The organism is Pseudomonas sp. NPDC089428 (assembly GCF_044749325.1).
In the GTDB taxonomy this organism is placed as follows: Bacteria; Pseudomonadota; Gammaproteobacteria; order Pseudomonadales; family Pseudomonadaceae; genus Aquipseudomonas.
In genome coordinates this window covers 110,150-223,042 of record NZ_JBIVHT010000008.1, presented here as the reverse complement: position 1 = coordinate 223,042, position 112,893 = coordinate 110,150, and the positions used below count along the sequence as shown (strand labels likewise).

104 protein-coding genes and 1 other RNA gene (2 of these 105 only partly in view) are annotated in these 112,893 nt (G+C 62.8%); 43 read left to right on the top strand and 62 right to left on the bottom strand.

Features of this window, described 5'->3' with window-relative positions; translation table 11 throughout:
• Positions 1-851: the 3' portion of an alkene reductase gene (locus tag ACIPZ5_RS17350; protein WP_400809801.1), read on the top strand. Its footprint begins 199 nt before the window's first position; the window shows 851 of its 1,050 coding nt (coding positions 200-1,050); the start codon falls outside the window, past its left edge; it ends in the stop codon at positions 849-851.
• Positions 852-970: 119 nt separating this feature from the next.
• Here the strand turns inward: ACIPZ5_RS17350 and ACIPZ5_RS17345 are convergent, their stop codons facing one another.
• From ACIPZ5_RS17345 to ACIPZ5_RS17335, 3 genes are all read right to left on the bottom strand, one after another.
• On the bottom strand, positions 971-1,792 hold the full coding sequence (locus tag ACIPZ5_RS17345; RefSeq protein ID WP_261941435.1) for an ATPase: 822 nt from the start codon (positions 1,790-1,792) through the stop codon (positions 971-973).
• A gap of 87 nt (positions 1,793-1,879) precedes the next feature.
• Positions 1,880-2,875, bottom strand: coding sequence for an NAD-dependent epimerase/dehydratase family protein (locus tag ACIPZ5_RS17340; protein ID WP_400809799.1), 996 nt, complete (start codon positions 2,873-2,875; stop codon positions 1,880-1,882).
• Between the two features lie 45 nt (positions 2,876-2,920).
• Positions 2,921-3,811 (bottom strand): LysR family transcriptional regulator ArgP, encoded by an 891-nt coding sequence (locus ACIPZ5_RS17335; RefSeq protein WP_343598733.1) that lies wholly within the window; start codon positions 3,809-3,811, stop codon positions 2,921-2,923.
• Positions 3,812-3,915: 104 nt separating this feature from the next.
• Here ACIPZ5_RS17335 and ACIPZ5_RS17330 point away from each other — a divergent pair, with 104 nt between their 5' ends.
• The 9 genes from ACIPZ5_RS17330 (at position 3,916) to ACIPZ5_RS17290 (ending at position 17,694) form a co-directional block, all read left to right on the top strand.
• Positions 3,916-4,515, top strand: a complete 600-nt coding sequence (locus ACIPZ5_RS17330; protein WP_313713708.1) for a LysE/ArgO family amino acid transporter — start codon at positions 3,916-3,918, stop codon at positions 4,513-4,515.
• Between the two features lie 476 nt (positions 4,516-4,991).
• Positions 4,992-5,588 carry a superoxide dismutase gene (locus tag ACIPZ5_RS17325; RefSeq protein WP_060508514.1) on the top strand — a complete coding sequence of 199 codons (597 nt, stop codon included), beginning with the start codon at positions 4,992-4,994 and terminating at the stop codon, positions 5,586-5,588.
• A 237-nt stretch (positions 5,589-5,825) separates the two neighbouring features.
• Complete coding sequence (locus tag ACIPZ5_RS17320; RefSeq protein WP_343598734.1) at positions 5,826-7,877, top strand: EAL domain-containing protein; 2,052 nt, start codon at positions 5,826-5,828, stop codon at positions 7,875-7,877.
• A gap of 159 nt (positions 7,878-8,036) precedes the next feature.
• The gene (locus ACIPZ5_RS17315) at positions 8,037-9,374 is read left to right on the top strand and encodes an imelysin family protein (RefSeq protein ID WP_400809797.1); all 1,338 of its coding nucleotides are present in this window, start codon (positions 8,037-8,039) and stop codon (positions 9,372-9,374) included.
• A gap of 277 nt (positions 9,375-9,651) precedes the next feature.
• Positions 9,652-11,079, top strand: coding sequence for a di-heme oxidoredictase family protein (locus ACIPZ5_RS17310; RefSeq protein WP_400809795.1), 1,428 nt, complete (start codon positions 9,652-9,654; stop codon positions 11,077-11,079).
• 19 nt (positions 11,080-11,098) lie between these two features.
• Entirely contained in the window at positions 11,099-12,163 is a 1,065-nt protein-coding gene (locus ACIPZ5_RS17305; RefSeq protein WP_261941442.1) for an imelysin family protein, read from the top strand.
• A gap of 2 nt (positions 12,164-12,165) precedes the next feature.
• Positions 12,166-13,263 carry a DUF1513 domain-containing protein gene (locus ACIPZ5_RS17300; RefSeq protein WP_400809793.1) on the top strand — a complete coding sequence of 366 codons (1,098 nt, stop codon included), beginning with the start codon at positions 12,166-12,168 and terminating at the stop codon, positions 13,261-13,263.
• 224 nt (positions 13,264-13,487) lie between these two features.
• Positions 13,488-14,636, top strand: a complete 1,149-nt coding sequence (locus tag ACIPZ5_RS17295; protein WP_400809791.1) for an efflux RND transporter periplasmic adaptor subunit — start codon at positions 13,488-13,490, stop codon at positions 14,634-14,636.
• A gap of 13 nt (positions 14,637-14,649) precedes the next feature.
• A complete protein-coding gene (locus ACIPZ5_RS17290) occupies positions 14,650-17,694 on the top strand; it encodes a multidrug efflux RND transporter permease subunit (protein WP_261941445.1) in 3,045 nt (1,014 codons plus the stop codon).
• A gap of 169 nt (positions 17,695-17,863) precedes the next feature.
• Here ACIPZ5_RS17290 and ACIPZ5_RS17285 read toward each other — a convergent pair whose 3' ends face one another.
• The 5 genes from ACIPZ5_RS17285 to colR form a co-directional block, all read right to left on the bottom strand.
• Complete coding sequence (locus ACIPZ5_RS17285; RefSeq protein WP_261941446.1) at positions 17,864-18,085, bottom strand: hypothetical protein; 222 nt, start codon at positions 18,083-18,085, stop codon at positions 17,864-17,866.
• Positions 18,082-18,783: a lipopolysaccharide kinase InaA family protein gene (locus ACIPZ5_RS17280; protein WP_261941447.1), complete on the bottom strand. Its 702-nt coding sequence runs from the start codon at positions 18,781-18,783 to the stop codon at positions 18,082-18,084. Before ACIPZ5_RS17280 ends, ACIPZ5_RS17285 begins: the two co-directional genes overlap by 4 nt.
• Positions 18,784-18,789: 6 nt before the next feature.
• Positions 18,790-19,470, bottom strand: a complete 681-nt coding sequence (locus ACIPZ5_RS17275) for a class I SAM-dependent methyltransferase (RefSeq protein WP_261941448.1) — start codon at positions 19,468-19,470, stop codon at positions 18,790-18,792.
• Positions 19,471-19,577: 107 nt separating this feature from the next.
• Positions 19,578-20,879, bottom strand: a complete 1,302-nt coding sequence (locus ACIPZ5_RS17270; RefSeq protein ID WP_261941449.1) for a HAMP domain-containing sensor histidine kinase — start codon at positions 20,877-20,879, stop codon at positions 19,578-19,580.
• Positions 20,869-21,552, bottom strand: coding sequence for a two-component system response regulator ColR (colR, locus tag ACIPZ5_RS17265; RefSeq protein WP_003255215.1), 684 nt, complete (start codon positions 21,550-21,552; stop codon positions 20,869-20,871). The genes ACIPZ5_RS17270 and colR overlap by 11 nt, the downstream gene beginning before the upstream one ends.
• A gap of 180 nt (positions 21,553-21,732) precedes the next feature.
• On the opposite strand from colR, the gene ACIPZ5_RS17260 reads away from it, so the two are divergent.
• A complete protein-coding gene (locus tag ACIPZ5_RS17260; protein ID WP_400809788.1) occupies positions 21,733-22,461 on the top strand; it encodes a phosphatase PAP2 family protein in 729 nt (242 codons plus the stop codon).
• Positions 22,462-22,558: 97 nt separating this feature from the next.
• Here the strand turns inward: ACIPZ5_RS17260 and groL are convergent, their stop codons facing one another.
• From groL to ACIPZ5_RS17235, 5 genes are all read right to left on the bottom strand, one after another.
• Positions 22,559-24,199, bottom strand: a complete 1,641-nt coding sequence (gene groL / locus ACIPZ5_RS17255; protein ID WP_261941451.1) for a chaperonin GroEL — start codon at positions 24,197-24,199, stop codon at positions 22,559-22,561.
• 49 nt (positions 24,200-24,248) lie between these two features.
• Positions 24,249-24,542, bottom strand: coding sequence for a co-chaperone GroES (locus ACIPZ5_RS17250; RefSeq protein ID WP_009684394.1), 294 nt, complete (start codon positions 24,540-24,542; stop codon positions 24,249-24,251).
• A 253-nt stretch (positions 24,543-24,795) separates the two neighbouring features.
• Positions 24,796-25,257, bottom strand: coding sequence for an FxsA family protein (locus tag ACIPZ5_RS17245; protein ID WP_085675097.1), 462 nt, complete (start codon positions 25,255-25,257; stop codon positions 24,796-24,798).
• 67 nt (positions 25,258-25,324) lie between these two features.
• On the bottom strand, positions 25,325-26,056 hold the full coding sequence (locus ACIPZ5_RS17240) for a HugZ family protein (protein WP_400809786.1): 732 nt from the start codon (positions 26,054-26,056) through the stop codon (positions 25,325-25,327).
• Positions 26,057-26,255: 199 nt separating this feature from the next.
• On the bottom strand, positions 26,256-27,266 hold the full coding sequence (locus tag ACIPZ5_RS17235) for a DUF481 domain-containing protein (RefSeq protein WP_261941454.1): 1,011 nt from the start codon (positions 27,264-27,266) through the stop codon (positions 26,256-26,258).
• Positions 27,267-27,419: 153 nt separating this feature from the next.
• On the opposite strand from ACIPZ5_RS17235, the gene ACIPZ5_RS17230 reads away from it, so the two are divergent.
• Together ACIPZ5_RS17230 and ACIPZ5_RS17225 are read left to right on the top strand one after the other, a co-directional pair.
• On the top strand, positions 27,420-27,773 hold the full coding sequence (locus ACIPZ5_RS17230) for an MGMT family protein (protein WP_261941455.1): 354 nt from the start codon (positions 27,420-27,422) through the stop codon (positions 27,771-27,773).
• Between the two features lie 43 nt (positions 27,774-27,816).
• The gene (locus ACIPZ5_RS17225) at positions 27,817-29,364 is read left to right on the top strand and encodes an AmpG family muropeptide MFS transporter (protein ID WP_261941456.1); all 1,548 of its coding nucleotides are present in this window, start codon (positions 27,817-27,819) and stop codon (positions 29,362-29,364) included.
• A 132-nt stretch (positions 29,365-29,496) separates the two neighbouring features.
• Here the strand turns inward: ACIPZ5_RS17225 and ACIPZ5_RS17220 are convergent, their stop codons facing one another.
• The 3 genes from ACIPZ5_RS17220 to ACIPZ5_RS17210 form a co-directional block, all read right to left on the bottom strand.
• Entirely contained in the window at positions 29,497-30,741 is a 1,245-nt protein-coding gene (locus tag ACIPZ5_RS17220; protein ID WP_400809783.1) for an MFS transporter, read from the bottom strand.
• A gap of 216 nt (positions 30,742-30,957) precedes the next feature.
• Positions 30,958-31,800, bottom strand: coding sequence for a mechanosensitive ion channel family protein (locus ACIPZ5_RS17215; protein WP_261941458.1), 843 nt, complete (start codon positions 31,798-31,800; stop codon positions 30,958-30,960).
• A 113-nt stretch (positions 31,801-31,913) separates the two neighbouring features.
• Entirely contained in the window at positions 31,914-32,399 is a 486-nt protein-coding gene (locus tag ACIPZ5_RS17210; RefSeq protein WP_054884610.1) for a YajQ family cyclic di-GMP-binding protein, read from the bottom strand.
• A gap of 102 nt (positions 32,400-32,501) precedes the next feature.
• Here ACIPZ5_RS17210 and ACIPZ5_RS17205 point away from each other — a divergent pair, with 102 nt between their 5' ends.
• The 3 genes from ACIPZ5_RS17205 to ACIPZ5_RS17195 are packed head-to-tail and all read left to right on the top strand — an operon-like array spanning position 32,502 to position 36,048.
• Positions 32,502-33,419, top strand: a complete 918-nt coding sequence (locus ACIPZ5_RS17205) for a putative 2-dehydropantoate 2-reductase (protein WP_343597815.1) — start codon at positions 32,502-32,504, stop codon at positions 33,417-33,419.
• 30 nt (positions 33,420-33,449) lie between these two features.
• The gene (locus ACIPZ5_RS17200) at positions 33,450-35,480 is read left to right on the top strand and encodes an ATP-binding protein (protein WP_400809780.1); all 2,031 of its coding nucleotides are present in this window, start codon (positions 33,450-33,452) and stop codon (positions 35,478-35,480) included.
• A gap of 1 nt (position 35,481) precedes the next feature.
• Positions 35,482-36,048 (top strand): cob(I)yrinic acid a,c-diamide adenosyltransferase, encoded by a 567-nt coding sequence (locus ACIPZ5_RS17195; protein ID WP_400809778.1) that lies wholly within the window; start codon positions 35,482-35,484, stop codon positions 36,046-36,048.
• 130 nt (positions 36,049-36,178) lie between these two features.
• Here the strand turns inward: ACIPZ5_RS17195 and ACIPZ5_RS17190 are convergent, their stop codons facing one another.
• From ACIPZ5_RS17190 to secA, 4 genes are all read right to left on the bottom strand, one after another.
• Entirely contained in the window at positions 36,179-37,120 is a 942-nt protein-coding gene (locus tag ACIPZ5_RS17190; protein ID WP_343597821.1) for a Nudix family hydrolase, read from the bottom strand.
• Positions 37,117-37,749 (bottom strand): glutathione S-transferase family protein, encoded by a 633-nt coding sequence (locus ACIPZ5_RS17185; protein WP_261941463.1) that lies wholly within the window; start codon positions 37,747-37,749, stop codon positions 37,117-37,119. The genes ACIPZ5_RS17190 and ACIPZ5_RS17185 overlap by 4 nt, the downstream gene beginning before the upstream one ends.
• A 136-nt stretch (positions 37,750-37,885) precedes the next feature.
• Positions 37,886-39,103 carry a bifunctional glutamate N-acetyltransferase/amino-acid acetyltransferase ArgJ gene (gene argJ, locus ACIPZ5_RS17180; protein WP_085675085.1) on the bottom strand — a complete coding sequence of 406 codons (1,218 nt, stop codon included), beginning with the start codon at positions 39,101-39,103 and terminating at the stop codon, positions 37,886-37,888.
• 192 nt (positions 39,104-39,295) lie between these two features.
• Positions 39,296-42,031, bottom strand: a complete 2,736-nt coding sequence (gene secA / locus ACIPZ5_RS17175) for a preprotein translocase subunit SecA (RefSeq protein WP_261941464.1) — start codon at positions 42,029-42,031, stop codon at positions 39,296-39,298.
• Positions 42,032-42,338: 307 nt separating this feature from the next.
• On the opposite strand from secA, the gene ACIPZ5_RS17170 reads away from it, so the two are divergent.
• Positions 42,339-42,800 carry a DUF721 domain-containing protein gene (locus ACIPZ5_RS17170; protein WP_400809775.1) on the top strand — a complete coding sequence of 154 codons (462 nt, stop codon included), beginning with the start codon at positions 42,339-42,341 and terminating at the stop codon, positions 42,798-42,800.
• Positions 42,801-42,852: 52 nt separating this feature from the next.
• On the opposite strand, the gene lpxC is transcribed toward ACIPZ5_RS17170, so the two are convergent.
• The 18 genes from lpxC to rsmI all read right to left on the bottom strand — a co-directional run bounded on the left by lpxC (position 42,853) and on the right by rsmI (position 62,240).
• Positions 42,853-43,764 (bottom strand): UDP-3-O-acyl-N-acetylglucosamine deacetylase, encoded by a 912-nt coding sequence (gene lpxC / locus ACIPZ5_RS17165; RefSeq protein ID WP_060508542.1) that lies wholly within the window; start codon positions 43,762-43,764, stop codon positions 42,853-42,855.
• 114 nt (positions 43,765-43,878) lie between these two features.
• Positions 43,879-45,075 (bottom strand): cell division protein FtsZ, encoded by a 1,197-nt coding sequence (gene ftsZ / locus ACIPZ5_RS17160; protein ID WP_003260772.1) that lies wholly within the window; start codon positions 45,073-45,075, stop codon positions 43,879-43,881.
• A gap of 55 nt (positions 45,076-45,130) precedes the next feature.
• Positions 45,131-46,393 (bottom strand): cell division protein FtsA, encoded by a 1,263-nt coding sequence (gene ftsA, locus ACIPZ5_RS17155; protein WP_027594020.1) that lies wholly within the window; start codon positions 46,391-46,393, stop codon positions 45,131-45,133.
• A 14-nt stretch (positions 46,394-46,407) separates the two neighbouring features.
• Complete coding sequence (locus ACIPZ5_RS17150) at positions 46,408-47,277, bottom strand: cell division protein FtsQ/DivIB (RefSeq protein WP_085675083.1); 870 nt, start codon at positions 47,275-47,277, stop codon at positions 46,408-46,410.
• Between the two features lie 5 nt (positions 47,278-47,282).
• The gene (locus tag ACIPZ5_RS17145; protein WP_313713283.1) at positions 47,283-48,239 is read right to left on the bottom strand and encodes a D-alanine--D-alanine ligase; all 957 of its coding nucleotides are present in this window, start codon (positions 48,237-48,239) and stop codon (positions 47,283-47,285) included.
• Entirely contained in the window at positions 48,236-49,684 is a 1,449-nt protein-coding gene (gene murC, locus ACIPZ5_RS17140) for a UDP-N-acetylmuramate--L-alanine ligase (RefSeq protein WP_343597836.1), read from the bottom strand. The genes ACIPZ5_RS17145 and murC overlap by 4 nt, the downstream gene beginning before the upstream one ends.
• Complete coding sequence (gene murG / locus ACIPZ5_RS17135) at positions 49,677-50,756, bottom strand: undecaprenyldiphospho-muramoylpentapeptide beta-N-acetylglucosaminyltransferase (RefSeq protein WP_261941467.1); 1,080 nt, start codon at positions 50,754-50,756, stop codon at positions 49,677-49,679. The genes murC and murG overlap by 8 nt, the downstream gene beginning before the upstream one ends.
• The gene (gene ftsW, locus ACIPZ5_RS17130) at positions 50,746-51,960 is read right to left on the bottom strand and encodes a putative lipid II flippase FtsW (RefSeq protein ID WP_400809772.1); all 1,215 of its coding nucleotides are present in this window, start codon (positions 51,958-51,960) and stop codon (positions 50,746-50,748) included. Before ftsW ends, murG begins: the two co-directional genes overlap by 11 nt.
• Positions 51,957-53,303 carry a UDP-N-acetylmuramoyl-L-alanine--D-glutamate ligase gene (gene murD / locus ACIPZ5_RS17125; protein WP_261941468.1) on the bottom strand — a complete coding sequence of 449 codons (1,347 nt, stop codon included), beginning with the start codon at positions 53,301-53,303 and terminating at the stop codon, positions 51,957-51,959. Before murD ends, ftsW begins: the two co-directional genes overlap by 4 nt.
• A 6-nt stretch (positions 53,304-53,309) precedes the next feature.
• The gene (mraY, locus tag ACIPZ5_RS17120; protein WP_079226637.1) at positions 53,310-54,392 is read right to left on the bottom strand and encodes a phospho-N-acetylmuramoyl-pentapeptide-transferase; all 1,083 of its coding nucleotides are present in this window, start codon (positions 54,390-54,392) and stop codon (positions 53,310-53,312) included.
• On the bottom strand, positions 54,392-55,759 hold the full coding sequence (gene murF, locus ACIPZ5_RS17115) for a UDP-N-acetylmuramoyl-tripeptide--D-alanyl-D-alanine ligase (RefSeq protein ID WP_400809771.1): 1,368 nt from the start codon (positions 55,757-55,759) through the stop codon (positions 54,392-54,394). Before murF ends, mraY begins: the two co-directional genes overlap by 1 nt.
• A complete protein-coding gene (locus tag ACIPZ5_RS17110; protein WP_400809769.1) occupies positions 55,752-57,242 on the bottom strand; it encodes a UDP-N-acetylmuramoyl-L-alanyl-D-glutamate--2,6-diaminopimelate ligase in 1,491 nt (496 codons plus the stop codon). Before ACIPZ5_RS17110 ends, murF begins: the two co-directional genes overlap by 8 nt.
• Positions 57,239-58,972, bottom strand: a complete 1,734-nt coding sequence (locus ACIPZ5_RS17105) for a penicillin-binding protein 2 (protein WP_177408517.1) — start codon at positions 58,970-58,972, stop codon at positions 57,239-57,241. The genes ACIPZ5_RS17110 and ACIPZ5_RS17105 overlap by 4 nt, the downstream gene beginning before the upstream one ends.
• Positions 58,972-59,265 carry a cell division protein FtsL gene (ftsL, locus tag ACIPZ5_RS17100; RefSeq protein ID WP_261941472.1) on the bottom strand — a complete coding sequence of 98 codons (294 nt, stop codon included), beginning with the start codon at positions 59,263-59,265 and terminating at the stop codon, positions 58,972-58,974. The genes ACIPZ5_RS17105 and ftsL overlap by 1 nt, the downstream gene beginning before the upstream one ends.
• Entirely contained in the window at positions 59,262-60,209 is a 948-nt protein-coding gene (rsmH, locus tag ACIPZ5_RS17095) for a 16S rRNA (cytosine(1402)-N(4))-methyltransferase RsmH (protein ID WP_400809768.1), read from the bottom strand. Before rsmH ends, ftsL begins: the two co-directional genes overlap by 4 nt.
• Entirely contained in the window at positions 60,206-60,661 is a 456-nt protein-coding gene (gene mraZ, locus ACIPZ5_RS17090) for a division/cell wall cluster transcriptional repressor MraZ (RefSeq protein WP_011535546.1), read from the bottom strand. Before mraZ ends, rsmH begins: the two co-directional genes overlap by 4 nt.
• A 309-nt stretch (positions 60,662-60,970) precedes the next feature.
• Positions 60,971-61,330: RNase P RNA component class A (rnpB, locus tag ACIPZ5_RS17085), an RNA gene on the bottom strand.
• 67 nt (positions 61,331-61,397) lie between these two features.
• Positions 61,398-62,240 (bottom strand): 16S rRNA (cytidine(1402)-2'-O)-methyltransferase, encoded by an 843-nt coding sequence (gene rsmI, locus ACIPZ5_RS17080; RefSeq protein ID WP_313713292.1) that lies wholly within the window; start codon positions 62,238-62,240, stop codon positions 61,398-61,400.
• Positions 62,241-62,461: 221 nt separating this feature from the next.
• On the opposite strand from rsmI, the gene ACIPZ5_RS17075 reads away from it, so the two are divergent.
• The 5 genes from ACIPZ5_RS17075 to ACIPZ5_RS17055 all read left to right on the top strand — a co-directional run bounded on the left by ACIPZ5_RS17075 (position 62,462) and on the right by ACIPZ5_RS17055 (position 66,225).
• Positions 62,462-64,279 (top strand): penicillin-binding protein activator, encoded by a 1,818-nt coding sequence (locus ACIPZ5_RS17075; protein WP_343597845.1) that lies wholly within the window; start codon positions 62,462-62,464, stop codon positions 64,277-64,279.
• Positions 64,279-64,650, top strand: coding sequence for a YraN family protein (locus tag ACIPZ5_RS17070; RefSeq protein ID WP_343597847.1), 372 nt, complete (start codon positions 64,279-64,281; stop codon positions 64,648-64,650). Before ACIPZ5_RS17075 ends, ACIPZ5_RS17070 begins: the two co-directional genes overlap by 1 nt.
• An 86-nt stretch (positions 64,651-64,736) precedes the next feature.
• Positions 64,737-65,330 (top strand): phosphoheptose isomerase, encoded by a 594-nt coding sequence (locus tag ACIPZ5_RS17065; RefSeq protein ID WP_008097558.1) that lies wholly within the window; start codon positions 64,737-64,739, stop codon positions 65,328-65,330.
• Positions 65,327-65,905, top strand: coding sequence for a BON domain-containing protein (locus ACIPZ5_RS17060; RefSeq protein ID WP_085675072.1), 579 nt, complete (start codon positions 65,327-65,329; stop codon positions 65,903-65,905). Before ACIPZ5_RS17065 ends, ACIPZ5_RS17060 begins: the two co-directional genes overlap by 4 nt.
• A gap of 101 nt (positions 65,906-66,006) precedes the next feature.
• Complete coding sequence (locus ACIPZ5_RS17055) at positions 66,007-66,225, top strand: YgdI/YgdR family lipoprotein (protein ID WP_400809766.1); 219 nt, start codon at positions 66,007-66,009, stop codon at positions 66,223-66,225.
• A gap of 52 nt (positions 66,226-66,277) precedes the next feature.
• Here the strand turns inward: ACIPZ5_RS17055 and ACIPZ5_RS17050 are convergent, their stop codons facing one another.
• The 7 genes from ACIPZ5_RS17050 to rplM all read right to left on the bottom strand — a co-directional run bounded on the left by ACIPZ5_RS17050 (position 66,278) and on the right by rplM (position 71,144).
• Positions 66,278-66,709 carry a ClpXP protease specificity-enhancing factor gene (locus ACIPZ5_RS17050; RefSeq protein ID WP_343597854.1) on the bottom strand — a complete coding sequence of 144 codons (432 nt, stop codon included), beginning with the start codon at positions 66,707-66,709 and terminating at the stop codon, positions 66,278-66,280.
• 10 nt (positions 66,710-66,719) lie between these two features.
• A complete protein-coding gene (locus tag ACIPZ5_RS17045; RefSeq protein ID WP_343597856.1) occupies positions 66,720-67,343 on the bottom strand; it encodes a glutathione S-transferase N-terminal domain-containing protein in 624 nt (207 codons plus the stop codon).
• Positions 67,344-67,460: 117 nt separating this feature from the next.
• Positions 67,461-68,240 (bottom strand): cytochrome c1, encoded by a 780-nt coding sequence (locus tag ACIPZ5_RS17040; protein ID WP_027918011.1) that lies wholly within the window; start codon positions 68,238-68,240, stop codon positions 67,461-67,463.
• A complete protein-coding gene (locus tag ACIPZ5_RS17035) occupies positions 68,240-69,451 on the bottom strand; it encodes a cytochrome bc complex cytochrome b subunit (protein WP_016395499.1) in 1,212 nt (403 codons plus the stop codon). The genes ACIPZ5_RS17040 and ACIPZ5_RS17035 overlap by 1 nt, the downstream gene beginning before the upstream one ends.
• Positions 69,451-70,044 (bottom strand): ubiquinol-cytochrome c reductase iron-sulfur subunit, encoded by a 594-nt coding sequence (petA, locus tag ACIPZ5_RS17030; RefSeq protein WP_027918012.1) that lies wholly within the window; start codon positions 70,042-70,044, stop codon positions 69,451-69,453. The genes ACIPZ5_RS17035 and petA overlap by 1 nt, the downstream gene beginning before the upstream one ends.
• Before the next feature lie 264 nt (positions 70,045-70,308).
• Positions 70,309-70,701 carry a 30S ribosomal protein S9 gene (gene rpsI / locus ACIPZ5_RS17025; protein WP_003260797.1) on the bottom strand — a complete coding sequence of 131 codons (393 nt, stop codon included), beginning with the start codon at positions 70,699-70,701 and terminating at the stop codon, positions 70,309-70,311.
• A 14-nt stretch (positions 70,702-70,715) separates the two neighbouring features.
• Positions 70,716-71,144, bottom strand: a complete 429-nt coding sequence (gene rplM / locus ACIPZ5_RS17020) for a 50S ribosomal protein L13 (protein ID WP_003251819.1) — start codon at positions 71,142-71,144, stop codon at positions 70,716-70,718.
• Positions 71,145-71,401: 257 nt separating this feature from the next.
• Between rplM and ACIPZ5_RS17015 the strand changes: the two genes are divergently transcribed.
• A complete protein-coding gene (locus ACIPZ5_RS17015) occupies positions 71,402-72,442 on the top strand; it encodes an NADP(H)-dependent aldo-keto reductase (protein WP_400809765.1) in 1,041 nt (346 codons plus the stop codon).
• 386 nt (positions 72,443-72,828) lie between these two features.
• The gene (locus tag ACIPZ5_RS17010; protein ID WP_313713291.1) at positions 72,829-73,749 is read left to right on the top strand and encodes a GlxA family transcriptional regulator; all 921 of its coding nucleotides are present in this window, start codon (positions 72,829-72,831) and stop codon (positions 73,747-73,749) included.
• Between the two features lie 172 nt (positions 73,750-73,921).
• Here ACIPZ5_RS17010 and zapE read toward each other — a convergent pair whose 3' ends face one another.
• The 3 genes from zapE to ACIPZ5_RS16995 form a co-directional block, all read right to left on the bottom strand.
• Complete coding sequence (zapE, locus tag ACIPZ5_RS17005) at positions 73,922-75,016, bottom strand: cell division protein ZapE (protein WP_261941479.1); 1,095 nt, start codon at positions 75,014-75,016, stop codon at positions 73,922-73,924.
• A 183-nt stretch (positions 75,017-75,199) separates the two neighbouring features.
• Complete coding sequence (locus ACIPZ5_RS17000) at positions 75,200-76,543, bottom strand: tryptophan--tRNA ligase (protein ID WP_400809763.1); 1,344 nt, start codon at positions 76,541-76,543, stop codon at positions 75,200-75,202.
• Between the two features lie 25 nt (positions 76,544-76,568).
• Positions 76,569-77,204 carry an alpha/beta hydrolase gene (locus tag ACIPZ5_RS16995; protein ID WP_400809762.1) on the bottom strand — a complete coding sequence of 212 codons (636 nt, stop codon included), beginning with the start codon at positions 77,202-77,204 and terminating at the stop codon, positions 76,569-76,571.
• 135 nt (positions 77,205-77,339) lie between these two features.
• Between ACIPZ5_RS16995 and ACIPZ5_RS16990 the strand changes: the two genes are divergently transcribed.
• A complete protein-coding gene (locus ACIPZ5_RS16990; RefSeq protein ID WP_027918018.1) occupies positions 77,340-77,777 on the top strand; it encodes a YhcB family protein in 438 nt (145 codons plus the stop codon).
• Positions 77,778-77,926: 149 nt separating this feature from the next.
• On the opposite strand, the gene ACIPZ5_RS16985 is transcribed toward ACIPZ5_RS16990, so the two are convergent.
• Positions 77,927-79,123, bottom strand: a complete 1,197-nt coding sequence (locus ACIPZ5_RS16985) for a methionine gamma-lyase (RefSeq protein ID WP_343597871.1) — start codon at positions 79,121-79,123, stop codon at positions 77,927-77,929.
• A 127-nt stretch (positions 79,124-79,250) separates the two neighbouring features.
• On the opposite strand from ACIPZ5_RS16985, the gene ACIPZ5_RS16980 reads away from it, so the two are divergent.
• From ACIPZ5_RS16980 to ACIPZ5_RS16960, 5 genes are all read left to right on the top strand, one after another.
• The gene (locus ACIPZ5_RS16980; RefSeq protein ID WP_261941483.1) at positions 79,251-79,730 is read left to right on the top strand and encodes an Lrp/AsnC family transcriptional regulator; all 480 of its coding nucleotides are present in this window, start codon (positions 79,251-79,253) and stop codon (positions 79,728-79,730) included.
• A 404-nt stretch (positions 79,731-80,134) separates the two neighbouring features.
• Positions 80,135-80,455 carry an S-type pyocin gene (locus ACIPZ5_RS16975; RefSeq protein ID WP_400809761.1) on the top strand — a complete coding sequence of 107 codons (321 nt, stop codon included), beginning with the start codon at positions 80,135-80,137 and terminating at the stop codon, positions 80,453-80,455.
• Positions 80,452-80,712 carry a bacteriocin immunity protein gene (locus ACIPZ5_RS16970; RefSeq protein ID WP_400809759.1) on the top strand — a complete coding sequence of 87 codons (261 nt, stop codon included), beginning with the start codon at positions 80,452-80,454 and terminating at the stop codon, positions 80,710-80,712. The genes ACIPZ5_RS16975 and ACIPZ5_RS16970 overlap by 4 nt, the downstream gene beginning before the upstream one ends.
• Positions 80,712-80,894, top strand: a complete 183-nt coding sequence (locus ACIPZ5_RS16965) for a hypothetical protein (protein ID WP_261941486.1) — start codon at positions 80,712-80,714, stop codon at positions 80,892-80,894. The genes ACIPZ5_RS16970 and ACIPZ5_RS16965 overlap by 1 nt, the downstream gene beginning before the upstream one ends.
• Positions 80,895-81,548: an RES family NAD+ phosphorylase gene (locus tag ACIPZ5_RS16960; protein WP_400809757.1), complete on the top strand. Its 654-nt coding sequence runs from the start codon at positions 80,895-80,897 to the stop codon at positions 81,546-81,548.
• 32 nt (positions 81,549-81,580) lie between these two features.
• Here ACIPZ5_RS16960 and ACIPZ5_RS16955 read toward each other — a convergent pair whose 3' ends face one another.
• From ACIPZ5_RS16955 to ACIPZ5_RS16940, 4 genes are all read right to left on the bottom strand, one after another.
• On the bottom strand, positions 81,581-82,213 hold the full coding sequence (locus ACIPZ5_RS16955; RefSeq protein ID WP_400809756.1) for a hypothetical protein: 633 nt from the start codon (positions 82,211-82,213) through the stop codon (positions 81,581-81,583).
• Positions 82,214-82,367: 154 nt separating this feature from the next.
• Positions 82,368-84,269 (bottom strand): sulfate adenylyltransferase subunit CysN, encoded by a 1,902-nt coding sequence (gene cysN, locus ACIPZ5_RS16950; protein ID WP_261941489.1) that lies wholly within the window; start codon positions 84,267-84,269, stop codon positions 82,368-82,370.
• A 15-nt stretch (positions 84,270-84,284) separates the two neighbouring features.
• Complete coding sequence (gene cysD, locus ACIPZ5_RS16945) at positions 84,285-85,202, bottom strand: sulfate adenylyltransferase subunit CysD (RefSeq protein WP_009684445.1); 918 nt, start codon at positions 85,200-85,202, stop codon at positions 84,285-84,287.
• A gap of 229 nt (positions 85,203-85,431) precedes the next feature.
• On the bottom strand, positions 85,432-86,190 hold the full coding sequence (locus tag ACIPZ5_RS16940; RefSeq protein WP_261941490.1) for a Nif3-like dinuclear metal center hexameric protein: 759 nt from the start codon (positions 86,188-86,190) through the stop codon (positions 85,432-85,434).
• Positions 86,191-86,359: 169 nt separating this feature from the next.
• Here ACIPZ5_RS16940 and algW point away from each other — a divergent pair, with 169 nt between their 5' ends.
• Entirely contained in the window at positions 86,360-87,520 is a 1,161-nt protein-coding gene (gene algW / locus ACIPZ5_RS16935; protein ID WP_261941491.1) for a Do family serine endopeptidase AlgW, read from the top strand.
• A 120-nt stretch (positions 87,521-87,640) separates the two neighbouring features.
• On the opposite strand, the gene ACIPZ5_RS16930 is transcribed toward algW, so the two are convergent.
• The 4 genes from ACIPZ5_RS16930 to ACIPZ5_RS16915 all read right to left on the bottom strand — a co-directional run bounded on the left by ACIPZ5_RS16930 (position 87,641) and on the right by ACIPZ5_RS16915 (position 91,797).
• Entirely contained in the window at positions 87,641-88,405 is a 765-nt protein-coding gene (locus ACIPZ5_RS16930; RefSeq protein ID WP_003251792.1) for an amino acid ABC transporter ATP-binding protein, read from the bottom strand.
• A gap of 10 nt (positions 88,406-88,415) precedes the next feature.
• Positions 88,416-89,513 carry an amino acid ABC transporter permease gene (locus ACIPZ5_RS16925; protein WP_261941493.1) on the bottom strand — a complete coding sequence of 366 codons (1,098 nt, stop codon included), beginning with the start codon at positions 89,511-89,513 and terminating at the stop codon, positions 88,416-88,418.
• A gap of 10 nt (positions 89,514-89,523) precedes the next feature.
• Positions 89,524-90,702, bottom strand: coding sequence for an amino acid ABC transporter permease (locus tag ACIPZ5_RS16920; protein ID WP_343597881.1), 1,179 nt, complete (start codon positions 90,700-90,702; stop codon positions 89,524-89,526).
• 66 nt (positions 90,703-90,768) lie between these two features.
• Positions 90,769-91,797, bottom strand: coding sequence for an amino acid ABC transporter substrate-binding protein (locus ACIPZ5_RS16915; RefSeq protein ID WP_261941495.1), 1,029 nt, complete (start codon positions 91,795-91,797; stop codon positions 90,769-90,771).
• Between the two features lie 331 nt (positions 91,798-92,128).
• Here ACIPZ5_RS16915 and ACIPZ5_RS16910 point away from each other — a divergent pair, with 331 nt between their 5' ends.
• Both ACIPZ5_RS16910 and rhlB read left to right on the top strand, forming a co-directional pair.
• Positions 92,129-92,785: an alpha/beta fold hydrolase gene (locus ACIPZ5_RS16910; protein ID WP_343597884.1), complete on the top strand. Its 657-nt coding sequence runs from the start codon at positions 92,129-92,131 to the stop codon at positions 92,783-92,785.
• 101 nt (positions 92,786-92,886) lie between these two features.
• Positions 92,887-94,374 (top strand): ATP-dependent RNA helicase RhlB, encoded by a 1,488-nt coding sequence (gene rhlB, locus ACIPZ5_RS16905; RefSeq protein ID WP_400809754.1) that lies wholly within the window; start codon positions 92,887-92,889, stop codon positions 94,372-94,374.
• Between the two features lie 165 nt (positions 94,375-94,539).
• On the opposite strand, the gene moaE is transcribed toward rhlB, so the two are convergent.
• From moaE to ACIPZ5_RS16880, 5 genes are all read right to left on the bottom strand, one after another.
• Positions 94,540-94,986, bottom strand: coding sequence for a molybdopterin synthase catalytic subunit MoaE (gene moaE, locus ACIPZ5_RS16900; RefSeq protein WP_261941498.1), 447 nt, complete (start codon positions 94,984-94,986; stop codon positions 94,540-94,542).
• A gap of 2 nt (positions 94,987-94,988) precedes the next feature.
• On the bottom strand, positions 94,989-95,234 hold the full coding sequence (moaD, locus tag ACIPZ5_RS16895) for a molybdopterin converting factor subunit 1 (protein ID WP_261944356.1): 246 nt from the start codon (positions 95,232-95,234) through the stop codon (positions 94,989-94,991).
• Complete coding sequence (gene moaC / locus ACIPZ5_RS16890) at positions 95,234-95,704, bottom strand: cyclic pyranopterin monophosphate synthase MoaC (RefSeq protein WP_085675049.1); 471 nt, start codon at positions 95,702-95,704, stop codon at positions 95,234-95,236. Before moaC ends, moaD begins: the two co-directional genes overlap by 1 nt.
• A gap of 96 nt (positions 95,705-95,800) precedes the next feature.
• Entirely contained in the window at positions 95,801-97,195 is a 1,395-nt protein-coding gene (locus tag ACIPZ5_RS16885; RefSeq protein ID WP_261941499.1) for a PhoH family protein, read from the bottom strand.
• Between the two features lie 283 nt (positions 97,196-97,478).
• Positions 97,479-98,606: a polysaccharide deacetylase family protein gene (locus ACIPZ5_RS16880; RefSeq protein WP_400809752.1), complete on the bottom strand. Its 1,128-nt coding sequence runs from the start codon at positions 98,604-98,606 to the stop codon at positions 97,479-97,481.
• A 137-nt stretch (positions 98,607-98,743) separates the two neighbouring features.
• Here ACIPZ5_RS16880 and yaaA point away from each other — a divergent pair, with 137 nt between their 5' ends.
• The 10 genes from yaaA to ACIPZ5_RS16830 form a co-directional block, all read left to right on the top strand.
• Positions 98,744-99,523: a peroxide stress protein YaaA gene (gene yaaA / locus ACIPZ5_RS16875; RefSeq protein ID WP_343597893.1), complete on the top strand. Its 780-nt coding sequence runs from the start codon at positions 98,744-98,746 to the stop codon at positions 99,521-99,523.
• An 867-nt stretch (positions 99,524-100,390) separates the two neighbouring features.
• The gene (locus tag ACIPZ5_RS16870) at positions 100,391-101,707 is read left to right on the top strand and encodes a nucleotide sugar dehydrogenase (protein WP_027918486.1); all 1,317 of its coding nucleotides are present in this window, start codon (positions 100,391-100,393) and stop codon (positions 101,705-101,707) included.
• 74 nt (positions 101,708-101,781) lie between these two features.
• Positions 101,782-103,263 (top strand): glycosyltransferase family 2 protein, encoded by a 1,482-nt coding sequence (locus ACIPZ5_RS16865; RefSeq protein ID WP_343597897.1) that lies wholly within the window; start codon positions 101,782-101,784, stop codon positions 103,261-103,263.
• A gap of 37 nt (positions 103,264-103,300) precedes the next feature.
• The gene (locus ACIPZ5_RS16860) at positions 103,301-104,467 is read left to right on the top strand and encodes an alginate biosynthesis protein Alg44 (protein WP_313713557.1); all 1,167 of its coding nucleotides are present in this window, start codon (positions 103,301-103,303) and stop codon (positions 104,465-104,467) included.
• A 141-nt stretch (positions 104,468-104,608) separates the two neighbouring features.
• Positions 104,609-106,003, top strand: coding sequence for an alginate biosynthesis TPR repeat lipoprotein AlgK (gene algK / locus ACIPZ5_RS16855; protein ID WP_400809751.1), 1,395 nt, complete (start codon positions 104,609-104,611; stop codon positions 106,001-106,003).
• Positions 106,000-107,478: an alginate export family protein gene (locus ACIPZ5_RS16850; protein ID WP_261941506.1), complete on the top strand. Its 1,479-nt coding sequence runs from the start codon at positions 106,000-106,002 to the stop codon at positions 107,476-107,478. Before algK ends, ACIPZ5_RS16850 begins: the two co-directional genes overlap by 4 nt.
• Positions 107,479-107,494: 16 nt before the next feature.
• On the top strand, positions 107,495-109,054 hold the full coding sequence (gene algG, locus ACIPZ5_RS16845) for a mannuronan 5-epimerase AlgG (RefSeq protein ID WP_343597902.1): 1,560 nt from the start codon (positions 107,495-107,497) through the stop codon (positions 109,052-109,054).
• A 13-nt stretch (positions 109,055-109,067) separates the two neighbouring features.
• On the top strand, positions 109,068-110,510 hold the full coding sequence (locus ACIPZ5_RS16840; RefSeq protein WP_343597904.1) for an alginate O-acetyltransferase: 1,443 nt from the start codon (positions 109,068-109,070) through the stop codon (positions 110,508-110,510).
• A gap of 7 nt (positions 110,511-110,517) precedes the next feature.
• Complete coding sequence (locus ACIPZ5_RS16835; protein ID WP_400809748.1) at positions 110,518-111,621, top strand: mannuronate-specific alginate lyase; 1,104 nt, start codon at positions 110,518-110,520, stop codon at positions 111,619-111,621.
• 195 nt (positions 111,622-111,816) lie between these two features.
• A protein-coding gene (locus ACIPZ5_RS16830) for an MBOAT family protein (protein ID WP_343597908.1) crosses the window boundary here: on the top strand, positions 111,817-112,893 show its 5' portion. Its footprint extends 381 nt past the window's final position; 1,077 of the gene's 1,458 nt are visible here — the first part of the coding sequence; it begins with the start codon at positions 111,817-111,819; its stop codon lies off the right edge, out of view.

Sequence of the window (112,893 nt, the reverse complement as noted above, 5' to 3'; positions counted from 1 at the left end):
CCGACACCCCCGGCATCTGGAACGATGAGCAGGTCCGTGGCTGGAACAATGTCACCAAGGCCGTGCATGGCGCTGGCGGGCGCATCTTCCTGCAGCTGTGGCACGTCGGCCGTATCTCTCACCCCAGCTACCTCAACGGTGAGCTGCCGGTAGCACCCAGCGCGATCCAGCCCAAGGGCCACGTCAGCCTGGTGCGCCCGCTGAGCGACTATCCAACCCCGCGCGCACTGGAAACCGAAGAGATCGCCGACATCGTCGAGGCTTACCGCAGCGCTGCCGAGAACGCCAAGGCTGCCGGTTTCGACGGTGTGGAAATCCACGGCGCCAACGGCTACCTGCTCGACCAGTTCCTGCAGAGCAGCACCAACCAGCGCAACGACCGTTACGGCGGCTCGCTGGAAAACCGTGCCCGGCTGCTGCTGGAAGTGACCGATGCGGCCATCGACGTATGGGGCGCAGGTCGCGTCGGCGTGCACCTGGCGCCACGCGCCGATGCCCATGACATGGGTGATGCCGACCGCGCCGAAACCTTCACCTATGTGGCGCGTGAGCTGGGCAAGCGCGGCATTGCCTTCATCTGCTCGCGGGAGAAGGAAGCCGACGACAGCATTGGCCCGCTGATCAAGGAAGCCTTCGGCGGTCCGTACATCGTCAACGAGCGCTTTGACAAAGCCAGTGCCAATGCTGCATTGGCGGCGGGCAAGGCGGATGCGGTGGCGTTTGGCGTGCCGTTCATCGCCAACCCTGACCTGCCGGCGCGGCTGGCGGCGGATGCACCGCTGAACGCGGCACATCCGGAGACCTTCTATGGCAAAGGGCCGGTGGGTTACATCGACTACCCGCGCCTGTAATCAAGATCGCCGGGGCCGCTTTGCGGCCCATCGCGACACAAGGCCGCTCCTGCAAGGGATCGCATATTTCTGTAGGAGCTGCATTGTGTCGCGATAGGAGGGCAAAGCCCCCTGCATGCTCAAGGCCGGGAATTGATCTGCTGCTGCAGGTTCTGGATCTGGCTCTGCAGGGTATTGAGGTTACGCGTGGTCTGCCCACGGAACGCATCAAACTCCTGCACCGTCGCCCCGCCCGACGACGGCGAGCGGTTATCCATCTGGGTCTTGAGCACCAGCACATCCTGTTCCAGGCTTTCTAGCGCAGCTTTCTGGTTGCCCTGCTTCTTCAGCGCAGCCACTTCATCGCTCAGGTTCTTCAGCTGGCCATCGAGCTTGCCACCATCCACCTGCCCCGATTTCAGCGCCGCCAATTCGGCGTTCACCGCCTTCAACTGTGCCTGCAGCTGGGTCTGCAACTCGGTCACCGCCTTCTGCTGCTCACGGGTATCGGCCAGCACCTGCTCCAGGCGCTTGCCCAGGTCACCGGCCTGCCCCGCCACACCTTGCTGCTGCTTGCCCTGCTCGGCCAGGCTGGCCTGCAACTGACGGATCTGCAGCTTCAGCGCTTCGCTGCCCGTGGTACTCGACGACTCGCTGGCAGCGACCTTGCCGCTGATGGCCTGCAAACGCCCGGCGGCTTCTTCGCTGATCCGCGCAAAACTTTCCTGGGTGGCCACCAGTTGTTGCTCCATCAGCGAAATCTGCTGGAAGCTCCACCAGCCCAGCCCCGCCAAGGCGATGAACGACGCCCCCAGCAACGCCCACAGTGCCCCGGTGCTGGCGGGCCTGGCGGCCTTCTGGCGGTTGCGCGAGACGTGCGCGGGCAGCAATTCGTCGTCATCGGGGGTACCTGCCCGCAAGGTAGGTACATCATCGAAATCGTCGTGGGCATCGTTTCGCATAGGTGGTTTCAACCGCGGTGGTAGCAAAGAGACATGAGTATAAACCGCTCACGCGGCGCACTGATGACCATCAACTGCAGTACTGGTTCACTGCCCCAGCGGTTGATGCTTCCACCAGGCGCAGAATTCATCCAGCGCGGTCCACAGGCTGACCTTGGGCTGGTAATCCAGGTATTGGCGGGCGCGGCTGATATCCAGGGTGAAATCACGGCTCATCACCTGCATGCCCAGGCGCGTCAAGGTCGGCTGCGGGCGCCCTGGCCAGAGCAGGCAAGCGGCCTCGTTCAAGGCGGCCAGGCTGTAGGCCAGGCCATAGGAGCGATAACGGGTAACCTGGGGCAACTGCGTCTGGCGCATCACGTAGTTGACCACGTCCCACAACGGCAGCGGCTGGCCGTTGCTGATGTTGTAGGCCTGGCCCAGGGCGCGGTCTTCGGCGAACAACGCACTCAGCAATGCCTCGTTGAGGTTGTGCACGCTGGTGAAGTCGACCTTGTTCAGGCCATTGCCGATGATCGCCACACGGCCCTTGCGCTGCATCTGCATCAAACGCGGGAAGATGCTCGCATCCCCGGCCCCGGTAACGAAGCGTGGGCGCAGCGCCAGCACTTCCAGGCCGAACTCCTGGGCACCAAACACTTTCTGTTCGGCGATATGCTTGGTCTGCGCATAGTGATCGTGGAAGCGTCGCGGCACCTGGTCCTCACGGATACCCAGGCGCGAACGGCCGTTGAAATAGATCGACGGCGACGACAGGTGCACCAGGCGCCGCACATGCTCCTTGAGGCAGCCTTCGACGACATTTTCCGTGACCACCACGTTGCCCTGATAGAAGTCCTGGTAGCGCCCCCAGTTGCCCACGGCGCCCGCGCAATGCACCACCGCCTCGACACCCTGGCAAAGGCGGCGGGCCAGCTCAGGGTCACCCAGGTCGCCGGGGATGAACTGTGCCCCGCGTTTGACCAGGTGCTCCACGCCTTCGGCACGCCGGCCGCTGACCCGTACAGCCAGGCCCTGCTCCAGGGCAAAGCGCGCGAAGCGCCCGCCAATGAAGCCGCTCGCGCCGGTGACCAGAATTTGCATGTATGACTCCGCCTTGATTTCAGATGCAACAGACGCCAGCCGCCGCTACAAGGGCACCAGCCAGTGCTGTGCCGTATGCCGCAGGTGTTCGGTCAGTTGCCCGAGCAGGTGCCCGCCGTTGCGCCAATGATGCCAGTACAACGGCACATCGATGGGGGTATCGCTGCAGATTTCCACCAACTGGCCGTTCGCCAACTGCTCACGGGCCTGCAACTCGGGCACCAGGCCCCAGCCTAGGCCGGCCTCGGTCATGCGCAGAAAACCCTCGGACGACGGGCACAGGTGGTGCAGGAAACCGTCCTGGATCCCCAGCGATGCCAGGTAACGATGCTGCAGGAAATCGTCCGGCCCGTAGACGATGGCCGGCGTGCGGGCCAGGCGCTGAGCCGCGAAGCCTTGGGGGAAATAGCGCGCCATGAACCCTGGGCTGGCCAGCGCGCGATAGCGCATGGCCCCCAGCGGCAGGCTGCGTGCGCCGGCGACTGGCCGCTCGCTGCCACACAGGCAGGCGGCCACTTCACCCGCGCGCATGCGCTTGAGGCCGACTTCCTGGTCTTCCACCACCAAATCCGTGAGCAGCTGATGCTCGGCGCAGAATGCCCCCACCGCACCGGCCCACCAGGTCGCCAGGCTGTCGGCGTTGAGGGCGATGCGCAGGCGCTCGGGCATGCCTTCCGCGTCCAGCGCGGGTACCTGGCGCTGCAGGTCGCGCTCGAGCAGGCGCACCTGCTGCACATGGTTGAGCAACTGGCGGCCGACCTCGGTCGGGCTCGGTGGCGTGGCACGCACCAGCACCGGCTGGCCGACCCGCGCTTCAAGCAGCTTGATGCGCTGCGAAATGGCTGACTGCGACAGCCCCAGCACCTGCGCAGCACGTTCGAAACCGCCTTGCTCGATCACCGCCGCGAGGGCAGCCAGCAGCTTGTAGTCGAACATCGATTTTCCTAATGACGGATCAGCGCTATTTGTTTTTCTTATACAGCGTCGATTGCCACAATGGCCAGCATCTTTTACGGCAGTTCATTCCTGGAGCACGCGCCATGTGGCAAAGCTATCTCAACGGCATGCTGGTGGCCTTCGGCCTGATCATGGCCATCGGTGCACAAAACGCCTTCGTTCTCGCCCAGAGCCTGCGCCGCGAGCACCACTTGCCGGTGGCTGCGCTGTGCATCGTGTGTGACGCCATCCTGGTGGCGGCCGGGGTGTTCGGCCTGGCCACAGTGCTGGCGCACAACCCGACGCTGCTGGCGATCGCCCGCTGGGGCGGCGCGGTGTTCCTCCTCTGGTACGGTGCCAAGGCACTGCGCAGTGCCTTTTCCAAGCAGAGCCTGCAGCATCAGGAAGGCCAAGGCATGCGCTCGCGCCGGGCAGTGTTGCTGAGTGCCCTGGCGGTCACCCTGCTCAACCCGCACGTGTATCTGGACACGGTGTTGCTGATTGGTTCGCTCGGTGCCCAGCAGACTGCTCCTGGGGCCTACGTGGCCGGGGCGGCCAGCGCTTCGCTGCTGTGGTTCTCGACCCTGGCGATCGGAGCGGCCTGGCTGGCACCTTGGCTGGCACGGCCAGCGACCTGGCGGATGCTTGACCTGATGGTGGCGGTGATGATGTTCGCGGTGGCGGCGCAGTTGATCTTCAGCTGACCTGGCGCCTGCCACAAGATCTTCAGCGCCTGTGAGATCGAGCGCCGCCCGCGCGGCGCTTCGCGGGGCAAGCCCGCTCCCACATCTGTTTCGGGCCAGTACCTCCTGCCACCATTGGCGCGCGAGCCCTTGTTTGTACCCTTCGATATCGCGTCGTGCACCAAGGGGGCGCGCGCCAATGGAAACAGGAATAATTGGCCCGAAACAGATGTGGGAGCGGGCTTGCCCCGCGAAGCGCCGCGCGGGCGGCGCTCGATCTCACAGGCAACACAAGCCTCAAGTCAAACACCACCGGTCGGCAACCGCCAACCGCTCTGGAACCTCTATTCCCTATCTTTGTTGCGTGGTTATGCGCAAGGCCCGGTGCTATGATCCAGCCCTTGCGTCGCAAAGAGTACAAACTCGCCGACGTACATCGGGCCGCCCGTGATCGGCCTTGCGCAAACCGCAAACAGACCTGAATCAGGAGATCCACCATGGCTTTTGAATTGCCGCCGCTGCCGTACGCCCACGATGCCCTGCAGCCGCACATCTCCAAGGAAACCCTGGAGTATCACCACGACAAGCACCACAACACCTATGTCGTGAACCTGAACAACCTGGTCCCAGGCACCGAATTCGAAGGCAAGACCCTGGAAGAGATCGTCAAGGCCTCTTCGGGCGGCATCTTCAACAACGCCGCTCAAGTCTGGAACCACACCTTCTACTGGAACTGCCTGTCGCCAAACGGCGGCGGCCAGCCAACTGGCGCCCTGGCTGATGCCATCAACGCCGCTTTCGGTTCCTTCGACAAGTTCAAGGAAGAGTTCACCAAGACTTCGGTTGGCACCTTCGGTTCCGGCTGGGGCTGGCTGGTGAAGAAAGCTGACGGCTCCCTGGCCCTGGCCAGCACCATCGGCGCCGGCTGCCCGCTGACCAGCGGCGACACCCCGCTGCTGACCTGCGACGTCTGGGAACACGCCTACTACATCGACTACCGCAACCTGCGTCCGAAGTACGTCGAGGCATTCTGGAACCTGGTCAACTGGGCCTTCGTTGCCGAACAGTTCGAAGGCAAGACCTTCAAGGCCTGATTCATTCAGCCCTGAACGAAAAGCCCGGCCCAATGCCGGGCTTTTTTGTGCCTGAGCGTTTTTCCCCAAAGTCTTGCTCAGTGCGCATAGCGCGCTAACATCAAACGTCTGGAAGTTTGATGGCGCGCACTCAAGTTGCAGGGTCGGGCAACCGATACACTACCCAAGGTCGGCCGATAGTGTATTGCCAACGTTAATGGCAAAATGATGCCATGCGCATGGATTAAGGAAACCCCATTGAAGCTGGAATTGCGGAACAGCTTATCGGTCAAGTTGCTCAGGGTCGTGCTCCTTTCGGCGCTGGCGGTCGGCGTCGTCCTCAGTTGCGCGCAAATCGTCTACGACACCTACAAGACCCGCCAGGCCGTCAACAACGACGCCCAACGCATTCTCGACATGTTCCGTGACCCCTCGACCCAAGCGGTGTACAGCCTCGACCGGGAAATGGGCATGCAGGTGATGGAAGGCCTGTTCCAGGACGAATCGGTGCGCATGGCCTCGATCGGCCACCCCAACGAAACCATGCTGGCGGAAAAGTCCCGCCCGCTGCAGGACATGTCGATGCGCTGGCTGACCGACCTGATCCTCGGCCAGGAGCGCACCTATACCACCCAGCTGGTCGGCCGCGGCCCGTACAGCGAGTACTACGGCGACCTGAGCATCACCCTCGACACCTCGTCCTACGGCGAAGACTTCCTCATCAATGCGGTGATCATCTTCATTTCCGGGGTGTTGCGCGCCCTGGCCATGGGCCTGGTGCTGTACCTGGTCTACCACTGGCTGCTGACCAAGCCGCTGTCGAAGATTATCGAGCACCTTACCCAGATCAACCCCGACCGCCCCAGCCAGCACCAGATCCCGCTGCTCAAGGGGCATGAGAAGAACGAGCTGGGTATCTGGGTCAATACCGCAAACCAGCTGCTGGCCTCGATCGAGCGCAATACCCACCTGCGCCACGAAGCCGAGAACAGCCTGCAACGCATGGCCCAGTACGATTTCCTCACCGGCCTGCCCAACCGCCAGCAACTGCAGGAGCAGCTCGACAAGATTCTCGCCGACGCCGGCCGCCTGCAGCATCGCGTGGCCGTACTGTGCGTAGGCCTGGACGACTTCAAGGGCATCAACGAACAGTTCAGCTACCAGACCGGCGACCAGCTGCTGCTGGCCCTGGCCGATCGCCTGCGCGCCCACAGTGGGCGCCTGGGTGCCCTGGCACGCCTGGGTGGCGACCAGTTCGCCCTGGTCCAGGCCAATATCGAGCAGCCTTACGAGGCTGCCGAGCTGGCCCAGAGCATCCTCGACGACCTGGAACTGCCGTTCGGCCTCGACCACCAGCAGATCCGCCTGCGCGCCACCATCGGCATCACGCTGTTCCCCGAGGACGGCGACAGCACCGAAAAGCTGTTGCAGAAGGCCGAGCAGACCATGACCCTGGCCAAGGCCCGCTCGCGCAATCGCTACCAGTTCTACATTGCCAGCGTCGACAGCGAAATGCGCCGCCGTCGCGAGCTGGAAAAAGACCTGCGCGAAGCACTGCCGCGCAACCAGCTGTACCTGGTCTACCAACCGCAGATCAGCTACCGCGACCACCGCGTGGTCGGCGTCGAGGCCTTGCTGCGCTGGCAACACCCGGAGCTGGGCATGGTCCCGCCCGACCAGTTCATCCCGCTGGCCGAGCAGAACGGCAGCATCATCAGCATCGGCGAGTGGGTGCTCGACCAGGCCTGTCGGCAATTGCGCGAATGGCATGACATGGGCTTCAGCGAACTGCGCATGGCGGTCAACCTGTCCACCGTGCAGCTGCACCACAACGAGCTGCCGCGGGTGGTCAACAACCTGCTGCAGGCCTACCGCCTGCCGCCGCGCAGCCTGGAGCTGGAAGTGACCGAGACCGGCCTGATGGAAGACATCAGCACCGCCGCCCAGCACCTGCTGAGCCTGCGCCGTTCCGGGGCGATGATTGCCATCGACGACTTCGGCACCGGGTATTCGTCGCTCAGCTACCTGAAGTCGCTGCCGCTGGACAAGATCAAGATCGACAAGAGCTTCGTCCAGGACCTGCTCGACGACGATGACGACGCCACCATCGTTCGCGCCATCATCCAGCTGGGCAAGAGCTTGGGCATGCAGGTGATCGCCGAAGGCGTGGAAACCGCCGAGCAGGAAACCTACATCATCGCCCAGGGTTGCCATGAGGGTCAGGGCTACCACTACAGCAAGCCACTGTCGGCTCGCGAGCTGACCAGTTTCCTCAAGCAGGCACAGCGCAACCAGGTCTCCGCGCTGTAACACTTGCCCCTCCGATTACAGGCCGTGACGCGCATTTACATGAATTGCGCGCCCGCCCCTTTACAGCAAATGCAAATCTTTCGCATGATGTTGCCGTTTCGCGCGCCACGGCGCACGGCCCAACCCCATGGTCCAACCACACGACGCAGGAAACCAATAATGATTCGAATGCCTCTGGCCTCCGCCAGTCTGCTGGCCATCGCCATCGCTCTCGCCGGTTGCGGAGAAGGCAAGGATGACAAGGCCGCCGCCCCGCAAGCTCAGGCACCTGCTGCTGCCAGCACCACCGCTGCTGCGCCCGGGGCTGTCGACGAAGCGGCTGGCAAAGCCGTGGTCAAGCATTACACCGAAATGGTCTACGCCGTTTACAGCGACGCGCTGAGCACCGCAAAAACCCTGCAGACCGCCGTCGACGCGTTCCTCGCCAAGCCCAACGACGAAACCCTGAAGGCCGCCAAAGAGGCCTGGGCCGCCGCGCGCGTTCCGTACCTGCAGAGCGAGGTGTTCCGCTTCGGCAACACCATCATCGACGACTGGGAAGGCCAGGTGAACTCCTGGCCGCTGGATGAAGGCCTGATCGACTACGTCGACAAGAGCTACGAGCATGCCCTGGGCAACCCGGCGGCCAACGCCAACATCATCGCCAACACCGAGATCCAGGTCGGCGAAGAGAAGGTCGACGTCAAGGACATCACCCCTGAGAAGCTGGCCAGCCTGAACGAACTGGCAGGTTCCGAAGCCAACGTCGCCACCGGCTACCACGCCATCGAGTTCCTGCTCTGGGGCCAGGACCTCAACGGCACCGGCCCAGGTGCAGGCGCCCGCCCGGCGTCCGACTACCTGGAAGGCAAAGGCGCCACCGGCGGCCACAACGACCGTCGTCGTGCCTACCTGAAGGCGGTCACCGAGCTGCTGGTCAAGGACCTCGAAGAGATGGTCGGCAACTGGGAGCCGAACGTCGCCGACAACTACCGTGCCACCCTGGAAGCTGAGCCAGTGGCCGACGGCCTGCGCAAGATGCTGTTCGGCATGGGCAGCCTGTCGCTGGGTGAACTGGCCGGTGAGCGCATGAAGGTCTCGCTGGAAGCCAACTCGCCAGAAGACGAACAGGACTGCTTCAGCGACAACACCCACTACTCGCACTTCTACGACGCCAAGGGCATCCGCAACGTCTACCTTGGCGAGTACACCCGTATCGACGGCACCAAGCTGACCGGCCCGAGCCTGTCCTCGTTGGTGGCCAAGGCCGACCCGGCGGCGGACGCCACTCTCAAGGCCGACCTCGAAGCCACCGAAGCGAAGATCCAGGTTATTGTCGATCACGCGCTCAAAGGCGAGCACTACGACCAGCTGATCGCTGCCGACAATGCTGCCGGCAACCAGATCGTGCGCGATGCCATCGCCTCGCTGGTCAAGCAGACCGGTTCGATCGAGCAGGCTGCAGGCAAGCTGGGTATTGCCAACCTGAACCCGGACACCGCCGATCACGAATTCTGATCAGCCGTTTCGGTTCACAAAGAGGCGACCTTCGGGTCGCCTTTTTTCTGTGCCGGCCTCTTCGCGGCTAAAGCCGCTCCGACAGGGACTGCACTGCACCTGAGGACTGTGGTGTCCCTGTGGGAGCGGGTTTACCCGCGAAGGGGCCGGTACAGGTTCATGAAAATGCTGGAATTTCACATCCTTTTCACCCGGGTAATTGCAAATTGCTCTTATTCAAACAACGCCGTCCTGCTAAGCTTGCACGCCGGTTTTTCGCTCACGCCCAGGATTTTGCATGTCCTCGTCGCTGTCCCGACTCTCCCCCCTGCTGCTGGCCCTCACCCTTGCCGCCTGTGACGACGCCCCGCGTTTCACCCAGGCCGAGCCCGGCGAAGCGCTGTCTGGCGGCCAGGCAACGGTTCAGCGCAACGACCGCAAGGCGTTTTCCCTGCCCTCGGCCAACCTCTCGGCCGAGCGGCGCCTGGACTTCGCCGTGGGTAACAGTTTCTTCCGCAGCCCATGGGTGATCGCCCCGTCCACTACCACCGCGCGTGACGGCCTGGGCCCGTTGTTCAACACCACGGCCTGCCAGAACTGCCACGTGCGTGACGGCCGCGGCCACCCGCCGGAGCCCGGCGACAGCAATGCCGTGGGCATGCTGGTGCGCCTGTCGATCCCCGACCAGCCTTACCTGGCCAAGGTGATCGAGCGCCTCGGCGTGGTCCCCGAGCCCGTCTACGGCACCCAGTTGCAGGACATGGCCATCCCCGGCGTGGCACCAGAGGGCAAGGTGCGGGTGAGCTACACCACCCAGACCGTCACCTTCAAGGACGGCCACCCGGTCGAGCTGCGCCGCCCGACCCTGCAGATCACCCAACTCGGCTACGGCCCGATGCACCCCGACACACGCTTCTCGGCCCGTGTGGCCCCGCCAATGATCGGCCTGGGCCTGCTCGAAGCCATCCCCGAGGCCGACATCCTGGCCAACGAAGACCCGGACGACCGCAACCACGATGGCATCCGCGGCCGCGCCAACCGGGTCTGGGACGAAGCCCAGGGCAAGACCGTGATCGGCCGCTTCGGCTGGAAGGCCGGGCAGCCCAACGTCAATCAGCAGAACGTGCACGCCTTCAACGGCGACATGGGCCTGACCAGCACCTTGCAAGCGAAGGACGACTGCACACCGGCCCAGGTCGCCTGCCTGGCCGCGCCCAATGGCAACGGCGAAGGCGACGAGAAGGAAGTCAGCGACAACATCCTGCGCCTGGTCACCTTCTACACCCGCAACCTCGGTGTGCCTGCCCGTCGTGACGTCGGCGCGCCGCAAGTGCTGGCCGGCAAGAACCTGTTCTTCCAGGCCGGTTGCCAGGCCTGCCATATCCCGCAGTTCACCACCGCCGCCAACACCGCCGAAGCGGAGTTGGCCAACCAGGTGATCCGCCCCTACAGCGACCTGCTGCTGCACGACATGGGCCCAGGCCTGGCCGACGAGCGCACCGAATTCGCTGCCAACGGCCAAGACTGGCGTACCCCACCTTTGTGGGGCATCGGCCTGACCGAAGCCGTCAGCGGCCACACCCAGTACCTGCATGACGGCCGCGCCCGCAACCTGCTTGAAGCCGTGCTCTGGCATGGCGGCGAAGCCCAGCCGGCGCGCGACCATGTATTGACCTTCAATGCCGAGCAGCGCGCCGCGTTGCTGGCCTTCCTGAACTCACTTTAAAACGCGCAAGGAGCCGGGCATGTTCCGACCCAAACTGTTGTTCACCAGCCTCGCCGCACTCGCCCTGGGTGCCTGCTCGCCGCAGGACCCGCAGGCAGTGACTTCCGCTGCCATCGCCAAGCAGGTGATCCTGCCGACCTATAGCCGCTGGGTCGAAGCCGACCGCCAGCTGGCCGCCAGCGCCCTGGCCTACTGTGAAGGCAAGGAAAGCCTGGACACCGCACGCGCCGATTTCCTCAATGCGCAGAAGGCCTGGGCCGAACTGCAACCACTGCTGGTCGGACCGCTGGCCGAAGGCAACCGCGCCTGGCAAGTACAGTTCTGGCCCGACAAGAAGAACCTGGTCGGCCGCCAGGTCGAGCAACTGGTCAACGGAGACAAGCCGGTCGATGCCGCCGCCCTGGGCAAGGCCAGCGTCGTGGTTCGCGGCCTGTCGGCTTACGAGTACATCCTCTTCGACAGCAAGCCGGACATCGCCACTGCCGAGCAGAAGGCCCGCTACTGCCCGCTGCTGGTGGCCATCGCCGATCACCAGAAGGGCCTGGCCGAGGATATCCTCAAGACCTGGAACAGCACCGACGGCATGCTGTCGCAGATGACCAAGTTCCCCAACCAGCGCTACGCCGACTCCCACGAGGCGATCGCCGACCTGCTGCGCTCCCAGGTCACCGCCCTGGATACCTTGAAGAAGAAGCTGGGTGCGCCGATGGGCCGCCAGACCAAGGGCATTCCTCAGCCGCTGCAGGCCGAGGCCTGGCGTAGCCACTCCTCGCTGAAGAGCCTGGAAGCCACCCTCAAGGCCGCCCAGGCAGTGTGGGTCGGGGTCGACAATCAGGGCCTGCGCAGCCTGCTGCCCAGCGATCAGAAAGCCCTGGCGCAGAAGATCGACGACGCTTACGCTACGGCGCTCAAAGTGCTGGCCGACAACCAGAAGACCCTCGGCGAGCTGCTGGCCGACGACGCCGGGCAGCAGACCCTCAACCAGATCTACGATGCCCTCAACGCCGTCCACCGCCTGCATGAAGGCGACCTGGCCAAGGCGCTGAACATCCAGCTGGGCTTCAATGCCAACGACGGTGACTGATCATGCTGCGACGCCAGGCCCTCAAACTCGGTAGCGTATTGCTCAGCGCCCTGACCCTGGGCGGTTGGAGCCTGCTGCGCAACAAAGGCAGCGAGCCCTTGCTGCTGTCGGCGCGTGACGATGGCGACGGCAGGCATTATGCGGTCGGGTTCCGCCTGGACGGCACCCAGGTGTTCAGCACCCAGGTCGCCCAGCGTTGCCATGCCATCATCAACCACCCCGAGCTGCCGATCGCCCTGTTCGTCGCCCGTCGCCCCGGCACCGAAAGCTACCTGGTCGACCTGCGCGACGGTCGCCTGCTGCAGACCGTCACCTCGCAACCGAACCGGCACTTCTATGGCCATGCGGTGATCCACAAGGGTGGCGAATGGCTGTATGCCACCGAGAACGACACCACCGACCCAGGCCGTGGCGTGCTCGGCGTCTACCGCTTCGAGGGTGAACGCCTGGTGCACACCGGCGAGATCCCGACCCATGGCATCGGCCCCCATGAAGTGGCCTGGCTGCCGGACGGCGAGACCCTGGTCGTGGCCAACGGCGGTATCCGCACCGAGGCCGAAAGCCGGGTCGAGATGAACCTCGACGCCATGCAGCCGAGCCTGGTACTGATGCAGCGCGACGGCACCCTGCTGAGCAAGGAAACCCTGGCCCAGCAGATGAACAGCGTGCGCCACCTGGCGGTGGGCGACGATGGCACCATCGCCGCCTGCCAGCAGTTCATGGGGGCTGCCGACGAGACCGCCGAGCTGCTGGCGATCAAACGCCCGGGTGAGCCGTTCAAGGCCTTCCCGGTAGCCGAACGCCAGCTGCAATCGATGGCCCAGTACACCGCCAGCGTCGCCATCCACAGCGACCTGCGCCTGGTGGCGCTGACCGCGCCGCGGGCCAACCGCCTGTTTGTCTGGGACCTGGACAGCGGCGCGGTGAAGCTCGACGCACCGATGCCCGATTGCGCCGGAGTCGGCGCGGTCAAGGATGGTTTTGTCGTCACCTCCGGGCAGGGCCGTTGCCGCTTCTACGACTGCCGCAAGGCCGAACTGATCGGGCAACCGATGGACCTGCCGTCCGGGTTCTGGGACAACCACCTGCACCTGGTTTGATTTCTGCTGGGCTGTACTGGCCTCTTCGCGGCTAAAGCCGCTCCTACAGGGACCGCGCAAACTCGTTGACTGCGCGGTCCCTGTAGGAGCGGCTTTAGCCGCGATCGGACCGGCACAGGCAATCCCCTCCCCCTTCTGCAATACTTCCCTGATCCGCACGTGGGCAGGATCGCCCGTTGTCGTGTCAAAACGAATAACAACCACGCATCCAAGGAACCGGACTTATGCTACGCCGCCGCATGCTCATCATGTTGGCCGTCGTCCTGCTGATCGTGCTGGCCCTGGGGGGATACAAAGGCTTCTCGATCTACAAACAGATCCAGATGTTCTCCGCCCCCCGGCCGCCCATCACCGTTGCCGCCGCCCCGGCCGAACAGCGCCAGTGGCAGGAGCGCCTGCCGGCCGTAGGCAGCCTGAAGGCATTGCAGGGCGTCGAGCTGAGCCTTGAAGTCGAAGGCATCGTCAAGGCCCTGTACTTCGACTCCGGGCAGAAGGTCAAAGCCGGGCAACCGCTGCTGCAACTCAACGACGACCAGGAAACCGCCCTGCTCGGCACCGCCCAGGCCGACCTGGGGCTGGCCAAGGTCGACTTCGGCCGCGGCAGCCAGCTGGTCGGCGATGCCGCCATTTCCCGCGGCGAGTTCGATCGCCTGTCCTCCCAGTACCGGCGCAATCAGGCAGTGGTCGAGCAGCTCAAGGCGCAGAAGATCAAGAAAAGCATCAACGCGCCGTTCAATGGCACCATCGGCATTCGCCAGGTGGATATCGGCCAGTACCTGGCCGCCGGCACAGTGATCGCCACCCTGCAGGACCTGTCCAGCCTGTACGTCGACTTCAACGTACCGGAACAGGCGTTGCCGCACCTGAGTCTGGGCCAGCAGGTGCTGGTGCAGGTGGCGGCGTATCCGGGGCAGACGTTCCCGGCCAGCCTCAGCGCGATCAACCCCAAGGTCGATGAGAACACCCGCAACCTGCTGGTGCGCGCGACCCTGGCCAACCCGGACGACAAGCTGCTGCCCGGCATGTTCGCCAACCTGCTGATCCTGCTGCCCGACCCGCAGCCCCAGGTGGTCGTCCCGGAAAGCGCCATCACCTACACCCTTTACGGCAACTCGGTGTACGTCGCCACACCGAAGAAGGACAAGGACGGCAACCCGGAAACCGACGACAACGGCCAGCCCCGGCTCAGCGCCGAACAACGCACCGTACAGACCGGCGAGCGCCGCGATGGCGTGGTGGTGGTCAGCAAGGGCCTCAAGGCCGGCGAACAGGTGGTCACCGCCGGGCAGCTCAAGCTGACCCCGGGTGCGGCTATCCGCATTGGCCAGGACAGCGCGCTAAAGCCCGAACAGGGCACACCGCGCACCGACTGAGCAGGAGGCAGGCATGGCGTTCACTGATCCGTTCATCCGCCGCCCGGTGCTGGCCAGCGTGGTCAGCCTGCTGATTTTGCTGCTCGGCTTCCAGGCCTGGAACAAACTGCAGATCCGCCAGTACCCGAAAATGGAAAACGCCCTGATCACGGTGACCACCGCCTACCCCGGGGCCAACGCCGAGACCATCCAGGGCTACATCACCCAGCCGCTGCAACAGAGCCTGGCCAGCGCCGAAGGCATCGACTACATGACCTCGGTCAGCCGGCAGAACTTCTCGGTGATTTCCATCTATGCACGCATCGGCGCCGACAGCGACCGCCTGTTCACCGAACTGCTGGCCAAGGCCAACGAAGTGCGCAACCAGCTGCCACAGGACGCCGAAGACCCGGTCCTGAGCAAGGAGGCCGCCGATGCCTCGGCGCTGATGTACATCAGCTTCTACAGCAAGGAGATGAGCAACCCGCAGATCACCGACTACCTGTCGCGGGTGATCCAGCCCAAGCTGGCGACCCTGCCAGGCATGGCCGAGGCCGAGATCCTCGGCAACCAGGTGTTCGCCATGCGCATCTGGATCGACCCGGTGAAGCTGGCCGGCTTCGGCCTTGCGGCCACCGACGTGACCAATGCCGTACGCCGCTACAACTTCCTCTCGGCAGCAGGCGAGGTGAAGGGCGAGTACGTGGTCACCAGCATCAACGCCAGCACCGAGCTGAAGTCCGCCGAAGCCTTCGCCGCGCTGCCGCTCAAGGTGTCCGGTGACAGCCGGGTGCTGCTCGGCGACGTGGCACGGGTGGAGATGGGTGCGGAAAACTACGACACGGTCAGCTCGTTCGATGGTACGCCATCGGTCTACATCGGCATCAAGGCCACCCCGGCGGCCAACCCGCTGGACGTGATCAAGGAAGTGCGGCGCATCATGCCGGAGCTGGAAAGCCAGCTGCCGTCAGCGCTGAAGGTATCGATCGCCTACGACGCCACGCTGTTCATCCAGGCCTCCATCGACGAAGTGATCAAGACCTTGGGCGAAGCGGTGCTGATCGTCATCGTGGTGGTGTTCCTGTTCCTCGGTGCCCTGCGCTCGGTGCTGATCCCGGTGGTGACCATTCCGCTGTCGATGATCGGCGTGCTGTTCTTCATGCAGATGATGGGCTACTCGCTGAACCTGCTGACGCTGCTGGCGATGGTGCTGGCGATCGGCCTGGTGGTGGACGATGCCATCGTGGTGGTGGAGAACATCCACCGGCACATGGAGGAAGGCAAGTCACCCTTCGATGCAGCGCTGGAAGGCGCCCGTGAAATCGCCATGCCCGTGGTGTCGATGACCATCACCCTGGCGGCGGTCTACGCCCCCATCGGCTTTCTCACCGGGCTTACCGGCGCGCTGTTCAAGGAGTTTGCCCTGACCCTGGCCGGCGCGGTGGTCATCTCCGGCATTGTCGCCCTGACCTTGTCGCCGATGATGTGCGCCCTGCTGTTGCGCCAGGAGCAGAACCCCAGCGGCCTGGCCCATCGCCTGGACGTGCTGTTCGAAGGCCTCAAGGTGCGCTACCAACGCCTGCTGCACGCCACCCTCGACAGCCGCCCGGTGGTGCTGGTGTTCGCCGTGATCATCCTGTGCCTGATCCCGGTGCTGCTCAAGTTCACCCAGAACGAACTGGCGCCCAACGAAGACCAGGGCGTGATCTTCATGATGAGCAGCTCGCCGCAGCCGGCCAACCTCGACTACCTGAACGCCTACACCGACCAGTTCACCCCGCTGTTCAAGAGCTTCCCCGAGTACTACTCGTCGTTCCAGATCAACGGTTTCAATGGTGTGCAGAGCGGCATCGGCGGCTTCCTGCTCAAGCCCTGGAACGAACGCAAGCGCACGCAGATGGAGCTGCTGCCGCTGGTCCAGGCCAAGCTCGAGCAGATCGGCGGGCTGCAGATCTTCGGTTTCAACCTGCCTTCATTGCCGGGCACCGGTGAGGGCCTGCCGTTCCAGTTCGTGATCAACACCGCCGGCGACTACCCTGCCCTGCTGGAAGTCGCCCAGCGGGTCAAGCAACGGGCCCAGGAATCGGGCAAGTTCGCCTTCCTCGACATCGACCTGGCTTTCGACAAGCCCGAGGTGGTCGTCGACATCGACCGGGCCAAGGCAGCGCAGATGGGCGTTTCGATGGATGCGCTGGGCGGTACCCTGGCCACCCTGCTGGGGGAGGCGGAAATCAACCGTTTCACCCTCGAGGGCCGCAGCTACAAGGTAATTGCCCAGGTCGAGCGGCCTTATCGGGACAACGCCGGCTGGCTGAACAACTACTACGTGAAGAACGAACAAGGGCAGTTGCTGCCCTTGTCGACCCTGATCACCCTCAGTGACCGCGCGCGCCCCCGCCAGCTCAACCAGTTCCAGCAATTGAACTCGGCGATCATCCAAGGGGTGCCAATGGTCAGCATTGGCGAGGCGTTGCAGACGGTACGCGAGATCGCCCGGGAAGAGGCACCGGAGGGCTTCGCCTTCGACTATGCCGGGACGGCAAGGCAGTACGTGCAGGAAGGCAGCGCACTGTGGGTGACCTTTGGCCTGGCGCTGGCGATCATCTTTCTGGTGCTGGCCGCGCAATTCGAGAGTTTCCGCGACCCGCTGGTGATTCTGGTGACCGTGCCGCTATCAATCTGTGGTGCCCTGCTACCGCTGTTCCTGGGCATTTCCAGCATGAACATCTACACCCAGGTGGGGCTGGTGACGTTGATCGGTCTGATCAGCAAGCACGGCATCCTGATCGTCGAGTTCGCCAACCAGTTGCGCGAGGAAAAGGGCTTGAACGTTCGCCAGGCCATCGAGGAAGCGGCCGCCATTCGCCTGCGGCCGGTACTGATGACCACGGCGGCGATGGTATTCGGCATGGTGCCGCTGATTCTGGCCTCCGGGGCCGGCGCGGTGAGCCGGTTCGATATCGGCACGGTGATTGCCACCGGGATGTCGATCGGAACCTTGTTTACCCTCTTTGTGCTGCCTTGCATCTACACCCTGCTGGCACACAAGTCGGCTACCAAGGATGCTGTTGTCGCCTGATCCGACCTCTTGGCGGGTAAACCCGCTCCCACAGGTACCGCACAGTGCTCAAAAGCCGTGCTGAACCTGCGGAGCGGGTTCTAGACCTCGAACGCCGCTAAGGGCCAGCAAGGCATACACAAAAACAAAGGCCTCGCGATTGCGAGGCCTTCATCTTGCTCGAGCTGTATCAGCCAAACGGCCGTAGCCCCTGGCGCATGCCGAACAGGAACAGCAACAGGTCCTGATCCGGCTGGGCCTGGCTCTGCTGTGCCTTGACCTCACGCGGCACCGCGCACTGGTCTGGCTTGCTGAATACCACAGGCCGTGGCTCTTCCCAGGCCGCTACCGCCGCCGTGGTCACAGCCAACCCAGCCACCAGGAACAAAGCTCGAGCGATTTCTAGTTTCATTGCCCTAACCCTTTGACAGCGCTGCCAAACGCCATCTGGTAAAAATAGAGCAGCGTTTGCCATTCCGTGTCATTTAGCGACGAGTGGCGGCGCAGCTGGCGCAGGTCGTTACCCGCAGCCCGCTGACAGCTGATGCGTCGTCGGCATTTTTCCAGGTCAAGGAGTGCAACTTCGACGCGGGCCTGCTCACCCTCGCCGATGACCTTGATGAAGACGTGCTTGCCGTACAGGCAGCCATGCTGCCAGTGGCCCAGGTGCATGCGCGCCAGGTTGTCCGCCAGGTCCTTGAGCATGCGTTCATGCACTACCTGAGGATAGCGCTCGCGCGCGCCTTCGGCGTGCCACGTGTCGAGTTCGACAAAGCCGTCCAGCGCCTCGCTGACCAGCAGCGCGCGCCATTGATGCTCGGGGTCACGCTCGGCACCACAAAACACGATGCGCGGCACGCGAACACCCAGTTGCTCGAAGCTGTTCAGCGCATCGAGTTCGCGCAGCACGGTCGGCCTGCCGAATGGGTGCAACAGGCTGCGATAGATATGGCCAACCTGACGCTTGGCATACAGCACCTTGCCGTTGCCATCGCTCAGCCGTTGCACACCACTTTCACCACCGCGCCGCTGGTTGGGTTCCTCGACCCATTCGCCCTGCTGGCGCCAGTAATAATCGAACCGCGACTCCCCATTCTGGGCTACAGCCATCAAACACTACCCCTTACGCAATACATATACCCGCCACATGGCATAGAACGGCAGGAAGTCGAGGTGTTCCTGGATTCTGAAGCCGGCGGCCTTGAATTCTGCTTCAACCGTTTCTGCCGGTAACACGAAACGGTTCTGATAGGCGCCCTGCTCGGCCTTGGCACTGCGCTTCTGCTCGAGCTTCTGGCGGCGCCAGGCCTTGAAGTTACCGTCCACCCACAATGACAGGATTACACTGTCACGGCTAACCCTTTGAAACTCGTCAAGAATGGTCTTGCGGTGAGCCGACTCGCCAATATGGTGGAACAGCCGCATGCAGAAGATGCTGTCGACCGAATTATCCGGCAAGTCGATCGCGAATGCCGATGTCTGCAAAGGGCGTACCCGCGCCACCACCTCTGGCGGTTGCGCGGCACAGGCCGTCTGGATCATCGCTTCCGAGTTGTCGGCACCGATGATGACCCGGTTCGGCTTTTCCGCCAACAGCGGCCAGAAACGGCCAGCGCCGCAGGGCAAGTCGAGGACCAGACCCGGCTCTCCGGCCAGCGCCAGGGCACGACGAGCCAGCTGCTCGTCACGCTTGTGGGACAGGCGACGGGCGAGTCCATCCTGGTGCTTGAGGAAGTACTCCTTGGCATGTTGCTGGTCGTACTTCTCGGAAAATTCGAGTTTGATCGGGCTACGCATCGGACATCTCCAGTTTCCAATGCGCTTACCTTAGGTATCGGATCGTTGGAAACAGGTCATGCCAATGTGAAAATAATGTCACGAACCTGTAGCTATGTTTCATCTTGTTACTGCGTGGGATCGGTCTTTTCCGCGCTCTGGCTCAGGTCTACCTGGAAGCGGCAGCCATGCGGTGCCGTCGCGGTCAGCGTCACTCGCCAGCCCTGGTCGTCGCAGATCCTCTGCACCAGCGACAGGCCCAGGCCAAGGCCCTCGCCACGCCGCTCCTCGCCACGCACGAACGGCTGGAACATTGCTTCGCGTTGCTCCTCCGGAATCCCCACGCCACTGTCCTCGACACTGAAGCCGTTGAGCTCCAGGCTCAGGCGGATATAACCGCTGTCTGTGTAATGCGCGGCATTGCGCAACAGGTTGCCCATCACCGAGTGCAGGAACGTGGCGTTGTACAGCAAAGGGCCTGCACTGACCTGACCATCGTAGTAGAGCGTCAGGCCCTTTTGCTCGATGGTATCGCGCCACACCCCGGTCAGGTCGTCGGCGACTTCACGCAGCGTTGCCTGGGACGCCACCGCCCCCTGGTCACGTTGAGCACGGGCGAGCATGAGGAAGGTCTTGACCAGCTCGCGCATCTCTTCCGTGGCACGGGCGATACGTTCCACCTGGCTGCGCGAACGGGTATCCAGATTGGGGTTTTCCATCAGCAGTTCGCACGAAGTGGCCAGCACCATCAGCGGCGTTCGCAGCTCATGGCTGACATCGCTGGTGAACAAGCGCTCGCGGGTCAGGGCGTCGCGCAGCCGGCCCAGGGTATCGTCGAACGCTACCGCCAGCTGGCCGACTTCGTCGGCCGCGTAGTCCGGTGCCAGCGGCGGCGCCAGGCCAAGCAACTGATCACGATGGCGAACCTGTCGTGCCAGGCGGATGACCGGTGCCATCACCCTGCGCGCCAACAGCCAGCCGAGCACCACCGCCAGCACCAGGCTGAGCACGAAACCCACCACCACGACGGCAAACAGCACGCGCTCGCGCTCTTCGAAATCGCTCTGGTCCTGCAGCAGTACATAGCGGCGACCATCGACGATCTCGACCATCGCGTGGTAGGACAGCTGGTCGCGAAACACCTCATGGAAGCCGACATCGAGGCGGCGCAGGTCCTTGGGCAGCTCGAAATCATCGCGCCCGCCACTGAAATAGAACAGCTGGTCAGGCCGTGGCCGGTGGCTCCAGTCACTGACGCTGTCCATGCGCAGCAAGCGCTGCAGGTCGCCGCCGAGCACCGATGAGATCAGGCGCTCTTCGACCAGGTGCACGGTGGCGACAATGCCGAAGGCGAAGGCACCGGCCACCAGCGCGCTCATCAACGCAAAGGCGATGATGATGCGCTGGGCAAGGCTCTGCTTAAACTCCATCGCGGCCCTCGGCGAGGCGATAGCCGACGCCATGCACGGTGTGCAACAGAGGTTTTTCGAACGGCTTGTCGATCACCTGGCGCAGCTGGTGCACATGGCTGCGCAGGCTGTCGCTGTCTGGGCAGTCATCGCCCCACAGGGCTTCTTCCAGCACCTCGCGGCGCAGCACGTGCGGGCTCTTCTGCATCAACACGGCGAGCAGCTTGAGGCCGACCGGGTTGAGTTTGAGCAGGCGACCCTGGCGGGTCACTTCGAGGGTATCGAGGTCGTAGCTCAAGTCCGCGACCTGCAGGGTACGGCGGCCGCCGCCCTGGGCCCGGCGCAGCACCGCTTCGATGCGCGCGGCCAACTCGGACAAGGCAAACGGCTTGAGCAGGTAATCATCGGCACCGGAGCGGAAGCCCTGCAGGCGATCGTCCAGCTGGTCGCGGGCCGTCAGCATGATCACCGGGGTATCACGGCGGGCATCCTCACGCAGACGCTTGCACAGGGTATAGCCGTCGATACCGGGCAGCATGATGTCGAGCACGATCAGGTCGTAGTGCTCGGTGGCGGCCAGGTGCAGGCCTGAGAGGCCGTCCTGGGCGCAGTCGACGGTGTAGCCTTTCATGCCCAGGTAATCGGCAAGGTTGGCAAGAATGTCGCGGTTGTCTTCAACCAAAAGAATACGCATCGGGTTCTCCTGTGCGGCGCTTCGCTAGGGTGCGCGGCAGGCGCAGCTTAAGGCCATCGCCGGTACTGTGCCAGCCCTCGGGCAAATTCAGCGAACTTGACAGTTTTTTCACTGATCCTTCACGGACAGAGGATAGCGGGCGCATGACAATGCCCGGTCTTTTTACCCCCTGGAGTCGTCATGCAACAACGCACTCGTCCGCGTCCGATCAATCTCTGGCTATATCTGGGCATACCTCTGGCTGTCGCCGTGGCCTTGCTTCTGCTGGAACTGACTTCGCTCGACATGGACGTCGCCAACCTGTTCTTCGACCCTGTTGCCGGGCAGTTCATCGGCCGTCACAGTTACCTGCTGGAAACCGTGATGCATGACCGGGTCAAGCAAGGCGTGATCCTGCTCGGGCTGATTTCCCTGGTCGCGTTCGCCTCGAGCTTCTTCTGGAAGCGTCTGTTCAGCTGGCGCCGCGAGCTGGGTTGCCTGGTTCTGGCGTTGGGTCTGTCGACGGCCTTTGTCACGCCGCTGAAGAAGGTGACCCAGGTGCAATGCCCGTGGAGCCTGACCCAGTTCGGCGGCAAGGAAACCTACAGCAAGCTGCTGGAACACCGCCCGGCGACCGACAAACCTGGCCTGTGCTGGCCGGGCGGGCATGCCGCCACCGGTTTCTGCCTGTTCGGCCTGTTCTTCATGCTGCGTGACCGCCGGCCGAAACTGGCGCGGGTGGCGTTCGTGGTGACCCTGCTGGCCGGCTCGGCGCTGGGGCTGGGGCGGATGCTGCAGGGCGCGCACTTCCTGTCGCATAACGTATGGACGGGGGTGTTCTGTTGGTTGATCGGCCTGGGCTCGTATTACCTGGTGCTGTATCGCAGGGGCATGGCCGAGGCGCCCGCTGCTGAACATAGCATTGCCTGACAGAGGGGCCGCTTTGCGGCCCCAGTGGCCGGCACCGGAAAACGAAAAAGCCCCGCACTAGGCGGGGCTTTTTCTTGTCGCAGGGGGTAAGGCTGGCTTACATCATGCCGCCCATGCCACCCATGCCGCCCATGTCAGGCATGCCAGCTGCTGGCTTGTCTTCCGGCAGGTCGGCAACCATGGCTTCGGTGGTGATCATCAGACCGCCGATCGAAGCTGCGGCTTGCAGAGCCGAACGGGTGACCTTGGCTGGGTCGAGGATACCCATCTCGATCATGTCGCCGTATTCGCCGGTAGCGGCGTTGTAGCCGAAGTTGCCCGAACCTTGCTTGACCTTGTCAGCGACAACGCTTGGCTCGTCGCCGGCGTTGGCAGTGATCTGGCGCAGTGGAGCTTCTACGGCGCGACGCAGCAGGGCGATACCGACGTTCTGGTCTTCGTTGTCGCCTTTGAGGTCGGCAATGGCAGCCAGGGAGCGAACCAGGGCCACACCACCGCCAGGCACCACGCCTTCTTCGACGGCTGCACGGGTAGCGTGCAGGGCGTCTTCAACGCGGGCTTTCTTCTCTTTCATTTCAACTTCGGTGCCAGCACCGACCTTGATCACGGCAACACCGCCAGCCAGCTTGGCCAGACGCTCTTGCAGCTTCTCACGGTCGTAGTCGGAGGACGTTTCTTCGATCTGGGCACGGATCTGCTTGACGCGTGCTTCGATGTCGGCGTCCACGCCAGCACCGTCGATGATGGTGGTGTTTTCCTTGGACAGGATGACGCGCTTGGCGTTACCCAGGTGCTCCAGGGTGGTGGTTTCCAGGGTCAGGCCGATTTCTTCGGAGATGACCTGGCCGCCGGTCAGGACGGCGATGTCCTGCAGCATGGCCTTGCGGCGGTCGCCGAAGCCCGGTGCCTTGACTGCGGCAACCTTGACGATACCGCGCATGTTGTTGACCACCAGGGTAGCCAGGGCTTCGCCTTCGACGTCTTCGGCAACGATCAGCAGAGGACGGCCGGCTTTGGCAACGGCTTCCAGAACTGGCAGCAGTTCACGGATGTTGGAGATCTTCTTGTCGACCAGCAGCAGCAGCGGGCCTTCCAGCTCGGCAACCATGGTGTCCGGCTTGTTGACGAAGTACGGAGACAGGTAGCCGCGGTCGAACTGCATGCCTTCTACAACAGACAGTTCGTTTTCCAGGCCCGAGCCTTCTTCAACGGTGATCACGCCTTCTTTACCGACTTTTTCCATGGCTTCGGCAATGATTTCACCGATGGAGTTGTCGGAGTTGGCGGAGATGGTACCTACCTGGGCGATGGCCTTGGAGTCGGCGCATGGCTTGGACAGGTTCTTCAGCTCGGCGACAACGGCGGCGGTGGCCTTGTCGATACCGCGCTTCAGGTCCATCGGGTTCATGCCGGCAGCGACGGCTTTCAGGCCTTCGTTGACGATGGCCTGAGCCAGAACGGTAGCGGTGGTGGTGCCGTCACCGGCAGCGTCGTTGGCCTTGGAAGCCACTTCCTTGACCAGCTGGGCGCCCATGTTTTCGAAGGCGTCTTTCAGCTCGATTTCTTTGGCGACGGAAACGCCGTCCTTGGTGATGGTCGGAGCGCCGAAGCTCTTGGCCAGCACTACGTTACGACCTTTCGGGCCGAGGGTCGCTTTTACCGCGTCAGCCAGAACGTTGACACCAACCAGCATTTTCTTACGAGCGGAATCGCCGAATTTTACGTCTTTAGCAGCCATGATCGTTTAATCCTTGGAATACTTTGGAGTAACGGGAAGTCGGGTGAAATCAGCCTTCGATAACGGCGAGGATTTCGTTCTCGGCCATGACCAGCAGGTCTTCGCCATCGACTTTCACGGTGTTGCTGCCCGAGTAAGGGCCGAAAACCACTTTGTCGCCGACTTTAACGGCCAGCGCACGAACTTCGCCGTTTTCCAGGACGCGACCAGTGCCAACTGCAACGACTTCGCCGCGGTTTGGTTTTTCTGCGGCCGAACCCGGCAGGACGATACCGCCAGCGGTTTTCGATTCTTCTTCGCTGCGACGGATGACTACACGGTCATGCAGAGGACGAAGCTTCATTGTCGATCTCTCCCAAATAGTGGTTTTTGTCGGCCGGTATCGAAACCGGCGGGGTAATGCAATCCGGCGTTGCCGGGGATGGTCCGCAAAGAGCGAACCACCTGTGTCATGACTGGTGTTACCACCAGAAACCTTACGGTGACCACATACATGAGGCCGCCATATTCAATTACAAGGCTTGAGATGCAAAAATTTTCAGACACTTGAAAAACACCGGGGCCGCTTGTGCGGCCCCGGGGGATTATGGGTTTGCCTATTTGTCGCGGCGCTCGTACTCGCCTTCGATCACGTTCGGGCGATGGCCGCCATCACGCGGCTGCGCCTGGAATGGGTCGTCCTGGAACGCGCGCTGGCGCATGGCCTGGGCTTCGGCACGCTCGCGCATCTTGCGGGCCGCCAGGTGGCGGGTGAATGGCAGCAGGCACAGCAGGCCCAGCACGTCGCTGATGAAGCCTGGCAGCAGCAGCAAACCACCACCCACGGCCAGCATCAGGCCCTGGAACATGTCCTCGGCGGGCAGTTCGCCACGCTGCAGGCTTTCACGGGCACGCAGCGCGGTGGCCAGGCCTGCCACACGGACCACCAGCACACCGAGGGCGGAGCCGGCGATGATCAGCAGCAGCGCCGGAAAGAAACCGATCGCGGCGCTGACCTTGACGAAGACGAACAGCTCCAGCACCGGGAACAATAGAAACAGCAGTAGAAAAGCACGCATCAAAGCATTCCTCGTTGGAAGAAACCCTTCCTGTAAGACCCACAGATGGATGCGTGCGCTCGGGATTTCAAGCCTCGACTTCAGTCGCGGTCGGCCATTGGTCGGCGCGCGCCAGCAAAACCAAGGCTTCGCGCACTTGTGTCGGCGTGTTGCAAGAAGCAGGGAACGCTAGCCAGTAGATGCCCTGGCCGATTCGCAGGTGCATGCCTTCGCTGTCGATGCCGACCATCTGTGCCGGTACGTTGCGCGGCAGGTCGGTCAGCGCTACGTAATGGGCGATGGCATTGGCATGGTCGCTGTTCATGTGCTCGATCATGCTCGCCTCGGCCTTGCCCGCGAACGGATTGGCCAAGGTTACCTGGTCGAGCCAGTGGATGGCACCGAAACCGCCAATGTAGCGATGGCGCACTGGCTGCAGGACCCAGAAATCGAAGTCATGGGCCTTGTGGTAATTGGCCGCGTCAGGGAAATAACGGTAGTAGCGTTCGGCCGCCGCCTCGATGGCCGCATCGTCGACCAGCTTGTGCGCCTCGGCCATGACCGTCAGGCGGCCAACGGCCTGCACGTCCTCGGCCTCACGCTCACCCACCAGCAGCGAGCACTTGGGGTCCTTGAGCAAGTTGTGGGTGTGCTGGGCGATGCGGCTGATCAGGATCAGTGGATTGCCCTCGGCATCCAGGCAGTAAGGCACCACCGAACCGAACGGGAAGCCCGGCATGGACTTGGAATGGGTCGAGAGCACGCCGCGGTATTCCTTGAGCAGCAGTTCCCTAGCGGGGCGGATGGCGTTGGTACTCACTTGAGCGCGGCTCCTGGATACGGACTGGATGGGTGACAAGATAAGCATTATCAGATCCAGTGCCAATGGGGCCACTACGCGGGCCATCGCCGCGGTTCATCGCCAGGACAAGCGCGGCTCACACAGGTAACTCACAGGCCTGATGGACTGTGGGAGCCGTGCTTGCCCGCGAAAAGGGGCGCAAAGCACCCCCGGCGATTTACCAGGTCACACCAAAGCCGGCGGTATAGCGGGTCTTGTCCAGATCGCTGTCGCGCGTACCGGTGATGATGTCCTTCTCAGCCTTGAGGTTGAGCGAGGCCCATTCGGTGACCTTGTAGCGCAGCCCCACCTCGGCATCCAGCGAGTAGTCGGCCACGCCGCCCAGCGGCTTGGCAAACTCGCCATTGGTGAACAGCTGGACGTTCTTGCCGATCAGATAGCGGGTGTAGTCCCACTTCACCGCCGCTGAATAGAAGTTGTCCTTGGCACCGTCCTGGTACTCGAAATCGGTGCGGTTGATCAGCGAGCCCAGGGAGAACGCGCCCAGCTCGTCGTCCCAGAACTGGTAGCCAGGGCCGGTACCGACCGTGCGCTGGCGGGCCAGGTCCTCGATGCGGTCGCGCTTGTACTCCATGCGCCCCTGCCAGAACCACTTCTCGGTAATGAAGCGGTCGAGCGCGTACTCGGCGCTCCAGTTGTCGGTGGTGGTGACGTCGTCCTTGCTCTCGCGGTTGTATTCGCCTTCGGCATTGTGCCGCCAACGGCCGTGACGGGCGGTGGTCTTGAAGTCGACATCGTAGTCATCGCTGTCGGTCTCGGCGCGCTTGTAGTCCATGGCCACGTCGACGTTGCCCTTCCAGATGAAGTCTTCCACCAGCGGCTTGGGCTTCATGATCTGCTGGACACTGGCCAGGTCGACCGTCTTCGGTGCATCGCCATTGGCCAGCGTCACCTTGCCTGGCTCGGCGGCCTTGAGCGACTTCGCCTTCTCGCCCGAGTAGGCGTCCTGCTTCACCAGCAGCTCCTGATCACTCTCCAGGGTCTGGACCTGCTTCCAGTCCAGCGAGATCGAACCACCATACGGAGTCTCCAGCAGCAACTTGCCACCGTCGAAAACACGAATCTTGCCGCTGAGCCTATCGCCGTTCTTCATCCACACGGTGTCGGCGTATGCCGGGGCGGCGCACAAGGAAACGGTCAACAGGCAAAGCAAGGATCTAGAATACATAAGCGCGCTACAGGTTCGATTTGTCGAAAAAAGCCGGGCATTATCCAGATACCGACGACCAGAGCAAGGACAGACCCAGGAGCATGCCGTTGAGTTCAACTCTCATTTGCCGTGACCGTTGGTCCGGTTTCATCCCAGGCCAGGGCTGCCCTGATGTCTGAGGGTTATGAGCACACGCTGGCGTCACCCGAAGCCCGACGAACGGCCCTGTATTCGGTGCTTGGCCAGGTGCCCGAAGGCAAGGTAGTCAGCTATGGCCAGCTCGCCGAGCTGGCGGGGCTTGGGCGAGCGGCACGTTGGGTGGGCCGTACCCTCGGGCAGTTGCCAGCCGATACCCGCCTGCCCTGGCACCGGGTACTCGGCGCAGGCGGGCGCCTGAGCCTGGCGCTGGGCACGCCTTCGGGCGATGAACAGCGGGCCAGACTGCGCGCAGAGGGTGTGAATGTGACTAAAAATCGTGTGGATATGACGCGCCATGGCTGGCGCCCAATGGAGCACAGCGGTTAGAGTGCGCGCTTTGTTTTCGCAAATTTGAGGCAGATGTTGGCCCATGCCCCGTAAAACCTGGCGCGCTGCGCTCGCTGCCTATGCCAGCCCGTCAACCTTGGTACTTTTGCTGCTGGGCTTCGCCGCCGGCCTGCCCTACATGCTGGTGTTCTCGACCCTGTCGGTGTGGCTGCGCGAAGCGGGCGTGGCCCGTGAAACGATTGGCTACGCCAGCCTGATCGGCTTGGCCTACGCCTTCAAATGGGTCTGGTCCCCCCTGCTCGACCAGTGGCGCCTGCCGCTGCTCGGCGGCCTGGGGCGGCGGCGTTCCTGGCTGTTGCTTTCGCAATCGCTGGTGGTGATCGGCCTGGTCGGCATGAGCCTGTGCGACCCGCAGCAGCATCTTTCCTGGCTGATCGCCCTGGCGGTGCTGGTGGCCTTCGCCTCGGCCACCCAGGACATCGCCGTCGATGCCTATCGCCTCGAGATTGCCGACGATCAACGCCAGGCGGCCCTCGCTGCCAGCTACATGGCCGGTTACCGCGTTGCCGCCCTGCTCGCGACTGCGGGCGCACTGTTCTTTGCCGAATGGTTCGGTTCCACCGGTTTCAGTTACCTGCACAAGGCCTGGGCCGGCACCTACGTGCTGTTCGGCGTGATGATGCTGCCGGCACTGTTCACCACCCTGGTGATGCGTGAGCCACCGGTACCCATGCGCACCCAGCTGTCGGCCGCGCGCTATGGCCTGATGCATCAGATGGCCTCGGTATTCGTACTGATCATCCTCCTGGTGTCGGTACCGGCCAGCTTCACCCAGATGTTCAACACCGGCTGGTCGAGCGTGATTTCCGGCGATGCAACACCACTCGATCTGCTATTGGAAGACCGTGCCTTCCTGCGCCTGATCCTCTACGTGCTGCTGACCTGGGCCTGCCTTTCGAGCCTGGGCCGTCGTGGCCTGGCCCCGGTGCTGACACCGGTGCACGACTTCATCGCCCGCTATCGCTGGCAGGCCCTGTTGCTGCTCGGGCTGATCGCCACCTATCGCATGTCGGACACGGTCATGGGCGTGATGGCCAACGTGTTCTACATCGACATGGGTTTCACCAAGGACGAGATCGCCAGCGTCAGCAAGGTCTTCGGCCTGATCATGACCCTGGTCGGTGCCGGTGTCGGCGGCTTGCTGATCGTGCGTTTCGGCATTCTGCCGATCCTGTTCATCGGTGGTGCGGCCTCGGCGGCCACCAACATCCTGTTCCTGATGCTGGCCGACATGGGGCCGAACCTGGAGATGCTGGTGGTGACCATTTCGCTGGACAACTTCAGCTCGGGCCTGGCCACCTCGGCATTCGTCGCCTACCTGTCGAGCCTGACCAACCTGAAGTTCTCGGCCACGCAATATGCCCTGCTCAGCTCGATCATGCTGTTGCTGCCGCGCCTGATCGGCGGCTATTCAGGGGTGATGGTGGAGAAGTACGGGTACCACGACTTCTTCCTGATCACTGCGTTGCTGGGCGTGCCCACGCTGATCCTGATTGCGCTGCACTGGCGCCAGGAAGTGGGCCGGGGAAAGCAGGTTCCGGTGGATAACCCGGCGGCCGAGCAACCCTGACAGCACTCTACTGCCTGTACCGGCCTCTTCGCGGGCTCGCCCGCTCCCACAGGTTTTCCACTTGCCCTGAAAGCAGTGGTGTACCTGTGGGAGCGCGTGAGCCCGCGCAAGAGCCGGCGCAAGCAACCAGGGTTATTGCGCGACAGCCCCTTCCCCAGGCCGCCCACCCACCACAAACCACAATGGCCAAAGCGCCAAGGCACCTGCCACGCCCGCCGCCAGGGCAAAGTGCAGCAAGCTCGCCCCTGCTCCGATCATCGCCAGTACCGCGCCACCCAGCCCCAGCAAGGCAATGGTGATCATCCCCAGCATCGCCGACACCAGCCCCTTGCTCTGCTCGCTGGCGAACAGCGTCATGCGGTACAGCACCGCATTGGCCACACCCAGCCCCAACGCATACAGCGACATGCCGGCGACCACGCTGGTCACCGTCGGCCAGCACCAGGTCGCCAGCACCATCAGGCACAGCCCGGCCAGGTACGGCCCCAGCGCGCCACGTACCAGGGCCGGCAGCGGGTAACGATCGGCGATGCGGTTGATGATCAGGTTACCGAGGATCAGCCCACCGAACACCGGCAACTGCCACAGTGCATATTCCATCGTGCTCAGCCCCTCATCGTGGATCAGCAACACCGGCGACAGGCCGATCCAGCCAATCAACGGCAGGCCCACCAGGCCCAGCGCGGCACTGCCGGCGACGAACTTGCGGTTGGCCAGCAACTGGCCATAACCGGCGAGCAGAGGCAGCAGGTGGATCGGGGTGAACGGCAGGCGTGAGCCATCACGGCGCTCCACACCGAGGGTTTCCGGCATCAGGCGATGCAGCAGCAGCCAGCACAGCACCGCGCCGATGGCAAAGGCCACGAACAGCCAGCGCCAGTCCAGCCACTGCAGCATCAGGGTACCGACCAGCGGGCCGAGCAACGGCGACAGCAAGGCGATGTTGGCCAGCAAGGCCATCATGCGCACCGCATCCGCTTCGCTGAACGACTCGTTCAGCGCCGGGTAGCTGACCGTCACCACGAAGCCCAGGCCGATGCCCTGCAGCAGGCGCAGCAGGTTGAACAGGCCGATATCCTGGACCCAGTAGGTGGCCAGGCAGGCGGCGCCAAAGAAGGCACAGCCGGCCAGCAGCAGCGGACGGCGGCCATAGCGGTCGGCCAGCGGGCCGATCAGCCATTGCAACACCACGCCACCGAGCAGGTACAGGTTGAGCGCATGGGGGATGTATTCGGGGCTGGCGTTGAGATGCTCGACCACCACTGGCATCGCCGGCATCACCGCGTCGCTGGCCAGGTAGGTAAGCAGCTCGAACAGGGCCAGGGTCAGGCCGAACAGCAGGGCCCGGAGGGGGGTGATGTATAACAGTGGTTTCATGATCGCGTATCGGGTGCAGGCAGGAGGGGTCAGGGTATATGCCAGAAATGGCGGGCAATTGCTGTGAACAAGTGTAAAAACACGGGGCCGCTTCGCGCCCCATCGCCGGCAAGCTCGGCTCCCACAGGATCACAGGCTTCGAGCCTTGTGCAGTACCTGTGGGAGCCAAGCTTGCCGGCGATGGGCCGCAAAGCGGCCCCAGCTTGCAACTCGGTGTTACTGCGTAGCCGTTTCCTGCACCACGCGAATCACCCGCTGCGGGAACGGGATATCGATCCCTTCGGCCTTCAACCGGTCACGGGCATGCTCGTTGAGCATGAACATCACGTCCCAGTAGTCGGAGGTCTTGGTCCACAGGCGCAACGACACAGTGATCGAACTGTCGCCCAGGGTCGAGACTACCGCCTGCGGCGCCGGGTCCGGCAGCACGCGCGGGTCCTGCGCCAGTTCCAGCAGCACCTGGCGTGCCTTCTGCAGGTCGGCCTCGTAGTCCACGCCCACATCGAACACCACCTTGCGCGTCGGCTGGCGGTTGGTGTTGGTGATGATGCCGTTGGACAGGCTGCCGTTGGGCATGATCACCGTCTTGTTGTCACCGGTGCGCAGCACGGTGTGGAAGATCTGGATGCTGTCGACGGTGCCCGCCACGCCCTGCGCCTCGATCCAGTCGCCGATGCGGAACGGGCGGAACAGCAGGATCAGCACACCCCCGGCGAAGTTTGCCAGGCTGCCCTGCAAGGCCAGACCGATGGCCAGCGTGGCACCACCGATCGCGGCCACGAACGAGGTGGTTTCAATGCCGATCATCGAGGCAACGCTGATCGCCAGCATGACCTTGAGGATGATGTTGGCCAGGGTGCGGATGAAGCCCTGCAGTGCCGGGTCTTGTACGCGCAAACCCACCAGCCTGGCGAGACGATCGCTGACCACGTTGGTAAGCCACCAGCCAATGGCCAAGGTCAGCAGTGCCAGCAGCAGGCGGCTGCCGTATTCCATGATCAAGGGGACCCAGGTCTGCGATTGGCGGACCAGCTGATCGACTTCAGCGTTCAAATCCATATTCATCTCCTGATGCCGAACGGCATGTACACGTAGAGCAGGCCGCCGTCGGTTCGGCGGCCATGGACCCCATGGACATCATTACGCCATCGGGGTTCCGGACAACCCTGCGATCAGTCGCGGAAGTTGTTGAACTGCAGCGGCATGTCGAATTCCTTGGTGCGCAGCAGGGCAATGGCTTCCTGCAGGTCGTCGCGCTTCTTGCCGGTGACACGTACCTGCTCGCCCTGGATGGCAGCCTGGACCTTGAGCTTGCCGTCCTTGATGGTGGCGACGATCTTCTTGGCCAGGTCCTTGTCGATACCTTCGCGGAACTTGGCTTCCTGTTTCTTTTCCTTGCCCGACGCGTACGGGTCCTTGGTTTCCAGGCACTTCACGTCGATCTTGCGCTTGACCAGCGCCAGGCGCAGGATTTCCAGCATGGCTTCGAGCTGGAACTCTTCCTCGGCGGTCAGCACCACGGTCTGCTCCTTGTCCTTGAACTCGAAGCTGCCCTTGCCCTTGAGGTCATAGCGGCGGTCGAGGTCCTTGATGGCGTTGTCGACCGCGTTCTGCACTTCGTGCTTGTCCAGTTCCGATACCACGTCGAACGAAGGCATGGGTATTCTCCATAAAATAAAAGCGCGCTCAGTCTGAACATGGAGCGCGTCGGTGTTAGAAGGTTAAAATGCGGGCTCATTATAACGGGTTGCGAAACGCAGATGAGCAGCACCTGGCATATTCTCGGCGCCGGTAGCCTCGGCAGCCTCTGGGCCTGCCGCCTGGCCCGCGTCGGCAAGGCGGTACGCCTGATCCTGCGCGATGCGCAACGCCTGCGTACCTACCAGCAGGCCGGCGGCCTGACGCTGGTTGAACAGGACCAGACAAGCCTCTACGCCATCCCGGCCGAAACGGCCGAATCCGGCGGGCCCATTCATCGCCTGCTGGTGGCTTGCAAGGCCTACGATGCCGCCCCTGCCATCGCCCGCCTGGCACCGCGCCTGGCTGAAGGCGCCGAAATCGTGCTCTTGCAGAACGGCCTCGGCAGCCAGGACGAGGTCGCCGACCAAGCGCCCCACGCCCGCTGCATCTTCGCCTCCAGCACCGAAGGCGCGTTCCGCGAGGACGACTGGCGGGTGCGTTTCGCCGGCCATGGCTTCAACTGGCTGGGGGACCCGGCCAACCCCACCACTCCCGAATGGTTCACTGACCTGGGCGACGCCGGCATTCCAGGCGAATGGACTGTCGACATCATGACCCGACTGTGGCGCAAGCTGGCGCTGAACTGCGCAATCAACCCACTGACCGTGTTGCACGATTGCCAGAATGGCGGATTGCTCGGGCATCTCGATGAGGTCGAGGCACTGAGCAAGGAACTGGCCGAACTGCTGCGCCGTTGCGGCCAGCCCGAGGCGGCGACTGATCTGGACGAAGAAGTGCAGCGGGTGATCCTGGCTACCGCCGCCAACTACTCTTCCATGTACCAGGACGTGCGCGCTGGCCGGCGCACCGAGGTGCACTACCTGCTGGGCCACGCCTGCCGGGCAGCTGAGCGCCACGGAATGAAGCTGCCACGGCTGGAACACCTGCACCGGCGTCTGGTCGATAACCTGCGAGCGCGTGGTTTGCCCAGCGCCTGACCTCAACCCAATACGGACATTGCCTTGCCCATGAGCCTGCGCCAACGCCTGGAAAACCTCCCGGTCGGGCAGAAACTGCTGGCGGCCCTGCTGGTACTGCTGGTGACCATCCTGCTGGTGGCCAACCTGACCTTCATCAGCGCCGCCTACTGGATCACCCAGGAGAGCATGGCGCCGCAGGCGTTGCAGACCATCGGCAGACTGGTGGCCAACCCGCAGCTGTCGGCCCGTGCCGGCGACTCAGCCGAGACCGCCACTGCCCTGCTCAAGGAACTGGACAGCTACACCCCGCTTCGCGCCGCCGCCATCTACGGCGGCGACGGCAGCATGCTGGCCCAGCTGCAGCACGGTGAGCCACTGGTCCTGCCCAAGCGCTACCGCAACATCGACGGCTGGCGCTTGATGGAGTTCCGCAGCACCCAGCTGATCCGCATCCCCCGCGATGCCAGCCCACCGGCACACCTGCTGCTGGTGGCCAGCAGCGAGCTGCCCACGGCGTTCTACACCGGCACACTCAGCGCCAGCCTGGCGATCCTGGTGTTCAGCATCCTGCTGTGGATCATCATCGCCCGGCAGATCAAACGCCTGATCACCCAGCCGATCAACCAGCTCGAAGAACTCAGCCGCCAGGTCACTCGCGAGGAGAGCTATGCCTTGCGTGCCACCCGCGGCAACGACGACGAGATCGGCAGCCTGGCCGAAGCCTTCAACACCATGCTCTCGCGCATCGAGGCCCGCGAGCAGCAGCTCAAGCGCACCCGCGACGAGTTCCAGATGGCCTATGACCAGGCCCAGGGCCTGGCCGAAGAAACCCGCCACACCAATCGCAAGCTGGAGCTGGAAGTCCAGGTGCGCAGCAAGATCGAGAAGAAACTCACCGGTTTCCAGAACTACCTCAACAGCATCATCGACTCCATGCCCTCGGCACTGATCGCCCTCGATGAGCAGCTCTACGTCACCCAATGGAACCACGAGGCCACGGTGCTCTCTGGCACGCCGCTGGACGAAGCGCTGAACCAGCCGATCTTCATCGCCTTCGAGCCACTCAAGCCTTTTCTGCCGCAGCTCAAGGAAAGCGTCGAAAAACACCGGGTAGCGAAGATCGAGCGGGTCACCTGGCCCAAGGGCGAGGAAATGCGCCATTACGCCCTGACCTTCTACCCGCTGATGGGCGGTGGCGGCCGCGGCGTGGTCATTCGTATCGATGACATCACCCAGCGCCTGTCGCTGGAGGAGATGATGGTGCAGTCGGAGAAGATGCTCTCGGTCGGAGGCCTCGCGGCCGGCATGGCCCACGAAATCAACAACCCGCTGGGCGCGATCCTGCACAATGTGCAGAACATTCGCCGACGCCTGTCGCCGGAGCTGCCACGTAACCAGGAACAGGCCAGCGAACTGGGCATCGACCTGTCCAGCGTCAACCGCTACCTGGAAAACCGCGAAGTGCCGCAGCTGCTCGACGGCATTCAGCAGGCCGGCGCACGCGCCGCCAAGATCGTCACCCACATGCTCAGCTTCAGCCGCCGCAGCAACCGCCAGCTGGCGCCTTGCGAGCTGCCGGCGCTGATCGACCAGGCCGTGGAAATTGCCAGCAACGACTTCGACCTGACCATCGGCTTCGACTTCAAGGGCCAGGCCATCGTCCGCCAGTTCGACCCCAACCTGGGCCCGGTGCCCTGCACCGCCAACGAGCTGGAGCAGGTGCTGCTGAACCTGCTGAAGAACGCCGCCCAGGCCATCCACCAGCGGCCGCAGCCCAGCGAGCCAGGGCGTATTACCCTGCGCACCAGACTCAACCCGCCCTGGGCCGAAATCCAGGTCGAAGACAACGGTGTGGGCATGCCCGAAACCGTGCGCAAACGCACCTTCGAGCCGTTCTTCACCACCAAGGAAATCGGCCAGGGCACCGGGCTCGGGCTGTCGGTTTCGTACTTCATCATCACCAACAACCACAAGGGGCAGATGGAAGTGCAGTCCACGCCCGGCCAGGGCACCTGCTTCACCCTGCGCCTGCCCCTCGGCCAACCGCCGGCGGCGGTACCGACCCACACGGAGGCATGACATGGGCTATCGCCTGTCGAAGATCTACACCCGCACTGGCGACAAGGGCGAGACCGGCCTGGGCGACGGGCGGCGGGTGCCCAAGGACCACCCACGGGTCGAAGCGATCGGTGAGGTAGACAGCCTCAACAGCCAGCTCGGGCTATTGCTCGCCGGCCTTGCCGAGCTGGGGCTGGATGAAGTGAGCAATGTTCTGGCGCCGTGCCAGCATCGCTTGTTCGACCTTGGCGGCGAGTTGGCGATGCCCAGCTACCAGGCCTTGAACCACGCCGAGGTGGAGCGGCTGGAGGCGGCGATCGATGTGTGGAACGAAGAACTGGGGCCGTTGCGGAACTTCATCCTGCCCAGCGGTTCGGCGTTGGTGGCGCAGGCCCATGTATGCCGTAGCCTGGCGCGCAGTGCGGAGCGGCGCTGCCAGCAGCTGAATGCGCTAGAGCCGCTGGAGGGGGTTGGCTTGGCGTATATCAACCGGCTTTCCGATCTGCTGTTCGTGGCGGCGCGGATCATCGGGCGGCGGCAAGGTGTTGCAGAGGTGCTGTGGCAGCCTGCAGAGAAGCCTCAGGGCTGATATCGCCGGGGCTGCTTGCAGCCCATTCGCGGGGCAAGCCCGTTCCCACAGTTATGGCGCATCTTTCGAATCCGGCGCTGTACCTGTGGGAGCGGGCTTGTCCCGCGAATGGGCCGCAACGCGGCCCCAGTTATTCCGGCCAGAACGCGCGTATCCCGGCAACACCTTGGGCTCCAGCCTCCCAGGCCTTCTGCCGCTCACCCGGCCCGACACCACCCAGCAGGTACACCGGCTGATTGAACCCGGCAATCAGCCGCTGCGCCTCATCCCACCCCAGCGGTACCGCCTCGGGGTGGGTCTGGGTCGCCTGCACCGGCGACAGGGTGACGAAATCCACGCCCATCTGCTCGGCCAGCGCCAGCTCTTCGGCACTGTGGCACGACGCCGCCAGCCAGCGCTCCTTGGGGAACGGACGGCCTTTGGCTGCGTACTTGCGCAGCTGTGCGGCGGTCAGGTGCCAACCGGCGGACGGGAAGTCCCCCAGCCACTCCAGAGGCCCCTTGAGCATCAGCTGCGCCTTGCCGGCGCACAGCCCCACAGCGTCCACCGCCACATCGCGGTACTTGGGGTCGTACATGTCCGGGGCGCGCAGCTGGATCAGGCGGATACCACTGGCCACGGCCTTCTGGATACCCTTGAGCATCGCCGGCACTTCCAGGCCATCCGGTGTGATCAGGTACTGATCCGGCAAGCGGGCAGCCGCTACGATCGGCTTGTTGGCCTCTGGGAATTCGTATTGCGCCAGGTCACGCGGTGCAACCCAGGCCAGAGGCTGGCCTTCTGCGCCATGGGGCTCGCCGGTAAACGCGTCGACCTCGCGAACATCCAGCAGCACCTGCTTGTCCGGGTAGTCGTGGCTGACCTTGATCAGTGCCCGTGAAGTGGTCACTTCGATGCCCAGTTCTTCACGCAGCTCACGGGCCAGCGCTGCTTCGACGCCTTCGCCTTCTTCCACCTTGCCGCCAGGGAATTCCCACAGGCCGCCCTGGTGCTGGGTATCGGCGCGGCGCGCAATCAGAATGCGCCCGTCAGCACCGCGGATCACCGCGGCTACAACATGAATCCGTTTCAACCTTCACGCTCCGCCAGGCCAGCTTGCTGCCAGGCCTGGAAGGCTGGCCACTGGTAAATGGTCTCGATATAGGTGGCGGCCTCAGCGGGCACTTCCACGCGGTAGGTGCGCAGGCGCACCGCCACCGGAGCGAAGAAGGCATCGGCCAGGGTCGGCTTGCCGAACAGGAACGGCCCGCTGTCCTTGGCAACCAGGCGGCACTCGGACCACAGCGCGACGATGCGGTCGATGTCCACCTGCACCTCCAGCGGCATGTTCTCCAGCGCCTGGTCACGGGTCAGGTCGAATGGCATGGCACCGCGCAGGGCGAAGAAGCCGCTGTGCATCTGCGCGCAGGCCGAACGAGCCTGGGCACGGGCGGCCACATCGGCCGGCCACAGCTGGGCCTCGGGGTGGCGTTCGTTGAGGTATTCGGCAATGGCCAGGGAATCGGCGATCACCCCGTGCTCGGTCTTGAGCAGCGGCACCTTGCCGGTGGCGGAGAATTCGAGGATGCGTTTGCGGGTGTCGGGCTGGTTCAGTTTGATCAGCGTTTCATCGTACGCCACGCCGGCCAGTTCGAGGGCCAGGGCGCCCCGCAGCGACCAGGAGGAATACAGCTTGTCGCCGATGATCAGGTGATAGCTCATGGTTCGGCTCCATGTGTTTGGAATGTCGGGGCTGCTTTGCAGCCCATCGCGGATGAATCCGCGCCTACAGGGAGCGCATGACCCCTTGTAGGAGCGGACTCATCCGCGAAAGGGCCGCAAGGCGGCCCCATTAACATCAGGTGCGATATTCGGCGTTGATCTTCACGTATTCGTGGGACAGGTCGGTGGTCCAGATGGTTTCGCTGCACTGGCCACGACCAAGCTCGATACGGATGGTGATCTCTTCCTGGGCCATCACCGCAGAACCCTGCGCTTCGGTGTAGCTCGGGCTGCGGCCGCCCTGGCTGGCGATGCACACGTTGTCGAGGTACACGTCGATCAGGCTGACATCCAGCTCCGGCACGCCAGCACGGCCCACGGCAGCCAGAATCCGGCCCCAGTTCGGGTCGGAGGCGAACAGCGCGGTCTTGATCAGTGGCGAGTGGGCCACGGCGTAACCGACATCCAGGCACTCCTGGTGATTGCCACCACCGTTGACCTGCACGGTGACGAACTTGGTCGCGCCTTCGCCGTCACGGACGATGGCCTGGGCCACGTCCATGCACACTTCGAACACGGCCTTCTTCAGCGCTTCGAACAGCGCGCCGCTGGCCTCGGTCACTTCCGGCAGGTTGGCCTTGCCGGTGGCGATCAGCATGCAGCAGTCGTTGGTCGAGGTGTCACCGTCGATGGTGATGCGGTTGAACGACTTGTTGGCGCCGTCGAGCATCAAGTCCTTGAGCACTGCCGGGGCGACCTTGGCGTCGGTGGCAATGTAGCCAAGCATGGTGGCCATGTTCGGGCGAATCATGCCGGCACCTTTGCTGATACCGGTCACGGTGACGGTCACGCCATCGTGCTGGAACTGGCGGCTGGCACCTTTTGGCAGGGTGTCGGTGGTCATGATGCCGGTGGCGGCTTCAGCCCAGTGGTTTTCCGACAGGTTGTCCAGGGCGGCCTGCAGCGCGCCTTCGATCTTCTCGACCGGCAGTGGCTCACCGATCACACCCGTGGAGAACGGCAGCACGGATTCGGCAGGCACGCCGGTCAGCTCGGCCAGCTTGGCGCAGGTACGTTCGGCAGCGGCCAGGCCTGGCGCGCCGGTACCGGCGTTGGCATTGCCGGTATTGGTCAGCAGGTAGCGCACGGTGCCCTGCACGCGCTGCTTGGACAGGATCACCGGAGCGGCACAGAAGGCGTTGAGGGTGAACACGCCAGCCACGCTGGAGCCTTCGGCACAGCGCATGACCACCACGTCCTTGCGCCCGGGGCGCTTGATGCCAGCAGAAGCGATGCCGAGTTCAAAACCCGGAACCGGGTGCAGGGTGGGCAAAGGACCAAGACCAACAGCCATTAGAGCGCTCCTAGAAAAACGGTGAACTGATGATGGAAGAGCGGGGCCGCTTAGCGCCCCATTCGCGGCACAAGGCCGCTCCCACAAGAGGCTTGCAACCTGATGCGGCGCAGTCCCTGTGGGAGCGGCCTTGTGCCGCGAATGGGCCGCACAGCGGCCCCGGTTTTGTCACGTTACAGCGGATGGTTCAGGTCACTCGATCTGACCATGGCAATGCTTGAATTTCTTGCCCGAACCACACCAGCACGGCTCGTTGCGGCCAAGCTTCAGGTCGTTGCGTACCGGGGCAGCGGCCACGGCCACTTCGGCGCCCTCCTCGCTCAGCTGCTCACTTTCAAGGCCCGGCGCGGCGGCATGCTGGAACTGCATGCGGCTGGCCAGTTCCTCGGCTTCGCGGCGCAGACGGGCTTCTTCTTCGGCCGGGTCTTCGCGGCGTACCTGAACGTGCGACAGCACGCGGATGGTGTCGCGCTTGATCGACTCGAGCAGTTCCTGGAACAGCGAGAACGACTCGCGCTTGTACTCCTGCTTCGGGTTCTTCTGGGCGTAGCCACGCAGGTGGATACCGTGACGCAGGTGGTCCATGGTCGACAGGTGGTCTTTCCACAGGTCGTCCAGCACACGCAGCAGGATCTGCTTCTCGAAGGTACGCAGGGCGTCGATACCGGCCTGGTCTTCCTTCTCGGTGTAGGCAGTGGTGATTTCGTTCAGCAGCTTCTCGCGCAGGGTCTCCTCGTAGAGGTGATCGTCCTCGTCCAGCCACTGCTGGATCGGCAGCTTCATGGCAAAGTCGCTGGCCAGCGACGCTTCGAGGCCGGCCACGTCCCACTGCTCCGGCAGCGACTGCGGCGGAATGTGCTGGCTGATGGTGGCATCCAGCACCTCCTGACGGAACTCGGCGATGGTGTCGCCAATGTTCTCGGCCGCCAGCAGGCTGTTGCGCATGTGGTAGATCACCTTGCGCTGTTCGTTGGCCACGTCATCGTATTCGAGCAGCTGTTTACGGATGTCGAAGTTGCGGCCTTCGACCTTGCGCTGGGCTTTCTCGATGGCGTTGGTGACCATGCGGTGCTCGATGGCCTCGCCGGACTGCATGCCCAGTGCCTTCATGAAGTTCTTCACCCGGTCAGAGGCGAAGATGCGCATCAGGCTGTCTTCCAGCGACAGGTAGAAGCGGCTCGAACCCGGGTCGCCCTGACGACCGGAACGGCCACGCAGCTGGTTGTCGATACGGCGCGATTCGTGGCGCTCGGAGGCGATCACGTGCAGGCCACCGGCTTGAATCACCTGCTGGTGACGCTTCTGCCAATCGGCTTTGATCTGGGCGATCTGCTCGGGCGTCGGGTTTTCCAGGGCGGCCACTTCGGCTTCCCAGTTACCGCCCAGCAGGATGTCGGTACCACGGCCAGCCATGTTGGTGGCGATGGTCAGCGCACCCGGAGCACCGGCTTGCGCGATGATCTCGGCTTCCTTCTCGTGGTACTTGGCGTTCAGTACCTTGTGGTCGATACCTTCCTTCTTCAGCAGGTTCGACATGTGCTCCGAGGTTTCGATGGTGGCGGTACCCACCAGGATCGGGCGGCCCTGGGTCATGCTTTCTTTGATGTCGGCGATGATCGCGGCGTATTTCTCGTCGGCGGTCAGGTACACCAGGTCGTTGAAGTCCTTACGCGCGAGCGGCTTGTTCGGCGGAATGACCATCACGTTGAGGGCGTAGATCTGGGCGAACTCGAACGCCTCGGTGTCTGCGGTGCCGGTCATGCCGGACAGCTTGCTGTAAAGGCGGAAGTAGTTCTGGAAGGTGGTCGAAGCCAGGGTCTGGCTTTCGGCCTGGATGTTCAGGTTCTCTTTCGCTTCGATGGCCTGGTGCAGGCCCTCGGACAGGCGACGGCCGGGCATGGTACGGCCGGTGTGCTCGTCGATCAGCAGGACCTGGCCGTCCTGGACGATGTACTCGACGTTGCGGTGGAACAGCTTGTGTGCACGCAGGCCGGCGTAGACGTGGGTCAGCAGGCCCAGGTTGTGCGCCGAGTACAGGCTTTCGCCTTCGGCCAGCAGGCCAGCCTGGGTCAGCATCTCTTCGATGTACTGGTGACCGGCTTCGTTGAGCTCGACCTGGCGGCTCTTCTCGTCGATGGTGAAGTGGCCTTCCTGGGTGACCTGGCCTTCGACTTCTTCGATGTGCTGGGTCAGGCGCGGGATCAGGCGGTTGATCTCGATGTACAGCTTGGAGCTGTCTTCGGCCTGGCCGGAGATGATCAGCGGGGTGCGCGCTTCGTCGATGAGGATCGAGTCGACTTCGTCGATCACGGCGAAGTTCAGTTCACGCTGGAACTTCTCTTCCTGGCTGAACGCCATGTTGTCGCGCAGGTAGTCGAAACCGAATTCGTTGTTGGTGCCGTAGGTGATGTCGGCAGCGTAGGCGGCGCGCTTTTCTTCAGGCGGCTGGAAGGCCGAGACGATGCCCACGGACAGGCCGAGGAATTCGTACAGCGGGCGCATCCAGTTGGCGTCACGGCGGGCCAGGTAGTCGTTCACCGTGACCACGTGTACGCCCTTGCCCGACAGGGCATTGAGGTAAACGGCCAGGGTACCGACCAAGGTCTTGCCTTCACCGGTACGCATTTCTGCGATCATGCCCTCGTGCAGGGTCATGCCGCCGATCAGCTGCACGTCGAAGTGCCGCATGCCCATGACGCGCTTGCCGGCCTCACGGGCCACGGCGAAGGCTTCGGGCAACAGCTGGTCCAGGGTCTCGCCTTTGGCCAGGCGCTCCTTGAACTCTGCGGTCTTGGCGCGCAGTTGCTCGTCGGAGAGGGCCACCATCTTCTCTTCGAAGGCATTGACGATAGACACCGTCTTGAGCATGCGTTTGACTTCACGCTCGTTCTTGCTTCCAAAAAGTTTCTTTAACAAAGGCGCAAACATATCGGCAGGATCTTCCACACGTAGGGATGGAGGGCGGCCCCATGAGTCGCCCGTGCAGCCCTGAGGCCGCATGCGAACGAGCATTCTACCCGGAAACGATGGTGAGGAAAGTGGTCGATTGCCACGATGCTGGCACAGCGCTTAGGCGGGGGCTTTTCTAAGATAGGGGCATTTTCCCTGAGTTCAACCCAGAGGAGGATGAAAGCTATCGAGAATGGCTCGTATTTTGTATTGCCTGTACTGGCCTCTTCGCGGGCAACAGAGGTGTTAGACTGCCCATCTTGCTTGTCACCTCATGCATACCGCCATGGCCTTCAAACCCTCCCCCGCTCAACCGCCCGCTACCCTGCTGCGTCAGAACCGCCCGCTGCGCCTGCTGCTGAACCAGGCCGAACGCCTGGAACACTTGCAGCGCCTGCTGGAAAGCCAGTTGCAGCCGGCTGCCCGCGAGCATTGCCATGTGGCCTCCTGGCGCGATGGCACCCTGCTGCTGGTGGTTACCGACGGCCACTGGGCTACGCGCCTGCGCTACCAGCAAAAGCGCCTGCAGCGCCAGCTGCAGGCGCTGGAAGCCTTCGGCAACCTGCAGCGCATCCTCTACAAGGTACAGCCACCACTGGTGCCGGCCAAGCGCGGCGGCAACACCACCGTGCTGTCGAACACCGCCGCCGCGAGCATCCGCGATTCCGCTGAAGGCATCGCCGACCCCAAGCTGCGCGCCGCCCTTGAGCGCCTGGCCAGCCACGCCCATCACAAAGAAAAGCCCTGAAATAAAAAAGGCCACCCGAAGGTGGCCTCAATGAACTAGAGAGTGTTCGAACTTACACGGCCGCAACAGGGCGCATGTACGAGATCGGTGCCGTGCTGGCATCTTCGAAAGTGACCACTTCCCAGGCATCGGTTTCAGCAATGAGCTTGCGCAGCAGCTGGTTGTTCAGCGCGTGGCCGGACTTGTAGCCCTTGAACTCGCCGATCAGGCTGTTGCCCAGCAGGTAAAGGTCGCCAATGGCGTCGAGGATCTTGTGCTTGACGAATTCGTCATCGGAACGAAGGCCGTCTTCGTTGAGCACACCAGTCTCGTCGACCACGATGGCGTTCTCGACACTGCCACCCAGCGCAAGGTTGTGCTTGCGCAGGTACTCGATGTCACGCATGAAGCCGAAGGTACGGGCGCGGCTGACTTCCTTCACGAACGAGGTGCTGGAGAAGTCGACGACCGCACTCTGGGTCTGGCCCTTGAGGACCGGGTGATCGAAGTCGATCTCGAAGCTCACCTTGAACCCGTCGAATGGCAGGAAGGTGGCGCTCTTGTCGCCCTCCACCACTGTCACTTCGCGCAGGATGCGGATGAACTTCTTGGCTGCGTCCTGCTCTTCCAGGCCGGCAGACTGAATCAGGAATACGAAGGGACCGGCGCTGCCATCCATGATCGGCACTTCCGAGGCGGAGAGCTCGACGTAGGCGTTATCGATGCCCAGGCCCGCCATGGCGGAGAGCAGGTGCTCGACCGTATCGACCTTGACGTCACCGTTGACCAGCGTGGTGGACATGGTGGTCTCACCCACATTGGCCGCACGCGCCGGGATCTCGACCACAGGGTCAAGGTCGGCGCGACGGAAGACGATGCCGGTGTCGACAGGCGCAGGCTTGAGGGTCAGGTAGACCTTCTCCCCGGAGTGCAGGCCGACGCCCGTGGCACGGATGGTATTCTTCAGGGTGCGTTGTCTAATCATGGCATTGGCCGCTTCAGCGCAAATAATGCGAACAGGTATCAACAAAGGCTGGGGATGATAACAGACCCGGCCTTTGCTGAACACCAATCACCCTTATACCCCTGATAAATTCCATCAATCAGCCTGACGACGCAGGAAGGCTGGGATATCGAGGTAGTCCAGGTCATCCTGTGGGTTGAGTTTAGCTGCCGCAGCAGCCCCTGCGTGGGCCTGGTTGCGCATCACGGTCGGGCGCTCCAGATCACGGTAGTTGACGGCTGGCTGCTCCTGACGAACCGGCGCCGGGTTGGAAGCCTCGTACACCTGCTGAGCGGTCTGCAGGGTGTTGTCGACCACTTTCACCGGTTTCTCGATGCGCGCGCCCAGACCAGTGGCAACCACGGTCACGTGCAGTTCGTCGCGCATGTCAGGGTCGATCACGGTGCCCACCTTGACCATGGCATGGTCGGAGGCGAAGGCTTCGATGATGCTACCCACGTCGGAGTACTCACCCAGCGACAGGTCAGGACCTGCGGTGATGTTCACCAGGATGCCGCGGGCGCCCTGCAGGTTGACGTCTTCGAGCAGCGGGTTGCGGATCGCCGCTTCGGTGGCTTCGCGAGCACGGTTCGGGCCACTGGCGCAACCAGTACCCATCATCGCCATGCCCATTTCACCCATGACGGTGCGCACGTCGGCGAAGTCGACGTTGATCATGCCCGGGCGCTTGATGATGTCGGAGATACCGCGAACGGCACCGGCCAGTACATCGTCGGCCTTGGCAAAGGCGGACAGCAGGCTGGCATCCTTGCCCAGGATGGTCAGCAGCTTCTCGTTGGGGATGGTGATGAGCGAGTCGACGCTCTCAGCCAGCATGCGGATGCCTTCATCGGCGATCTGCATACGTTTGCGACCCTCGAACGGGAACGGACGGGTCACCACCGCAACGGTGAGGATGCCCATTTCCTTGGCCACTTCGGCGATGATCGGCGCCGCACCGGTACCGGTACCGCCACCCATGCCGGTGGTGATGAACACCATGTTGGTGCCCTGCAGCACCTCGGCGATGCGCTCACGGTCTTCCAGCGCGGCCTGACGGCCGACTTCCGGATTGGCACCGGCACCCAGGCCCTTGGTCACGCCGGTACCCAGTTGCAGGATGGTGCGTGCGCCAATGTTTTTCAGCGCCTGGGCATCGGTGTTGGCGCAGATGAACTCGACGCCTTCGATGCTGCTCTTCACCATGTGGTTGACGGCGTTGCCGCCGCCACCGCCGACGCCGATCACCTTGATGACCGGACTTTGCGGGACGTTGTCTACGAGCTCGAACATTTTCCCTCTCCTTACAGTTCTCTAGTTGTCGCGCCTACCACTACTGCTTTGAAACTTAGAAGTTGCCCTGGACCCAGCGCTTGAAGCGTTCAAGCACTGGAGCCTTCGGTTCATCGCCATAGCTGTTGCTGCTGCTGTTGCTGTTGCCGGTCAGGACCATGTCCTCGGACTGCTTGAGCAGGCCGTAGGTAAGCAAGCCCACGCCGGTGGAATAGATCGGGTTGCGCACCACGTCGCTCAGCCCCCGAACGCTGTGCGGTACGCCCAGGCGTACCGGCATGTGGAAGATTTCTTCGGCCAGTTCCACGGCGCCTTCCATCTTCGCGGTGCCGCCGGTGAGGACGATGCCGGCTGGCACCAGGTCCTCGTAGCCGCTGCGGCGCAGCTCAGCCTGGATCAGCGTGAAGAGCTCGTCATAACGTGGCTCCACCACCTCGGCCAGGGCCTGGCGCGACAGCTCGCGCGGTGGGCGGTCGCCCACGCTTGGCACCTTGATGGTCTCGCCGGCGCCGGCCAGTTTGGCCAGGGCGCAGGCGTAGCGAATCTTGATTTCTTCGGCGTACTGGGTCGGCGTACGCAGGGCCATGGCGATGTCGTTGGTAACCTGGTCGCCGGCAATCGGGATCACTGCGGTGTGGCGGATCGCGCCCTCGGTGAAGATGGCGATGTCGGTGGTACCACCACCAATGTCGACCAGGCACACGCCCAGCTCTTTCTCGTCATCGGTCAGCACCGAGTAGGCCGAGGCCAACTGCTCAAGGATGATGTCGTCGATTTCCAGACCACAGCGGCGTACGCACTTCTCGATGTTCTGCGCCGCGTTGACGGCGCAAGTGACCACGTGAACCTTGGCTTCCAGACGCACGCCGGACATGCCCAGCGGTTCGCGCACGCCTTCCTGGTTGTCGATCACGTAGTCCTGCGGCAGGGTGTGCAGCACGCGCTGGTCAGCCGGAATGGCCACGGCCTGGGCGGCGTCGAGCACGCGCTCGAGGTCGGCTACGCTGACCTCGCGATCGCGGATGGCGACGATACCGTGGGAGTTCAGGCTACGAATGTGGTTGCCGGCCACGCCGACGAACGCCGAGTGGATGCGGCAGCCGGCCATCAGCTGGGCTTCTTCCACTGCGCGCTGGATCGACTGCACGGTCGACTCGATGTTCACCACCACGCCTTTTTTCAGGCCGCGGGACGGATGGGTGCCGATGCCCACGATTTCGAGGGTGCCGTCTTCGCCCACTTCACCCACCAGCGCCACCACCTTGGAGGTGCCGATGTCCAGCCCGACGATCATTTTGCCGCTATGCGCGTTTGCCATGGTCCTGCCTCTCTCTAATTCTTCGCAACGGCGGGTTGGGCCGTCGTCGGTGCGTTCGGTTCCCGCCAGCCAACGGCAAGTCCGTTGGCGTAACGCAGATCAATGCGGGCGATATTGGTGATCTGCTCTTTGAGTGTCTTGTCGTAAATGGCAATGAAACGGCGCATCTTCTCCACCAGATGGTCGCGCCCCAACAGCAGTTCGATACCTGGCCCTGCGCTGCTCGCGCCGGTGGTCAGGAACCAGCTACCGCGCTCGCGCAGCTCCAGGCGAGCGATGGAAAAGCCCAGGGGGCGCAGCATCTGGCTCAATACCTGATACTGCTGCATGACTTGTTGCTGAGCGCGCTGCGGCCCGGCCAGCTGCGGCAGGTGCTCGTAGTTGGCCAGTTCGCGCGGGGTGAAGGCCTGGCCCTGGTTGTTGAGCAGGGCCTCGTCACCCCAGCGTGCCACCGGCAGCTGTTCTTCCAGGCGGATTACCACTTCATCCGGCCACACCCGGCGCACTTCGGCGTGGGCGATCCACGGCATCTGCTCGAGCTCGGCACGCATCGCCGTGAGGTCAACGCTGAAGAAGCTCGCCGCTACATACGGCGCAATGCGTTGCTGCACCGACTGCTGGCTGATGTAGCTGAGGTCGCCCTGCACGTCGATCTTGGTGATCGGCCGGTCGGCATACGGCATCAGGCGGATGGCGCCCTCATAGGCGCCGAAGCCTGCAGCCACCAGCACGATCGGCCACAGCAGGCGCTTGAGGCCGCCCAGGCTGGGCCGCGGCAGGCGCGCCGATACGGGCTCGTCGGCCACCAGTCGGCTGGCACCGCGCGGCACCGGCTTGCTGCGGCCGGTAACGGGTTGCTGCTGACGTATCATTGCGCCTTGCATGATGGTTAACCTCGCGTCGCCACGCTTTCGGCCAGGATCGCCAGCACCAGTTGCTGGAAGTCCAGGCCGGCCGCGCGGGCCGCCATGGGCACCAGGCTATGGTCAGTCATGCCGGGTGCGGTGTTGACTTCGAGCAGCCAGAACCGGCCCTGCTCGTCCTGCATCACGTCCAGCCGGCCCCAGCCTTCGATGCCAATGGCATCGCAGGCGCGCGCGGTCAGGTCGATCAGTTCCTGCTCCTTGGCACTGTCCAGGCCGCACGGGATGCGGTACTGGGTGTCATTGGCGATGTACTTGGCGTCGTAGTCGTAGAATACGTGCGGAGTGCCCAAGGCGATCGGCGGCAGCACCTGGCCACGCAGAACGGCGATGGTGAACTCCGGGCCGTGAATCCATTGCTCGACCAGGACTTGCGAATCGTAACGGGCGGCATCCTTCCAGGCGGCGACCAGCTCTTCCACGCTGTTCACCTTGGCCATGCCGATGCTGGAACCTTCATGGGCCGGTTTGACGATCAACGGGAAGCCCAGTTCCGTACCGGCGGCAACACAATCGTGTTCGCTGGCCAGCACCGCGTGGCGCGGGGTCGGAATACCCAGGCTCTGCCACACCTGCTTGGTGCGCAGTTTGTCCATGGCCAGCGCCGAAGCGAGGATACCGCTGCCGGTGTAGGGGATGCCCAGGCATTCGAGCAGGCCCTGCATGCTGCCGTCTTCACCGCCACGGCCGTGGAGGATGATGAAGGCACGGTCGATCTTCTCGCTCTGCAGACGCGCCAGCAGGTCGTCACCGACATCAATGCCGACCACGTCGACACCGGCAGTGGTCAGTGCGTCGATCACCGCAGCACCGGACTTCAGCGACACTTCACGCTCGGCGCTCTTGCCGCCGTACAGCACGGCCACGCGGCCGAATGCATTCACATCCAGAGTCGAGTGCAGTTGTTCGTAAGCGCTGGTCATTTCGACTTCTCCTGCTTGGCGCCAGCGAACAGCGGGCTTTTCATCAGTTGCGGGGCCAGGCCGCCGACGTCACCGGCACCCTGGCAGATCAGGATGTCGCCAGCGCGCAGCAGCGGCTTGACCAGCGGCGCCAGCTCGGCACCACGTTCGATGTAGATCGGGTCCAGCTTGCCGCGCTGGCGGATGCTGTGGCACAGCTGACGGCTGTCGGCACCAGGGATCGGCTCCTCGCCGGCCGGGTACACCTCCATCAGCAGCAGCACGTTGGCATCGCCCAACACCTGGACGAAATCGTCGTACAGGTCGCGGGTACGGCTATAGCGGTGCGGCTGGTAGACGATCACCAGGCGGCGGCTTGGCCAGCCACCGCGCACGGCCTTGATCACCGCGGCCACTTCGGTCGGGTGGTGACCGTAGTCGTCGACCAGCATCACGCTGCCGCCTTCGACTGGCAGTTCGCCGTAAACCTGGAAGCGTCGGCCAACGCCCTGGAAACCGGACAGGCCTTGGACGATGGCTTCGTCGCTGATGCCTTCGTCAGTGGCGATGGCGATGGTGGCCAAGGCGTTTAGCACGTTGTGGTTGCCGGGCATGTTCACCGACACCTCAAGCGGCTCGCAGTCGCGGCGCAGCACGGTGAAGTGGGTCTGCATGCCTTGCTGGCGCACATTGATGGCGCGGATGTCGGCCTCTTCGCTGAAACCGTAGGTGACGGTCGGGCGCTTGACCTGCGGCAGGATCTCGCGCACGACAGGGTCGTCCAGGCACATCACGGCCAGGCCGTAGAACGGCAGGTTGTGCAGGAACTCGACGAAGGTCTTCTTCAGCTTGTTGAAGTCGCCTTCGTAGGTCGCCATGTGGTCGGCGTCGATGTTGGTGACCACGGCAACCATCGGCTGCAGGTGCAGGAAGCTGGCATCGCTTTCGTCAGCTTCGGCAATCAGGTAACGGCTGGTGCCCAGCTGCGCGTTGGTGCCGGCAGCGGTCAGTCGGCCACCAATGACGAAGGTCGGATCCAGGCCACCGGCGGCGAACACCGAAGCCAGCAGGCTGGTGGTGGTGGTCTTGCCGTGGGTACCGGCAACCGCCACGCCATGGCGGTAGCGCATCAGCTCGGCGAGCATCTCGGCACGCGGCACCACCGGGATACGACGCTCAAGGGCAGTGGCGACTTCCGGGTTGGCCGGGTTGATCGCGCTGGACACCACCAGCACATCGGCATTGGCAGCGTTCTCGGCACGGTGGCCAACGAAGATTTCGGCGCCGAACGACTCCAGGCGCTCGGTAACCGGCGACGCCTTGAGGTCGGAACCGGACACCTGGTAGCCCAGGTTCAGCAGCACTTCAGCGATACCGCACATGCCCACGCCGCCGATACCGACGAAATGGATACGGTTGATGCGGCCCATCTTCGGCTGGGGCATGGCTTTCTGGCTCTCAACCATGGGCCACCTCCAGGCAGATATCGACCACGGTGCTGGTTGCAGCAGGTTTGGCCAGGCGCCGTGCGGTGCCTGCCATGGTGTTGAGTTTCTCGGGTTGCATCAGCACCTCGTTCAGGCGTTCAGCGAGTTGCGCTGCGCCAGTTGTCGCTTGTGGCATGAGGAAGGCAGCGCCTTCCCGGGCCAGATATTGGGCATTGTGGGTCTGGTGGTCGTCGATCGCGTGGGGCAAGGGCACCAGCATCGAGGGCAGGCCCGCCGCCGCGAGCTCGCTGACGGTCAGGGCACCGGCCCGGCAGACCACGATATCGGCCCAGCCATAGGCATGGGCCATGTCCTTGATGAACGGTTCGACCTGGGCCTCTACACCCGCCTCGCGGTAACGCTCGGCAGTGGCCGGCGCGTGGTGCTTGCCGGCCTGGTGAAACACCTCTGGGCGCAGGTTCGCCGGCACTTCGGACAGGGCCTTAGGCAACAATTTGTTCAATGGTTCCGCACCCAGGCTGCCACCCATCACCAGCAGGCGCGCGCGGCGCTCGGCCAGGGGCGCCCGCTGGGCATCCATGAATAGCTCCGGACGCACCGGGTTGCCGGTGGTACGCAGCTTGTCGCTGGCATCGAAGGTCGCCGGGAAGGCTTCGCAGACACGCGCAGCCAGCGGCAGCAGCAGCCGGTTGGTGGTGCCGGCGCGGGCGTTCTGCTCGTGGATCACCAACGGCACGCCGCACAGCCGTGCGGCAACGCCGCCCGGGCCGGTTACATAGCCGCCGAAGCCAACCACGCACACAGGCTTGAGCTCGCGCACGATACGGCGTGCCTGGAGCACCGCCTTGACCAGGGTGAACGGAGCCTTGAGCAACGAGAGCTTGCCCTTGCCGCGCAGGCCGCTGACCTGGATCAGGTGCAAGGGCAGACCAGCTTGCGGCACCAGCTCGTTCTCGATACCGCGCGGGGTGCCCAGCCAGTGCACGGTATAACCGCGCGCCTGGAATTCACGGGCACAGGCCAGGGCCGGGAACACGTGCCCCCCAGTACCACCGGCCATGATCAGTACGTTCTTGCCGTCAGCGGCCATGATTGGTCTCCTCGGCAAAATCGCTCTCTTTGAATTCGTGCTCCTCGCTGCCCAGGTGCGTGCGGCTCTCCCATTCGATGCGCAGCAACAGCCCCACACAGGCACAGCAGATCACCAGCGATGAACCGCCGTAGCTGAGGAACGGCAAGGTCAGCCCCTTGGTCGGCAGCAGGCCGACGTTCACGCCGATGTTGATCAGGAACTGGCCGATCCACAGGAACGACAGGCCGAATGCCATGTAGGCAGCGAAGAACTGCTTGGCCTTCTCCGCCCACAGGCCGATGTACAAGGCGCGGATGGTGACGAACACGAACAGCGCGATGGTTACCAGCGAACCGACCACGCCCAGCTCTTCGGCCAGCACCGAGAACACGAAGTCGGTGTGCGCTTCGGGCAGGTAGAACTGCTTCTGCACGCTGTTGCCCAGCCCCACGCCCAGCCACTCGCCACGGCCAAAGGCGATCAACGCCTGGGTCAGCTGGTAGCCGGAGCCGAACTGGTCGGACCACGGGTCGGTGAAGGTAATCAGACGGGCCATCCGGTAAGGCTGCGCCTGCACCAGCACGAACACCGCGACCACCGCCAGCACCACCATCAGGCTGAAGCGGAACAGCCCCACCCCGCCGAGGAACAGCATGGCGGCAGCGGCCCCCATCATTACCACGGTGGCGCCGAAGTCCGGCTCCATCAGCAGCAGGGCGGCCATCGGCAACAGCACGATGAACGGCTTGAAGAAGCCCATCCAGGTTTCGCGCACCTCGGTCTGCCGACGAACCAGGTAACCGGCCAGGTAGATGACCACGAAGACCTTGGCGATTTCCGAAGGCTGGACGTTGAAGAAGCTGAAGCCGATCCAGCGCATCGAACCGTTCACTTCGCGGCCGATCCCCGGCACCAGCACCAGCACCAGCAGGCCGAAGGCACCGATCAGCATCATGAAGCCCATGCGCTGCCAGGTGGCGATCGGCACCATCATGGTTGCGCCACAGGCGACCAGGCCTAGGAACACGTACACCAGGTGGCGGAACATGTGATACAGCGGGTTGCCGGACTGCACCGCGGCCACTTCCGAGGATGCCGAGGTGATCATCACCAGGCCCAGGCCGAGCAGCGCCAGGCAACCGGCCAGCATGGCGAAGTCGAGGTCGATGCCACGGCCACTGATCAGCGGCGACGGGTACGGCTTGAGGATGCCGAAGATCATGCCAGCCCTCCCGCCGCCTGGGCGAACAGCCGCCCGCGTTCTTCAAAGTTCTTGAACATGTCGAGGCTGGCGCAGGCCGGCGACAGCAGCACCGCATCGCCCGCCACGGCCAGCTCGGCGCATCGCTGCACGGCGTCGTCCAGGGTCTTGACCCGTACCAGCGGCACGTCATCGCCCAGGGCCTCGGCCAGGCGTTCGGCATCACGGCCGAGCAGCACCACGGCGCGGCAGAAGCGTTTGACCGGCTCGCGCAGGGCAGCGAAATCGGCGCCCTTGCCGTCGCCACCAGCGATCAGCACCAGCTTGCCGTCGATGTCCGCCCCCAGGCCTTCGATCGCCGCCAGTGCGGCGCCGACGTTGGTGGCCTTGGAATCGTCGTACCAGTTGACGGCGTTGCGCTCACGGATCCACTGGCAGCGATGCGCCAGGCCCTTGAACTCACGCAGTGCTTCGAGCATCGGCGCGAACGGCAGGCCGGCGGCATGGCCGAGGGCCAGGGCCGCCAGGGCGTTGCTCTGGTTGTGGGCACCACGAATCTTCAGCTCACGCACCGGCATCAGCGTCTGGAATTCGTACGCCAGGTACTTCTCACCGTCGACTTCACGCAGGCCGAAAGCCTTGAAGTCCGGCTGGTTGAGGCCAAAGGTGAAGCACGGGCGACCTTCCACCGGCAATGGCCGGCTCAAGGCATCCTGGCGGTTGACCACCACCTGGCGGGCACCGCGGAAGATCCGGTGCTTGGCCAGGTGGTAGGCCGGCAGGCCGCTGTAGCGGTCCATGTGGTCTTCGCTGATATTCAGCACGGTGGCGACTTCGGCGTTGAGCTGGTCGGTGGTTTCCAACTGGAAGCTGGACAGCTCCAGCACATACAGCTCGACGTCGTCGCTCAGCAGATCCAGCGCCGGGGTGCCCAGGTTGCCACCCACGGCCACACGCTTGCCGGCCTTGGCGGCCATTTCGCCTACCAAGGTGGTGACGGTGCTTTTCGCGTTGGAGCCGCTGATCGCCACGATCGGTGCCTTGGCATGGCGGGCGAACAGTTCGATGTCACCGGACAGTTGCACGCCACGCGCCGCCGCCTGCTGCAGGGCCGGAGTGGCCAGGGCCAGGCCAGGGCTCACGTACAGTTCGTTGGCGCGGCACAGGAAGTCCACGTCCAGCTCGCCACAGCGCACTTCCACCTGCGGGTAATCACGGCGCAGGGTTTCCAGTTCCGGCGGTTGCTCGCGGGTGTCGGCGACCGCAAAGGCAATGCCCCGGTTCGCCAGGAAGCGAACCAGGGACATGCCGCTCTTGCCGAGGCCGACAACGATGCGGAATTGGTCGGAAGCGATCAATGACACGCTTTTCTACCTCAGTTTCAGGGTTGCCAGGCCGATCAGTACCAGAATCACAGTGATGATCCAGAAGCGGACGATCACGCGTGGCTCAGGCCAGCCCTTGAGTTCAAAGTGGTGGTGAATCGGCGCCATGCGGAACACGCGCTTGCCGGTGAGCTTGAACGAGGCGACCTGGATCACCACCGACAGGGTTTCCATCACGAAGATGCCGCCCATGATGAACAGCACGATTTCCTGGCGCACGATCACGGCGATGGTGCCCAGGGCGGCGCCCAGCGCCAGCGCGCCGACGTCACCCATGAACACCTGGGCCGGATAGGTGTTGAACCACAGGAAGCCCAGGCCGGCACCGATCAGCGCGCCGCAGAACACGATCAGCTCGCCCGAGCCCGGCACGTAAGGGATCAGCAGGTATTCGGCGAACTTCACGTTACCCGACAGGTAGCAGAAGATACCCAGCGCACCGCCGACCATCACGGTTGGCATGATCGCCAGGCCATCGAGGCCGTCAGTCAGGTTGACCGCGTTACTGGAGCCGACGATGACGAAATAGGTCAGGACGACGAAGCCGATACCCAGCGGGATGGTGACGTCCTTGAGGAACGGCACGATCAGGGTGGTTTCGACGCTGGTTGGTGCGGTCATGTACAGGAACACGGCAGCGCCCAGGCCGAACACCGACTGCCAGAAGTACTTCCAGCGGCTCGGCAGGCCCCGCGAGTTCTTTTCGATCACCTTGCGGTAGTCGTCGACCCAGCCGATGGCCCCGAACAGCAGGGTGACGATCAGCACGGTCCAGACGTAGCGGTTGGACAGGTCGGCCCACAGCAGTGTGCTGACGCCGATGGCAGACAGGATCAGTGCGCCACCCATGGTCGGGGTGCCGGACTTGGACAGGTGCGATTGCGGGCCGTCGTTACGCACGGCCTGACCAATCTGGCGAATCTGCAGGGTACGGATCATCCACGGCCCCAGCCACAGCGCCAGCGACAACGCGGTCAGCACACCAAGAATCCCGCGCAGGGACAGGTACTGGAAGACCGCGAAGCCCTTGTGGAACTGTTGCAGATACTCGGCCAACAGCAGCAGCATTAATGTTTCTCCCCGCTGGCACCGCACAGTGCAGCCACGACGTTTTCCATCGCAGCGCTGCGCGAGCCCTTGATCAAGATAGTGGTGTCGCTGGCAGTCTCGCCGCGAACGGCGTCGATCAGCTCAGCTTGAGTAGCGAAATGACGGCCATTGGCGCCGAACGCCTTGACCGCATGAATCATGTTGGAACCCGTTGCATACACGGCGTCAACCTTGCCACGTGCGTAGTCACCCACCTGCCGGTGGCCTTCTTCCGCCCACTGGCCCAGTTCGCCGATATCTCCAAGCACCAGAACGGTGCGCCCGGAAAAGCCGGCGAGTATATCAATGGCCGCACACATGGAGGTGGGATTTGCGTTGTAGCTGTCGTCGATAACCCGCACACCACTCGGGGCGATTTGCGCCACGGTGCGGCCCTTGACCGGCTGCACGGCGTTAAGGCCGGCGGCGATGCCACTCAGGCTCAGACCAACGGCATGGGCAGCGGCGGCAGCGGCCAGGGCGTTGCTGACGTTGTGGGTGCCCAGCAGGCTCAGTTGCACCGGCACACTGCCATCAGGGCCGTGCAGGGTGAACGATGGGCAGCCACGGGCATCACGGCCAATGTCACTGGCATGGAAGTCGGCCTGCGGGTTGTCCAGGGCAAAGCTGAAGATGCGGTGGTTGCCAGCGCGCTTGCGCCAGATCTCGAACGCCTTGTCGGCCAGGTTGAGGATGGCGGTGCCGCCCTCGCCCAGGCCTTCGAGGATCTCGCCCTTGGCTTCGACGATCTTCTCCGGGCCTCCGAACTCACCAACATGGGCGGTGCCGGCGTTATTGATGATCACCACCTGTGGCCGGGTGAGGCCGACGGTGTAGCGGATCTCGCCGATGCGCGAGGCACCCAGCTCGATCACCGCAGCGCTGTGCTCCGGGGCGATTTCCAGCAAGGTCAGCGGAGCACCGAGGTCATTGTTCAGGTTGCCGCGGGTGGCATGCACCAGGCCACGGGTGCGCAGGATGCTGGCAAGCATCTCCTTGACCGTGGTCTTGCCGCTGGAACCGGTGATGGCGACCACTGGCTTGTCGAAGGCGGCGCGGTTCAGCGCACCCAGCTGGCCAAGCGCGACGCGGCAGTCGGCGACCAGCAGTTGCGGCAGATCGACATCGGCGATTTCACGCTCGACCAGCGCAGCGACGGCACCCTTGGCCTTCACGTCGGCGAGGTAGTCATGGCCATCGAAGCGCGGCCCGGTCAGCGCAACGAACAACTGACCGGCGGTGACGCTGCGGCTGTCGATGCTGACCCCGCTGAAGCTGGCGTCGGCGTTGACCAGGCGCGCATTCAAGGCGCCGGTCAGTTGGCTGAGGGTCATGGGCTTAAGCATGTGGAGCCTCCCAGGCTGCAAGTGCCTTGTCGGCTTCGATCAGGTCGGAGAAGGCATGGCGCTCGCCATGGATCTCCTGGTAGTCCTCGTGCCCCTTGCCGGCCAGGACGATCACGTCGTCAGCCGCTGCGGTGGCGATCAGGTGGGCAATGGCCTCGCCGCGGCCAGCGACGAACTCGACGTCGCCAGGCTTGGCGAAACCGGGGCGAATGTCGTCGAAGATACGCAGCGGGTCTTCGGTACGCGGGTTGTCATCGGTAACCAGCACGCGGTCGGCCAGGCGCTCGGCCACTTGGGCCATCAGCGGGCGCTTGCCGCGATCGCGGTCGCCACCGCAGCCGAACAGGCACAGCAGCTTGCCGTGGGCATGTGGGCGCAGGGCTTCGAGGACTTTTTCCAGCGCATCGGGGGTATGGGCGTAATCGACCACCACCAGCGGCTTGGCACCACCACCCAGGCGCTGCATGCGGCCGACCGGGCCCTCCAGCTGCGGGGTGACCTTGAGAATCTCGTCCAGCGAGTAATCCAGCGCCAGCAGCGTGGCCACGGCCGCGAGCATGTTGCTCAGGTTGAAGCGGCCCAGCAGCTGGCTGCGCAGGATGCGTTCGCCCTGGGCAGTGACCAGTGTGGCGCGCACGCCATCATCATCGAAATGCGCTTCGCGGCAGAACAGCGAAGCGTCCGGGTTTTCCAGGCTGTAGCTGAGCAGCCGGGTCTCGATATGGTCGACACTCGGGCGGCGGGCAAAATCGTCGGCCAGGCGACGACCGAAGTCATCATCCAGGTTGACCACCTGGCAACGCAGGCTCGGCCAGGCAAACAGCTTGGCCTTGGCGGCCTCGTAGGCCTCCATGCTGCCGTGATAATCCAGATGGTCGCGGGACAGGTTGGTCATGACCGCGATGTCGAATTCCAGCGCAGCGACTCGGCCCTGCTCCAGGGCGTGGGAGGAAACCTCCATGGCCACGGCCTTGGCGCCACCTTTCTTGAGGTCGTTCAGGGTCGACTGCACGGCAATCGGGTCAGGCGTGGTCAGTCGGCCGCTCTGCAGCTCGCCATAGAAGCCGGTGCCCAGGGTACCAATCAGGCCACAGCGCTGGCCCAGCTCATCGAGCGCCTGAGCCACCAGTTGCGTAACGCTGGTCTTGCCGTTGGTGCCGGTGACGCCCACCAGGTTCAGCTGGCGGCTCGGCTCGCCGTAGAAGCGCCCGGCAATCTGCGACAGCTGGCCTATCAGCCCCTTCACTGGAATCAGCGGCACATCGGTGATCGGCAGCACGGTGACGCCATGCTCTTCATAAGCCACGGCCGCAGCGCCACGCGACAGCGCATCGGCAATGTGCTCACGGCCATCAACCTTGGCACCGGGCACAGCCAGGAACAGGTCGCCCTGACGCACCTGACGGCTGTCCAGGGTCAGTTCACGGATCAGCGGATCACGGCTGGCATGGGCGAACAGCTTGCTCAAAGGCATCGTCATCATCCACGCCCTCCCTTGGCGGGTACTGCACTGGCCTGCTGCGGGTCACTCGGCGGCGGCAGGTTGTCTGGCGGCACATTCATCAGGCGCAGGGTGCCCGACATGACCTTGCTGAATACGGGGGCCGATACCAGGCCGCCGAAGTAGCCACCCTTGCCCGGCTCGTCGATGACCACGACGATGGCGTAGCGCGGATCGCTCATCGGGCCGAAGCCGGCAAACAGCGAACGGTAGGCGTTTTCGGTGTAACCCTTGGAGCCCACAGTAGCCTTACGTGCGGTACCGGACTTGCCGGCCACGTGGTAGAACGGCACCTGGGCTCGGAACACGCCGCGCGGCGCTTCGATCACCTGCTGCAGCATGCCCTGGATGGTTTCGGCGGTTTCCTTCGGAATGGCCTGCACCGCTTCTGGCGCCTTGTCGACCTTGAGGATCGACAGCGGCACCATCTTGCCGTCGTTGGCCAGCGCCGCGTAGGCGTGCACCAACTGCAGGGCGGTGACCGACACACCGTAGCCGTAGGACAGGGTCGCGGTTTCAGCCTTGCGCCACTCGCGGTGGTTGGGCAGGTTGCCGACGCGCTCGCCCGGGAAACCAAGGCCGGTGTACTGGCCCAGGCCGACCTGGGACATCACCCGGTAAATGGCTTCGCCGCCAATGTCGAAGGCGATCTTGCTCATGCCGACGTTGGAGGAGTTGATCAGGATGCCGGTCAGGTCGAGGATCGGGCCCTCGCTCTTGGACACGTCCTTGATGGTGTAGCGGCCGATCTGCAGGCTGCCCGGATACACTTCGACCTTGTCGGTCGGCTTCCAGCGGCCACTCTGCAGCGCCGCACTCATCGAGATCGGCTTCACCGTCGAGCCCGGTTCGAACACGTCGATGATCGCCCGGTTACGCATGGCGGCCGGGAACATGCTACGGCGGTTGTTAGGGTTGTAGGTCGGCTGGTTGACCATGGCCAGGACTTCACCGGTCTTGACGTCCATGATCACCAGGCTGCCGGCCTTGGCGTCCTGCTCGGCAATGGCGTTGCGCAGTTCACGGGTGGCCAGGTATTGCAGGCGCAGGTCGATCGACAACGCCAAGGTCTTGCCGGCCTTGGCGTTCTTGGTGACCTGGATATCCTTGATCAACCGGCCACGCCGGTCCTTGATCACCTGCCGCTTGCCGGGCACGCCGGCCAACCATTCATCGTAGGCCAGCTCCACACCTTCGCGACCGTGGTCGTCGAGGTCGGTGAAGCCGACCATGTGCGCGGTCACGTCACCGGCCGGATAGAAACGGCGGAACTCTTCCAGGCCGTACACGCCTGGCACTTTCAGGTCGAGCACGTGCTGGCCCTGCTCCGGGGTCAGGCCGCGGACCAGGTAGATGAATTCTTTGTTGGCTTGCTGAGTCAGGCGCTCGGTCAGCTGCTGGGCGTTCTGCCCAAGGGCAGCGGCCAGCTGCGGCCAGCGGTCCTTGGCCACCTGCATTTCCTTGGGGTTGGCCCACAAGGTGGTGACTGGGGTACTGACGGCCAGCGGCTCGCCGTTGCGGTCGGTGATCAGGCCACGGTGCGCGGGAATCGGAATGTGACGCAGGCTGCGGGCATCGCCCTGGCCCTTGAGGAAGTCACGGTCGACAACCTGCAGGTCGATGATGCGCCAGCAGATCGCGCCGACCATCAGCGCCAGCAAACCGATCACCACCCGGAAGCGCCAGGGGTAGAGTGCGCCTTCGAGCTTCATCATGGCGCCACCATCCGTACTTCGTCAGCCGCGGGCACGCGCATCTTCAGCTGTTCGGAGGCCAGGCTCTCGATGCGGCTGGAGGCGGTCCAGGTGCTTTGCTCAAGAATCAGCCGGCCCCACTCGGCCTGAGCCTTGTCACGCTCGTTCAACTCGCCATACAGGGTGTTGAGCAGCTGGCGATTCCAATGGGCGCTGTAAGACACGGCGATGGCCGAAACGAGCACTCCGACAAAAAGCAGAAGCATCAGGAAGCTTCCGCCTGGCAGAGGTTTGGCGAATAGCCGGCTCACCGAAGCTTCTCCGCCACGCGCATCACGGCGCTGCGCGACCGCGGGTTGGCTTTGAGTTCGGCTTCGGAAGCAAACTGGGCCTTGCCGATCAGCTTGATCTTCGGCTCGAAGACCTTGTGCTGTACCGGCAGGTTGCGTGGCAGGTTGTCGGCCTCGCCCTTGACCAGCTTGCGCATGAACAGTTTGACGATGCGGTCTTCCAGCGAGTGGAAGCTGATGACAGCCAGACGGCCACCCACTTCCAGGGCGTCGAGTGCAGCCTCAAGGCCAGTCTCGAGGTCGCCCAGCTCGTTGTTGACGTGGATGCGCAGGCCCTGGAAGGCGCGGGTCGCCGGGTTCTTGCCCTTTTCCCAGGCCGGGTTGGCGACCTTGAGCACCTCAGCCAGGTCGGCGGTACGGGTGAACGGCTGCTTCTCGCGGCGTTCGACCACGGCACGCGCCATGCGCCCGGCGAAGCGCTCTTCGCCGTACTCCTTGAAAACGCGGGCAATTTCTTCGACGGGAGCGGTGGCGATGAACTCGGCGGCGCTGATGCCCTGGTCCGGGTTCATGCGCATGTCCAGCGGGCCATCGTTGAGAAAACTGAAGCCGCGCTCGGGGTCATCCAACTGCGGCGAGGACACGCCCAGGTCAAGCAGGATGCCACTGACCTTGCCGTGTAGACCACGCTCGGCCACTTCTGCGCCCAACTCGGCAAAGCTGCGCTGCACAATGACAAAGCGGCCGTCTTCGGCCGCCAGCGCTTGCCCGGTGGCAATCGCTTGAGGATCTTTGTCGAAGCCCAGTAACCGCCCTTGCGGCCCGAGTTTGCTGAGGATAAGGCGGCTATGGCCGCCACGCCCGAAGGTGCCGTCCAGATAGCAACCGTCGGCGCGCAGGGCCAATGCCTCGACAGCTTCATCGAGCAGGACGGTGATGTGGTTGAAGCCGCTATCTATGGTCACAGGATCAGGTCACGCAAATCGTCGGGCATGGCGCCCGGTTGTTGAATAGCTGCAAGGTCGGCTGCCGAAACCGCGTTCCAGGCATCCTCATCCCACAGCTGGAATTTGTTCAGTTGCCCCACCAGCATCGCCTTCTTGTCCAGCTTGGCGTACTCACGCAGACGGGGCGGAACCAGGAAACGCCCACTGCCATCGAGCTCCAGGTCAACCGCATTACCGATCAGCAAACGCTGCAGGCGGCGGTTTTCCTCACGCAACGACGGCAAGGCACGCAACTTGGCTTCAATCTGTTCCCACTCATCGAGGGGATAAACACACAAGCAGGGGTCAACGGCGTCGATGGTCACGATCAGCTGACCATTGCAACGCGAATCGAGCTCGTCACGGTACCGGCTCGGCATTGCGAGACGGCCCTTGGCATCGAGGCTGACGGCGTTGGCTCCGCGGAACACGGCTGCGATTCCCCACAATGTTAGCTTTTTTGTGCCAGAAAACCCACTTCATCCCACTTTCTGCCACTTGCGCACACTATAGGAATCCGCCCGCTGCACCGTCAAGGCACGTTCATAAGGAAAACCCTTACAGGACCGAGATTTAGCGCATTAACGGAAGGAGGAAGGTGTACCGGAGGATGAAAAAAACGTGAAAAATCAAACCGACTCAAATGAATGCAGTTCGAAGTTAAAGTGATTTATTAAGAGTAAGATCTTTTTGGTATTACCAGAGCGCATCTGCTATCGATTCAAGCAGGAGGGGGGAAGGTGGAGAGTCGATCTGTAAGCCGGGTTTTGTCGAGGACAGTCATTCCTCTACGACGGCCATCACTGGACGCCTCTAGCAACCTACCCGGTTCCGACGCGGGCCACGCCTGATGGAACCCTATTTGGTCTTGCTCCGAGTGGGGTTTACCTAGCCACGAACTGTTGCCAGTCGTGCGGTGCGCTCTTACCGCACCTTTTCACCCTTACCGGCACCGAAGTGCTTAGGCGGTTATTTTCTGTGGCACTTTCCGTAGGCTCGCGCCTCCCAGGCGTTACCTGGCACTCTGCCCTATGGAGCCCGGACTTTCCTCCCCCATCTTTTGCGGAACAAAAGACGGCAGCGACTGTCCGATCGACTCTCCGCCGACAAGGTTAACGGCACGCGCGCCCAAGAACAAGCGATACCGTGAACTATGTCTAATTGCCACTACTGTGCTTTCTGCTTTTCCAAGGCCACCTGATAGAGCAGGTTCTTGCGCACACCGGTGATTTCCGCCGCCAATGCCGCCGCTCTTTTCAGCGGTAGCTCGGCCAGCAACAGATCCAGCACACGCTGTGCCTCGGCACTGATCGCCTCCTCGCCCTCAGGCGCACTCCACCCCCCAACCAGCACCACGCACTCACCCCGCTGCTGATTACTGTCGCTGGCGACGAAGGCGCGCAGCTCAGCCAACGGCAGGCCTTTGAGGGTCTCGAAGGTTTTGGTCAGCTCGCGCGCCAGCAACGCCGGGCGCTCACCCCCGAACACCTGCTCCATGTCCTCGAGGCATTCAAGAATGCGGTGCGGCGCCTCGTAGAAGATCAGCGTGCGCGGCTCCTCCTTGACTTGCTCCAGGCGCGCCCGACGACCGGCAGCCTTGGCCGGCAGGAAGCCTTCGAAGATAAAGCGGTCAGAAGGCAGGCCGGCAGCCGACAACGCAGCAATCAATGCGCAGGCGCCTGGCACTGGCACCACGCTGACGCCTGCAGCCCGGGCCTGGCGCACCAAGTGGTAGCCTGGGTCGGAAATCAGCGGTGTACCAGCATCGGACACCAGCGCCACATCCTCACCCGCCAGCAACTTGGTGATGAAGCGCCCGCCTTCGTCGCGCTCGTTGTGCTCATGGCAGGCCGCCAGCGGCGTATCGATGCCGAAGTGCTGCAGCAGACGAACCGAATGCCGGGTGTCCTCGGCGGCGATCAGGGCGACATCGGCCAGCACCTTGAGCGCCCGGGCGCTCATGTCGTCAAGGTTGCCGATGGGGGTCGCGACCACATAAAGCGTCCCCATGGTGGATTTCGAAGTCCCGGCCACATCAGTCACTGCACACACCCTGCCTTTCGGATCAAAGGCGCCATTGTAGCCCGAGCGCCGGTAACAGGGCGCAAAGAACTTCACCGGCGGCCACCGGCGAGCCGCCTATAGTGAAGGTTCTGCTAACGGCAGATCGCGCCCCGGCCGCCGCTTGGGTACAATTGCCGGCCAACTTGATCGAGTAACAGGACCTTTACATGATCGCTTGCCTGCGGCTGTTCACAGCCCTCTGCCTCGCTGCTCTGCTGGCAGCCTGCGCCAGCTCGCCCTCATCCAGCCTGGGCGAACTGCCACGCACCCCGGACGCCAGCATCGAGCAACTGCTCGAGAAGGCCGCCACCAGCAAGTCCGCCGAAGACGCTGCCCTGCTGCGCCTGAGCGCCGCCGACCTGGCCTACAAGCAGAAGGACTTCCCACGCGCCGCTCGCATCCTCGAGCAGGTGCCAATGGACACGCTCAAGCCGGCCCAGCAAATCTTCGCTGCCACCCTCGGCGCCGAACTGGCGATGAGCCGCAACCAGCCCAAGGCCGCCCTGACCGCCTTGTCTCACCCAAGCCTGCAGCACATCGCAGAACTGCCAGAGCAACAGCAGGTGCGCACCTACAGCGTCCACGCCGCCGCCCTCGAGGCCGACGGCCAGGCCCTGGCCGCCGCCCAGCAACGCGTGCTGCTGAGCCCGCTGCTCAGCGGCCAGGCCGCCAGCGCGAACAATGACGCCATCTGGGCCCTGGTCGCTTCGCTGCCGGCCGAACAGCTGCAGCAACCTGCCAACAACGAAATCCTGGCCGGCTGGACCAGCCTGGCGCTGGCGGTGAAAAGCGCTGGCACCCTGGAGCAGCAGCAGGCCGCCATCGAAGCCTGGCGCAAGCAGCACCCTGACCACCCAGCCGCCAAGCAACTGCCGCTGGCCCTGACCAAGCTCAAGGAACTGGCCAGCCAGCCGCTGACCAAGATCGCCCTGCTGCTGCCTCAGGAAGGCCCGCTGGCCGGCGTTGCCCGCGCCCTGCGTGACGGCTTCATGGCTGCCCACTTCCAGGCCCAGCAGGCTGGCGGGCAAGCGCCGGCCGTGCAGGTCTATGACAGCTCGCGCATCGGCTCGCTCGACGACTTCTATCGCCAGGCCCAGGCCGACGGCGTACAGCTGGTGGTCGGCCCGCTGGAAAAGCCGCTGGTGAAAAAGCTCGCAGCCAACGCGCAACTGCCCATCACCACCCTCGCCCTGAACTACGCCGACGCCGGCCAGAAGGCACCACCGCAGCTGTTCCAGTTCGGCCTCGCTGCCGAGGACGAAGCCCGCGAAGTGGCACGCCGCGCCCGTGCCGACGGCATGGTGCGCGCTGTGGCCCTGGTACCGAGCGGTGAGTGGGGCGACCGCGTGCTGGCCGCCTTCCGCCAGGACTGGGAAGGCAATGGCGGCACAATCATCGCTGCCGAGCGCATCGCGCAACCCGTCGCCCTGGCCCAGCAGATCGCCAACCTGTTCCAGCTGCGCCAGAGCGAAGGCCGCGCCCAGAGCCTGCAAAGCACCGTGGGCGGCAACATCGCGGCACAACCATCGCGCCGCCAGGACATCGATTTCATCTTCCTCGCCTCGACCCCACAGCAGGCGCAACAGATCAAACCGACCCTGAACTTCCAGTACGCCGGTGATGTACCGGTCTACGCCACCTCGAACCTGTACAGCGCCAGCGGTGACGTCAACCAGTACAACGACATGAACGGCATTCGCTTCTGCGAAACCCCGTGGCTGCTCGACACCAGCAACAGCCTGCGCCAGCAGGTGGTGCAGCAATGGCCACAAGCCGCAGGCAGCCTCGGCCGCCTGTACGCCATGGGCGTCGACGCCTACAGCCTGGCACCTCGCCTGGGCCAGCTCAAGGCACTGCCGGACAACCGGGTGCAAGGCCTGTCGGGCAGCCTGAGCATCAACGCCAACCAGCGCGTCGAGCGCCAGCTGCCGTGGGCCGAGTTCTCTGGCGGCCAGGTCAAGCGCCTGCCGGACACCGCGCACTGATGCCCAAGGCATCGCCGAGCAGCGCCGGCCAGGCGGCAGAAACCCAAGCCCTTGAGTACCTTCAAGGGCAAGGCCTGCAGCTGTTGACACGCAATTGGCGATGCAAAGGCGGCGAGCTTGATCTGGTCATGCTCGACGCCGATACAGTAGTATTCGTCGAAGTCCGCTATCGGTTGCACGCGGACTTCGGTGGCGCCCTCGGCAGCATTGACGGGCGCAAGCAGAAACGGCTGGTGCTTGCCGCCACCCTGTTCCTGCAGAAGGAGTCCCGCTGGGCCGATCACCCCTGCCGCTTCGACGTTGTCGCCCTGCAGGGCAGCCACCATGCAGGCAAGCCATTTCAATGGCTGAAAAACGCCTTCGAATGCTGAACCCACTCCGTTTTTTTTGCTCTATGTTTCGCGGGCTGGTCCCTGTTGCGCGTCGCGCCGGCCACCGCCCCACTTAAGGTCACCAGATGGACATGCAATCCCGAATTCGCCGGCTGTTCCAGGCCAGCATCGACACCAAGCAACAGGCAATGGACATCCTGGCACCGCACATCGAGCAGGCAAGCCTGGTCATGGTCAATGCGCTGCTCAACGAGGGCAAGATGCTCGCCTGCGGCAACGGCGGCTCGGCCGGCGATGCCCAGCACTTCTCTTCGGAACTGCTCAACCGCTTCGAGCGTGAGCGCCCGAGCCTGCCGGCCATCGCCCTGACCACCGACAGCTCGACGCTGACCTCGATCGCCAACGATTACAGCTACAACGAAATCTTCTCCAAGCAGATCCGCGCCCTGGGCCAGCCCGGCGACGTACTGCTGGCGATTTCGACCAGCGGCAACTCTGCCAACGTGATTCAAGCGATCCAGGCCGCACATGATCGCGAAATGATTGTCGTAGCATTGACCGGACGTGACGGCGGCGGCATGGCTTCGCTGCTGTTGCCCGAAGACGTGGAAATCCGCGTACCGTCGACGGTCACTGCACGTATCCAGGAAGTCCACCTGCTGGCGATCCACTGCCTGTGCGATCTGATCGACAGCCAACTGTTCGGGAGTGAAGAATGACCCCCATACGCCTCGGCCTGATGGCCCTGACCCTGTGCCTGAGCGTCACCGGCTGCAGCTCGGTGCTGACCTCGACCCGCAACTCGCCGATCGAGGATGATCGCGGCACTCGCACCATCGGCAGCAAGATCGACGACTCGCTGATCGAGACCAAGGCCTCGGTCAACATTGCCAAGGCCAGCCCTGACCTGGACAAGAGCTCGCACATCGTTGTCAGCAGCTACAACGGTATCGTCCTGCTCGCCGGGCAAACCCCGCGCGCCGACCTCAAGAGCCTGGCCGAACAGACCGCCAGCCAGGTCCAGCGCGTGAAGAAAGTGCACAACGAGCTGCAGGTGATGCAGCCCTCCTCCATCCTGGCACGCAATAACGACGCCTGGCTGACCACCAAGATCAAGACCCAGATGCTCACCGACAATGCCGTGCCAAGCTCGCGGATCAAGGTGATCACCGAGAACGGCATCGTCTACCTGCTGGGCCTGGTGACGCAGCAAGAGGCCAACTCCGCCACTGCCGTGGTTCAGGGTGTGTCTGGCGTGCAGAAGATCGTCAAGCTGTTCGAGTACATCGACTGATCAAGCCTTGCCTTGTGCCGACCCTTCGCGGGCAGCCTGCCCACACAAAGGCCGGCACAGGAACCCCCGCTCCAAACTTCCCGATATCCAGGAAACACCGCATGAAAAAGCTTCTGCTGCCCGCCCTGCTGCTCGGCACCTTCGCCACCCTGGCCGGCTGCTCCACCCCAAGCCTGATCACCCTCAACGACGGCCGCGAAATCCAGGCCATCGATACCCCGCACTTCGAGAAGGACACCGGCTTCTACGAGTTCCAGCAGCTCGACGGCAAGCGCACCCGCATCAACCGCGATCAGGTCCGCACCATCAGCGATCTGTAAGCGCAACGTTGCAGCAAAGAAAAAGGCGATCCATGCGGATCGCCTTTTTTTGTTACTTGACCACCTTCAGGCTGGGCCGCCCGCTTGGGCGCGGTGGCTGGCCACCCCCTTCCGGCGGGCCATCGTCATCCGGCTCAACGTCTTCGTCTTCAATGTCATCGCCATCCATCATCGGCGACTCCAGCTCGAAGACCATGCCTTGGCCGTTCTCCCGGGCATAGATGCCCAGAATGGCACCCGCCGGCACGAACAGCGAATGGGAGACGCCACTGAAGCGCCCCTCAAAGCTGACCGCCTCATTGTCCATGTGCAGATTGCGCACAGCGCTCGGCGAGATATTCAGGACGATCTGACCATCACTGGCGAAGCCCTGGGGCACCTGGACCGCCGGGAACTCGGCATTGACCAGCATATGGGGGGTGCAATCGTTGTCGACGATCCACTCGTACAGTGCTCGAACCAGATAGGGGCGACTGGAGTTCATCAACGGCTCCTTAAAGCTTGCGCATTTCACGTTCAACGGAGGACAGGCTCGCCAGGAAAGGCTCGCGAGCGAACTGCCGCTCCATGTAATCCAGCAGCGGCTTGGCCTGCCGGGGCAATTCAATACCCATGACCGGCAAACGCCATAGTATGGGCAATAGACAACAGTCGACCAGGCTTTGCTCCTCGCTCATGAAGCAAGCAAACTCGCCAAACAGCGGCGAGACACCGGTCAGGCTCTCGCGCAGCGCCTTGCGCGCCTCGGTGCGGGCGGCCTCAGCGCTGCGCGGGTCGAGAATGGTATCAGCCAGGGCGCACCAGTCGCGCTGGATGCGGTGCATCAGCAGGCGGCTATTGCCACGCGCCACCGGATACACGGGCATCAAAGGCGGATGCGGGTAACGCTCCTCAAGGTATTCCATCACCACGGTCGACTCATACAACGCCAGATCACGATCGACCAAGGTCGGCACGCTGCCGTAAGGGTTCACCTCTGCCAACTTGGGTGGCAGCCGCGCAGGATCGACGTCGATGACCTGCACGCTGACGCCCTTCTCGGCGAGCACAAGGCGTACCCGATGAGAATAATGGTCAGCAGGATCGGAATAGCAGGCTAACCGGTTGGTTGCGCCCATGTAGCGCCTCCTCGCAAGGAATGCTTGTAAAACTCTAAATGAAAACGCGCCCGCGGGGACCTGGCACATTTGCCAGGCCCCCGCGGGCGCGTTCAACTACCAGAAATTACTGCGTGATCAGTGCACGTCCTTCCAGTATTCGCGCTTGAGCAAGTAGGCAAATACGAAGAAGAAAGCCAGGTACAGCAACACGTAGGTACCGATGCGCTGGCTTTCCAGTTTGACCGGGTTGGCCGAATAGGCCAGGAAGGTCACCAGGTTCTTGACCTTCTCGTCGAACTGCTCGGTGTTCAGGGTACCGGAATTCGGCGTAATGGTCAGCTGGTCGCAGGCCTCATGGGTCAGCGGGCTACCCGTCAATGGGTCGAATTGCTTCTTGCCATCGACCACCATCTGCACCTGCTTGCAGCCAACCACCTGATTACCTTGCAGGCCGACCAGCACATTGGGCATGCCGACGTTCGGGAACACCTTGTTGTTGACCCCGTACGGGCGCGACTTGTCTTCATAGAAGCTGCGCAGGTAGGTGTACAACCAATCGGTACCGCGCACCCGGGCGACCAGGGTCAGGTCGGGCGGCGCGGCGCCAAACCAGGTCTTGGCATCGCTGGGCTGCATGCCGATCTGCATGTGGTCGCCGATCTTGGCACCGGTGAACACCAGCTTCTCGAGCATCAGCTCATGGGGGATGCCAAGGTCATCGGCCACTCGCTCGTAACGCTGAAACTTGGCGCTGTGGCAACCCATGCAATAGTTGGCGAAGGTGCGCGCACCGTCCTGCATGGCCGCCTTGTCGGTAAGGTCGATGTCGACCTTGTCCAGTTCCAGGCCATGTTCGGCAGCGAAGGAAAAGGCAGGCATCACTGCCAGCAAAAATACTGCAATCAACTTTTTCATCAGCCAGTCACCCTTTCCGGAACCGGTTTGGTCTTCTCAAGCCTTGTGTAGAACGGCATCAACAGGAAGTAGGCGAAGTACAGCACCGTGCACACCTGTGACAGCAAGGTCCGCCCAGGCGTAGGTGCCAGGACGCCGAGAATGCCGAGGATGACGAAGGCAATGCAGAACACCAGCAGGAAGACCTTGCTGATCCAGCCCTTGTAGCGCATGGAGCGCACCGGACTGCGGTCAAGCCAGGGCAGCACGAACAGCACGGCGATCGCGGCCCCCATGGCGATTACGCCCATGAGCTTGTCAGGCACCGCACGCAGGATCGCGTAGAACGGCGTGAAGTACCAGACAGGGGCGATATGCTCCGGCGTCTTGAACGCGTTCGCCTGCTCGAAGTTGGGTTTTTCCAGGAAGTAACCACCCATTTCCGGGAAGAAGAACACCACGGCGCAGAACACGAAGAGGAATACCACCACGCCGACGATGTCCTTGACGGTGTAGTACGGGTGGAACGGAATGCCGTCGAGCGGAATGCCGTTTTCGTCCTTTTTCTTCTTGATGTCCACACCATCAGGGTTGTTCGAGCCCACTTCGTGCAGGGCCAGGATGTGCAGCACGACCAGGCCGAGAATCACGATCGGCAGGGCCACCACATGCAGGGCGAAGAAGCGGTTCAGGGTGATGCCCGAGATCAGGTAGTCCCCGCGGATCCACTGGGTCAGGTCGCCACCGATCACCGGGATGGCACCGAACAGCGAGATGATCACCTGAGCACCCCAGTACGACATCTGCCCCCATGGCAGCAGATAGCCCATGAAGGCTTCGGCCATCAGCGCCAGGTAGATCAGCATGCCGAACAGCCATACCAGCTCACGGGGCTTCTGGTAGGAGCCGTAGAGCAGGCCGCGGAACATGTGCAGGTAGACCACGATGAAGAACGCCGAGGCACCGGTGGAATGCAGGTAGCGCAGGATCCAGCCGTACTCGACGTCACGCATGATGTACTCGACCGAGGCGAAGGCCTCTTCCGCCGAGGGCGTGAAGCTCATGGTCAGCCACACGCCAGTGACGATCTGGTTGACAAGCACCAGCAGCGCCAGCGAGCCGAAGAAATACAGGAAGTTGAAGTTCTTGGGCGCGTAATACTTGCTCAGGTGGTCTTCCCACATCTTGGTAGCGGGGAAGCGAGCGTCAATCCAGTCCATGAACTTGCTCATCATGCTTTCTCCTGGTCGACGCCGATGACGACGATGTCGTCCGACTCATAAGAATGCGGCGGCACTGGCAGGTTGAGAGGCGCCGGCTGCGATTTGTAGACACGGCCGGCCAGGTCGTAGTGGGAGCCGTGGCAAGGGCAGAAATAGCCACCGACCCACTTCGGCCCAAGGTCTGCGGGCGCGACTTCCGGGCGGAAGGTCGGCGAGCATCCCAGGTGCGTGCAAAGACCGACGAGAATGAGGATTTCCGGCTTGATCGAGCGAACCTCAGGGTCGACATAGGCCGGCTGCACCGAGCTCTTCGATTGAGGGTCGGAGAGGTCACCTTCGATCTTCTTCAGGTTGCCAAGAATCTCCTGCGTTCGCCGCACGATGAACACCGGTTGGCCACGCCACTCGGCAACCATCTGCTGCCCCGGCTCGACCTTGGCAATATTGACCTTCACCGGTGCGCCGGCCGCCTTCGCCTTGGCACTGGGAAACCATGACCCCACGAACGGTACCGCAGCCCCCACTGCCCCCGCTGCCCCGACCACGGATGTCGCGGCTACGAGGAAGCGGCGCCGGCCTGCGTTGACGCCGTCATTGCTCATTCAGTCCTCTCCCATCAGCTTTGCTTGGCCAGTTGGACCTGGCCTGTACTTAGGTTGTGTCTGTGGCGCTAAAAATTGGCCGCCATGGTAAGAAACAAATCCACACAGTGACAAGGTGATTACCCCCACAGGGAGCCATAACCCGCGCTTTGCTTGATCTGCGTCTATGCGACAAACGGTCACCGACATGCTGACAGGTTAGTTCAAGCACAAAAAAAAGCCCGGTTCCAAGGAACCGGGCTTTTTTCGACTGCCGAAGCGGTATTAACGCTTGGAGTACTGAGGACGCTTACGCGCTTTACGCAGACCCACTTTCTTACGCTCGACTTCACGAGCGTCGCGGGTGACGTAGCCAGCACGACGCAGAGCGCCACGCAGGGTTTCGTCGTATTCCATCAGAGCGCGGGTGATACCGTGACGGATCGCACCGGCCTGACCGCTGACACCACCACCGGAAACGGTGACGTAGATGTCGAACTTCTCAACGGTTTCGGTCAGCTCGAGCGGCTGGCGAACAACCATGCGAGCGGTTTCGCGACCGAAGAACACGTCCAGAGAACGGTTGTTGATGGAAATGTTACCAGTACCCGGACGCAGGAAAACGCGAGCGGTTGCGGTCTTGCGACGGCCAGTGCCGTAATTTTGAGTCGCCGACATAATGAACTTTCCCGTTAGATCTTCAGTTCTTGAGGCTGCTGAGCAGTATGTGGGTGAGCAGCACCCGCGTACACTTTCAGCTTACGGTACATGTCGCGACCCAGCGGGTTCTTAGGCAGCATGCCTTTGACCGCGGTTTCGATAACACGCTCAGGGGCCTTGGCGATCAACTTCTCGAAGTTGATTTCCTTGATACCGCCTGGGAAACCGGAGTGGGAGTAGTACATTTTGTCGGAAGACTTGGCACCAGTCACACGAACCTGTTCAGCGTTGATGACGACGATGTAGTCGCCGGTGTCAACGTGAGGGGTGTATTCTGGTTTGTGCTTGCCACGCAGACGGGTAGCGATTTCGGTAGCCAGACGACCCAGGGTCTGGCCAGCGGCGTCAACTACGAACCACTCGCGCTTTACTGTTTCCGGTTTAGCAGTAAAAGTTTTCATTCTCTAAAGCCTCAGAGGCCGCCCAGCGAAAAATAGACGGCGAATCTTACTGGATAGTGCACAGCTTGCCAAGGGCAAGCGCGCAGCCGAACGCTGACGCTTTTGGGGGCTCGGGTCGGGCACGCCAATGTTCGACGGGGTTCTTCCTGCGTGGTGGTGCATCACTTCCGCCACACGGAGAGGGGCAGAATTATCCAGATTGCACGAAAAATTTCAACCTGCTTTGATGGGCTTCTTTGCCAAGGAGTGTTTTCCCGATGGAATACCGCAAGCTCGGCCGTACCGACCTCGACGTCAGCGCCCTGTGCCTGGGCACCATGACCTGGGGCGAGCAGAACACCCAGGACGAGGCCTTCGAGCAGATTGCCCTGGCCAAGGCCAGCGGCATCAACTTCATCGACACCGCCGAAATGTACCCGGTGCCGCCGCGCCCCGAGACCTACGCCGCCACCGAGCGCATCATCGGCAACTGGTTCCGCGCCAATGGCGACCGCGACGACTGGGTGCTGGCCAGCAAGGTCGCCGGCCCCGGCAACGGCATCAGCCACATCCGCGACGGCCAGCTCAAGCACAACCGCCAGCACATCGTTGCCGCACTGGACGAGAGCCTCAAGCGCCTGCAGACCGACCGCATCGACCTCTACCAGCTGCACTGGCCCGAGCGCAGCACCAACTTCTTCGGCAAGCTCGGTTACCAGCACCTTGCCAACGACCTGTTCACGCCTCTGGAAGAAACCCTCGAAGTGCTCGACGAGCAAGTGCGTGCAGGCAAGATCCGCCACATTGGCCTGTCCAACGAAACCCCGTGGGGCACCCTGAAGTTTCTGCACCTGGCCGATACCCGTGGCTGGCCGCGGGCGGTGTCGATCCAGAACCCTTACAACCTGCTCAATCGCAGCTTCGAAGTGGGCCTGGCGGAAGTGGCAATCCGCGAGCAATGCGGCCTGCTGGCCTATTCGCCGCTGGCGTTCGGCATGCTCTCGGGCAAATACGAGAACGGCGCCCGGCCAGAAAAAGGCCGCCTGACCCTGTTCAGCCGCTTCGCCCGCTACTCCAACCCGCAGACCGTAGCGGCCTGCAGCCGTTATGTGCAGCTGGCCCATGCGCATGGCCTGGACCCGGCGCAGATGGCCCTGGCGTTCGTCACCCGGCAGCCGTTCGTGACCAGCAACATCATCGGCGCGACCGATCTTGTGCAACTGCAGAGCAACCTCGACAGCCTGCGGCTTAACCTCAGCGACGAGCTGCTCGCGGCAATCGAGGCTATCCATCAGGAGCAGCCGAACCCGGCGCCTTGAGCTGAACCCGGTGTCGACTTCTTCGCGGGTGAACCCGCTTGTGTCCTGAGGTGGGATTAGAACCTGGCGCGATCCCTGTGGGAGCGGGCTTGCCCGCGAACACGGGCGAAGCCCGTGCCATTCACCACGGTGTCGGCTTCGCGGGCAAGCCCGCTCCCACAGGATCGCGCCAGATTCTAGAAATTGAGCAAGACACTTGCTCCCGCAGGGTTCGGTGCAGACCTTGAGGGTGCGGGGTAGACACAATCGCCAAAAAATAAGACGATCCAGCCGGTGATTGACCACTCTACCCTATAAGAACAATGACAATGATGTTTACCCAACCCTCCGCGTCGTTGCGGCGCGTCAGCATCCTGGCCATTGACAAGGTGTTCGCTTCGACCTTGATGCAGGCCAAGGATTTCTTCCATCTCGCCAGCCTGCGCTACAGCAAGCAGCTGGGCCTGGGCTTGCAGCCCATGTTCGAGATTCATCTGGTGAGCCCCGATGGCCAACCGGTGGACAGCTTCAGCAATGTGCAGTTGCCAGTCGACGGCGGCCTCGACGATGCCGACGTGATCATCCTCCCAGCCTTCTGGGAAGATTTCGACAATCTGCAGCAACGTTATCCGCAGGTGCTGCCATGGCTGCGCGAACAGCACGCCCGTGGCGCGGTGTTGTGCGCCGAAGCCAGCGGGGTATTCTGGCTGGCCGAATCCGGCTTGCTCGACGGCAAGGAGGCGACCACCTACTGGCGCTTCTTCAACAGTTTCGCCGAGCGCTTCCCGAAGATCCGCTTGAACCAGGACAAGCACCTGACCGACGCTGACAACCTGTACTGCGCTGGCGGCACCACTTCAGCCTGCGACCTGTACATCTACCTGATCGAGCGCTTCTGCGGCGCCAACGTGGCGCGTGCCGTGGCCCGCGACATCCTTTACGAAGTGCAGCGCAACTACACGCCAGGGCGCATGGGCTTCGGCGGCCAGAAGCTGCACCAGGACCTGATCATCCTGCAGATCCAGCACTGGCTGGAAGAACACTTCGCCGACAAGTTCCGCTTCGAGGACGTGGCCCGCAACCATGGCATGAGCATCCGCAACTTCATGCGCCGCTTCCAGGGGGCGACGGGTGACAAACCGCTGCACTACCTGCAGCGGTTACGCATCGAGACGGCCAAGGGGCTGCTGTCGAGCACGCGCAAGAGCATCAAGACCATCAGTTACGAGGTCGGCTATGACGATGCGAGTTTCTTTGCGCGGTTGTTCCGCCAGCATACCGAGCTGTCGCCGAACCAGTATCGCCAGCAGTTCATGCAAGAGGCATGAGACCAATGGGGCTGCTGCGCAGCCCATCGCCGGCAAGCGCGGCTCCCACAAGGTGGACTGCCCCCAAGAAGTTGGACAAAAAATCCAACCCTTGGGGGCAGTCCAAGGTATTACGCAATACCTTGTGGGAGCCGAGCTTGCCGGCGATGGGCCGCAAAGCGGCCCCAGGATCTCAGGGCTTGTGCGCGCGCGCGAGGAATTCGTGCGACTGCATTTCCAGCAAGCGGCTCAGGGTGCGCTGGAACTCGAAGCTCAGGCGCCCGCCGGTGTACAGGTCTTTGAGCTCCACCTCGGCCGAGATGATCAGCTTGACGTTGCGGTCGTAGAACTCGTCCACCATGTTGATGAAGCGGCGGGCGATATCGTCGGTGGTGACGCCCATCTGCTCCACGTTGCTCAACAGCACGGCATGGAAGATCTTGCCCAGTTCGATGTAGTCGTTCTGGCTGCGGGGGCCGTCGCACAGGGCGCGGAAGTCGAACCAGGCCACGTCGTCACAGGTAAGCAGGGCATTGATCGGGCGATTCTCGATCATCAGCACGTCGTTCTCGACCGCCTGGGTGCACTCAGGGGTCAGCGCCTTGAAGCTGGCGCGCAGGCTCTGGTGCGCCGCGTCATCGAGCGGGTAGTGGTACAGCTCGGCCTGCTCCAGGTGACGCAGGCGGTAGTCGACCCCGCTGTCGACGTTCACCACGTCGGTGTACTGCTTGATCATGGCGATGGCCGGCAGGAAGCGCGCGCGCTGCAGGCCGTCCTTGTACAGGCCGTCCGGCACGATGTTGGAGGTAGCCACGAGCGATACGCCGTTCTTGAACAACTCTTCCATCAGGGTGCCGAGGATCATCGCGTCGGTAATGTCGGACACGAAGAATTCGTCGAAGCAGATCACCTTGGCTTCTTCGCTGAAGCGTTTGGCGATGATGGTCAGCGGGTTCTTCTCGCCCTTGAGGGTTTTCATTTCCTCATGGACGCGCTTCATGAAGCGGTGGAAGTGCGTGCGCATCTTCTGCTTGAACGGCAGTGCCTCATAGAAGGTGTCGACCAGGTAGGTCTTGCCGCGCCCTACTCCGCCCCAGAAGTACAGGCCTTTGACCGGCGTCTGCTCCTTCTTGCCGAACAGCTTGCCGAACATGCCCGGCTTGTTGTTCTGCGCGTGCACCAGGTCGTCGTACAGACGCTGCAGGTGACGAACCGCAGTTTCCTGCGCCGCATCATGGAAGAAGTCGGGACGTTTCAGATCTGCTTGATATCGTTCTAGGGGCGTCATGATTTCGTTAGCGAGGCAACAAAAAACGGGCCGTCACTGTAGCGACAGGCCCGCTTAATGGCAATCAGACTTGCGGCGAAATGCCTCAGGCGGTGTGCATTCCTGTGGGAGCGGGTTTACCCGCGAAGCAGGCAGCGCGGTGCCTGGCACCGGCTATGCCGGTGTTCGCGGATAAATCCGCTCCTACTGTGGCGCAAGCGCTACACGCAGGCTTTCGATAGCCGAATCTCGGGCTTCGGAGCTGCCGAACTGCGGCCCGTCGGCCACCTGCTCGCCGTTCAGCCACAGGCTGAAGCCAAGGCCATCGACGCGTACATCGGCTTCGCCGCCCTGCTGCAGTTGCTTGCTCACGGCACCGGCACTCTTGCCATCGGCGAAGCTGCGCGACAGTAGCAGTTGCTCGCCATCAGCGGCCAGCAGGCGGAAGCGGAAGCTGCCGTCTTCATCACGGAAGCTGACGAAGCGTGCGCTCTTGGCGGCCTTCTTCTTCACTTCGGTGGTGGCCTGCACGCTGCTGCGGAACGAACGCAGGCCAACTGCTTCGCGCAGTTGCTCGAGGAACGGGGTAGCGATCTTGCGGGCCTTGGAGGCGCCAGCAAGGAGGATGTCTTCCAGATCGTTCGGGCGCGAGATCAGCTGGTGGTAGTGCTCGCGCTTTTCGGCCAGCTGGCCGTCGAGCAGCTGGAACAGGCGCTGCTTGGCCTCACCCCAGCCAAGGCCCTGCAGCAGCTCTTCGCGGAACTCGGCGCACTGCGCCGGCGTCGAGAAAGCCTGGAACAGGGTGAACAGGTGCGAGTTGTCCGGATCCTTGGCTTCGCCAGGGGCACGCGAGTCGGTGACGATGCGCGAGATGGCGTCTTTCATCTCCTTGGCGCTGGTGAACAGCGGGATGGTGTTGTCGTAGCTCTTGGACATCTTGCGCCCGTCCAGGCCCGGCAAGGTCGCCACGCTCTCCTCGATCACCGCTTCGGGGAGGGCGAAGAAATCGTTGCCCTGGCCGAACAGGTGGTTGAAACGCTGGCCGATGTCACGGGCCATTTCCACGTGCTGGATCTGGTCGCGGCCGACCGGCACCTTGTTGGCGTTGAACATCAGGATGTCCGCCGCCATCAGCACCGGATAGCTGAACAGGCCCATGGTCACGCCGGCATCCGGGTCTTCACCGTTTTCGACGTTCTTGTCCACCGAGGCCTTGTAGGCGTGGGCACGGTTGAGCAGGCCCTTGGCCGCGACGCAGGTCAGCAGCCAGGTCAGTTCCGGGATCTCGGGGATGTCGGACTGGCGATAGAAGGTCACCTTGTTCGGGTCCAGGCCACCGGCCAGCCAGGTGGCGGCGATTTCCAGGCGCGAGCGCTGGATGCGCAGCGGGTCGTCGCACTTGATCAAGGCATGGTAGTCGGCCAGGAAGTAGAACGAGTCGACACCAGGCTGCTGGCTGGCGACGATCGCCGGGCGGATGGCGCCGGCGTAGTTGCCCAGGTGCGGGGTGCCGGTGGTGGTGATACCGGTGAGGATGCGCGTGGTCATGGGTGTTCGCTTATTCAGGCTTGGCTCAGTTCGAAAGGCGCGGCAGCAGCAGATCCTTCAGATCGGTCAGCTTGCCATGGAAGAAGTGTCCGCATTCTGCCACTTTCAGCAGCTCATGGGGGCGCCCCAGTGCGTCGGACCATTCGTAAACCAGCTGTGGATCGACGACTTCGTCGGCATCGGGCTGCACCACGGCGATCGGGCAGCGCTGCGGCAGCGGGAAGTCGGCGGTCAGGCGCATCACCGCCGGGGCGATCATGAACAGCTGTTGCAGCGCCACACCTTGCGCCTCCAGGCGCCCGGCCAGGCTGGTGGCGACGAAGCCGCCGAACGAGAAGCCCATCAGCACCAGCGGCAACTGCGGGTGCTTCTCGCGCAGCCACGCTGCAGCGGCCTCGGCATCGGCCACCTCGCCAGCGCCCATGTCATGGCTGCCGGCACTCTGGCCGACACCGCGGTAGTTGAAGCGCAAGGTCACATAGCCAGCGTCGCGGGCGGTGCGCTGCAGGGTCGAGACCACCTTGTTGAGCATGGTGCCGCCCTGGACCGGGTTGGGGTGGCAGATCAGCACCGCACCGCGGGCATCGGCCACATCCAGGTACAAGGCTTCCAGCTGGCCGATCGGGCCGTCGATGAACAAGGGGGTTTCGCGAACAAGCAAGGCACTACTCCGTGACCTCGAAGGGGGTCGTTTCGTCTAGGTGAGGAATTCTGTTCTGATTTGCGATCGCTCGCGGTATACAGCGCAGGTCTGAGCCGTTAACGTAAAGCAAAGCCGTTTATAGAGGAAGGACTCGTGGAACTCTCGCTCCTTGTTTGGTTGTTGCCAACCCTGGCCCTGGTCATCGGTGTGGCGGTCGGTTTCATCGTGGCCCGCCTGTTGCCCAATGCGGCGCCCAGCAGCACCCAGCGTCAGCTGGACGATATCCAGCAGCGCTTCGACAGTTACCAGAACCAGGTGGTTACCCACTTCAACAGCACCGCGGTACTCGTCAAGAAGCTGACCCAGAGCTACCAGGACGTGCAGGATCACCTGGCCGACGGCGCCAACCACCTGGCGCTCGACGAGCTGACCCGCCAGCGCCTGCTCGCCGCCCTGCACTCCGAGGGCACCCAGGGGCCGCGTGACCGCCTGACCCCGCCGAAGGATACCGCCGAAGTGCCACGCGACTATGCACCGAAGTCGCCGAACTCGCCGGGCATGCTCGACGAGAGCTACGGGCTCAAGCGCTGACATGAACAAGGCCTCGAAAGAGGCCTTTTTTTGGTCTCGATCATGGCATCTGCGGGAGCGGGCTTGACCCACGAAGCAGGCGACTCGGTGGCTGGCACCGGCTTCGCCGGTGTTCGCGGGACAAGCCCGCTCCCACAGGGCCAGGTAACCTAGCTGCAAGCCTTAAGCGCCTGCCCCACGTCCGCCAACAAGTCCTCGACATCCTCCAGCCCCACCGACAACCGCACCAGACCTTCGGAAATCCCGTGATGCGCCCGCTCTTCGGGCGTATAGCTGGAATGGGTCATGCTCGCCGGATGCTGCGCCAGCGATTCGGCATCGCCCAGGCTCACCGCCCGGGCAAACAGTTGCAGCGCATTCATGAAGCGCCGCCCGGCCTCGATCCCACCCTTGAGCTCGAAAGCGATCATTCCGCCCGGCAAGCGCATCTGTCGCTGCGCCAGTTCGTACTGGGCAAACGATGGCAGCCCAGGATACTGGATCAACTCTACCTGCGGCTGGCGCGCAAGGAATTCGGCAACCTGCTGGGCATTCGCGCAATGGCGGTCCATGCGCAATGCGAGCGTCTTGATGCCACGCATCAACAGCGACGCGTCATGCGGCGACAGCACTGCGCCAGTCATGTCCTTGAGGCCTTCAAGGCGGATCCGGTCCACCAGTGCCTTGCGCCCGATCACCAGGCCAGCCGTGATATCACCGTGGCCGCTTAGGTACTTGGTCGCCGAATGTACGACCAGGTCGGCGCCCAGTTCCAATGGCCGCTGCAGGTACGGGGTGCAATAGGTGTTGTCGACCACGATATGCAGGTCATGCCCCCTCGCCGCTTCGGCCACCGCCGCGATGTCGACCAGCTGCATGTTCGGGTTGGCCGGGGTTTCGAAGTAGATCATCCGGGTCTTGCGGGTGATCGCTGCTTTCAACGCCTTGGTGTCATTGAGGTCGACATGGCGCACCTTCACCCCGAACTCGCCGATGCCATGGTGCATGTAGGCAAAGGTGCAGCCATACACCGTACGCCCGACGATCAGCTCGTCGCCAGGGCGCAGCAGGGTCCACAAGGTCGAGGTGATGGCGCCCATGCCCGACGCCAGCGCCAGGCCAGCCTCCCCTCCTTCCAGCGAGGCCATGCGCTGCTCCAGCAACGCCAGGGTCGGGTTGGAAATGCGGCTGTAGAAGTGCCCGCCCTCCTCTCCGGCAAAGCACGCCGCGCCGTATTCGACGTTGGGGAAGGCATAAGTTGCAGTCTGGTAAACCGGTGGCACCAGAGCGCCGCCGTGGGAAAGCGGGTCGTAACCATGGTGGATGGCGCGGGTGGAAAAACCGGTGTTGTTATGGGAGTCGCGCATGGCAACAGCCTCTGGTGGTTTGTTATAAGCTTATGCCACCGAGCTGCCTGAATTTTTCCAAAATTGCCCACGCATTTGCGCACTTTTTGGAATGAAAACAACAAATAAAACACCAGGAGGGCAAATCATGCCTTCAAGCCTCGACCGCACCGACCGCGCCCTGCTCGCCGCCCTGCAGGACAACGCGCGCCTCACTGTTTCCGAGCTTGCCGACCACGTCGCACTGACCACCTCGCCGTGCTGGCGACGGGTCAAGTTGCTGGAGGACAACGGATATATCACCGGTTATCAGGCCATTCTTTCGCCCAAATCATTGGGGTTTGGCGTGACGGCGTTTGTCAGCATCATGATGGATTCGCATACCAAAGACATGGCTTTGGCGTTCGAGCGAAGGCTGATGGAGATTCCCGAGATAGTGGCGTGTCACAACATATCTGGACGGTATGATTTCCTGCTGGAGATTCTGGCAAGGGACTTGGAATCGTTCGGGGAGTTTACTCGGGAAGTACTGCAGCGGTTGCCGGGGGTGAAGGAGATTTACTCAAGTTTTTCCTACAAGGCGGTCAAGGAAAAACGGGTAATTCCTGTGTCTGAAACACACATCTAATGTAGAGCTTTCCTGTCGGTAGGAGCATTCCTACCGATTGACGCCCCCGCGCCCAGCATACAGAAAAATTCCGACAGCGCACGCTTGCCATGTAGTGATCAGGAGAACCCTGATCCTCCCTAACCGAGAGGACATTAAGTTCAAATTCGACATCGAACCTTACAAGCAGGGTTGCGAAAGAATGATGGATTACCAAGAGCATTATCGCCAAATCAAGAAACCAATGATCTGAAGCGTTAGTCTGGGGCACTGAATTTTATGCAGGGTCTAACCTAAAAAGCCGCCAAGGATTATTCCTACAAATCAGCAAGAAAAGACTCACGCCTGACTCAGCACTGGATCTATTTCCATCACAATTGAGTAAGGCGAAGATCTCAACAACATTTCAATCAAGAAGCATTCCCATGGCAGCTCTCCTCCCTGACCACATCGCAAAATCACTTTCCAGAAAAACTTTCGCCAATTTCGACGATTTCTCCCAGGCATTCTGGCTGGCAATCGCCGAAGACCCGGTCTACTCCCAGCTTTTCGTCACCTCGCAACTAAAGCGCATCAAGAAAGGCTGGCCACCCCGAGCACCATTCGCAGAAACAGCCAAGGGCCTGCGCTCGTACCAGATTTGCCACCTAGATTCACCCGAGTTCGGTGGCGCACTTTATGACGCGGACAATCTGCGGATCATGAGCGCCCTGCAATACGCGTTGTCTTCGGAGGTACGGTGGTGATCAGTCAAAAACACAGCCTTGCCGACTACACCTGCGCCGAATTCACCGCCATCGTGGAAGAATTGCTGCATGCCGCTGGCAGTTCAGCCTGGCAGGATCGTCTGCTCGAGCACTTCATCGACATGGCCAGGCATCCGAACGGCTCGGACCTGATCTATTACCCTACAACTGACCAAGAGGGCTGCGCCAAGGAGGTGATTGCCCGTATCATCGCCTGGCGAAAATCGCAGGGACTTCCGTTGTTCAAGGATGGGTGATGAAAAAGACGGTATTGCTATGGGTTCTGCTTCTTTCCGGATGTGTAGACGGCAGATTCTTCCTGCTGCCGAATCAGCAGGATCTCAAGTTCGCCTGTGATATGGACCCTTACAAGCCAGGGTGCGAAAGGCAAAGCGACTATGATCGGCACTTCAAGTCTATCGAAGACAGCAAGCGCTAGATGAGTCCTGAGAACGCGATTTTCCAACAGGTTCTGGCAACCCTCGACAAGTACCCGGAACTGGTGCGACAGATCTCTGCGGGAACACTTCTGCATCGTATTCAACCCTCTCGTTACGATGCCAACCCGGTCAACTATCGTGCCGATGCCGATACACGCAATGCCGACCCTGCCAGGCAGATCGGCGTCTACTATCTCGGCTTAAGCGAGGAAGTTGCCGTGGCCGAGTCCTTCCAGTCAGGCCAAGGTGTTGATGATCAGACCGTGCGCCTTTCGTATCTCGAACTCGCATCAATTCATCATCTCAAGGCAGCACGTGTATTGAGCGTGGTGGACGTCGCCGCGCTGGCGAACAGAGCCACCCATCACAAACTCCGAGATCTCGTACAGGCCAAGGGCCAGGGCAGAGAAGGCTACGCACTTCCGCAGAAAATCAGCCAGGCGTGCATGCAGTTGAGCGAGATCGATGGCCTGCTCTATCCGTCAGCCGTTTACACCGTGAGCGGGTCCATCGAAGGGTGCAATCTTGTCTTGTTTCAAGGCCGCGCACTGCAGGTCGAAGCAACCAGTCATCAGCGCGTCATGGAAGCCCTGCTTTCAAACGGTGAAACAGCGGTTGAGTTTCTCGAGAGCCTGGGTGTTGCGCTGGAGTAAACGCTTGAACGCATCGCCCAGGAGCCAGGCTCTCACTGCCCCACCATCAACGCATTCACATAATCCCGCTTGATGATGTCCAGAGCCGCAGGATCATCCAGCAATTGGAACCGAGGCAGTTCATTACTTGGCTCACCAGGGTCCGAATAATCCATTCTGCCGACCAAATGTTGCACCAGCGTATTCATGGCTTCGGTATCGGCGGGATCGACACCGAGCGAAGTAATCAGCATCTCGACAACAGCCTTCGGCTTGTTCTCGACAAACTGAAACGACGGGTAGAACTTCCTGCGATTACCGGTATTGGTATAGGCGAGGAGCTTGCCAACCTTGGTCTTCTGACTCAGAGCTTGTTTGGTAATACCCAGGATCTCGCAGGCCGCCTTGGCATCGAGCAACTCACACCGACTGGCTACACGCTCGAAGGCCCGCGCTTTCATCCTGGCAATGGCCTCCTGATTGCGCGTCGCAGTACTGCGCTTGGTCTCGACCTCAACCTTGGCAAGCGCAGCAAAAGCCTTCTCGTCTGCAAGCGCGACAGCCTTCATGAGAACTGCTGCCGATGCACGAGCAAGGTGCTCTTCGAAGCGCTCCCGCAAAGCAGTCTTCGCCGCTTCAATGCGCGCAATCGCAGGATGAAGGGGTTCGTGGGTAAGCGTACTCATGGATCCTCCTCAGGGCCTGAAAAGCCCCTCAGCCCATAGACTAGGGCGCCCTCAGCAAGCTGTCAACTTGTCAACCTGTCCACTTGTAAACAAGCCTTTATCGCCCAAGAACAACAAACCCCGCCGAAGCGGGGTTTTTCACAAGCAGCACTACTTAGATCGCGCCACGCTGACGCAGCACATCCAGCACCTGCTTCACGCCTTCTTCAACGCTGGTGTTCTGGGTATCGATCACCAGGTCGGCATCCAGCGGCACATCGTACGGGAAGCTTTCGCCCGGGATGTTGTCGCCACCGGCAGCGTACAAGCCCTGCGGGTCACGCTCGCGGCATGCCAGCGGCGAGGCCTGCACGTAAACGGTCACCAGGCGCTCCTTGCCGATCAGCGCCTTGGCCTGCTCGCGGCCTTCGGCATCCGGGGCGACGAATGCAGCCAGGGTCAGCAGGCCGGCTTCGTTGAACTGGCGCGCCACATGGGCGGCGCGGCGCCAGTTCTCGGTGCGGCCGGCGCGGTCCTGCGGCAGGCCCTTGTTCAGGTCGTGGCGCAGGTTCTGGCCATCGAGCACGTACACCGCACGGCCCATGTCGAACAGCTTGCGCTCGACGGCATAGGCCAGGGTGCTCTTGCCAGCGCCAGACAGGCCGCTGAACAGCACGGTGGCCGGCTGCTGGCCGAAGCGCAGGGCACGCTCTTCGGTGGCCACGTGAGCGAGCTTGCCATGCTGGCCGGTGCTGCCGTGCGGCAGGACTGGTGGCGCGATGATCATGCCGGCGCCGACGGTGCCGTTGGTCAGGCGGTCGATGACGATGAACGCACCGGTGGTGCGGTTGCTGTCGTAACCGTCCAGGGCAATCGAGGCGTCCAGGGCCACCTTGACGCGGCCGATCTCGTTCAGCTGCAGCGCGCTGGCAGCGCCCTGCTCCAGGGTGTTCACATCGACCTTGTGGGTGATGCTGGCAATCGAGCCCGGCACGTAGCTGGTGGCGCGCTTGATGTCGTATTTCTTGCCTGGGAGCATCGGTTCTTCGGCCATCCACACCAGCATGGCATCGAACTGGTCGGTCACCGGCGGCACGTTATCGGCGTGAACCAGCAGGTCGCCACGGGAGATGTCGATCTCGTCTTCCATGGTCAGGGTCACGGCCTGGCCTGGGCCAGCGCTTTCCAGTTCACCTTCGTAGGTGACGATGGACTTGACCCGGCTGCTCTTGCCCGAAGGCAGCACGACGATTTCGTCGCCCTTGTGCACCACGCCGCTGGCGAGGGTGCCGGCGAAGCCGCGGAAGTTCAGGTTCGGACGGTTGACGTACTGCACCGGGAAACGCAGGTCGGTGAAGTTGCGGTCGGCCGACACTTCGACGGTTTCGAGGATTTCCATCAGCGTCGGGCCGGCGTACCACGGCGAACGCTCGCTGTGGTTGACCACGTTGTCGCCCTTGAGCGCCGACATCGGCACGAAGTGCAGGCTGCTCGGGGCCAGGTTGATGGCGTCGGCGAACTTCAGGTAGTCGGCCTTGATCGACTCGAAGACTGCTTCATCGAAGCCCTTGAGGTCCATCTTGTTGATCGCAACCACGATGTGCTTGATGCCCAGCAACGAGGCAATGTAGCTGTGGCGGCGGGTCTGGGTCTGCACGCCGTAGCGGGCATCGACCAGGATGATCGCCAGGTCACAGGTGGATGCACCGGTGGCCATGTTGCGGGTGTACTGCTCGTGGCCGGGGGTGTCGGCAATGATGAACTTGCGCTTGGCCGTGGAGAAGTAGCGGTAAGCGACATCGATGGTGATGCCCTGCTCGCGCTCGGCCTGCAGGCCGTCGACCAGCAGTGCCAGGTCGACTTCTTCGCCGGTGGTGCCGACTTTCTTCGAATCACGGGTGATGGCCTCGAGGTGGTCCTCGTAGATCATCTTCGAGTCGTGCAGCAGGCGCCCGATCAGGGTGCTCTTGCCATCGTCGACGTTGCCGCAAGTCAGGAAGCGCAGCAGTTCCTTGCGCTCGTGCTGGGCCAGGTAAGCGAGGATGTCCTCGCTGATCAGATCAGATTGGTGCGACATGGAGTAACCCTGAAATTAGAAGTAGCCTTGGCGTTTCTTGTCTTCCATGGAACCGGCGCCATCGTGGTCGATGACACGGCCCTGGCGTTCGGACGTACGGGTCAGGAGCATTTCCTGAATGATGTCCGTCAGGGTCTCGGCTTCCGACTCGACAGCGCCCGTCAGCGGGTAGCAGCCGAGGGTACGGAAACGCACCTTCTTCTTGACGATGCGCGCCTTCTCTTCCTCGGAAAGGTGCTCGAGGATGCGTTCGTCGTCGATCATGATCAGGGTGCCGTTCTTCTCGATGACTTCACGCTCGGCGGCGAAGTACAGCGGCACGATCGGGATGCCTTCGAGATAGATGTACTGCCAGATGTCCAGCTCGGTCCAGTTCGACAGCGGGAAGACGCGGATCGACTCGCCCTTGTTGACCTTGCCGTTGTAGACGTTCCACAGCTCCGGCCGCTGGTTTTTCGGGTCCCAGCGGTGCTTGCTGTCACGGAACGAGTAAACGCGCTCCTTGGCCCGAGACTTCTCTTCGTCGCGGCGCGCGCCACCGAAGGCGGCGTCGAAACCATGCTTGTCCAGCGCCTGCTTGAGGCCCTGGGTCTTCATGATGTCGGTGTGTTTGGAGCTGCCATGGGTGAACGGGTTGATGCCCTGCGCCACACCCTCGGGGTTGACGTGGGTGATCAGCTCCAGGCCCATTTCCTCGACCATCTTGTCGCGGAAGCGGTACATTTCCTGGAATTTCCACTGGGTGTCGACGTGCATCACCGGGAACGGCAGCTTGCCCGGGAAGAAGGCCTTGCGCGCCAGGTGCAGCATCACGGCGGAATCCTTGCCGATCGAGTACAGCATCACCGGGTTGTCGAACTCGGCGGCCACCTCGCGGATGATATGGATGCTTTCCGCCTCCAGCTGTTTCAAGTGCGTCAGTTTGTCGACCATGGCTACTCACGTAAAACGATCTTATGGACGGCCTGCGGGCCGTGTTCGAGCGAGCCACTTTATCACAGCGGCTGCTTCTATTTAGGCGGCGCACTAGATCGAAAAAGTCTAACGATATGACTGGGGGTTTGGGCTGTCAGGACCGGCCTCTTCGCGGGCAAGCCCGCTCCCACAGGGATCGCACAATCCTGTGGGAGCGGGCTTGCCCGCGAAGCAGGCGACACCGATATCAGATCGGATTCGGGCAGTCGATGAACAGATGCTCCAGGGCAAACCGACGCGCCAAGTAATCGCCCAGCGCCTGCACGCCGTACCGCTCGGTGGCATGGTGGCCTGCGGCAACAAAGCTGACCCCGTTCTCCCGGGCGCTGTGATAGGTCTGCTCCGACGCCTCACCGGTGAGGTACAGGTCCACCCCGGCGGCAATCGCCGTATCGATGTAACCCTGCCCACCCCCGGTGCACCAGCCGACCCGGCGGATCATCTGCTCACCTTCCACCAGCAATGGCTCACGCCCGAGCACTTCTTGCACCCGACGGGCGAAATCCCGTGCAGTCACTGGCTCCGCCAGCGAGCCGACCAGCCCCACCACTTTGGGGTTTTCCGGGTCCAGCGGGCCTTCGACGGTGATGTCGAGCTGCCGCGCCAGCTGCACGTTGTTGCCGACCTCGGGATGCACATCCAATGGCAGATGAAACGCCAACAGGCTGATGTCGTGCTTCAGCAAGGTCTTCAGCCGGCGCTGACGGATCCCGGTAACGCACGGATTCTCGCCTTTCCAGAAGTAACCATGGTGCACCAGAATCAGGTCGGCCTCGGCCTCGACCGCGGCATCCAGCAGCGCCTGGCTGGCAGTGACGCCACTGACGATGCGACTGACCTGCGGTCGCCCCTCGACCTGCAGCCCGTTGGGGCAATAATCCTGGATCTTCGCGCTGCCCAGGTAGCGTTCGGCTTCCTCGACCAGGGTGTTGAGTGCGACGGCCATGAAAATCTCCTCGAAATCTGCGCTTTTCTCGGACGCAACGCCTGCAGAACGCCCGTATAATGCCGGCCATTATGGGCCGTCGCCGGCATCGGGGGAACCGGTGTATGATCGCGCGCGCTCATGCCCCACTGCGCGGCCGCTGGCCCCCGCTCTTTTCCAGGACTCGTTCATGTTCAAGGCTTTGCGTTACTTTGGCTGGCCCCTGCTCACCGGTATTCTGATCGCCGTATTGATCATCCAGCGCTACCCGGAGTGGGTCGGCCTGCCCAGCCAGGACGTCAACCTGCAGCAAGCCCCGCAAACCACACGGATCATGCAGGGCCCGGTGTCCTACGCCGACGCCGTGACCCTCGCCGCCCCGGCGGTGGTCAACCTGTACACCACCAAGGTGGTGAACAAGACCGCTCACCCGCTGTTCGAAGACCCGCAGTTCCGCCGCTTCTTCGGCGACAACCTGCCCAAGCAGCGCCGTTGGGAGTCGAGCCTGGGTTCGGCGGTGATCATGAGCCCCGAAGGCTATCTGCTGACCAACAACCATGTCACCAGCGGCGCCGACCAGATCGTCGTGGCCCTGAAGGACGGCCGTGAAACCCTGGCACGGGTGATTGGCAGCGACCCGGAAACCGACCTGGCAGTGCTGAAGATCGACCTGAAGAACCTGCCCGCCATCACCATCGGCCGCTCCGACACCATCCACATCGGCGATGTCGTGCTGGCCATCGGCAACCCGTTCGGCGTTGGCCAGACCGTGACCATGGGCATCATCAGCGCCACCGGCCGCAACCAGTTGGGCCTGAACAACTACGAAGACTTCATCCAGACCGACGCGGCAATCAACCCGGGCAACTCCGGCGGTGCCCTGGTCGACGCCAATGGCAACCTGGTCGGCATCAACACGGCGATCTTCTCCAAGTCCGGTGGTTCCCAGGGCATCGGCTTCGCCATCCCGATCAAGCTGGCGCTGGAGGTAATGAAATCGATCGTCGAGCACGGCCAGGTGATTCGTGGCTGGTTGGGCATCGAGGTGCAGCCGTTGAGCCAGGAACTGGCCGAATCGTTCGGCATGCAAGGCCGCCCAGGCATCGTGGTGGCCGGTATCTTCCGCGACGGCCCGGCGCAGAAGGCCGGGTTGCAACTGGGTGACGTGATCCTGAGCATCAACGGTGAACCTGCCGGCGACGGGCGCAAGTCGATGAACCAGGTGGCGCGGATCAAGCCGACCGACAAGATCACCATCGAGGTGATGCGCAATGGTCAGCAGTTGAAGCTGATTGCCGAAGTGGGCCTGCGCCCGCCACCGGCACCGGCTGCCAACCCGGAAGAAAAGTAAGGCTTGAAGCGGGGGCTGCTTTGCAGCCCATCGCCGGCAAGCGCGGCTCCCACCTGGATAGCGCAGTACTTGTGGGAGCCGCGCTTGCCGGCGATGGGCCGCAAAGCGGCCCCAGTTGCATCAGTGCAGGATCTGGCTGAGGAACAGCTTGGTGCGGTCACTGCGCGGCCGGTCGAAGAAGTCATCCGGCGCTGCTTGCTCGACGATCTCGCCCTTGTCCATGAAAATCACCCGGTTCGCCACGGTCCGGGCAAAGCCCATTTCGTGGGTCACGCAGAGCATGGTCATGCCGTCCTCGGCCAGGCCGACCATGGTGTCGAGCACTTCCTTGACCATTTCCGGGTCCAGCGCCGAAGTCGGCTCGTCGAACAACATGATCTTCGGCTTCATGCACAGCGCCCGGGCAATTGCCACGCGCTGCTGCTGGCCACCGGACAGCTGCCCCGGATACTTGTGTGCCTGTTCCGGAATACGTACCCGCTCCAGGTAGTGCATGGCGATTTCCTCGGCCTTGCGCCGCGGCATCTTGCGCACCCACATCGGCGCCAAGGTGCAGTTTTCCAGAATGCTCAGGTGCGGGAACAGGTTGAAGTGCTGGAACACCATGCCCACCTCGCGGCGGATCGCCTCGATCTGCTTGAGGTCGTTGGTCAGCTCCACGCCATCGACCACGATGCGGCCCTGCTGGTGCTCTTCCAGGCGGTTGAGGCAGCGGATGGTGGTCGACTTGCCCGAACCGGACGGCCCGCACAGGACGATACGCTCGCCCTGGCGCACGTTCAGGTTGATGTCCTTGAGCACATGGAACTGGCCGTACCACTTGTTCACGCCCTGCATCTGGATGATGCCTTCGGGGCCGGCAGGCTGCTTGATCGCTTCACTCATTTCGAAACTCCTAACGCTTGTGGCCAGTGTCCAGCTTGCGCTCCAGGTGCATGGAGTAGCGGGACATACCGAAACAGAAAATCCAGAACACCAGGGCGGCGAACACATAGCCCTCGGTGGCCATGCCCAGCCAGGCCGGGTCAGCGGCGGCTTGCTTGACGCTGTTGAGCAGGTCGAACAGGCCGATGATGATCACCAGGCTGGTGTCCTTGAACAGGGCGATGAAGGTGTTGACGATGCCGGGGATCACCAGCTTGAGGGCTTGCGGCAGAATCACCAGGCCCATCGCGCGCCAGTAGCCCAGGCCCATGGCCGCGGCAGCTTCGTACTGGCCCTTGGGGATGGCCTGCAGGCCACCGCGCACCACCTCGGCGACGTACGCCGACTGGAACAGGATCACCCCGATCATCGCCCGCAGCAGCTTGTCGAAGCTCATGCCTTCAGGCAGGAACAACGGCAGCATCACCGACGACATGAACAGCACGGTGATCAGCGGCACACCACGCCAGAACTCGATGAAGGTGACGCAGACCACCTTCACCGCAGGCATCCTCGAACGCCGCCCGAGGGCCAGCAGAATGCCCAGCGGCAAGGCACCGACGATGCCCACGGTGGCGATCACCAGGGTCAGCATCAGCCCGCCCCACTGGCTGGTGGCGACGTTGCTCAGGCCCAGCAGGCCACCGTGCAGCAAGGTGTAGGCGAGCACCGGATACAGCACCAGGAAGCCCAGGCCATAGACGGCCTTGCGCGGGAAGCGCTTGATGAACAACGGCGCGGCACCCAGCACGGCCAGCCACACGGTGAGATCGACGCGCCAGCGCAGCTCGACCGGGTAGTAGCCGTACATGAACTGGCCAAAGCGCTGCTGCACGAACACCCAGCAGGCGCCATCCTTTGTGCAGTCGGCCCGGGTAGTGCCGACCCAGTTGGCGTCGATCAATGCCCATTGCACCAACGGTGGCACGATCAGCCACACCAGGTACACGGCGAACAGCGTCAGCAGGGTGTTGAGCCAGCTGGAGAACAGGTTTGCACGCATCCATGCGAGCACGCCGACGGTTTTCACCGGTGGCGGCATATCGGGTTTGAAAACATGGGCATTCACGGGCGTATCCTCACCGCTCGATCAGCGCAATGCGCTTGTTGTACCAGTTCATCAGCAGCGAAATGCTGATGCTGATGGCGAGATAGACACTCATGGTGATGGCAATCACCTCGATGGCCTGGCCGGTCTGGTTGAGCACGGTACCGGCGAACAGCGAGACCATCTCCGGGTAGCCGATACCGGCCGCCAGCGACGAGTTCTTCGCCAGGTTCAGGTACTGGCTGGTCAGCGGCGGAATGATTACCCGCAGTGCCTGGGGGATGATCACCTTGCGCAGGGTCGGGCCGTCACGCAGGCCGAGGGAGTGGGCGGCCTCGGTCTGGCCGTGGCTCACCGAACGAATGCCCGAACGCACGATTTCGGCAATGAACGCTGCGGTGTAGATGGTCAACGCCAGGGTCAGCGCCAGCAGCTCGGGGATCAGCACCCAGCCACCAACGAAGTTGAAGCCCTTGAGCTGCGGCACTTCCCAGTGCACCGGGCTGCCGAACAGCAATGCGCAGGCGCCAGGAATGGCGATCAGCAGCGCCAGCCCCACCCAGAACTTGTGGAACGGCTCGCCGGTCTCGTCGAAGCGCTTGTTGGCGTAACGCACCATCACCACGATCGCCACCAGCGCCAGCACCAGGGCGACGACGAACGGCCAGAAGCCCTCCGCCATGGAGGCACCGGGCATGTTCAGGCCACGGTTGCTGATGAAGAACGTGTCGTCGATGTTGATGCTGCCCCGTGGCCCCGGCAGGGTCAGGAACACCGCGAAGTACCAGAACAGGATCTGCAGCAGCGGCGGAATGTTGCGGAAGGTTTCCACATACACGGTCGCCAGCTTGCTGATCATCCAGTTCGGCGACAGCCGCGCCACACCGATGATGAAGCCAAGCACGGTCGCCAGGATGACGCCGATGAAGGTCACCAGCAGCGTATTGAGCAGGCCGATGACGAACACCCGCGCATAGCTGTCGGACTCCACGTAGGGAATCAGGTGCTGGGCGATGCCGAAGCCGGCGCTACGCTCGAGGAAGTCGAAACCCGAGGTGATGCCTCGGTGTTGCAGGTTGGTCTGGGTGTTGTGGAACAGGTACCAGCCCAGGCCCACCACGAAGGCGATCGTGAGAATCTGGAACAGCCAGGCGCGCACACGCGGGTCGTTCAGGGAGAGCCCCTTGGGTGCGCCAATTTGATTTTGCATGAAGTGCCCCGAAAAATAGGGTTCGAACAACCTGCGGCGGCGGGATGCCGCCGCAGGGTGCAGCCATCAGCGCACAGGTGGCGCGTACTGGATGCCGCCGTTGTTCCACAGGGCGTTCATGCCACGGTCGATCTTCAGGTCGGTGCTCTGGCCCAGGTTCTTCTCGAACACTTCGCCATAGTTGCCGACTTGCTTGACGATCTGCACTACCCAGTCCTTGGGCAGCTTGAGGTCCTTGCCGTACTCGCCATCCGCGCCCAGCAAGCGGGCGACGTCCGGGTTCTTGGTGGCCTTGGCCTCGGCCTCGACGTTCTTCGAGGTGATGCCGGCCTCTTCGGCGTTGAGCATGGCGAACAGGGTCCACTTGACGATGCTGAACCAGTCTTCGTCGCCTTTACGCACCACCGGGCCCAGCGGTTCCTTGGAAATGGTTTCCGGCAGGACCACGTAGTCGGTCGGCGCAGCCAGCTTGGAGCGCTGGGCGAACAGCTGCGACTTGTCCGAGGTCAGCACGTCGCAACGGCCAGACTCCAGCGACTTGGCGCTCTCGTCAGAGGTGTCGAAGGTGATCGGGGTGTACTTCAGGTTGTTGGCACGGAAGAAGTCCGACACGTTCAGTTCGGTGGTGGTACCGGCCTGGATGCAAATGGTCGCGCCGTCGAGCTCCTTGGCGCTGGAAACGCCAAGCTTCTTGTTGACCAGGAAGCCAACGCCGTCATAGTAGGTGACGCCGGCGAACACCAGGCCCATGCCGGCATCGCGCGAGCTGGTCCAGGTGGTGTTGCGCGACAGCACGTCGACTTCGCCCGACTGCAACGCGGTGAAGCGTTCCTTGGCGTTGAGCTGGCTGAACTTGACCTTGGTCGCGTCACCGAACACGGCGGCGGCCACGGCGCGGCAGACGTCGGCGTCGATACCCACGATCTTGCCCTGCGCATCAGGTACCGAGAAGCCTGGAAGACCGTCGCTCACGCCACACTGGACGAAGCCCTTCTTCTTTACCGCATCGAGGGTGGCGCCGGCCTGGGCGGTGCTCACGGCGCCCAGTGCAGCGGCAGCGGTCAGGACTGCCAGGGTGGTTTTCAACATCTTCATTCACAACCTCCAAATCGCTCTTGTTGTACGAGCCGGAATTGCACCGCACCCTTATGAGGCGCATCCGACCCTTGTTGGCTTGTTATTGGGTCAATTGGCGCAATGGGCTGTTCTGTGACAGCCTTCGCGTGCAAAGGGTGTTACCGTCACGGCCTGCCCTTTGCATCGAATGAAGAATTGCAAAGCGCGTACCAGATTTGTTGGCTGTAGCGTTTAAGCGCTCGTCAAGTAGGGAAAGTTGTATCGTTGCGACATTCTCTTTCTGTCAGATAATTCCTACGCCTTGTTTTCACGCACCTTTATGAAAGGCACGCACACTTTCGGAGCAGTCATGACCAACCCGCTGATTCTCGAACCCCAGAAAACCGCTGACGCCTGTGTGATCTGGTTGCACGGTTTGGGTGCCGACCGTTACGACTTCCTACCTGTTGCCGAATTCATGCAGGAACGCCTGCTCAGCACCCGTTTCGTCATGCCCCAGGCGCCGACCCGCCCGGTGACCATCAACGGCGGCTATGCCATGCCCAGCTGGTACGACATCAAGGCCATGACCCCGGCCCGCGCCATCGATGAAGTGCAGCTGGATGAGTCGGCCGAACAGATCATCGGCCTGATCAAGGCCGAACAGGCCAAGGGCATCAACCTGTCGCGGATTTTCCTCGCCGGCTTCTCCCAAGGCGGCGCAGTGGTACTGCACACTGCCTATATAAAGTGGCAAGAAGCGCTGGGCGGCGTGATTGCCCTGTCCACCTATGCCCCGACCTTCACCGACAGCCACCAGCTGAGCGCCTGCCAGCAACGCACCCCGGCCCTGTGCCTGCACGGCGTACACGACCCGGTGGTGATTCCGTCCATGGGCCGTACCGCGTTCGAATACCTCAATACCTGGGGCGTTGCCGCACGCTGGCACGAATACCCGATGGAGCACGAAGTAGCGGTCGAGGAGCTGAGCGACATCCACGACTGGCTGAGCAAGCAATTGCAATAAGCCAAACCCATTTGTAGTTGTGGGAGTTTTCCGCTACGCCGCGCCCAGATCTTGCATTACACTGCCCGGCGTACATTCCTTAACCAGTTGATGAGACGATCGTGCTCAAGGCACTCAAGAAAATATTCGGCAAAGGAGACACCGCGCCCCAGGCCGTCGCTCCTGCTGCCAGCGTGACGCCAGCGGCGCCCGCGCCCACTGCCGAGGCCCGGCCCGCGCCCGAACCGGCCGCACCTCGCGCCAAGCCCGCCGCCAAGCCCGCCGCCAAGCCCGCCGCCAAGGCAGAAGCACCCGCCGATGCCCCAGCGCCCACCGACAAGCCGGCCAAGGACAAACCACGTCGCGAACGCAAGCCCAAGCCTCAGGCGAGCCTGTGGAAGCCGGAAGACTTCGTGGTCGAGCCGCAGGAAGGCAAGACCCGCTTCCACGACTTCAAGCTCTCCAACGAGCTGATGCACGCCATCCACGACCTCGGTTTCCCGTACTGCACGCCGATCCAGGCGCAGGTGCTGGGTTACACCCTGCGTGGCCAGGACGCCATCGGTCGCGCCCAGACCGGTACCGGCAAGACGGCAGCGTTCCTGATTTCGATCATTTCCCAGCTGCAGCAGACGCCACCGCCTAAAGAGCGCTACATGGGCGAGCCGCGCGCGCTGATCATCGCGCCGACCCGCGAGCTGGTGGTGCAGATCGCCAAGGATGCCGTCGCCCTGACCAAGTACACCGGCCTGAACGTGATGAGCTTCGTCGGCGGCATGGACTTCGACAAGCAGCTCAAGGCCCTGGAAGCTCGCCACTGCGACATTCTGGTAGCCACCCCGGGCCGCCTGCTGGACTTCAACCAGCGCGGCGAAGTGCACCTGGACATGGTCGAGGTGATGGTGCTGGACGAAGCCGACCGCATGCTCGACATGGGCTTCATCCCCCAGGTCCGGCAGATCATCCGCCAGACCCCGCCGAAGAGCGAACGCCAGACCCTGCTGTTCTCCGCCACCTTCACCGACGACGTGATGAACCTGGCCAAGCAGTGGACCACCAACCCGGCGATCGTCGAGATCGAGCCGGAGAACGTCGCCAGCGAAACGGTCGAGCAACACGTGTATGCGGTGGCCGGCAGCGACAAGTACAAGCTGCTGTACAACCTGGTGACCCAGAACAAGTGGGAACGGGTGATGGTGTTCGCCAACCGCAAGGACGAGGTGCGGCGCATCGAGGAAAAACTCGTGCGCGACGGCATCAATGCCGCGCAGTTGTCGGGTGATGTGCCACAGCACAAGCGTATTCGTACCCTTGAGAGCTTCCGTGAAGGGCGCATCACCGTGCTGGTGGCCACCGATGTGGCCGGGCGCGGGATTCACATCGACGGCATCAGCCACGTGATCAACTTCACCCTGCCGGAAGACCCGGACGATTACGTGCACCGCATCGGCCGTACGGGCCGTGCAGGCACCAGCGGTGTGTCGATCAGCTTTGCCGGTGAGGATGATTCCTACCAGCTGCCAGCGATCGAAGAGCTGCTGGGGCGCAAGATCAAGTGCGAGATGCCGCCGGACGAACTGCTCAAACCAGTACCGCGCAAGCACCACTGATTTGCGCTGGATTCTTCGCGGGTAAACCCGCTCCCACAGGGTTCTCTACAGGACCTGAGGGCAGCGGCTTACCTGTGATAACCACGTCTTGAAGGCTGTGGATATCCCTGTGGGAGCGGGTTCACCCGCGAACCGGGGCAACGCCCCGGCCATCAAACAGAGGAACTACCAGCGCCCTGCGGCATCCTGGTCACTCTGTTTGCCTTCCACCCAGCGCGGCCCTTCCTGGGTATTTTCCTTCTTCCAGAACGGCGCCCGGGTCTTCAGGTAGTCCATGATGAAGTTGCAGGCATCGAACGCCGCCTGCCGATGGGCACTGGCCACGCCGACAAAGACGATCGGCTCACCCGGCTCCAGCGCACCGATGCGGTGCAGCACCTCGACCTTGAGCAACGGCCAGCGCTGCTCGGCCTCGACCACGATCTTGGCCAGGGCCTTCTCGGTCATACCCGGGTAATGTTCGAGGAACATCCCCGCCACGTCCCGACCATCGTTGAAATCACGCACATAGCCGACGAACCCGACCACGGCGCCGACGCCGACATTGGCCGCATGCATGGCATTGACCTCGGCCCCAGGGTCGAACGCCCCTTGTTGCACTCGCACTGCCATGTTCAGCCTCCGGTCACCGGTGGGAAGAACGCCACGTCATCACCCTCTTCCAGCGGCTCGTCGAGCCGGCACAGCTCTTCGTTGCGCGCGCACATCAGGTTCTGTTCGGCCAGCACCGCATACGGCCCACCTTTGGCCACCAGCGCCTGGCGCACATCGTCGAGCACCTTGAATTCGCCTTCCAGGCGCTCGGCATCGACGCCCAGCAACTCGCGGTAACGGGCGAAGTACATCACCTTGACCTTCATCATGCCTCCACCTTGTAGTGCCCGCTCTTGCCACCCACCTTTTCCAGCAGGCGCACCTGTTCGATGACCATGCCCTTGTCCACGGCCTTGCACATGTCGTAGATCGTCAGCGCAGCGACGCTGGCGGCGGTCAGCGCCTCCATCTCGACGCCGGTCTGCCCGGCCAGTTTGCAGCGGGCGACAATGCGTACCGCGTCCTGGCCTTCGGCGCTCAGTTCGACCTTGACGCTGGTCAGCATCAGCGGGTGGCACAGCGGGATCAGGTCGCTGGTCTTCTTCGCCGCCTGAATACCGGCAATGCGCGCCACGGCGAACACATCGCCCTTGGGATGCTCGCCGTCGACGATCATCTGCAAGGTTTGCGGCAACATGCGCACCCGCGCTTCGGCCACGGCCTCGCGCTCGGTCACGGCTTTTTCAGTGACGTCGACCATGTTGGCGCGCCCCTGGGAATCAAGATGAGTCAGCACTGCTCTGCTCCTGTGAAGGGAACAGAGAGTGTAAACCCGTGGGTCAGGTTTGCGCAGAGGAAAAAACCGGGCGGCGTACCGCCCGGCTGCACCAGGTTACAGATGCGACTCGGCGTACTCGGCCAGCACCGAGCGTGGCACACCCTGCAGGGTGATGTGCACACCATGGGGGAAGTCCTTGAAGCGCTCGGTCAGGTAGGTCAGGCCCGAGCTGGTCGCGGACAGGTAAGGCGTATCGATCTGTGCCAGGTTGCCCAGGCACACCACCTTGGAACCGGAACCGGCCCGGGTGATGATGGTTTTCATCTGGTGCGGCGTGAGGTTCTGGCACTCGTCGATCAGGATCAGGCTCTGCTGGAAGCTGCGCCCACGGATGTAGTTCAGCGATTTGAACTGCAGCGGCACGCGTTCGAGGATGTACTCGACGCTGCCATGGGTGCTTTCGTCGTCCATGTGCAGGGCTTCGAGGTTGTCAGTGATGGCGCCCAGCCAAGGTTCCATCTTCTCTGCCTCGGTGCCCGGCAGGAAGCCGATCTCCTGGTCCAGCCCCTGCACGCTGCGGGTGGCGATGATGCGCCGGTAGCGCTTGCTGACCATGGTCTGCTCGATGGCCGCGGCCAGGGCCAGGATGGTCTTGCCGGAGCCGGCGGCGCCGGTCAGGTTGACCAGGTGGATATCCGGGTCGAGCAAGGCGAACAGCGCCAGGCTCTGATGAATATCCCGCGGCTTCAGGCCCCAGGCTTCCTGGTGCAGCAAGGGCTCCTGATGCAGGTCGAGCAACAGCAGTTCGTCGTTACGGATGCCTTTTACCCAGCCGACAAAACCTTGTTCGTCGATGATGAACTCGTTGATGTGAACCGCTGGCAGGTTGTCGATCATCTGCACCCGATGCCAGGTGCGGCCACGCTCCTGGCGGGTATCGACCTTGCTGACGCGGTCCCAGAACGACCCGCTGACCGAGTGATAGCCCTTGGACAACAAGGAGACGTCATCGACCAGCTGGTCGGTGCTGTAATCCTCGGCGGCAATCCCGCAAGCGCGCGCCTTCAGGCGCATGTTGATGTCTTTGGTGACCAGCACCACGTCCAGGTCGGTGCGCCGGCTGCGTACGTCGAGCAGGGTGTTGATGATGATGTTGTCGTTGAGGTTTTCCGGCAGCAGCTTGCTGGGCTCGTTGCGCGGGCTCATCAGGATCGACAGGTAACCCTTGGGCCCGCTCTTGCCCCGCTGGATCGGCACGCCCTGCTCGACATCGCTGGGCGAAGCGTCACCGAGGGTCTGGTCGATCAGGCGGATGGCCTGGCGACATTCGGCGGCAATGCTCTGTTTACCGGTCTTGAGCTTGTCGAGTTCCTCCAGCACCGTCATCGGTATGGCGACGTGGTGCTCCTCGAAGTTGAGTAATGCGTTGGGGTCGTGAATCAGGACGTTGGTATCGAGCACATAGAGGATTGGCTTGCTGGAGGAGGGGGTGCGTCCTTGGTCATCCATACTCGGTCACCTTATGTCGAAGCCACACGGCACGCTCTGTAGTGCGCCGCAGAGTGACCGCCGTTCTTCCCGTATCCGCGTTGCTACGGGCGGGAAGCGTACCTGGCAAGGTGGGCCTGGATGACGCCACCTGTGCTGCAGGAATCGGCTGTCTGGTTTCTTCATACCGCAAAAGCCATGACCGAAAAAAGCATTTTTACGCGATTTTGAAGTTTATTTTTCCGATTGACGAAGAGTGCTTGGCGGCAACGCCGGACGGGACTACAGTCAGAAGTCATACCCTCTATTCGCGATAAGCGTAATCGCGGCAGTCCTCCCAGCCGATCCCGCTTTGCACCGTGTTTCGCAGCAGCCACTCGACCGCCAACTGCGCCTTGGGCAGGCTGTCGTGGAACTGGATCACTCCTTTGCGCCAGAGCAGCATCAAGGTCACCACACGCTGGGCCGAAGCTTCGGCAGTCAGCGGGCCATCATCCTGAGCATCGATATCCCATAGCGACACCCGCAGCTGCTGGCTAGCCATGAATGCCTCGCCGTCGGCCCGGCGCTGACCATAGGGCGGGCGGAACAAGGGCACGTATTGCGCCGGCAGGTCGGCCTGGACCCGGGCCTGGGCGCGCTTGATCGAGTCTTGCCAGCCCTGCCACTGGGCATGAGAGCGATATTCCCAACCCTGAATGCCCACGCACTGGCCGGCGTAGAGCTGGCTCAGCGCGTTGGCCGCGCCGGTATCGCGCCGCTGCTGCAGGCGATTGCCCAAGACCAAGAAGGTGCCCTGCAGCTTCTGCTTGCGCAGGTATTCGGTGAGTGCATCGGTGCTACCGCCGTCGGCCCCAGGGCCACCAACGAAAGTCAGCAGAAACATGCGGTCGTTCAGTTCATCGCCATTGCGCTCGCGGCTGGACAGGCGCTCGACCTCGCTGCTGGTCTGCGGCAGCAACGCTGCCTTGCGCAGTTGTTCGTCCAGATAACGCACATGGAACTGATGACTGGGCTCGATCCAACCTGTGTAGAACGTGCCGACTTCTGTGGCGAACGTCGCTGCTCTGGTACGCAAATCAGCCATGGATTCGAGCAGGTAACAGAACGAGGCATCCTGTTCGCAACTGCGTTGAGCCTGCTGGTAGCCCTGCCACAAGCGCTGCCACATCTGTGCGCGCACCGCGCGGACCTTCTGCAGGTTGATCTGCCGCAAACCCAACCGCGCAGCCAGCGCGCCATCATCGAGCAGCTCGCTCTCATGCAGCACTTGGGCGAATGACAGGATCTCGGCCCGCGAGGCGACGTCGAACAGCACCGGACTGTCCAGCTGCTCGGGCCACCGGCTGCGGTCGAGGCTGGCCGTGGGCATGGGGGCTGCCTGGACGGCAAGGCTCAACAAGGTGGCCAGCAAGGCCCCGGCAATGCGCACGATCGGTCTCTCCGCGACAGCCAAAACGCGCACTATAGCGCCTGCTTCGGCGATGGTCTGTGACTATTGTCGCCATAGTTTGGCGTTACCGGCCGCGATCCGTAGAATTCACCGCAACGATTCCAGGAGCCGACCCGATGCTGACGGTGATTTCCCCCGCCAAGACCCTCGACTACGACACCGCACCGGTGACCGAGCGTTTCACCCTGCCGCAATACCTGGACGATTCCCAGGAACTGATCCTGCAACTGCGCGAACTGTCGCCGGCGCAAATCAGTGAGCTGATGCACCTGTCCGATAAGCTCGCCGGCCTCAATGCCGCACGTTTTGGCAGCTGGACCCCAGATTTCACCCCGGCCAACGCCAAGCAGGCGCTGCTGGCGTTCAAAGGTGACGTGTACACCGGCCTGGATGCCGAAACCCTCGGCGAGGACGATTTCAGCTATGCCCAGGAGCACCTGCGCATGCTCTCAGGCCTGTACGGCCTGCTCCGACCGCTCGACCTGATGCAGCCCTACCGCCTGGAAATGGGCACCAAGCTGGCCAACGCCCGCGGCAAGGACCTGTATGCATTCTGGGGCACGCGCATCAGCGAATGGCTGAACCAGGCGCTGGCCGACCAGGGCGACGACCTTCTGCTGAACCTGGCCAGCAACGAGTACTTCAGCGCGGTGAAACGCAGCGCGCTGAAGGCCCGGGTGATCAATGTCGACTTCAAGGACCTGAAGAACGGCCAGTACAAGATCATCAGCTTCTACGCCAAGAAAGCCCGCGGGATGATGAGCCGCTTCGTGATCCAGGAACGGGTCAACGACCCGGAGCAGCTCAAGCAGTTCGATGTGCAGGGCTATTACTACAGTGCCGAGCAGTCCAAGCCGGATCACCTCGTCTTCCTGCGCGATCACCCCGCCGAGTAAGCCTGTCAGGGCCCTTTCCCGGGACAAGCCCGCTCCCACAGGTACCATACAGGCCTTGAAGCTTGTGTAGTACCTGTGGGAGCGGGCTTGCCCCGCGAAGAGGCCAGCAGCCTTGGTACATCCCTTCTGCCCTGCAATAGGGCAAGCTTCAAAGTGCCATTAAGTCATTATTTCGACGCCAAAAAACCAACGCCCAACCCTTTATCGCCAAACGCCATAAGACCGTTCGTACTTTTTTGACGAATTTTGAAAAAAATTTTTGCATGGTGGCATAACAACAGCGCTCCTCAGGCCCGTCCTTTATATCCGGGGGTGAAACTGTTGTGTGCTATCAAAGTGAAAGTATTTGCCACTGAAAAATTATTTAGAAATCTTTCATGGACGTGAACCCTAGCCAGGAACTTCTCCTGCGAGCAACCGCTCATAGTGCCGTAACGAATTTCATGCCCCTGGGCTGTGAGAGATGACTTACAGATGACAAGCGGCAGGTATCCATTACCAGCCCCAAGAACTTAGGAAGGTGTAACGGGCTCTTCGGAAACCCCGGCTCACGGAGGATGTACGCGCCCTTAAAATCGTCCTAGTGGTTGATTTCAAAGGATTTATTCACTTGAAAGAACAAGCACAGCAACGCGCCAAGTAGCGCCTTGCAATAAAGACGGCTGCATTACAGGGCACGCCTTTTAAAGACTGGCTTAATACTGCCAACTTTTAGTGCACAACTTTGTGCGCGACGGATTTATTCATGCCTGCGCTCGGCGAAGTGAGCATTTCGCCATGGACCCGTGCGCCCGAAAACTGTTGTTAATCAACCCAGTCCGGCTCTTCCCGGAGGAGCTGGCGTGATAAACACATGAGGTGATAGCGATGCGTATCAGCATCTTTGGTTTGGGTTATGTGGGTGCGGTCTGTGCAGGCTGCCTGACGGCGCGAGGCCATGACGTGATTGGTGTGGACGTGTCCAAGACCAAGATCGACCTGATCAATCAGGGCAAGTCGCCGATTGTCGAACCTGGCCTGGAAGCACTGCTGCAGCAAGGCATCGCCAATGGCCGCCTGCGTGGCACCACCGACTTCGCCGAGGCCATCCGTGCCAGCGACGTGTCGATGATCTGCGTCGGCACCCCGAGCAAGAAGAACGGCGACCTGGGCCTGGAATACATCGAGTCGGTGTGCCGCGAGATCGGCTACGTCCTGCGCGACAGCGAGCGCCGCCACACCATCGTGGTCCGCAGCACCGTGCTGCCGGGCACCGTGAAGAACGTGGTGATCCCGATTCTCGAAGACTGCTCGGGCAAGAAAGCCGGCGTCGACTTCGGCGTGGCAGTGAACCCGGAGTTCCTGCGTGAAAGCACCGCGATCAAGGACTATGACCATCCGCCGATGACCGTCATCGGTGAACTGGACAAGGCCAGCGGCGATGTACTGCAAGCCCTGTACGAAGAACTCGACGCGCCGGTCATCCGCAAGCCGATCGAAGTGGCCGAGATGATCAAGTACACCTGCAACGTGTGGCACGCCACCAAGGTCACCTTCGCCAACGAGATCGGCAACATCGCCAAGGCCGTCGGCGTCGATGGCCGTGACGTGATGGACGTGGTCTGCCAGGACAAAGTGCTGAACCTGTCGCAGTACTACATGCGCCCAGGCTTCGCCTTCGGCGGTTCGTGCCTGCCGAAGGACGTGCGTGCCCTCACCTACCGCGCTGCCTCCCTCGACGTGCGTGCCCCGCTGCTCGATTCGCTGATGCGCAGCAACGAGTCGCAAGTGCAAAACGCCTTCGAACTGATCGAGGCCCACGACAAGCGCAAGGTCGCCCTGCTCGGCCTGAGCTTCAAGGCCGGCACCGACGACCTGCGCGAGAGCCCCTTGGTCGAACTGGCCGAGCGCCTGATCGGCAAGGGCTACCAGCTGGACATCTACGACGAGAACGTCGAGTACGCCCGCGTCCACGGGGCGAACAAGGAGTACATCGAGTCGAAGATCCCGCACGTATCGAACCTGCTCAACGCCGACTTCCAGAAGGTCATCGACAACGCCGACATCATCGTCCTGGGCAACCGTGACGAGCAGTTCCGCGCCCTTGCCGAGCAAGCGCCGGAAGGCAAGCAGGTGATCGACCTGGTCGGCTTCATGAGCAAACCGACCTGCACCACCAGCCGTACCGAAGGCATTTGCTGGTAAATGCCCGACCGGGCAGCGGTGGCCTCCCCACCATCGCTGCCCACCCTTTCCCGAATTCTCGACGGATGCTGAACATGCAAAGGCTCCAGACAGTGCTGTTGCAGTGCGCCGGGTGGCTGCTCTACATGAGCCTGCTCATGCTGATCGCCCTGGCCCTGCCAGCCGATATCTTCGACTCGCAGTCGAAGCACTTCATCTTCCTGGTCGGCGCAGTCGGCATCTGGCGCTATTCCATGGGCGCCACCCATTTCATCCGCGGCATGATCTTCCTCTACGGCGTCTACCCGTACCTGCGCCGCAAGGTGCAGAAGATGGGCGATGCCGCCGCGCCGTCGCACGTGTACCTGATGGTCACCAGCTTCCGAATCGAAGCGCTGACCACCGCCCAGGTGTACAGCTCGGTGATCCGCGAGGCGATTGAATGCGGCTACCCCACCACCGTGGTCTGCTCGCTGGTGGAAATGTCCGATGAACTGCTGGTGAAGAGCCTGTGGGCCAAGTACAACCCGCCCGCCCACGTCACCCTGGACATCGTGCGCATCGCCGGTACCGGCAAGCGCGACGGCTTGGCCTATGGCTTCCGCGCCATCTCGCGGATGCTGCCGGACGAAAATGCCGTGGTCGCGGTGATCGACGGCGACACCGTGCTCGGCGAAGGCGTGGTGCGCAAGACCGTGCCGTGGTTCAAGCTGTACCCCAACGTCGGTGGCCTGACCACCAACGAATTCTGCGAAGTGCGCGGCGGCTACATCATGAGCGAGTGGCACAAGCTGCGCTTCGCCCAGCGCCACATCAACATGTGCTCGATGGCCCTGTCCAAGCGCGTGCTGACCATGACCGGGCGCATGTCGATGTTCCGCGCAAGCGTGGTGACCAACCCCGAGTTCATCGCCGACGTCGAAAGCGACTCGCTGATGCACTGGCGCCTGGGCCGCTTCAAGTTCCTTACCGGTGACGACAAGTCCAGCTGGTTCAGCCTGATGCGCCTGGGCTACGACACCTTCTACGTGCCGGATGCCGCGATCAATACGGTCGAGCACCCGCCGGAGAAAAGCTTCTTCAAGGCCAGCCGCAAGCTGATGTACCGCTGGTACGGCAACAACCTGCGGCAGAACTCTCGAGCGCTGGGCCTTGGCCTGCGCCGCCTGGGCCTGTTCACCAGCATCGTGCTGTTCGACCAGCGCGTGTCGATGTGGACCAGCCTGCTCGGCCTGACCGTGGCAGTGATCGCCAGCCTCAAGTTCGGCATGGCCTTCCTGTTGGTCTACCTGCTGTGGATCGGCATTACCCGCCTGATCCTCACCATCATGCTGCTGTGTTCGGGCCACAACGTGGGCCCGGCCTACCCGCTGATTCTCTATTACAACCAGATCGTCGGCGCGCTGATGAAGATCTACGTGTTCTTCCGCCTCGACAAGCAGTCCTGGACCCGCCAACCGACTGCCCTCAAGCGTGACCTCGCCAGTTTTCAACAATGGTTCAACACCTGGTCCTCGCGGACCATGACCTTCTCGGCTGCCAGCATCTTCGTCGCTGTGCTGTTCATGGTCGTGTGAGCCCAACCCGGATCGGAACTAACAGGAACAAACCAAGATGAATACCGCCGTGAACGTCAACGTCGTGCATGAGTCCGAAGCCCAGCGCCAACACGCCCGTGTGCGCATCCCGGCCAAGCTGCGCTTCCTCGACAAAGAGCGCCAGGCCCACGATGTGAAGGTCGACGACCTCTCCGCTGGTGGCCTGAGCTTCCACACCAAACAGCCACTGTCGGTCGGTGAAGTGCTGCGCGGTCGCCTGCAGTTCACGGTCGACAACCTCGGCCTGTCGATGGACATCGAGTTCCAGGTGCGTTCCTACCAGAGCGATAGCGGCCGTACCGGCGCGCAGTTCCAGAACCTCGAACCGCGCGACATCGCCACCCTGCGCCACATCATCACCAGCCACCTGTCGGGTGAGCTGATCACTGCAGGCGACGTACTCAGCACCCTGCAGCGCGACAACTTCACCAAGGCCCGTAAACAGAAGGATGGGGGCTCCGGCCTGTCCGCCTTCGGCCGGCTCAAGGCGGTGACCGTGACCCTGGGCGTGTTCGTGGTCGGTGTGGCTGCCTTTGGCTTCGTCGCCAAGTCGCTGTACGGCATGTACTTCGTCAGCCATGCCGAAGCCGGTGTGGTCGCCGTGCCGACCACCACCGTCACCATGCCGCGCGACGGTACCGTGAACAGCCTGGCCGAAACCGGTGGGCAGATCGTCAAGGGCGCGCCGCTGGCAACCTTCACCACCAGCATGCTGGACATGCTCAAGGGCAACCTGGACGACTCGCAGTTGGAGCCGGCGAAGATCGAGGAACTGTTCGGCAAGCAGCTCTCCGGCACCCTCACCAGCCCTTGCGATTGCGTGGTCGCCCGCCAGTTGGTGGACGATGGCCAGTACGCCGCCAAGGGCCAGCCGATCTTCCAGCTGGTGCCGCGCACCACGACCCCGATGGTCGAGGCACGTTTCAGCTACCGCCAGTTCGATGAGGTCAAGCCAGGCACCCGGGTCAACTTCCAGGTGGCCGGCGAAGACGAAGTGCGCACCGGCCAGATCGTCAGCAGCGCCAGCCTCAACAGCGAAGACCTGGCCTCCGACATCCGCGTGCAGATCAAGCCAGACAGCGCCATGCCGGCCGAACTGGCCGGGCGCCCTGCCTCGGTCAACAGCGACCGTGGCCCTTCGCTGAACTGGCTGATCGACAAAGCCGTGGCCCGTGGCCTGTAAGAGGATCGGACAATGATCTCTGAAATCAACGCGACCTCTGTGGGAGCGGGCTTGCCCGCGAAGAGGCCAGCAGGGTCAACGTCGTCGGCAGTGGCAGTTCGCGGGCAAGCCCGCTCCCACAGGGTCCGAGTTAACCTTGGAATGTGTGCATTGGCTGCAGCCATCACACTGGCCGGCTGTGCGGGCCTGCCCGACCAGCGCCTGGCCAACGAAGCCCTCAAGCGCGGCGACACCGCGCTGGCCGAGCGCAACTACAAGGCCCTGGCCGACCTGGGCTACAGCGACGCGCAAGTGGGCCTGGCCGACATCAAGGTGGCCACCCGTGACCCGGCGAAAATCCGCGAAGCCGAAGCCACCTACCGCGCTGCCGCCTCCACCTCGCCACGTGCCCAGGCGCGCCTCGGCCGGCTGCTGGTGGCCAAGCCCGACAGCACCCAGGCCGAACGTGAAGAGGCCGAAACCCTGCTCAAGCTCGCCGCCAAGCAAGGTGAAAGCAATACCCTGATCCCGCTGGCGATGCTCTATCTGACCTACCCGCAGAGCTTCCCCAAGATCAACGCCCAGCAGCAGATCGACCAGTGGCGCGCCGCCGGCAACCCGGAAGCGGGCCTGGCCCAGGTGCTGCTGTATCGCACCCAGGGCACCTACGACCAGCACCTGGGTGACGTGGAAAAAATCTGCAAGGCCGCGCTGAACACCACCGACATCTGCTACGTCGAGCTGGCCACCGTCTACCAGAAGCGCGGCCAGGCCGATCAACAGGCCGCCCTGCTCGGCCAGCTGAAATCCGCCTATGCCCGCGGCGCGGTGCCGGCCACCCGGGTCGACAGCGTCGCCCGCGTGCTGGCTGACCGCAGCCTCGGCCAGACCGACGAGAAAACTGCCAAGGACCTGCTCGAACAGGTCGCCCCGGCCAACCCAGCGTCCTGGGTCAGCCTGGCGCAGTTGCTGTACGACTTCCCCGAACTGGGCGACACCGACCAGTTGATGGCCTACATCGACAAAGGCCGCGAAGCCGAACTGCCACGCGCCGAACTGCTGCTGGGCCGCCTCTATTACGAAGGCAAGACCTTGCCTGCCGATGCGGTGAAGGCCGAACAACACCTGCAGGCTGCCGCCGATGCCGGCGAAATCAGCGCCCACTACTACCTCGGCCAGCTGTACCGCCGTGGCTACCTGGGCAAGGTCGAGCCGCAGAAGGCCGTGGACAACCTGCTGGCTGCCGCCCGTGGCGGCCAGAACAGCGCCGACTACGCCCTCGCCCAGCTGTTCAGCGAAGGCCACGGCATCCGCCCGCAACCGGGCAACGCCTGGGTATTCGCCCAGCTGGCCCAGGCCAACCCGACGCCACAGTCCAGCGAGCTGCTGCAACAGCTCGACCAGCAACTCACGCCTGACCAGCGCAGCCAGGCGCAGAGCCTGCTGGCGCAGGAAAAGCAGGCCCGCGGCAGCATGGTTCAGGGCGCCAACAGCACCCTGGCCCTCGAAGCCCTGCAAGACGACGAAAAAGAAGTAGAAGGTGAGGACTCGCTATGACGCTCAATCCATTCGTGAAAGCCGGCATCGGCCTGAGCTTCGCCCTGCTGTGGTCCTGCCCGACCCTGGCGGAAATGACCGCTGAAAAGAACTTCGGCCTGGATGTGAAAATCACCGGCCAGTCAGAAGACGACCGTGACCTCGGCACCCGCCCTGGCGGCGACGTCAACGGCCTGGGCCTCGACCTGCGCCCCTGGGTATATGGCGAGCGCGGCAACTGGAGCGCCTACGCCATGGGCCAGGCGGTCACCGCCACCGATACCATCGAAACCGACACCCTGCGCCAGAACGACGACGGCACCAGCACCGACACCGCCGCCGACGGCCGCAAGCAGGACAAGAGCTACCTGGCCATGCGCGAATTCTGGGTCGGCTACAGCGGCCTCACCGCCTACCCGGGCGAACAGCTGCGCCTCGGCCGCCAGCGGCTGCGCAGCGACGACGGCATGTGGCGCGACACCAACATCGAAGCGCTGAACTGGACCTTCGACACCACCCTGCTCAAGGCCGACCTGGGCGTTGCCCAGCGCTTCAGCGAGTACCGCACCGACCTCACCGAGCTGGCCCCGGAAGACAAGGACCGCACCCATATCTACGGCAACGTCGCCACGCAGTGGACCCCTGGCCACTGGGTCGGCCTGCGCGCCCACCACACCCATGACAGCGGCAGCCTGAAGAACCCGGGCGAGACCGTCGACGCACTGGACAAGCGCCGCACCGGCGACCTTACCTGGCTGGGCCTGGAAGCCAACAGCGACGCCTACAACTGGCGCAACGACCACACCGTCAACTACTGGGGCAGCGTCACCTGGCTGACCGGTGACCGCGACACCCTGAGCAGCCAGACCGTCGGCGACCAGACCGTGGCCACCGGCAAGCAGAGCGGCAACGTCAACGCCTGGGCCACCGACCTCGGCATCCGCCTGCGCCTGGACCCGCAATGGCAGGTCGGTGCCGCCTACGCCCGCGGCAGCGGCGGCGGTGGTGACGACGGTTCGAACAACTTCGAACAGACCGGCCTGGAGAGCAACCGCTCCAACTTCACCGGTACCCGTTCACGCGTGCACCGCTTCGGCGAAGCCTTCCGCGGCGAGCTGGGCAACCTGCAGGCGGCCACCCTGTTCGCCTCCTGGCAGCTGCGCGACGACTACGACGCCAGCCTCATCTACCACAAGTTCTGGCGTGTCGACGGCAATCAGAACATCGGTTCCAGCGGCATCAACGCTGTGGTCAACGACGACGGCGTGAACCGCCCACTGGTCGATGGCGAAAAAGACCTCGGCCAGGAAATGGACGTGGTCGTCACCAAGTACTTCAAGCAAGGCCTGCTGCCGGCTTCGATGAGCCAGGCAATCGACGAGCCCTCCGCCCTGGTGCGCCTGCGTGCCGGCGTGTTCAAGCCGGGCGACGCCTACGGCAAGGAAGCGGACTCGTACATGCACCGTGCCTTCGTCGACGTGATCTGGCGCTTCTGAGGCCGGGAGAAACCTGATGAACCTTCACCCGCACTTACGTCACAGCCTTCTGGCCAGCGCTCTGCTGCTGGCCAGTGGCCTGGCTGTCGCCGCAGAGCCCCAGGTGATCGCCAAGGAGCTGCAGCAGGCCAAGACCTACACCGTGGCCAGCGCCCCGATCGAGCCGCTGCAGATGGACCCGCCGAAACTGCCCGACCTGAGCGGCTACACCGCCGAAGCGGTGCAGAAGAAGATCGACCGCCGCCACCCAGGCAAGGTCAGCGTGCGCCGCATGTTCCAGGAGGACACCCTCAAGGAATTCGTCGGCGGCGACAACAAGGCCGCCGAATGGGTGCAGCGCCAGCATGGCATTCCCCAGGCGATCTTCGTCGATGACGGCCACATCGACCTGGTCGAGCTGAGCAAGAAGGTGCCCAAGCAATACCTCAGCGAAGTCGAACCTGGCGTGTATCTGGCACGCCTGCCGATCGTGGTCGGGCAGAAGGGCATTCTCGAGATCGACGGCAAGGTCAAGCAACTGCGTCTGTCCCAGGAAGGCGGCTCGTTCCTGGTCAACGACGGCAAGCTGTTCGTCACCGACACCCAGGTGATCGGCTGGCGCGAGAAGGACAACGGCCCGGCGACCTTCCGTTCGCCCAAGGAATTCCGCCCGTTCCTGCTGTCGTGGGGCGGCACCGAGACCTACATCGTCAACACCAAGATGGCCAGCTTCGGCTATGCCAAGTCGAAGTCGTACGGCGTGAGCATCTCGCAGTACACGCCGAACATGTCCAAGCGCATGGGCCGCGCGGAACCGACCGGCTGGATCATCGGCTCGACATTCAGCGACATGTGGTACGGCTTCTACTGCTACGAGACCCAGGACTTCGTGGTCAAGGACAACACCTACCACGACAACATCGTCTACGGCATTGACCCGCACGACCGTTCGCACCGCCTGATCATTGCCGGCAACACCGTGTACGGCACCAAGAAGAAGCACGGCATCATCGTTTCGCGTGAGGTCAACGACAGCTGGATCATCAACAACAAGAGCTATGACAACAAGCTCTCCGGCGTGGTGATCGACCGTAACAGCGTCAACAACCTGGTGGCCTACAACGAGATCTACCGTAACCACACCGACGGCATCACCCTGTATGAAAGCGGCGACAACCTGATCTGGGGCAACAAGCTGATCAACAACCGTCGCCACGGCATCCGCGTGCGCAACAGCGTGAACATTCGCCTGTACGAGAACGTCGCCGTGGCCAACGGCCTGGTCGGTGTGTACGGGCACATCAAGGACCTGTCCGACACCGACCGCGACATTGCCCTCGACCCGTTCGACACCAAGGTGTCGCTGATCGTGGTGGGCGGCGAGCTGGCCGCCAATGGCTCCGGCCCGCTGTCGATCGACTCGCCGCTGTCGGTCGAGTTGTACAAGGTGTCCATGCTCGCCCCGCGCAAAGCCAGCGGCATCAGCCTCAACGGCATCCTCGGCGAGCGCCAGGACGAAATCCTCGACCTGCTGGTGCGCCAGCAGAAGGCCGTGCTGATCGACCCGGTCGAACGCCAGACCGAAATGATCGATTAAGGAAGCCCAGACCATGACTCCACACCTGATGAAACTGCTGGGCCTGTCCGCCGCCCTCCTGGCCATCAGCCAGGGCGTGCGCGCCGACGAGGTGAAGGCCCCGAGCTTCACCGCCGAACCATGCTGCCAGCTGTGCCCCGAGGCGCATGACGCCAGCCGCTACACCACCCGCTATCAGCAGAATTTCACCACGCTGGTGCAGGCCCAGGGCGACTGGCTGTTCCGTACCCGCGAAGACCTGCGCACCGAGTTCAACACCACGCCGGCCGGCTACAAGCGCCTGCAGCAAGTGCACGACGCGTTCAAGAAGCGCGGTGTGGAGCTGGTGGTGGTCTACCAGCCGACCCGTGGCCTGGTGAACCGCAACATGCTCAACCCGGCAGAGAAGGCCGCCTTCGACTACCAGAAGGCGCTGGGCAACTACCAGGCCATGCTAAAGCGCTTCGCCAGCATGGGCTACAACGTGCCCGACCTGTCGCCGCTGACCAACGAGCAGCTGGCCGCCGCCGACCAGGGCAAGGATTTCTACTTCCGCGGTGACCAGCACTGGACGCCTTACGGCGCCGAGCGCGCGGCGAAGATCGTGGCCGACACGGTGCACAAGATGCCGGCCTTCGAAGGCATCCCGCGCAAGGAGTTCGAAACCCACAAATCCGGGCGCATGGGCAAGACCGGCACCCTGCACAACGTCGCCGGCCAGCTCTGCGGCACCAGCTACGCGGTGCAGTACATGGACCAGTTCGCCACCGAGCCGAAAGGCTCGACCGGCGGCGGCGACGACCTGTTCGGTGACAGCGGCAACGCCCAGATCACCCTGGTCGGCACCAGCCACAGTGGCAAGAACTACAACTTCTCCGGTTTCCTCGAACAGTACATCGGCGCCGACGTGCTCAACGTCGCCTTCCCCGGTGGTGGCCTGGAAGGCTCGATGATCCAGTACCTGGGCAGCGAGGAATTCCAGAAGAACCCTCCGAAGATCCTCATCTGGGAGTTCTCGCCGCTGTACCGCCTGGACCAGGAAACCATCTGGCGGCAGATCCTCGCCCTGCTCGACGACGGCTGCGACGCGCGCCCGGCGCTGATGAGCGCCAGCACCACGCTCAAGCCTGGCAAGAACGAGCTGATGGTCAACGGCAAGGGCGGCGTGATCAAGGACCTGGTCAACCGCAACCTGCAGATGGACATCAAGTTCGAAGACCCTTCGGTGAAGGTGCTGCAGGCCACCCTGTGGTACCTGAATGGCCGCCACGAGGACATCAAGCTGGAAAAGCCGGAAACCTCCGACACCGACGGCCGCTTCGTCTTCCAGATGCGCGAAGACGAGGACTGGGCCAGCCAGAACCTGCTCGCCTTCGAAGTCCAGGGGCCGGAAAGCGGTACCCAGAAAGTCGAGGCCAAGCTCTGCAAACGCAACAACTTCGCCGTGCCCGCGCAGACCGCGCAAGCCGGCCAGTGAGGCGACCATGACCATGCTCAAGCGAATCTTCCGCCCTGCCCTGCTCACCCTGGCTCTGTTCGGCGGCGCCGCACAGGCTGCGCTGGTGCCCCCGCAGGGTTATTACGAGGGTATCGAGAAGCTCAAGACCGGCGACGGCGGCTTCCATTGCGAGCCGGCGCCAAAGCCTTACACGGGCGCGCTGCAGTTCCGCAGCAAGTACGAAGGTTCGGACAAGGCCCGGGCGACGCTCAACGTTGCCTCGGAAAAGGCCTTCCGCAAGTCGACCGAGGACATCACCACGCTCGAGAAGGGCGTGAGCAAGATGGTCGGCCAGTACATGCGTGACGGCCGCCCGGCGCAACTCGACTGCACCCTGGCCTGGCTCGGTACCTGGGCACGCGCCGATGCGCTGCTGTCCACCGACTACAACCACACCGGCAAGTCCATGCGCAAATGGGCGCTGGGTAGCATGAGCGGTTCGTGGCTGCGCCTGAAGTTCTCCAACTCGCAGCCGCTGGCCGCGCACCGGGCCGAGGCCGAGCTGATCGAGAAGTGGTTCGCCCGCCTCGCCGAACAGACCGTGCGCGACTGGAGCAATCTGCCGCTGGAGAAGATCAACAACCACAGCTACTGGGCGGCCTGGTCAGTGATGGCCACCGCCGTGGCCACCGACCGCCGCGACCTGTTCGACTGGGCGGTGAAGGAATACAAGGTCGGCGCCAACCAGGTGGATGAGCAGGGCTTCCTGCCCAACGAGATCAAGCGTAAGCAGCGCGCCCTGGCTTACCACAACTATGCCCTGCCGCCGCTGGCGATGATCGCCAGCTTCGCCCAGGCCAATGGCGTCGACCTGCGCAGCGAGAACAATTTCGCCCTGCAGCGTCTGGGCGAAGGCGTGCTGGCGGGTGTACGCGACCCGAGCCAGTTCAAGGCTCGCGCCGGTGAGAAGCAGGACCTGACCGACCTGAAGATCGACAGCAAGTACTCGTGGCTCGAGCCCTGGTGCGCGCTGTACCACTGCGTCGGTGACACCCTGGAGCGCAAGCATGACATGCAACCGTTCAACAGTTTCCGGCTGGGCGGCGACCTGACCCGGGTCTACGACCCGAGCGCAGAAAGCAAGAAATGAGTTAACCCCGTCAAGGGATCGGAACCTGTGGGAGCGGGCTTGCCCGCGAAGAAGGCACTGCGGTGCATGGCAAGGGCTTCGCCCTTGTTCGCGGGCAAGCCCGCTCCCACAGGGACCAAGGTATCTCTCACTTTTTGAGTGGGGGGTTTGGGGGGCGCTGTGCCCCGTATGCTGTGAACAATTAGGAGAACCGGGATGGTCTTCTCGTCCAACGTGTTCCTGTTCCTGTTCTTGCCGATCTTCCTCGGCCTGTACTACTTGAGCGGGCAACGCTATCGCAACCTGCTGCTGCTGGTCGCCAGCTACATCTTCTACGCCTGGTGGCGGGTCGACTTCCTCGCCCTGTTCGCCGGTGTGACCCTGTGGAACTACTGGATCGGCCTGAAAGTCGGCGCCGCCGGCGTGCGCACCAAGCCGGCCCAGCGCTGGCTGCTGCTCGGCGTCGGCGTGGACCTGGCGATCCTCGGCTACTTCAAGTACGCCAACTTCGGTGTCGAGAGCCTCAACGCGATCATTACCTCGTTCGGCCTGGAGCCGTTCATCCTCACCCACGTGCTGCTGCCGATCGGTATCTCGTTCTACATCTTCGAGTCGATCAGCTACATCATCGACGTGTACCGCGGCGACACCCCGGCCACCCGCAACCTGATCGACTTCGCGGCGTTCGTGGCGATCTTCCCGCACCTGATCGCCGGCCCTGTGCTGCGCTTCAAGGACCTGGTCGACCAGTTCAACAACCGCACCCACACCCTGGACAAGTTCTCCGAAGGCTGCACCCGCTTCATGCAGGGCTTCATCAAGAAAGTGTTCATCGCCGACACCCTGGCCGTGGTCGCCGACCATTGCTTCGCCCTGCAGAACCCGACCACCGGCGACGCCTGGCTCGGCGCCCTGGCCTACACCGCGCAGCTGTACTTCGACTTCAGCGGCTACAGCGACATGGCCATCGGCCTGGGCCTGATGATGGGCTTCCGCTTCATGGAGAACTTCAAGCAGCCGTACATCAGCCAGTCGATCACCGAGTTCTGGCGGCGCTGGCACATCAGCCTGTCGACCTGGCTGCGCGACTACCTGTACATCACCCTGGGCGGCAACCGCAAAGGCACCTTCAACACCTATCGCAACCTGTTCCTGACCATGCTGCTGGGCGGCCTGTGGCACGGTGCCAACTTCACCTACATCATCTGGGGCGCCTGGCACGGCATGTGGCTGGCGATCGAGCGGGCACTGGGCATCGACACCAACCCGCAGCGCTTCAACCCGGTCAAGTGG

Excerpts from the sequence above, each read along its gene's own strand:
- ACIPZ5_RS16960 (WP_400809757.1), top strand. The coding sequence starts at position 80,895 with ATGAGTCCTGAGAACGCGATTTTCCAACAGGTTCTGGCAACCCTCGAC.
- ACIPZ5_RS17315 (WP_400809797.1), top strand. The coding sequence starts at position 8,037 with ATGATTCGAATGCCTCTGGCCTCCGCCAGTCTGCTGGCCATCGCCATC.
- ACIPZ5_RS17285 (WP_261941446.1), bottom strand. The coding sequence starts at position 18,085 with ATGAAACTAGAAATCGCTCGAGCTTTGTTCCTGGTGGCTGGGTTGGCT.
- ACIPZ5_RS17150 (WP_085675083.1), bottom strand. The coding sequence starts at position 47,277 with ATGCAAGGCGCAATGATACGTCAGCAGCAACCCGTTACCGGCCGCAGC.
- ACIPZ5_RS17300 (WP_400809793.1), top strand. The coding sequence starts at position 12,166 with ATGCTGCGACGCCAGGCCCTCAAACTCGGTAGCGTATTGCTCAGCGCC.
- ftsZ (WP_003260772.1), bottom strand. The coding sequence starts at position 45,075 with ATGTTCGAGCTCGTAGACAACGTCCCGCAAAGTCCGGTCATCAAGGTG.
- ACIPZ5_RS16835 (WP_400809748.1), top strand. The coding sequence starts at position 110,518 with ATGACCATGCTCAAGCGAATCTTCCGCCCTGCCCTGCTCACCCTGGCT.
- ACIPZ5_RS17185 (WP_261941463.1), bottom strand. The coding sequence starts at position 37,749 with ATGAGCTATCACCTGATCATCGGCGACAAGCTGTATTCCTCCTGGTCG.
- algW (WP_261941491.1), top strand. The coding sequence starts at position 86,360 with ATGTTCAAGGCTTTGCGTTACTTTGGCTGGCCCCTGCTCACCGGTATT.
- ACIPZ5_RS17000 (WP_400809763.1), bottom strand. The coding sequence starts at position 76,543 with ATGACCACGCGCATCCTCACCGGTATCACCACCACCGGCACCCCGCAC.
- groL (WP_261941451.1), bottom strand. The coding sequence starts at position 24,199 with ATGGCTGCTAAAGACGTAAAATTCGGCGATTCCGCTCGTAAGAAAATG.
- ACIPZ5_RS17215 (WP_261941458.1), bottom strand. The coding sequence starts at position 31,800 with ATGGATTTGAACGCTGAAGTCGATCAGCTGGTCCGCCAATCGCAGACC.
- ACIPZ5_RS17290 (WP_261941445.1), top strand. The coding sequence starts at position 14,650 with ATGGCGTTCACTGATCCGTTCATCCGCCGCCCGGTGCTGGCCAGCGTG.
- ftsA (WP_027594020.1), bottom strand. The coding sequence starts at position 46,393 with ATGGCAAACGCGCATAGCGGCAAAATGATCGTCGGGCTGGACATCGGC.
- yaaA (WP_343597893.1), top strand. The coding sequence starts at position 98,744 with ATGCTGACGGTGATTTCCCCCGCCAAGACCCTCGACTACGACACCGCA.
- ACIPZ5_RS16870 (WP_027918486.1), top strand. The coding sequence starts at position 100,391 with ATGCGTATCAGCATCTTTGGTTTGGGTTATGTGGGTGCGGTCTGTGCA.
- ACIPZ5_RS17010 (WP_313713291.1), top strand. The coding sequence starts at position 72,829 with ATGCAGGCCAAGGATTTCTTCCATCTCGCCAGCCTGCGCTACAGCAAG.
- ACIPZ5_RS17050 (WP_343597854.1), bottom strand. The coding sequence starts at position 66,709 with ATGAACTCCAGTCGCCCCTATCTGGTTCGAGCACTGTACGAGTGGATC.
- murG (WP_261941467.1), bottom strand. The coding sequence starts at position 50,756 with ATGGCCGCTGACGGCAAGAACGTACTGATCATGGCCGGTGGTACTGGG.
- ACIPZ5_RS16955 (WP_400809756.1), bottom strand. The coding sequence starts at position 82,213 with ATGAGTACGCTTACCCACGAACCCCTTCATCCTGCGATTGCGCGCATT.
- ACIPZ5_RS17210 (WP_054884610.1), bottom strand. The coding sequence starts at position 32,399 with ATGCCTTCGTTCGACGTGGTATCGGAACTGGACAAGCACGAAGTGCAG.
- petA (WP_027918012.1), bottom strand. The coding sequence starts at position 70,044 with ATGAGCAATGACGGCGTCAACGCAGGCCGGCGCCGCTTCCTCGTAGCC.
- lpxC (WP_060508542.1), bottom strand. The coding sequence starts at position 43,764 with ATGATTAGACAACGCACCCTGAAGAATACCATCCGTGCCACGGGCGTC.
- ACIPZ5_RS16975 (WP_400809761.1), top strand. The coding sequence starts at position 80,135 with ATGGCAGCTCTCCTCCCTGACCACATCGCAAAATCACTTTCCAGAAAA.
- ACIPZ5_RS17280 (WP_261941447.1), bottom strand. The coding sequence starts at position 18,783 with ATGGCTGTAGCCCAGAATGGGGAGTCGCGGTTCGATTATTACTGGCGC.
- ACIPZ5_RS17260 (WP_400809788.1), top strand. The coding sequence starts at position 21,733 with ATGCAACAACGCACTCGTCCGCGTCCGATCAATCTCTGGCTATATCTG.
- colR (WP_003255215.1), bottom strand. The coding sequence starts at position 21,552 with ATGCGTATTCTTTTGGTTGAAGACAACCGCGACATTCTTGCCAACCTT.
- ACIPZ5_RS17040 (WP_027918011.1), bottom strand. The coding sequence starts at position 68,240 with ATGAAAAAGTTGATTGCAGTATTTTTGCTGGCAGTGATGCCTGCCTTT.
- ACIPZ5_RS17245 (WP_085675097.1), bottom strand. The coding sequence starts at position 25,257 with ATGCGTGCTTTTCTACTGCTGTTTCTATTGTTCCCGGTGCTGGAGCTG.
- ACIPZ5_RS17045 (WP_343597856.1), bottom strand. The coding sequence starts at position 67,343 with ATGGGCGCAACCAACCGGTTAGCCTGCTATTCCGATCCTGCTGACCAT.
- algG (WP_343597902.1), top strand. The coding sequence starts at position 107,495 with ATGAACCTTCACCCGCACTTACGTCACAGCCTTCTGGCCAGCGCTCTG.
- murC (WP_343597836.1), bottom strand. The coding sequence starts at position 49,684 with ATGGTTGAGAGCCAGAAAGCCATGCCCCAGCCGAAGATGGGCCGCATC.
- ACIPZ5_RS17015 (WP_400809765.1), top strand. The coding sequence starts at position 71,402 with ATGGAATACCGCAAGCTCGGCCGTACCGACCTCGACGTCAGCGCCCTG.
- ACIPZ5_RS17035 (WP_016395499.1), bottom strand. The coding sequence starts at position 69,451 with ATGAGCAAGTTCATGGACTGGATTGACGCTCGCTTCCCCGCTACCAAG.
- ACIPZ5_RS17340 (WP_400809799.1), bottom strand. The coding sequence starts at position 2,875 with ATGCAAATTCTGGTCACCGGCGCGAGCGGCTTCATTGGCGGGCGCTTC.
- ACIPZ5_RS17145 (WP_313713283.1), bottom strand. The coding sequence starts at position 48,239 with ATGACCAGCGCTTACGAACAACTGCACTCGACTCTGGATGTGAATGCA.
- ACIPZ5_RS16920 (WP_343597881.1), bottom strand. The coding sequence starts at position 90,702 with ATGCAAAATCAAATTGGCGCACCCAAGGGGCTCTCCCTGAACGACCCG.
- ACIPZ5_RS17105 (WP_177408517.1), bottom strand. The coding sequence starts at position 58,972 with ATGAAGCTCGAAGGCGCACTCTACCCCTGGCGCTTCCGGGTGGTGATC.
- ACIPZ5_RS17295 (WP_400809791.1), top strand. The coding sequence starts at position 13,488 with ATGCTACGCCGCCGCATGCTCATCATGTTGGCCGTCGTCCTGCTGATC.
- ACIPZ5_RS16965 (WP_261941486.1), top strand. The coding sequence starts at position 80,712 with ATGAAAAAGACGGTATTGCTATGGGTTCTGCTTCTTTCCGGATGTGTA.
- ACIPZ5_RS17075 (WP_343597845.1), top strand. The coding sequence starts at position 62,462 with ATGATCGCTTGCCTGCGGCTGTTCACAGCCCTCTGCCTCGCTGCTCTG.
- ACIPZ5_RS17195 (WP_400809778.1), top strand. The coding sequence starts at position 35,482 with ATGGGCTATCGCCTGTCGAAGATCTACACCCGCACTGGCGACAAGGGC.
- cysD (WP_009684445.1), bottom strand. The coding sequence starts at position 85,202 with ATGGTCGACAAACTGACGCACTTGAAACAGCTGGAGGCGGAAAGCATC.
- ACIPZ5_RS17200 (WP_400809780.1), top strand. The coding sequence starts at position 33,450 with ATGAGCCTGCGCCAACGCCTGGAAAACCTCCCGGTCGGGCAGAAACTG.
- murF (WP_400809771.1), bottom strand. The coding sequence starts at position 55,759 with ATGCTTAAGCCCATGACCCTCAGCCAACTGACCGGCGCCTTGAATGCG.
- ACIPZ5_RS17325 (WP_060508514.1), top strand. The coding sequence starts at position 4,992 with ATGGCTTTTGAATTGCCGCCGCTGCCGTACGCCCACGATGCCCTGCAG.
- ACIPZ5_RS16860 (WP_313713557.1), top strand. The coding sequence starts at position 103,301 with ATGAATACCGCCGTGAACGTCAACGTCGTGCATGAGTCCGAAGCCCAG.
- ACIPZ5_RS16885 (WP_261941499.1), bottom strand. The coding sequence starts at position 97,195 with ATGGATGACCAAGGACGCACCCCCTCCTCCAGCAAGCCAATCCTCTAT.
- ftsW (WP_400809772.1), bottom strand. The coding sequence starts at position 51,960 with ATGATCTTCGGCATCCTCAAGCCGTACCCGTCGCCGCTGATCAGTGGC.
- moaD (WP_261944356.1), bottom strand. The coding sequence starts at position 95,234 with ATGAAGGTCAAGGTGATGTACTTCGCCCGTTACCGCGAGTTGCTGGGC.
- moaE (WP_261941498.1), bottom strand. The coding sequence starts at position 94,986 with ATGGCAGTGCGAGTGCAACAAGGGGCGTTCGACCCTGGGGCCGAGGTC.
- ACIPZ5_RS16930 (WP_003251792.1), bottom strand. The coding sequence starts at position 88,405 with ATGAGTGAAGCGATCAAGCAGCCTGCCGGCCCCGAAGGCATCATCCAG.
- ACIPZ5_RS16910 (WP_343597884.1), top strand. The coding sequence starts at position 92,129 with ATGACCAACCCGCTGATTCTCGAACCCCAGAAAACCGCTGACGCCTGT.
- ACIPZ5_RS17275 (WP_261941448.1), bottom strand. The coding sequence starts at position 19,470 with ATGCGTAGCCCGATCAAACTCGAATTTTCCGAGAAGTACGACCAGCAA.
- ACIPZ5_RS17220 (WP_400809783.1), bottom strand. The coding sequence starts at position 30,741 with ATGAAACCACTGTTATACATCACCCCCCTCCGGGCCCTGCTGTTCGGC.
- ACIPZ5_RS16840 (WP_343597904.1), top strand. The coding sequence starts at position 109,068 with ATGACTCCACACCTGATGAAACTGCTGGGCCTGTCCGCCGCCCTCCTG.
- ACIPZ5_RS17230 (WP_261941455.1), top strand. The coding sequence starts at position 27,420 with ATGTCTGAGGGTTATGAGCACACGCTGGCGTCACCCGAAGCCCGACGA.
- rpsI (WP_003260797.1), bottom strand. The coding sequence starts at position 70,701 with ATGTCGGCGACTCAAAATTACGGCACTGGCCGTCGCAAGACCGCAACC.
- ACIPZ5_RS17170 (WP_400809775.1), top strand. The coding sequence starts at position 42,339 with ATGGCCTTCAAACCCTCCCCCGCTCAACCGCCCGCTACCCTGCTGCGT.
- ACIPZ5_RS17270 (WP_261941449.1), bottom strand. The coding sequence starts at position 20,879 with ATGGAGTTTAAGCAGAGCCTTGCCCAGCGCATCATCATCGCCTTTGCG.
- ACIPZ5_RS16915 (WP_261941495.1), bottom strand. The coding sequence starts at position 91,797 with ATGAAGATGTTGAAAACCACCCTGGCAGTCCTGACCGCTGCCGCTGCA.
- zapE (WP_261941479.1), bottom strand. The coding sequence starts at position 75,016 with ATGACGCCCCTAGAACGATATCAAGCAGATCTGAAACGTCCCGACTTC.
- ACIPZ5_RS17335 (WP_343598733.1), bottom strand. The coding sequence starts at position 3,811 with ATGTTCGACTACAAGCTGCTGGCTGCCCTCGCGGCGGTGATCGAGCAA.
- rplM (WP_003251819.1), bottom strand. The coding sequence starts at position 71,144 with ATGAAAACTTTTACTGCTAAACCGGAAACAGTAAAGCGCGAGTGGTTC.
- rsmI (WP_313713292.1), bottom strand. The coding sequence starts at position 62,240 with ATGGGGACGCTTTATGTGGTCGCGACCCCCATCGGCAACCTTGACGAC.
- ACIPZ5_RS17305 (WP_261941442.1), top strand. The coding sequence starts at position 11,099 with ATGTTCCGACCCAAACTGTTGTTCACCAGCCTCGCCGCACTCGCCCTG.
- ACIPZ5_RS17250 (WP_009684394.1), bottom strand. The coding sequence starts at position 24,542 with ATGAAGCTTCGTCCTCTGCATGACCGTGTAGTCATCCGTCGCAGCGAA.
- ACIPZ5_RS16865 (WP_343597897.1), top strand. The coding sequence starts at position 101,782 with ATGCAAAGGCTCCAGACAGTGCTGTTGCAGTGCGCCGGGTGGCTGCTC.
- ACIPZ5_RS17330 (WP_313713708.1), top strand. The coding sequence starts at position 3,916 with ATGTGGCAAAGCTATCTCAACGGCATGCTGGTGGCCTTCGGCCTGATC.
- ACIPZ5_RS16980 (WP_261941483.1), top strand. The coding sequence starts at position 79,251 with ATGCCTTCAAGCCTCGACCGCACCGACCGCGCCCTGCTCGCCGCCCTG.
- secA (WP_261941464.1), bottom strand. The coding sequence starts at position 42,031 with ATGTTTGCGCCTTTGTTAAAGAAACTTTTTGGAAGCAAGAACGAGCGT.
- ACIPZ5_RS17065 (WP_008097558.1), top strand. The coding sequence starts at position 64,737 with ATGGACATGCAATCCCGAATTCGCCGGCTGTTCCAGGCCAGCATCGAC.
- ACIPZ5_RS16940 (WP_261941490.1), bottom strand. The coding sequence starts at position 86,190 with ATGGCCGTCGCACTCAACACCCTGGTCGAGGAAGCCGAACGCTACCTG.
- ACIPZ5_RS17225 (WP_261941456.1), top strand. The coding sequence starts at position 27,817 with ATGCCCCGTAAAACCTGGCGCGCTGCGCTCGCTGCCTATGCCAGCCCG.
- ACIPZ5_RS17205 (WP_343597815.1), top strand. The coding sequence starts at position 32,502 with ATGAGCAGCACCTGGCATATTCTCGGCGCCGGTAGCCTCGGCAGCCTC.
- ACIPZ5_RS17070 (WP_343597847.1), top strand. The coding sequence starts at position 64,279 with ATGCCCAAGGCATCGCCGAGCAGCGCCGGCCAGGCGGCAGAAACCCAA.
- ACIPZ5_RS17310 (WP_400809795.1), top strand. The coding sequence starts at position 9,652 with ATGTCCTCGTCGCTGTCCCGACTCTCCCCCCTGCTGCTGGCCCTCACC.
- ACIPZ5_RS17345 (WP_261941435.1), bottom strand. The coding sequence starts at position 1,792 with ATGCGAAACGATGCCCACGACGATTTCGATGATGTACCTACCTTGCGG.
- ACIPZ5_RS17060 (WP_085675072.1), top strand. The coding sequence starts at position 65,327 with ATGACCCCCATACGCCTCGGCCTGATGGCCCTGACCCTGTGCCTGAGC.
- cysN (WP_261941489.1), bottom strand. The coding sequence starts at position 84,269 with ATGTCGCACCAATCTGATCTGATCAGCGAGGACATCCTCGCTTACCTG.
- ACIPZ5_RS17110 (WP_400809769.1), bottom strand. The coding sequence starts at position 57,242 with ATGATGACGATGCCTTTGAGCAAGCTGTTCGCCCATGCCAGCCGTGAT.
- ACIPZ5_RS17055 (WP_400809766.1), top strand. The coding sequence starts at position 66,007 with ATGAAAAAGCTTCTGCTGCCCGCCCTGCTGCTCGGCACCTTCGCCACC.
- algK (WP_400809751.1), top strand. The coding sequence starts at position 104,609 with ATGTGTGCATTGGCTGCAGCCATCACACTGGCCGGCTGTGCGGGCCTG.
- ACIPZ5_RS16985 (WP_343597871.1), bottom strand. The coding sequence starts at position 79,123 with ATGCGCGACTCCCATAACAACACCGGTTTTTCCACCCGCGCCATCCAC.
- ACIPZ5_RS16850 (WP_261941506.1), top strand. The coding sequence starts at position 106,000 with ATGACGCTCAATCCATTCGTGAAAGCCGGCATCGGCCTGAGCTTCGCC.
- ACIPZ5_RS17235 (WP_261941454.1), bottom strand. The coding sequence starts at position 27,266 with ATGTATTCTAGATCCTTGCTTTGCCTGTTGACCGTTTCCTTGTGCGCC.
- mraY (WP_079226637.1), bottom strand. The coding sequence starts at position 54,392 with ATGCTGCTGCTGTTGGCCGAGTATCTGCAACAGTTCCACAAGGGCTTC.
- argJ (WP_085675085.1), bottom strand. The coding sequence starts at position 39,103 with ATGGCTGTTGGTCTTGGTCCTTTGCCCACCCTGCACCCGGTTCCGGGT.